This is a genomic window from Agrobacterium sp. DSM 25558, from assembly GCF_900100825.1.
GTDB lineage: Bacteria > Pseudomonadota > Alphaproteobacteria > Rhizobiales > Rhizobiaceae > Agrobacterium.
The window spans coordinates 394213-490359 of sequence record NZ_FMUD01000001.1; the positions used below are offsets into that span (position 1 = coordinate 394213).

97 protein-coding genes and 3 tRNA genes (1 of these 100 only partly in view) are annotated in these 96147 nt (G+C 56.8%); 44 read left to right on the top strand and 56 right to left on the bottom strand.

What is annotated here, in order from left to right; all coding sequences use genetic code 11:
- Window positions 1-236: the 3' portion of a mandelate racemase/muconate lactonizing enzyme family protein gene (locus DSM25558_RS02000; RefSeq protein ID WP_077101226.1), read on the top strand. 901 nt of this gene lie to the left of the window's left edge; the window shows 236 of its 1137 coding nt (coding positions 902-1137); the start codon falls outside the window, past its left edge; the stop codon is at window positions 234-236.
- 219 nt (window positions 237-455) lie between these two features.
- Here the strand turns inward: DSM25558_RS02000 and DSM25558_RS02005 are convergent, their stop codons facing one another.
- The 5 genes from DSM25558_RS02005 to clpP all read right to left on the bottom strand — a co-directional run bounded on the left by DSM25558_RS02005 (window position 456) and on the right by clpP (window position 8457).
- On the bottom strand, window positions 456-2654 hold the full coding sequence (locus tag DSM25558_RS02005) for an esterase-like activity of phytase family protein (protein ID WP_077101228.1): 2199 nt from the start codon (window positions 2652-2654) through the stop codon (window positions 456-458).
- Between the two features lie 222 nt (window positions 2655-2876).
- Window positions 2877-3152 carry a DNA-binding protein HupB gene (hupB, locus tag DSM25558_RS02010; RefSeq protein ID WP_067652735.1) on the bottom strand — a complete coding sequence of 92 codons (276 nt, stop codon included), beginning with the start codon at window positions 3150-3152 and terminating at the stop codon, window positions 2877-2879.
- Between the two features lie 201 nt (window positions 3153-3353).
- Complete coding sequence (gene lon, locus DSM25558_RS02015) at window positions 3354-5771, bottom strand: endopeptidase La (protein ID WP_077101230.1); 2418 nt, start codon at window positions 5769-5771, stop codon at window positions 3354-3356.
- A gap of 415 nt (window positions 5772-6186) precedes the next feature.
- A complete protein-coding gene (gene clpX, locus DSM25558_RS02020; RefSeq protein WP_077101232.1) occupies window positions 6187-7464 on the bottom strand; it encodes an ATP-dependent Clp protease ATP-binding subunit ClpX in 1278 nt (425 codons plus the stop codon).
- Window positions 7465-7824: 360 nt separating this feature from the next.
- Window positions 7825-8457, bottom strand: a complete 633-nt coding sequence (gene clpP / locus DSM25558_RS02025) for an ATP-dependent Clp endopeptidase proteolytic subunit ClpP (RefSeq protein WP_077101234.1) — start codon at window positions 8455-8457, stop codon at window positions 7825-7827.
- Window positions 8458-8906: 449 nt separating this feature from the next.
- Between clpP and DSM25558_RS02030 the strand changes: the two genes are divergently transcribed.
- From DSM25558_RS02030 to DSM25558_RS02050, 5 genes are all read left to right on the top strand, one after another.
- Window positions 8907-10154, top strand: coding sequence for a GGDEF domain-containing protein (locus DSM25558_RS02030; RefSeq protein WP_077101235.1), 1248 nt, complete (start codon window positions 8907-8909; stop codon window positions 10152-10154).
- Between the two features lie 68 nt (window positions 10155-10222).
- Entirely contained in the window at window positions 10223-11980 is a 1758-nt protein-coding gene (gene ggt, locus DSM25558_RS02035) for a gamma-glutamyltransferase (RefSeq protein WP_077101237.1), read from the top strand.
- A gap of 41 nt (window positions 11981-12021) precedes the next feature.
- Window positions 12022-13269, top strand: a complete 1248-nt coding sequence (locus DSM25558_RS02040) for a cytochrome P450 (protein WP_077101239.1) — start codon at window positions 12022-12024, stop codon at window positions 13267-13269.
- A 66-nt stretch (window positions 13270-13335) separates the two neighbouring features.
- Window positions 13336-13581 (top strand): hypothetical protein, encoded by a 246-nt coding sequence (locus DSM25558_RS02045; protein WP_143239981.1) that lies wholly within the window; start codon window positions 13336-13338, stop codon window positions 13579-13581.
- Between the two features lie 8 nt (window positions 13582-13589).
- A complete protein-coding gene (locus tag DSM25558_RS02050) occupies window positions 13590-13964 on the top strand; it encodes a type II toxin-antitoxin system VapC family toxin (RefSeq protein ID WP_244554086.1) in 375 nt (124 codons plus the stop codon).
- 4 nt (window positions 13965-13968) lie between these two features.
- Here DSM25558_RS02050 and DSM25558_RS02055 read toward each other — a convergent pair whose 3' ends face one another.
- Entirely contained in the window at window positions 13969-14325 is a 357-nt protein-coding gene (locus DSM25558_RS02055; protein WP_077101245.1) for a cupin domain-containing protein, read from the bottom strand.
- Between the two features lie 45 nt (window positions 14326-14370).
- On the bottom strand, window positions 14371-15630 hold the full coding sequence (locus DSM25558_RS02060; protein WP_077101247.1) for a glycerate kinase type-2 family protein: 1260 nt from the start codon (window positions 15628-15630) through the stop codon (window positions 14371-14373).
- A gap of 145 nt (window positions 15631-15775) precedes the next feature.
- On the opposite strand from DSM25558_RS02060, the gene DSM25558_RS02065 reads away from it, so the two are divergent.
- Window positions 15776-16009: a flagellar basal body-associated FliL family protein gene (locus DSM25558_RS02065; RefSeq protein ID WP_103584193.1), complete on the top strand. Its 234-nt coding sequence runs from the start codon at window positions 15776-15778 to the stop codon at window positions 16007-16009.
- 10 nt (window positions 16010-16019) lie between these two features.
- Here DSM25558_RS02065 and DSM25558_RS02070 read toward each other — a convergent pair whose 3' ends face one another.
- Entirely contained in the window at window positions 16020-17747 is a 1728-nt protein-coding gene (locus tag DSM25558_RS02070; RefSeq protein ID WP_077101494.1) for an ABC transporter ATP-binding protein, read from the bottom strand.
- Window positions 17748-17971: 224 nt separating this feature from the next.
- Between DSM25558_RS02070 and DSM25558_RS02075 the strand changes: the two genes are divergently transcribed.
- Window positions 17972-19165: an AI-2E family transporter gene (locus DSM25558_RS02075; RefSeq protein ID WP_077101496.1), complete on the top strand. Its 1194-nt coding sequence runs from the start codon at window positions 17972-17974 to the stop codon at window positions 19163-19165.
- Between the two features lie 6 nt (window positions 19166-19171).
- Here the strand turns inward: DSM25558_RS02075 and DSM25558_RS02080 are convergent, their stop codons facing one another.
- The gene (locus DSM25558_RS02080) at window positions 19172-19627 is read right to left on the bottom strand and encodes a GNAT family N-acetyltransferase (RefSeq protein ID WP_077101249.1); all 456 of its coding nucleotides are present in this window, start codon (window positions 19625-19627) and stop codon (window positions 19172-19174) included.
- 112 nt (window positions 19628-19739) lie between these two features.
- On the opposite strand from DSM25558_RS02080, the gene DSM25558_RS02085 reads away from it, so the two are divergent.
- A complete protein-coding gene (locus tag DSM25558_RS02085; protein WP_077101251.1) occupies window positions 19740-20150 on the top strand; it encodes a hypothetical protein in 411 nt (136 codons plus the stop codon).
- A gap of 2 nt (window positions 20151-20152) precedes the next feature.
- On the opposite strand, the gene DSM25558_RS02090 is transcribed toward DSM25558_RS02085, so the two are convergent.
- The 3 genes from DSM25558_RS02090 to DSM25558_RS02100 all read right to left on the bottom strand — a co-directional run bounded on the left by DSM25558_RS02090 (window position 20153) and on the right by DSM25558_RS02100 (window position 22624).
- Window positions 20153-21304 (bottom strand): DUF2336 domain-containing protein, encoded by a 1152-nt coding sequence (locus DSM25558_RS02090; RefSeq protein WP_077101253.1) that lies wholly within the window; start codon window positions 21302-21304, stop codon window positions 20153-20155.
- A 130-nt stretch (window positions 21305-21434) separates the two neighbouring features.
- Window positions 21435-22043 carry a flavin reductase family protein gene (locus DSM25558_RS02095; protein ID WP_077101255.1) on the bottom strand — a complete coding sequence of 203 codons (609 nt, stop codon included), beginning with the start codon at window positions 22041-22043 and terminating at the stop codon, window positions 21435-21437.
- Complete coding sequence (locus DSM25558_RS02100) at window positions 22043-22624, bottom strand: nitroreductase family protein (protein ID WP_077101257.1); 582 nt, start codon at window positions 22622-22624, stop codon at window positions 22043-22045. The genes DSM25558_RS02095 and DSM25558_RS02100 overlap by 1 nt, the downstream gene beginning before the upstream one ends.
- Before the next feature lie 109 nt (window positions 22625-22733).
- Here DSM25558_RS02100 and DSM25558_RS02105 point away from each other — a divergent pair, with 109 nt between their 5' ends.
- Window positions 22734-23714 (top strand): hypothetical protein, encoded by a 981-nt coding sequence (locus tag DSM25558_RS02105; RefSeq protein WP_077101498.1) that lies wholly within the window; start codon window positions 22734-22736, stop codon window positions 23712-23714.
- 144 nt (window positions 23715-23858) lie between these two features.
- Here the strand turns inward: DSM25558_RS02105 and DSM25558_RS27670 are convergent, their stop codons facing one another.
- From DSM25558_RS27670 to DSM25558_RS02130, 5 genes are all read right to left on the bottom strand, one after another.
- Complete coding sequence (locus DSM25558_RS27670; protein WP_083716269.1) at window positions 23859-24038, bottom strand: type II toxin-antitoxin system RelE/ParE family toxin; 180 nt, start codon at window positions 24036-24038, stop codon at window positions 23859-23861.
- Window positions 24038-24298, bottom strand: coding sequence for a CopG family ribbon-helix-helix protein (locus DSM25558_RS02115; RefSeq protein WP_077101259.1), 261 nt, complete (start codon window positions 24296-24298; stop codon window positions 24038-24040). Before DSM25558_RS02115 ends, DSM25558_RS27670 begins: the two co-directional genes overlap by 1 nt.
- A 127-nt stretch (window positions 24299-24425) precedes the next feature.
- Window positions 24426-26438, bottom strand: coding sequence for a threonine--tRNA ligase (gene thrS / locus DSM25558_RS02120; protein WP_077101261.1), 2013 nt, complete (start codon window positions 26436-26438; stop codon window positions 24426-24428).
- Between the two features lie 115 nt (window positions 26439-26553).
- The gene (gene yidD, locus DSM25558_RS02125) at window positions 26554-26913 is read right to left on the bottom strand and encodes a membrane protein insertion efficiency factor YidD (RefSeq protein ID WP_077101263.1); all 360 of its coding nucleotides are present in this window, start codon (window positions 26911-26913) and stop codon (window positions 26554-26556) included.
- A gap of 3 nt (window positions 26914-26916) precedes the next feature.
- Complete coding sequence (locus DSM25558_RS02130) at window positions 26917-27357, bottom strand: iron-sulfur cluster assembly scaffold protein (protein ID WP_077101500.1); 441 nt, start codon at window positions 27355-27357, stop codon at window positions 26917-26919.
- A gap of 261 nt (window positions 27358-27618) precedes the next feature.
- On the opposite strand from DSM25558_RS02130, the gene folE reads away from it, so the two are divergent.
- The 3 genes from folE (at window position 27619) to DSM25558_RS02145 (ending at window position 29886) form a co-directional block, all read left to right on the top strand.
- The gene (folE, locus tag DSM25558_RS02135) at window positions 27619-28245 is read left to right on the top strand and encodes a GTP cyclohydrolase I FolE (protein WP_077101265.1); all 627 of its coding nucleotides are present in this window, start codon (window positions 27619-27621) and stop codon (window positions 28243-28245) included.
- A 124-nt stretch (window positions 28246-28369) separates the two neighbouring features.
- Window positions 28370-28843 (top strand): phosphoribosyl-AMP cyclohydrolase, encoded by a 474-nt coding sequence (gene hisI, locus DSM25558_RS02140; protein WP_077101267.1) that lies wholly within the window; start codon window positions 28370-28372, stop codon window positions 28841-28843.
- Between the two features lie 89 nt (window positions 28844-28932).
- Entirely contained in the window at window positions 28933-29886 is a 954-nt protein-coding gene (locus DSM25558_RS02145; RefSeq protein WP_077101269.1) for a patatin-like phospholipase family protein, read from the top strand.
- Between the two features lie 12 nt (window positions 29887-29898).
- Here DSM25558_RS02145 and DSM25558_RS02150 read toward each other — a convergent pair whose 3' ends face one another.
- Both DSM25558_RS02150 and DSM25558_RS02155 read right to left on the bottom strand, forming a co-directional pair.
- Window positions 29899-30333, bottom strand: a complete 435-nt coding sequence (locus DSM25558_RS02150) for a CBS domain-containing protein (RefSeq protein WP_077101271.1) — start codon at window positions 30331-30333, stop codon at window positions 29899-29901.
- 157 nt (window positions 30334-30490) lie between these two features.
- Complete coding sequence (locus DSM25558_RS02155; protein WP_077101273.1) at window positions 30491-31240, bottom strand: rhomboid family intramembrane serine protease; 750 nt, start codon at window positions 31238-31240, stop codon at window positions 30491-30493.
- A 227-nt stretch (window positions 31241-31467) separates the two neighbouring features.
- On the opposite strand from DSM25558_RS02155, the gene DSM25558_RS02160 reads away from it, so the two are divergent.
- The 3 genes from DSM25558_RS02160 (at window position 31468) to DSM25558_RS02170 (ending at window position 33906) form a co-directional block, all read left to right on the top strand.
- A complete protein-coding gene (locus DSM25558_RS02160; RefSeq protein ID WP_077101275.1) occupies window positions 31468-32025 on the top strand; it encodes a PAS domain-containing protein in 558 nt (185 codons plus the stop codon).
- A 93-nt stretch (window positions 32026-32118) separates the two neighbouring features.
- On the top strand, window positions 32119-32730 hold the full coding sequence (locus DSM25558_RS02165; RefSeq protein WP_077101277.1) for a PilZ domain-containing protein: 612 nt from the start codon (window positions 32119-32121) through the stop codon (window positions 32728-32730).
- 564 nt (window positions 32731-33294) lie between these two features.
- Window positions 33295-33906, top strand: a complete 612-nt coding sequence (locus DSM25558_RS02170; protein WP_077101279.1) for a transglutaminase-like cysteine peptidase — start codon at window positions 33295-33297, stop codon at window positions 33904-33906.
- 115 nt (window positions 33907-34021) lie between these two features.
- Here the strand turns inward: DSM25558_RS02170 and DSM25558_RS02175 are convergent, their stop codons facing one another.
- Together DSM25558_RS02175 and DSM25558_RS02180 are read right to left on the bottom strand one after the other, a co-directional pair.
- Window positions 34022-34456 (bottom strand): DUF1489 family protein, encoded by a 435-nt coding sequence (locus DSM25558_RS02175; RefSeq protein ID WP_077101502.1) that lies wholly within the window; start codon window positions 34454-34456, stop codon window positions 34022-34024.
- A 55-nt stretch (window positions 34457-34511) separates the two neighbouring features.
- Entirely contained in the window at window positions 34512-35915 is a 1404-nt protein-coding gene (locus tag DSM25558_RS02180) for an L-serine ammonia-lyase (protein WP_077101281.1), read from the bottom strand.
- 666 nt (window positions 35916-36581) lie between these two features.
- Here DSM25558_RS02180 and DSM25558_RS02190 point away from each other — a divergent pair.
- Window positions 36582-36935, top strand: coding sequence for a hypothetical protein (locus DSM25558_RS02190; RefSeq protein ID WP_077101283.1), 354 nt, complete (start codon window positions 36582-36584; stop codon window positions 36933-36935).
- A 10-nt stretch (window positions 36936-36945) separates the two neighbouring features.
- Here the strand turns inward: DSM25558_RS02190 and DSM25558_RS02195 are convergent, their stop codons facing one another.
- The 3 genes from DSM25558_RS02195 to DSM25558_RS02205 all read right to left on the bottom strand — a co-directional run bounded on the left by DSM25558_RS02195 (window position 36946) and on the right by DSM25558_RS02205 (window position 39050).
- Complete coding sequence (locus tag DSM25558_RS02195) at window positions 36946-37698, bottom strand: phosphodiester glycosidase family protein (protein ID WP_077101285.1); 753 nt, start codon at window positions 37696-37698, stop codon at window positions 36946-36948.
- Window positions 37699-37877: 179 nt separating this feature from the next.
- Window positions 37878-38039, bottom strand: coding sequence for an entericidin domain-containing protein (locus tag DSM25558_RS02200; RefSeq protein ID WP_077101287.1), 162 nt, complete (start codon window positions 38037-38039; stop codon window positions 37878-37880).
- A gap of 114 nt (window positions 38040-38153) precedes the next feature.
- A complete protein-coding gene (locus tag DSM25558_RS02205; protein WP_077101289.1) occupies window positions 38154-39050 on the bottom strand; it encodes a LysR family transcriptional regulator in 897 nt (298 codons plus the stop codon).
- Between the two features lie 229 nt (window positions 39051-39279).
- Here DSM25558_RS02205 and DSM25558_RS28940 point away from each other — a divergent pair, with 229 nt between their 5' ends.
- A complete protein-coding gene (locus DSM25558_RS28940; RefSeq protein WP_077101291.1) occupies window positions 39280-39495 on the top strand; it encodes a DUF1127 domain-containing protein in 216 nt (71 codons plus the stop codon).
- A 125-nt stretch (window positions 39496-39620) separates the two neighbouring features.
- Complete coding sequence (gene glgX / locus DSM25558_RS02215; protein ID WP_077101293.1) at window positions 39621-41708, top strand: glycogen debranching protein GlgX; 2088 nt, start codon at window positions 39621-39623, stop codon at window positions 41706-41708.
- Window positions 41709-41764: 56 nt separating this feature from the next.
- On the opposite strand, the gene DSM25558_RS02220 is transcribed toward glgX, so the two are convergent.
- Entirely contained in the window at window positions 41765-42196 is a 432-nt protein-coding gene (locus DSM25558_RS02220) for a response regulator (protein WP_077101295.1), read from the bottom strand.
- Between the two features lie 332 nt (window positions 42197-42528).
- On the opposite strand from DSM25558_RS02220, the gene DSM25558_RS02225 reads away from it, so the two are divergent.
- Window positions 42529-43578: a GlxA family transcriptional regulator gene (locus tag DSM25558_RS02225; protein ID WP_153366756.1), complete on the top strand. Its 1050-nt coding sequence runs from the start codon at window positions 42529-42531 to the stop codon at window positions 43576-43578.
- Here the strand turns inward: DSM25558_RS02225 and DSM25558_RS02230 are convergent, their stop codons facing one another.
- Window positions 43579-45054, bottom strand: coding sequence for a bifunctional ADP-dependent NAD(P)H-hydrate dehydratase/NAD(P)H-hydrate epimerase (locus tag DSM25558_RS02230; protein WP_077101297.1), 1476 nt, complete (start codon window positions 45052-45054; stop codon window positions 43579-43581).
- A gap of 348 nt (window positions 45055-45402) precedes the next feature.
- On the opposite strand from DSM25558_RS02230, the gene DSM25558_RS02240 reads away from it, so the two are divergent.
- The 3 genes from DSM25558_RS02240 to hspQ all read left to right on the top strand — a co-directional run bounded on the left by DSM25558_RS02240 (window position 45403) and on the right by hspQ (window position 47694).
- Window positions 45403-45741 (top strand): P-II family nitrogen regulator, encoded by a 339-nt coding sequence (locus tag DSM25558_RS02240; protein ID WP_038542987.1) that lies wholly within the window; start codon window positions 45403-45405, stop codon window positions 45739-45741.
- Between the two features lie 66 nt (window positions 45742-45807).
- Entirely contained in the window at window positions 45808-47217 is a 1410-nt protein-coding gene (glnA, locus tag DSM25558_RS02245; protein WP_077101300.1) for a type I glutamate--ammonia ligase, read from the top strand.
- Between the two features lie 147 nt (window positions 47218-47364).
- Window positions 47365-47694: a heat shock protein HspQ gene (gene hspQ, locus DSM25558_RS02250; RefSeq protein ID WP_077101302.1), complete on the top strand. Its 330-nt coding sequence runs from the start codon at window positions 47365-47367 to the stop codon at window positions 47692-47694.
- Window positions 47695-47767: 73 nt separating this feature from the next.
- Here hspQ and DSM25558_RS02255 read toward each other — a convergent pair whose 3' ends face one another.
- Window positions 47768-48424, bottom strand: coding sequence for an invasion associated locus B family protein (locus tag DSM25558_RS02255; RefSeq protein ID WP_077101304.1), 657 nt, complete (start codon window positions 48422-48424; stop codon window positions 47768-47770).
- A gap of 320 nt (window positions 48425-48744) precedes the next feature.
- Here DSM25558_RS02255 and DSM25558_RS02260 point away from each other — a divergent pair, with 320 nt between their 5' ends.
- From DSM25558_RS02260 to DSM25558_RS02270, 3 genes are all read left to right on the top strand, one after another.
- Window positions 48745-50571 carry an extracellular solute-binding protein gene (locus tag DSM25558_RS02260; RefSeq protein ID WP_077101306.1) on the top strand — a complete coding sequence of 609 codons (1827 nt, stop codon included), beginning with the start codon at window positions 48745-48747 and terminating at the stop codon, window positions 50569-50571.
- An 84-nt stretch (window positions 50572-50655) separates the two neighbouring features.
- Window positions 50656-51327, top strand: coding sequence for a DsbA family oxidoreductase (locus DSM25558_RS02265; RefSeq protein ID WP_077101308.1), 672 nt, complete (start codon window positions 50656-50658; stop codon window positions 51325-51327).
- Between the two features lie 55 nt (window positions 51328-51382).
- Window positions 51383-52327, top strand: a complete 945-nt coding sequence (locus DSM25558_RS02270) for a DMT family transporter (RefSeq protein WP_077101309.1) — start codon at window positions 51383-51385, stop codon at window positions 52325-52327.
- A gap of 20 nt (window positions 52328-52347) precedes the next feature.
- Here DSM25558_RS02270 and DSM25558_RS02275 read toward each other — a convergent pair whose 3' ends face one another.
- From DSM25558_RS02275 to DSM25558_RS02290, 4 genes are all read right to left on the bottom strand, one after another.
- Window positions 52348-52674: a hypothetical protein gene (locus tag DSM25558_RS02275; RefSeq protein WP_077101311.1), complete on the bottom strand. Its 327-nt coding sequence runs from the start codon at window positions 52672-52674 to the stop codon at window positions 52348-52350.
- A gap of 185 nt (window positions 52675-52859) precedes the next feature.
- Entirely contained in the window at window positions 52860-53234 is a 375-nt protein-coding gene (locus DSM25558_RS02280) for a DUF6232 family protein (protein WP_077101313.1), read from the bottom strand.
- A gap of 72 nt (window positions 53235-53306) precedes the next feature.
- Window positions 53307-56801 (bottom strand): transcription-repair coupling factor, encoded by a 3495-nt coding sequence (gene mfd / locus DSM25558_RS02285; RefSeq protein ID WP_077101315.1) that lies wholly within the window; start codon window positions 56799-56801, stop codon window positions 53307-53309.
- Window positions 56798-57115, bottom strand: a complete 318-nt coding sequence (locus DSM25558_RS02290) for an FAD assembly factor SdhE (protein ID WP_077101317.1) — start codon at window positions 57113-57115, stop codon at window positions 56798-56800. Before DSM25558_RS02290 ends, mfd begins: the two co-directional genes overlap by 4 nt.
- Before the next feature lie 399 nt (window positions 57116-57514).
- On the opposite strand from DSM25558_RS02290, the gene recG reads away from it, so the two are divergent.
- From recG to DSM25558_RS02315, 4 genes are read left to right on the top strand one after another with little or no spacing between them, the layout of a single operon-like run.
- Window positions 57515-59620 carry an ATP-dependent DNA helicase RecG gene (gene recG, locus DSM25558_RS02300; RefSeq protein WP_077101321.1) on the top strand — a complete coding sequence of 702 codons (2106 nt, stop codon included), beginning with the start codon at window positions 57515-57517 and terminating at the stop codon, window positions 59618-59620.
- A 5-nt stretch (window positions 59621-59625) separates the two neighbouring features.
- Complete coding sequence (locus DSM25558_RS02305) at window positions 59626-59883, top strand: hypothetical protein (RefSeq protein ID WP_077101323.1); 258 nt, start codon at window positions 59626-59628, stop codon at window positions 59881-59883.
- Window positions 59884-59940: 57 nt separating this feature from the next.
- Window positions 59941-60198 (top strand): type II toxin-antitoxin system Phd/YefM family antitoxin, encoded by a 258-nt coding sequence (locus DSM25558_RS02310; protein WP_077101325.1) that lies wholly within the window; start codon window positions 59941-59943, stop codon window positions 60196-60198.
- On the top strand, window positions 60195-60578 hold the full coding sequence (locus DSM25558_RS02315) for a type II toxin-antitoxin system VapC family toxin (protein WP_077101327.1): 384 nt from the start codon (window positions 60195-60197) through the stop codon (window positions 60576-60578). The genes DSM25558_RS02310 and DSM25558_RS02315 overlap by 4 nt, the downstream gene beginning before the upstream one ends.
- A gap of 3 nt (window positions 60579-60581) precedes the next feature.
- Here DSM25558_RS02315 and DSM25558_RS02320 read toward each other — a convergent pair whose 3' ends face one another.
- From DSM25558_RS02320 to pcsA, 8 genes are all read right to left on the bottom strand, one after another.
- Window positions 60582-61250, bottom strand: coding sequence for a DUF502 domain-containing protein (locus DSM25558_RS02320; RefSeq protein ID WP_077101329.1), 669 nt, complete (start codon window positions 61248-61250; stop codon window positions 60582-60584).
- 185 nt (window positions 61251-61435) lie between these two features.
- Window positions 61436-63262 carry a glutamine--fructose-6-phosphate transaminase (isomerizing) gene (gene glmS, locus DSM25558_RS02325; RefSeq protein ID WP_077101331.1) on the bottom strand — a complete coding sequence of 609 codons (1827 nt, stop codon included), beginning with the start codon at window positions 63260-63262 and terminating at the stop codon, window positions 61436-61438.
- Window positions 63263-63353: 91 nt separating this feature from the next.
- Complete coding sequence (glmU, locus tag DSM25558_RS02330) at window positions 63354-64721, bottom strand: bifunctional UDP-N-acetylglucosamine diphosphorylase/glucosamine-1-phosphate N-acetyltransferase GlmU (RefSeq protein WP_077101333.1); 1368 nt, start codon at window positions 64719-64721, stop codon at window positions 63354-63356.
- 224 nt (window positions 64722-64945) lie between these two features.
- On the bottom strand, window positions 64946-66019 hold the full coding sequence (locus DSM25558_RS02335; RefSeq protein ID WP_077101335.1) for a BMP family ABC transporter substrate-binding protein: 1074 nt from the start codon (window positions 66017-66019) through the stop codon (window positions 64946-64948).
- A gap of 37 nt (window positions 66020-66056) precedes the next feature.
- Window positions 66057-66977, bottom strand: a complete 921-nt coding sequence (locus DSM25558_RS02340; RefSeq protein WP_077101336.1) for an ABC transporter permease — start codon at window positions 66975-66977, stop codon at window positions 66057-66059.
- A complete protein-coding gene (locus tag DSM25558_RS02345) occupies window positions 66977-68065 on the bottom strand; it encodes an ABC transporter permease (RefSeq protein WP_077101338.1) in 1089 nt (362 codons plus the stop codon). The genes DSM25558_RS02340 and DSM25558_RS02345 overlap by 1 nt, the downstream gene beginning before the upstream one ends.
- Window positions 68055-69614, bottom strand: a complete 1560-nt coding sequence (locus DSM25558_RS02350) for an ABC transporter ATP-binding protein (RefSeq protein WP_077101506.1) — start codon at window positions 69612-69614, stop codon at window positions 68055-68057. The genes DSM25558_RS02345 and DSM25558_RS02350 overlap by 11 nt, the downstream gene beginning before the upstream one ends.
- Window positions 69615-69798: 184 nt before the next feature.
- The gene (gene pcsA / locus DSM25558_RS02355; RefSeq protein ID WP_077101340.1) at window positions 69799-70530 is read right to left on the bottom strand and encodes a phosphatidylcholine synthase; all 732 of its coding nucleotides are present in this window, start codon (window positions 70528-70530) and stop codon (window positions 69799-69801) included.
- 223 nt (window positions 70531-70753) lie between these two features.
- On the opposite strand from pcsA, the gene DSM25558_RS02360 reads away from it, so the two are divergent.
- Entirely contained in the window at window positions 70754-71968 is a 1215-nt protein-coding gene (locus DSM25558_RS02360; protein ID WP_077101342.1) for a UbiH/UbiF family hydroxylase, read from the top strand.
- Here the strand turns inward: DSM25558_RS02360 and DSM25558_RS02365 are convergent.
- Window positions 71946-72890: an AEC family transporter gene (locus DSM25558_RS02365; RefSeq protein ID WP_077101344.1), complete on the bottom strand. Its 945-nt coding sequence runs from the start codon at window positions 72888-72890 to the stop codon at window positions 71946-71948. The two genes, DSM25558_RS02360 and DSM25558_RS02365, sit on opposite strands and share 23 nt — an antisense overlap.
- Window positions 72891-72925: 35 nt before the next feature.
- Window positions 72926-73672, bottom strand: a complete 747-nt coding sequence (locus DSM25558_RS02370; protein ID WP_077101346.1) for a cytochrome c biogenesis CcdA family protein — start codon at window positions 73670-73672, stop codon at window positions 72926-72928.
- 271 nt (window positions 73673-73943) lie between these two features.
- On the opposite strand from DSM25558_RS02370, the gene DSM25558_RS02375 reads away from it, so the two are divergent.
- A tRNA-Lys gene (locus DSM25558_RS02375) sits at window positions 73944-74019 on the top strand.
- Between the two features lie 212 nt (window positions 74020-74231).
- Complete coding sequence (locus DSM25558_RS02380) at window positions 74232-74462, top strand: hypothetical protein (RefSeq protein ID WP_083716270.1); 231 nt, start codon at window positions 74232-74234, stop codon at window positions 74460-74462.
- Window positions 74463-74560: 98 nt separating this feature from the next.
- Here the strand turns inward: DSM25558_RS02380 and DSM25558_RS02385 are convergent, their stop codons facing one another.
- Window positions 74561-75796: a YcbK family protein gene (locus DSM25558_RS02385; protein ID WP_077101349.1), complete on the bottom strand. Its 1236-nt coding sequence runs from the start codon at window positions 75794-75796 to the stop codon at window positions 74561-74563.
- A gap of 151 nt (window positions 75797-75947) precedes the next feature.
- Window positions 75948-76388, bottom strand: a complete 441-nt coding sequence (gloA, locus tag DSM25558_RS02390; RefSeq protein WP_077101351.1) for a lactoylglutathione lyase — start codon at window positions 76386-76388, stop codon at window positions 75948-75950.
- 187 nt (window positions 76389-76575) lie between these two features.
- Here gloA and DSM25558_RS02395 point away from each other — a divergent pair, with 187 nt between their 5' ends.
- Together DSM25558_RS02395 and DSM25558_RS02400 are read left to right on the top strand one after the other, a co-directional pair.
- Window positions 76576-77154 carry a cold-shock protein gene (locus DSM25558_RS02395; protein ID WP_077101353.1) on the top strand — a complete coding sequence of 193 codons (579 nt, stop codon included), beginning with the start codon at window positions 76576-76578 and terminating at the stop codon, window positions 77152-77154.
- Window positions 77154-77642 (top strand): DUF192 domain-containing protein, encoded by a 489-nt coding sequence (locus tag DSM25558_RS02400; RefSeq protein WP_077101355.1) that lies wholly within the window; start codon window positions 77154-77156, stop codon window positions 77640-77642. The genes DSM25558_RS02395 and DSM25558_RS02400 overlap by 1 nt, the downstream gene beginning before the upstream one ends.
- A 42-nt stretch (window positions 77643-77684) precedes the next feature.
- Here the strand turns inward: DSM25558_RS02400 and DSM25558_RS02405 are convergent, their stop codons facing one another.
- A complete protein-coding gene (locus DSM25558_RS02405) occupies window positions 77685-77933 on the bottom strand; it encodes a BON domain-containing protein (protein WP_077101357.1) in 249 nt (82 codons plus the stop codon).
- Between the two features lie 191 nt (window positions 77934-78124).
- Between DSM25558_RS02405 and DSM25558_RS02410 the strand changes: the two genes are divergently transcribed.
- Window positions 78125-78394: a DUF982 domain-containing protein gene (locus DSM25558_RS02410; RefSeq protein ID WP_077101359.1), complete on the top strand. Its 270-nt coding sequence runs from the start codon at window positions 78125-78127 to the stop codon at window positions 78392-78394.
- A gap of 76 nt (window positions 78395-78470) precedes the next feature.
- On the opposite strand, the gene DSM25558_RS02415 is transcribed toward DSM25558_RS02410, so the two are convergent.
- Together DSM25558_RS02415 and DSM25558_RS02420 are read right to left on the bottom strand one after the other, a co-directional pair.
- Window positions 78471-78547, bottom strand: a tRNA-Arg gene (locus DSM25558_RS02415).
- A gap of 14 nt (window positions 78548-78561) precedes the next feature.
- Complete coding sequence (locus DSM25558_RS02420) at window positions 78562-78867, bottom strand: ETC complex I subunit (protein ID WP_077101361.1); 306 nt, start codon at window positions 78865-78867, stop codon at window positions 78562-78564.
- Between the two features lie 242 nt (window positions 78868-79109).
- Here DSM25558_RS02420 and DSM25558_RS28945 point away from each other — a divergent pair, with 242 nt between their 5' ends.
- The gene (locus DSM25558_RS28945; RefSeq protein ID WP_200800710.1) at window positions 79110-79256 is read left to right on the top strand and encodes a hypothetical protein; all 147 of its coding nucleotides are present in this window, start codon (window positions 79110-79112) and stop codon (window positions 79254-79256) included.
- A gap of 103 nt (window positions 79257-79359) precedes the next feature.
- Here DSM25558_RS28945 and DSM25558_RS02425 read toward each other — a convergent pair.
- Window positions 79360-79436, bottom strand: a tRNA-Pro gene (locus tag DSM25558_RS02425).
- Window positions 79437-79707: 271 nt separating this feature from the next.
- Here DSM25558_RS02425 and DSM25558_RS02430 point away from each other — a divergent pair.
- The 5 genes from DSM25558_RS02430 (at window position 79708) to DSM25558_RS02450 (ending at window position 84480) form a co-directional block, all read left to right on the top strand.
- Window positions 79708-81003: an efflux RND transporter periplasmic adaptor subunit gene (locus tag DSM25558_RS02430; RefSeq protein WP_077101364.1), complete on the top strand. Its 1296-nt coding sequence runs from the start codon at window positions 79708-79710 to the stop codon at window positions 81001-81003.
- 13 nt (window positions 81004-81016) lie between these two features.
- Window positions 81017-81736 (top strand): ABC transporter ATP-binding protein, encoded by a 720-nt coding sequence (locus tag DSM25558_RS02435; protein WP_077101366.1) that lies wholly within the window; start codon window positions 81017-81019, stop codon window positions 81734-81736.
- A complete protein-coding gene (locus DSM25558_RS02440) occupies window positions 81726-82934 on the top strand; it encodes an ABC transporter permease (RefSeq protein ID WP_077101368.1) in 1209 nt (402 codons plus the stop codon). Before DSM25558_RS02435 ends, DSM25558_RS02440 begins: the two co-directional genes overlap by 11 nt.
- Before the next feature lie 65 nt (window positions 82935-82999).
- A complete protein-coding gene (gene greA / locus DSM25558_RS02445; protein WP_077101370.1) occupies window positions 83000-83482 on the top strand; it encodes a transcription elongation factor GreA in 483 nt (160 codons plus the stop codon).
- Between the two features lie 80 nt (window positions 83483-83562).
- Window positions 83563-84480 carry an MYG1 family protein gene (locus DSM25558_RS02450; protein ID WP_077101372.1) on the top strand — a complete coding sequence of 306 codons (918 nt, stop codon included), beginning with the start codon at window positions 83563-83565 and terminating at the stop codon, window positions 84478-84480.
- 163 nt (window positions 84481-84643) lie between these two features.
- Here DSM25558_RS02450 and sufA read toward each other — a convergent pair whose 3' ends face one another.
- The 8 genes from sufA to DSM25558_RS02490 form a co-directional block, all read right to left on the bottom strand.
- Window positions 84644-85033 carry a Fe-S cluster assembly scaffold SufA gene (sufA, locus tag DSM25558_RS02455; protein WP_077101374.1) on the bottom strand — a complete coding sequence of 130 codons (390 nt, stop codon included), beginning with the start codon at window positions 85031-85033 and terminating at the stop codon, window positions 84644-84646.
- A gap of 85 nt (window positions 85034-85118) precedes the next feature.
- Complete coding sequence (locus DSM25558_RS02460; protein WP_077101376.1) at window positions 85119-85502, bottom strand: SUF system Fe-S cluster assembly protein; 384 nt, start codon at window positions 85500-85502, stop codon at window positions 85119-85121.
- A gap of 12 nt (window positions 85503-85514) precedes the next feature.
- Window positions 85515-86765: a cysteine desulfurase gene (locus tag DSM25558_RS02465; protein ID WP_077101378.1), complete on the bottom strand. Its 1251-nt coding sequence runs from the start codon at window positions 86763-86765 to the stop codon at window positions 85515-85517.
- Entirely contained in the window at window positions 86758-88029 is a 1272-nt protein-coding gene (sufD, locus tag DSM25558_RS02470) for a Fe-S cluster assembly protein SufD (RefSeq protein ID WP_077101379.1), read from the bottom strand. The genes DSM25558_RS02465 and sufD overlap by 8 nt, the downstream gene beginning before the upstream one ends.
- Window positions 88030-88050: 21 nt before the next feature.
- On the bottom strand, window positions 88051-88806 hold the full coding sequence (gene sufC, locus DSM25558_RS02475; protein ID WP_062449420.1) for a Fe-S cluster assembly ATPase SufC: 756 nt from the start codon (window positions 88804-88806) through the stop codon (window positions 88051-88053).
- 114 nt (window positions 88807-88920) lie between these two features.
- Window positions 88921-89262 (bottom strand): GIY-YIG nuclease family protein, encoded by a 342-nt coding sequence (locus DSM25558_RS02480; protein ID WP_077101381.1) that lies wholly within the window; start codon window positions 89260-89262, stop codon window positions 88921-88923.
- A 56-nt stretch (window positions 89263-89318) separates the two neighbouring features.
- Window positions 89319-90788 (bottom strand): Fe-S cluster assembly protein SufB, encoded by a 1470-nt coding sequence (gene sufB, locus DSM25558_RS02485; protein ID WP_077101383.1) that lies wholly within the window; start codon window positions 90786-90788, stop codon window positions 89319-89321.
- Window positions 90789-90968: 180 nt separating this feature from the next.
- Complete coding sequence (locus DSM25558_RS02490; RefSeq protein WP_077101385.1) at window positions 90969-92138, bottom strand: cysteine desulfurase family protein; 1170 nt, start codon at window positions 92136-92138, stop codon at window positions 90969-90971.
- A gap of 213 nt (window positions 92139-92351) precedes the next feature.
- Between DSM25558_RS02490 and DSM25558_RS02495 the strand changes: the two genes are divergently transcribed.
- Complete coding sequence (locus DSM25558_RS02495; protein ID WP_067645511.1) at window positions 92352-93029, top strand: alpha/beta hydrolase; 678 nt, start codon at window positions 92352-92354, stop codon at window positions 93027-93029.
- Between the two features lie 291 nt (window positions 93030-93320).
- Here DSM25558_RS02495 and DSM25558_RS02500 read toward each other — a convergent pair whose 3' ends face one another.
- On the bottom strand, window positions 93321-94442 hold the full coding sequence (locus DSM25558_RS02500) for an anhydro-N-acetylmuramic acid kinase (RefSeq protein ID WP_077101387.1): 1122 nt from the start codon (window positions 94440-94442) through the stop codon (window positions 93321-93323).
- A gap of 148 nt (window positions 94443-94590) precedes the next feature.
- On the opposite strand from DSM25558_RS02500, the gene tyrS reads away from it, so the two are divergent.
- Window positions 94591-95844, top strand: a complete 1254-nt coding sequence (gene tyrS, locus DSM25558_RS02505) for a tyrosine--tRNA ligase (protein WP_077101389.1) — start codon at window positions 94591-94593, stop codon at window positions 95842-95844.
- Window positions 95845-96147 lie beyond the last annotated feature (303 nt).

The window sequence follows — 96147 nt, forward strand, 5'->3', positions numbered from 1 at the left end:
GCGTGGCCATTGCCGCCGCCCTGCAATTCATGGCCTACCTACCGCCAGACCCTGCCCGGCGCAATCCGCGCCCGCCGATTCTAGAGTTCGACCGCACGGAAAACCCCTACCGCCAGGCCGTGCTGACCAGCCCGCTGGATCATGTCGATGGCGTGGTTCAGATACCGGATGGTCCGGGGCTGGGCATCGAGATCAACCGCGATGCGTTGGAACAGTATGTTTTGAAAGACGCGTGATCTCTGGGTGAAGCGATCACGATAAAAAGCCGGGCGTCATCTCTGACGCCCGGCTTTTTGTTTGATGGATGCTTCCTACTCCGTCATCCCGGACTTGATCCGGGACCCAGCCTGCGCCGCGTCTGCGGTGCAAAGACTCCTTCTCGCCGCAGACGCGGCGAACTGGATTCCGGCTCAAGGCCGGAATGACGGAGAAATAAGCCTTGCAGCTTATTAAGCTTAGTTCGTACCCTTCAGATCGACCGGGAAGAACAGCGTCTCACCAGAGGAATCATCCACGCCATCATTATCGGTCACGGCAAATGCCTTGCCGGACTTGTCGAAGGCGAAACCTTCCAGCTTGTCTACGACGTAGCCGTTTGTCTGAGCCTTGAGGTCGGGGAGGAAGTCGTGGACTTCGGTCTTTTTGACCAACGGCAGCTCGCCGCCGATCTTGCCGGGCTTCAGGTCGGCAATCGCGACGCTGTACAGCTTCTTGATCTTTGCCTTGTCGCCGATCAGGTTGTCACGCTCCACGATGTAGACATTGTCGCCGTGGGCGGTGATTTCAGACAGGCCGACCCAACCATCCTTGGTCTTGTCCAGCGGATAGTGCACGGCACCCCACTCCTTGGACTTCAGATTGTAGGACACCAGCTTGACCATGCCCTTTTCGTTCTTACCCCATTCGCGCTGAACGGCCATCCACAGCGTGGCGTCATCGCCCTTGCCGATCAGGGTAATGCCTTCAAAGCCGAAACGGGTTTCGCCTTCCAGCAGGTCTTTAGGAAGAGCGATTTCGGTCTTGATCTCACCCTTGGCGGTGACGTTGTAAAGCGCATGTGGAACGAGCTTGTCGCTGTTGCCTTCGGACGCGACCCAGAAGCCGCCCTTGCCATCCAGCGTGATGCCTTCCATATCCAGCTTCTGCGCTGGCTGACCGTCACGCTTGACGCGCAGGACGCTGGTAATGACGGCAGGCTTCTTGGTTGCGTCGATCGTATAGATCGACGGCTGGTTACCGTAGACGGAGTCGGAGATGGCATAGAGAATGCCGTCCTTTTCCGCATCACCCACGAGGCCGGACAGAGCGCCCCAGCCAATGGGTGCACCATCGACTGTGACCGAGGTGAGTTGCGGGTAAGCCGCCTGCCCTTCCGAACGCTCATAGATCATGACATGCGAGCGTGCTGCACCGTCTTCCACCAGATCGGCTTCGTTGGCGGTGACCAGTAGGTTGCGCGATGGAATGGCGACGGCACCTTCAGGGGAAATGCCCGATGGAAGTATCTGTGTCAGCTGTGGCTCGCCGCCCGTGTCCTTGTAAACGCCGACGACAGATGCACGCTCGGCTAGAACGAAGAAATACTTATCGTTGCCGAATGTTGCTGCTTCCAAGCCTTCAGGCTCGATACCTTTCGCCTTTGAGCGCTTTTCCGGGTAATGGCCGATGGCCGCAACCGCATGCTCGAAGGAGGAGCCTGCTTCGTAAAGCAGCTTGCCGGTCTTGTCGAAAATGGTGAAGCCGCGCGAACCGCCCTGCCAGTCGCCCTCGTTGGCGATGACGATGCGGTTGTTGTCCAGCCACTTCACGGCGTCCGGCTCGCGCTTGCGCGCGTCCTGCTTGTCGGTGAACTTCAGCTGACCATCGGTCTTGGTATCGATGCCTGTCAGATCAACCGTACCGGCGGAAAAATGGCTCGTGACCTTGCCGCTTTTGCCGTCAACGATGACGATATGATTGTTTTCCTGAAGCGTCAGGGCAATCTCACCATTGGCGTTAATAGAGACGAATTCCGGCTCTGGATCCTCAGGAGAGATTTCGGCAAGACCGGTGACGTCGATCTTCTTCAGCGTCGAGCAATCCGGCGCGCCATCCTTCAGTCCGATGGTGACGAGGAAGCCTGCGGGCATCTGTGGAAGTGCGCCGTCATTGACCTCTTCATCGCGCTCGTTTTCGATGGCAATGGCAACGAAGCTCTTATCCGGAGAAACGGCAACGGAGTCCGGCTGACCCCCGAGTTCGCAGCTCGCCTCGATCTTCTTGGTCGCGATATCGACCGTGACCAGCTTACCCGACGGCTTCACGAAGCTCTCAGACGTGTTGACGCCCGCCAGAGCTTTTCCACCTGATACCGTAACCGAGGTCGGCTCGCCATCCATCATCAGCGCGCCAAGGGCCTTTGGAGCCTTTGCATCCTTGATGTCAACGAAACCGATGCCGCCAAGCGGGCTGTCGGAATAGATCAGCGTATTGCCATCTTCGCTGGCCGTGATGATTTCTGCAGACGTCGTCGTCTTCTCATCCTTATCGGCAGGAAGGTTCAACGCGACTGGAAACGACGAGACGCGGTTGAAGACCTGTTCGGCGGCGACGGGAAATGCGGCGGAAGCAAAAAGCGCTGCGGTCAACGCAGCACTCGAAAAACGAAATGTCATGGTGTCCCCTTCAGTGCACTGGAAAAATGCATGAGGGGGCTTTTGCGACATGGACGTGACAGGCCAATGACAATCAGAAGGTGATGATAAACAAAAAGCCCGGCTTGAAGCCGGGCTTTTCGCATTTCATCGGCGTTCTTTCGCAAAACTGCGCAAACAGCCGAATTTTCCTCGTAGACCTCGAAACCGTTCGCCCGCCGCGGGCAAACAGCCTCTTGAAACTTAGGAGTTTACAGCTTCCTTCAGGCCCTTGCCTGCGGAGAACTTTGGTACGTTGCGAGCCGGAATATCGACTTCTGCACCGGTGGATGGGTTACGACCCTTCGAAGCTTCGCGACGGCTGACAGTAAAGCTGCCGAAGCCAGCGAGACGAATATCGCCACCGCTCTTCAGTTCGTTCTGTACAGTTTCGAAAACTGCGTCGACCGCAGATGCGGCATCAGCCTTCGTAAGACCAGCCTTTTCGGCAACTGCAGAAACGAGCTCATTCTTGTTCATGTTTCCACCCCTTTCAATGGTTTGAAACGACTCAAATTGGATCGGCGCAGAATACTTATCTATTCGCGCACCGCCACCCAAAAGCGCCGGAATGGCCTGAAAAACAAGGGGTCCAGAGTTCTTTTCACAAAAAAGGCTGGCATTTCTGCCAGCCTTTCGACGATTTTGTGCTAATTTAGCATCATGATCTGCGGTCGCAACTCAATGCGCAATTGTCTGACCCGCATCATCGACGCCTTCAACAGTTGCAATTACAGGCGTCTCGATGCTGCCATCCCATTCGATCGGCTCTGGCATACGCACCAACGCATGACGCAGAACTTCACCCATGCGTGCGACCGGGATGATTTCCATCTCGTTCTTAACGTTGTCAGGAATCTCGGCCAAGTCCTTGGCATTCTCCTCAGGGATCAGCACCTTCTTGATGCCGCCACGAAGCGCTGCCAACAGCTTTTCCTTCAGACCGCCGATGGGCAGGATACGACCGCGAAGGGTGATTTCGCCCGTCATCGCAACGTTCTTGTCCACAGGAATACCGGTCATGATCGAAACGATGGCGGTTGCCATAGCAACACCTGCGGATGGACCATCCTTCGGTGTCGCACCTTCTGGAACGTGAACGTGGATGTCCGACTTGTCGAAACGAGGCGGCTCGATCCCGAAATCCACAGCGCGCGAGCGAACATAGGATGCCGCCGCCGAAATGGATTCCTTCATCACTTCCTTCAGGTTGCCGGTCACGGTCATGCGACCTTTGCCCGGCATCATGACGCCTTCGATCGTCAGCAATTCGCCGCCGACTTCCGTCCATGCCAGACCGGTAACGACACCAACCTGATCTTCGCCTTCTGCTTCACCGTGACGATATCTTGGAACACCAAGGTAATCGTTGATGTTCGCAGCCGTAACGGCAACAGACGTCGATTTACCCTTGATGATTTCGGTCACTGCCTTGCGGGCGAGTTTCATCAACTCACGCTCAAAGCTGCGAACACCGGCTTCGCGGGTATATTGCTGGCTAATGGCCATCAGGGCATCGTCGCTGACGGAAAACTCTTCCGGGCGCAACGCATGTTCCTTGATTGCCTTGGGCAGCAGGTGACGCTTGGCGATTTCGCGCTTTTCGTCTTCCGTGTAACCGGCAATGCGGATCACTTCCATACGGTCCATCAATGGGCCTGGAATGTTCAGCGTGTTGGCGGTGGTCACGAACATGACGTCCGACAGGTCGTATTCCACTTCGAGATAGTGGTCCATGAATGTGGAGTTCTGTTCCGGATCTAACACCTCCAGCAAAGCAGATGACGGATCGCCACGGAAGTCCTGGCCCATCTTGTCGATTTCATCGAGCAGGAAGAGCGGATTGGATTTCTTCGCCTTCTTCATCGACTGGACGATCTTGCCAGGCATGGAGCCGATATAGGTCCGACGATGGCCGCGGATTTCCGCTTCATCGCGAACGCCACCCAGGGCCATACGCACATATTCACGACCGGTTGCCTTGGCAATGGACTTCGCAAGCGAGGTCTTACCAACGCCTGGAGGACCAACGAGGCACAGGATCGGGCCGCGGATTTTCGAAGCACGGGCCTGCACGGCCAGATATTCGACAATGCGTTCCTTGACCTTGTCGAGGCCAAAATGATCCAGCTCAAGAACCGCTTCAGCCGCGTTCAGGTCCGTCTTGATCTTGGACTTCTTGCCCCATGGCAGACCAACCAACCAATCCAGATAGTTGCGCACGACGGTCGCTTCCGCAGACATCGGGCTCATCTGGCGCAGCTTCTTCATCTCCGCGTCGGCCTTTTCCCTGGCCTCCTTGGAGAGCTTGGTCTTGGCAATGCGCTCTTCCAGCTCGGCCATCTCGTCACGGCCATCTTCGCCGTCGCCGAGTTCCTTCTGGATCGCCTTCATCTGTTCGTTCAGGTAATACTCGCGCTGGGTCTTCTCCATCTGGCGCTTGACGCGCGAGCGGATACGCTTTTCGACCTGCAGAACGGAAATCTCACCTTCCATGAAGCCGAGTGCCTTTTCGAGGCGCTGCTTCACGCTCACCGTTTCCAGCATTTCCTGCTTTTCGGTGATCTTGATAGACAGATGCGAGGCAACCGTGTCAGCCAGCTTGGAGTAATCATCGATTTGTCCAGCAGCGCCAACGACTTCCGGTGAAATCTTCTTGTTGAGCTTCACATAGCTTTCGAACTCGGAAACCACCGAGCGAGACAGTGCCTCGTTCTCGACAGGATCTTCCTCCGGCTCGTCCAGCAAGACTGCTGTCGCTTCGTAGAAGTCTTCGCGGTCGGTGTATTCCTCGATCTTGGCGCGGCCTTTGCCTTCGACCAGAACCTTGACCGTGCCATCAGGCAGCTTCAGAAGCTGCAAAACGTTGGCAACGGTGCCGACCTTGTGAATGGCAGATGTATCAGGATCATCATCGCTGGCGTTGATCTGGGTGACCAGCATGATCTGCCTGTCCGAGCCCATGACTTCTTCCAGCGCACGAATAGACTTTTCCCGCCCGACGAAGAGCGGAACGATCATGTGCGGGAAAACGACAATGTCGCGCAGAGGGAGTACGGGATATGTACCGCCAGATGCAGCAGACGTAATGTTCGTCATATCATTTCCTTTCAATGGCCTCTCTTGGGAGAGACACTTGCCGGACTATCTTGTGGGAGTTTCCGGCATATTCTTTGTCGTGACTGAAAGTGGAGTTCGCCACCGTCATTTTCAAGTCACAACAGCAGATACCCTTCCGTCCTGGACGGGATAAAACTTCAAATACGCTACACGCAACAATACGCTTTATATTTTCCGTTTTCCGCCCGCCACGCCGAATCGGAAAAAGCAGCCGACATTCAAAAAAACGTCATATCGCGCTGCAAATCACTTCTAAAACTTTATCAGGAAAGCGCAATCCGCTCCAAACGCAAAATCGGATCACGACGCCATAATGCAACCTTTCCCGTGCATAAAACGCAAAAAAGGCCCACTTGCGGTGGGCCTTTCCATTTCAAAGACGTGCGTTTGAAGCCTATGCCGAAACGTTGGCTTTTTCGTCCTGACGATCCGCATAGATGTAAAGCGGACGTGCGGCACCACTGACAACTTCGTCAGAGATGACCACTTCCCGAACGCCATCCAGTGTCGGCAGCTCGAACATCGTATCGAGCAGGATTTTCTCCATGATCGAACGCAGTCCACGAGCACCGGTCTTGCGGGTAATCGCACGACGCGCGATTTCGCGAAGCGCATCGCCCTGGAATGTCAGCTCGACGTCTTCCATCTCGAACAGGCGCTGGTACTGCTTGATCAAAGCGTTCTTCGGCTCCGACAGAATCTGGATCAGCGCATCTTCATCCAGGTCTTCGAGCGTCGCCAGAACCGGCAGACGGCCGATGAACTCGGGGATGAGGCCGAACTTGACCAGATCTTCCGGCTCCAGCTCGCGCAGCACTTCGCCCACACGACGATCGTCTTCCGCCTTCACCGTTGCGCCAAAACCGATGGAGGTCTTTTCGCCACGGGCAGAAATGATCTTGTCGAGACCAGCAAACGCACCGCCGCAGATGAACAGGATGTTGGTCGTATCCACCTGCAGGAATTCCTGCTGCGGATGCTTGCGGCCACCCTGCGGAGGAACGGATGCAACCGTGCCTTCCATGATCTTCAGAAGCGCCTGCTGAACGCCCTCGCCCGACACGTCACGTGTGATGGACGGGTTGTCAGACTTGCGGGAAATCTTGTCCACTTCATCGATATAGACGATGCCGCGCTGAGCGCGTTCAACGTTGTAATCGGCAGACTGGAGCAGCTTGAGGATGATGTTTTCAACATCTTCACCCACGTAACCGGCTTCCGTCAGCGTCGTCGCGTCAGCCATGGTGAAGGGAACGTCGATGATGCGGGCCAAAGTCTGGGCAAGATAGGTCTTGCCGCAGCCGGTCGGTCCAACCAGCATGATGTTCGACTTCGCCAACTCTATGTCGCCGTTCTTGGAAGAGTTCGCAAGGCGCTTGTAATGGTTGTGAACAGCCACGGACAGGATTTTCTTCGCCTGCTTCTGGCCGATAACATATTCGTCGAGAATCTTGATGATGTCCTGCGGGGTGGGAACACCCTCGCGCGATTTCACCATCGAGGTCTTGTTCTCCTCGCGGATGATGTCCATGCACAATTCGACGCATTCATCGCAAATGAACACCGTCGGTCCGGCAATGAGTTTCCGGACTTCGTGCTGGCTCTTGCCGCAGAATGAACAATAGAGTGTATTCTTAGAGTCGCCGCCGTTGCTGCCGCTGACTTTGCTCATATCACTTTCCTTCCAGCACGCCGCTGGTCCGCCAGGCGGATCGCGGTCAACTTACCGTCTGCCAACACGCCCGCTTTTCACAAGCTTTCGTATCGGCTTCGTTCCCGGGGCACTAACCGCATCAGATTGTGAACCTGAAACGGCGGCAACGAATTCCCCTTCAGCCACCGAAGCGACTATCGCTCCGGTTTTATTCGTCATTCGCCCCGTCATCAACCCAAAACGGATTTTTCGAGGCGACTCAAAGCTACGTCATAAAAATTCAACACAGCCTTAATATCTACTATTAGCGCTTTATTTTGTGGTTTAAACCCCCGATTTTCACTTCGCGGGTTCAAACAACAGTCATAAACGAAAAGCTTAGCTGGCGATTGCGCCTTCCATCTCCTGACGCGAGGTCAGGATTTTGTCGATGACGCCCCAGTTCTTGGCCTCGTCCGCGTCCATAAAGTGGTCACGGTCCAGCGTGTTTTCAACTTCTTCAAGTGTACGACCCGTATGCTTCACGTAGACTTCATTGAGGCGACGCTTCATCTTGATGATATCGCGCGCATGGCGTTCGATATCGGAAGCCTGGCCCTGGAAGCCGCCCGACGGCTGGTGAACCATGATGCGGGCATTCGGCGTGCAGAAGCGCATGCCCTTTTCGCCGGCGGCGAGAAGCAGCGAGCCCATGGACGCAGCCTGACCAACGCACAGCGTGGAAACGGCCGGACGAATGAACTGCATCGTATCGTAAATCGCCATGCCAGCGGTTACGACGCCACCTGGCGAGTTGATGTAGAGCGCGATTTCCTTCTTCGGATTTTCCGATTCCAGAAACAGCAGCTGCGCGCAAACCAGCGACGCCATATGATCTTCCACCGGACCGGTCAGGAAGATGATACGTTCCTTGAGAAGGCGTGAGTAAATGTCATAGGACCGTTCGCCGCGATTGGTCTGCTCCACAACCATCGGCACCAGAGCCATGGCGGTATCAACTGGATTTGTCATGTCCGTCCTTTGTCAACTCTTACCCGGAGGCATCAGCACCCGGAATCAATTCAATTCGTCTACTCACTACATAGAGTGTGATGACACCGTTCTTCAAGGCTCGACGGCGTATATCCTTAATGACGTCCCGGCAAATTTCCTAGGCCGCCATACTAGGGCGCTCGAAATGACGCCACACGAATTGATACGGTCGCGTCCGTCATCAACGGTGAAACGGCATATTGGTCAACCAATTCTTAAATTCACTGTAAATATACACGCACAACCTCTCCTAACGTGAAGTAGAAACGACTTCTTAGGGATTAAACGTCGATACTGCCGCCCGACCGATTTGCATCACGATGATGCTTCAGGTTTTGCAGGACATTCATCTTCACGCGGAAGTCTGAGCGCCGAACGATGCGCGCATATGTTTCCGCATTTACGCCGAGACAGACAGGGATAGTGCAGTGCTAGACGCTAAAACAGGCATGCTTATCTGGTCCATGCAAACATTGACCATCGCCGCCGTTCTGGCGGTGCTGTGGCTGCACAATCCGTCGAAGAAATATCATCTATGCTTCGCATCCGGTTTCGCGCTTGTGGGCGTCGGAGCCATTCTCGTGTTGTTGCGCGGAGAAATACCCAACGTCCTGTCGATCCAGGTCGGCAATACCATAGCGCTGTCCGCATTCGGTTTCTGGCTTGCTGGTCTTTTGAAACTCGAAGACCGCAAGATCGACGGCTGGATCGCCATTCCGGCGCTCATATGGGTGGCTTTCATGTTCGTGCCGCCGGTTCGTGACAGCATGGAAGCCCGGATCATCCTCTATCACATCTGTGCCGCCGTCGGTTATTTCATGCTGGCCGGCGTTCTGGTGATGTCGAGCGAATACATATCGAAAACACGAAAGGTGCTGATTGGCGCACTGATCGTCCAGGCCTTCATGGGCGCGATAACCGCGTCGCTGGTAATCCCCTACAATCTGGCAACCGGACAGGTGGTGCCACTGACGGCACCTGTTGCGGTGGCAGGGTCCTTCGGCTTTATCGTGCTGCTGATGATCAGCATCAAAATGTTCATGGAAGATACCGAACGCCGTCTGCAACACCTCGCCATGACGGATCATCTGACCGGGACGTTGAACCGGCGTGGCATGACCGACGCCTTCGAGATGTTGAAGACGAAGGTCGGCACCAAATCCCGCCACATCGCTCTCATCCTGTTCGATATCGATCACTTCAAGAACATCAACGACAGGTATGGTCACCAGCGCGGCGACGAGGTGCTGGTTCGGTTCTGCGCAGAGGCAGGCGAGATCGTGCGTGGACAAGGCGTTTTGATCCGCATGGGCGGCGAGGAATTCGCCTGCCTGATCGAAACCGACGATCCATCGAAAGCTGCGATCCTGGCAGAAGCCATCCGTATTCGCTTCAGCCGTCTCGCGCTGCTTGCAGACAACGAACGCTTCTTCGCAACGGTCAGCGCCGGTGTTTTCTGCCAGAGAGCCTCGGATGCCGATCTCGATGCGATGCTGACCATGTCCGACCGCGCGCTGTATGGAGCCAAGAAGGAAGGCCGCAACCGTACTGTCGTGCGTGAAGGGTCTATCAACATCGTCATACCCGCAGACGACCGCGACGAAGACCCATGCGATAACAATGCCGACCGACAGGTGGCGGCCCTCACCCGCATTACCCATATCGCAAATCGATAAACCACGACTTGACCTCGACGCGCTTGCGATCCCATCATGGCATCTGCGCAAGTGTTGGAGGTTTCGTCATGCATGTCAGGTTTTTCACCAGTCTTCTGTTATCAGCGACAGTGGTTGCAGGGGCAGTTCAGGCCCAGCAGGCATCCGACACGATAGCCCCGGAAAAGGCGACAGGCACGACCACCGCTGCCCGAGTAGAGACGAAAAACTACATGGTCGCCGCAGCCAATCCGCTGGCCGCCGAGGCTGGCCGAAAGGTGATAGCCGATGGCGGCAATGCCATTGATGCCATGGTGGCCGTGCAGACGGTGCTGGGGCTGGTAGAGCCACAAAGCTCCGGCCTGGGTGGCGGCAGCTTCCTCGTTTATTACGATGCCACGGCAAACAAGATCACCACATTCGATGGGCGCGAAACCGCGCCGATGGAAGCGACGCCAAAGCTGTTCCTTGATGAAACCGGCCAGCCGCTGAAGTTTCTGGATGCGGTGATTGGCGGGCGCTCCGTCGGTACGCCTGGCACAGTGCGATTGCTTTCCGATGTGCACAAGAAATACGGCACGAAACCATGGGCCGGTCTTTTCAGCCCCGCTGAAAATCTTGCGAAAGACGGCTTCCAAGTCTCACCCCGCCTTGCATCCCTGATTGCATCGGACGGAGACAGGCTGAAGAAATATGAAGGAGCGCGTGGGTATTTCTACGATGCCGACGGCGCGCCGCTGAAGGCAGGTGCCGTGCTCAAAAACCCCGCCTATGCGCAAACGCTGAACACGATCGCGACCAAAGGGGCGGATGCCTTTTACAGCGGGCCGATTGCCGAGGCGATTGTCAAAACGGTTCGAGAAGCGAGCGGCAACCCCGGCGTTCTGTCTCTTGCCGATCTGGCGAACTATCGCACGAAAGAGCGCGAGCCGGTCTGCGCCAAGTATCGCGCGCTTGATATTTGCGGCATGGGACCGCCCTCCTCCGGTGCCGTCGCCGTGGGTCAGATATTGGGCGTTATCGAAAACTTCGACATCAAGGCGCTTGGCCCTGACAATGTCGAAAGCTGGCGTTTGATTGGCGATGCGCAGCGCCTGGCCTTTGCCGACCGCGAACGCTATCTGGCAGACCCGGATTTCATGCCGCTACCGATCAAGGGGTTGCTGACAAAGGATTATCTCGCCACCCGCGCCTCCCTGCTGGATGGAGACAAGGCACTTGCTCCCGATGCCGTCAAAGCGGGCGAGCCGACATGGGATCACGCGCTGCTGTTCGGTCGTGGCCCGGCGCTGGAAATGCCGTCCACCAGCCACTTTGTGATTGTTGACAAGCAGGGCAACGTTCTCTCCATGACGACGACCATCGAAGGCGGCTTCGGCTCACGCCTGATGACCAACGGCTTTTTGCTGAACAACGAACTGACGGATTTCTCCTTCAAGACCCATGATGGCAGCTTGCCGGTGGCCAACCGCGTGGAGCCCGGCAAACGTCCACGCTCCTCCATGGCACCGACAATCGTGATGAAGGATGGCAAGCCGCTGATGGCCATCGGCTCACCCGGCGGCAGCCAGATCATCGGCTATGTCGCGCAGGCGCTGATTGCCTATATCGACTGGGGCATGCCGGTGGAAAAAATCGTCGCACAACCGCATCTCATCAACCGCTTCGGCACCTATGACATCGAAGCCGGGACGGATGCGGAGAAATTCGCAGAGCCACTGAAAGCAATGGGTTACGAGGTAAAGCCGGGCGAGATGAACTCCGGTCTGCACGCTATAGAAATCACCGCCAACGGCCTCGTCGGCAGCGCCGATCCGCGCCGCGAAGGCGTGGCTGTGGGTGAATAGAATCGCTTCCGTGGAGGGTAGGTTTGCGCTAGAGATCTGGCATGAAAAACGTGCCTGATTTCCTCCGCATCGACACCAACACACGCTCGGTTTCGCTAGACGCCCGCAACCCCGCTTTCTACAGCGACCCCAACGCCGTCTACGCGGCGTTGCATGCGCACTGTCCCACATTTTACTGGGAGGAGCAGAAGCAATGGTTCTTCACCGGCTATGACCATGTGAACGCATTGCTGCGTGACCGCCGATTCGGTCGGCAAATCCTGCATGTCGCAACCCGTGAAGAACTGGGCCTGCCGCAGCCTCTCGAACACGTCCGTCATTTCGATGCCGCCGAACGCCATTCGCTGCTGGAGATAGAGCCGCCGGAACACACGCGGCTGCGAACGCTGGTAAACCGCGCCTTCGTCTCTCGCCATGTCGAGAAGATGAAGCCGGAAATCGAAGCGCTCGCCAACGGGCTAATCGATCGCTTCGAAAAAGACGGCAAGGCGGAGCTGTTGTCATCATTCGCCGATATCATTCCCGTGACAATGATTGCGCGGATGATCGGCATTCCGGAAGAAATGGGCCCACAACTACTGAAATGGTCGCATGCCTATGTCGGCATGTACATGTTCAAACGCACCCGCGACGATGAACTGGCCGCAGACATCGCCGCACAGGAATTTGCGGATTACGTGCGAAGTGTCATTGCAGAGCGGCGCGCGGAACCGAAAGACGACCTGCTCAGCCACATGATCCATACGGAGCATAAAGGCCAGTACCTCACCGACGACGAATTGATTTCGACCACTATCGTTCTGCTCAACGCCGGTCACGAGGCCACCGTCCACCAGATCGGCAATTCGGTTCGCGTCATCCTCGAAAGCGGGAGCGACCCTGCTCTCCTCTTTCACGACGAAAAATCGACCGAGAGAACAGTGGAAGAAACGTTGCGCATCGGTGCACCCGTTCACATCTTCCAACGCTGGGCGCTGGAAACGGTCGAGATCGATGGCATCACCTTCAAGCGCGGCGACAAAGTCAGCCTCATCTTAGCCGCCGCCAATCTCGACCCACAGAAATTTACCAACCCGCTCACCTTCAAACCGGACCGCGCAGAAGCTCCAAACCTCTCGTTCGGCGCGGGCATCCACTTCTGCATCGGCGCGCCGCTGGCAAGGCTGGAGCTCAACATCGTGCTCCCGTTGCTGTTCAAGCGCTTGCCGGGGCTACGAATTGCGGAGCGGCCGACGGTGAAGGACGTGTATCATTTCTACGGACTGGAGCAGCTTGATTTGGTGTGGTGATGCGGACTTTTTTCTTGTTGCCAATCCTGTATGATATTCATACAGGATACCGACGAGGCGAATTTCGTGGCGAGCAAATCCAAAAAGAACACAGACGCGGCGCGTCTTCAAACGTCTGACTCTCTTAAGGAAAAGCTTGAACGCTTAGCCAAAGAAATAGGCGCACTTACAGCGGCAGACACAAACTCTCCAACAACAAGTGCAGCTAAACCGAGACGCGTACCAGGTCGTTTTAAGGGAGCGCTCGTTGTCGGACCGCAGTTCTTCGAGCCCTTGACTGACGATGAACTCAAAGAATTCGCAGCTGAATGAAGTATCTGTTGGATACGCATACTTTGCTGTGGTGGCTCAGTGATGATGAGCAGCTTTCGGTGCAAGCGCGATCAATAGTCGCTGACGCAGAAAACGAAATATACGTCAGCGCCGCATCCGCTTGGGAAATCGCGACCAAATTCGCAAAAGGCCGGTTGCCAACCGCGTCGCTCATACTTCCAGACTTCGCAGGCGTTATCCAGCAGGAAGGCTTTATAGAGCTTCCGATCAACAGCGCTCACATGGTTCGAAGCGCCATGTTACCCGGTGAGCACCGTGACCCCTTTGATCGCATTCTCGCGGCTCAGGCAATTATCGAAAACATGGCGCTAATATCCATCGATGAGAAGATGCCGTCTCTTGGTGTACTGACGCGCTGGTAGGCCCTCACAACCTCACGACATAATCCTTGCGCGTCGTCTCCACCACTTCCCACGTTCCTTTGAAACCCGGGCGGATGATGTGGCGGTCTCCGGCTTTGAGGTGGATGGGTTGGCTGTCGTTTTCGGTCAGGATCGAGTGGCCTTCGAGGATATTGAAATATTCCCACTCGTCATATTCGACGCGCCATTTGCCGGGCGTGGATTGCCAGATTCCGGCGTAGATGCCGCCGGTGGCTTCCTCGATGTTCCATGTGGTGAACTTCGGGTTGCCTGAAATCAGCCGGTCGGGTGCTGGTGCACCGTCTTCTGGCTGGATCGCGGCGAGATCGCCATCTGGCTTGAAGTTGAGAATGTTCGTCATGAGCGGCTTTCCTGATTTGATATGGTCATCGGGAGGTCTGCCGGATTACTCCAGCAGAAACGCCCGGAAATCATTGACATTCGTTCCGGTTGGCCCTGGCACGAAGAGGTCGCCTGCGAGGTCGAAAGCGGACCATGCGTCGTGGCCGGCAAGAAGTGCGCGGGCATCGCCGCCTGCAGCGCGAATGCGGGTGATGCTATCGCCATCGCAGAACGCGCCTGCGTTGTTTTCCGAACCGTCGATACCGTCCGTATCTGCCGCAAGAGCGGTAAGGCCCGCTATCCCTTGGAGATCGAGCGCGGCAGAGAGCAGCAGTTCAGCGTTGCGTCCACCTTTGCCGTAGCGACCGCTGCCGATCGTCACCGTGGTTTCACCACCGGAAAGCAGCAGCAGCGGCTTGTCGAACGCGCCGTTTACGGAAAATTCCCGTGCGAGCGCCGCATGCATACGGCCTATGTCCTTCGCCTCACCTTCAATGGTGTCGGAGAGGATAAGAGGATGCACGCCCCGCTGCCGGGCGAGCTCTGCCACAGCGTTGAGAGAGACGCGTGACGAAGCGATGACGTGGACTTCGTTTACAGCAAAAATCGCATCCGTCGGTTTCGGCGCGGTCGCCTGACGGATGCTTTCGATCATCCGTTCTGGCAGGTCGATTCGGTAGGCTCGGATGGTGCGCAAAGCTTCGTCGGCATTGCTTTCATCGGGCACGGTCGGACCAGATGCCACGAATGCCGGGTTGTCGCCGGGGACATCTGACACAACCAGAGAAACGACGCGAGCGGGATAGACCAGCGCGGCAAGTCTGCCACCCTTGATGCGGGAGAAATGCTTACGCACCACATTCATCGCAGAAATAGGCGCGCCGGATGCCAGCAGCACTTCATTGAGGGCGATCTCATCCGCCAGTGTGAAACCCTCGGGCGGTGCGGGCAAAAGAGCCGAGCCCCCACCGGATATCAGCGCGATGACCAGATCATCCGCTGTCAGCCCTCGAACATGCGCCATCAGCGACTGCCCGGCATAAAGGCCGGCGTCGTCCGGGACGGGGTGTGCAGACTGGAGAACCTTGGTGCTGTGACATTCTGCGATCGGGCCGTGGCGCGCAACGACCAGCCCGTCGAACGGATGCGGCCATGCGCGCTCGAACGCCTGCGCCATCTGGCTTGCCGCCTTGCCTGCACCGATGACGATGGTGCGGCCTTTTGGACGCTCCGGCAGGTGACTTAAGATCGCCTCATAGGGGTCAGCCGCTTTGACCGCTGCGAAAAACAACTCCTCCAGCAAAGCGCGCGGATTGGAAATCAAATCGGTCCTCCATCAGGCATCTAACGTGGTGTTTCGCCGACACAATGACGGGCACCGTCCGGCAGGGCAAGGTCATCTCGTTGAACTTCGCACGGAGTTACGCGTTGGCCCTAACAGCAAAGACTTGCAAAACGAGGGGGATGGCATGTCCAACACCGAAAATCTGGGACCGGAATATCACGACGATAAAAACAAGGACCGCTTGCGCGGTCGCAAGATCATATGGTCGCGCCGCAAATCCAGCCCCTGGACGTTCACGATGCTGATCATCGTGGTGTTGATCGTGGCCGCGGGTGCAGTTGCGGTGACCTACCTCGTCAATTCGCATCCGGGAAAACCGGAGGCAAACCCGACGATAGATACTCCTGCAGCGCCGTAATCCGCCACACTCACACCAACAGTTGCGCGCCGAATTGCGCTTCATAGAGGCGGCTGTAAGGCCCCTTGGAAGCCAGAAGCGAGTGGTGATCGCCGGTTTCAACAATGCCGCTTTCATCCACGACCACGATGCGTGACGCGTCGCGGATCGTTGCCAGCCTGTGAGCGATAACCAGCGTCGTGCGGCCCTTGGCGAGCTCTGCGAGCGATTGCTGGATGGCTCTTTCCGTTTCCGTATCGAGAGCGGATGTTGCCTCGTCCAGAATGAGAATCGGCGGGTTTTTCAGGAACATGCGTGCAATCGCCATGCGCTGTTTCTGACCGCCGGAGAGTTTCACGCCCCGTTCACCGATAACAGTGTCCATGCCATCAGGCATATCCTGGATGACGCTGTCCAGTCTGGCTCTGCGCGCGGCCTCCCAGATATCCGTTTCATTTGCACCGAGACGCCCATATTCGATGTTTTCGCGGATCGTTCCGCCAAACAGAAACACGTCCTGCTGTACAATGCCGATCTGGCTGCGCAGCGACGCAAGCGTCATGTGCCTGATATCGATGCCATCGATGCTGATCGAGCCGCCCGTGACTTCATAAAAACGCGGTAGCAAGGAGCAGAGCGTGGTCTTTCCCGCGCCGGATGGACCAACGAAAGCAACCGTTTCGCCCGCCTTGATCGTCAAATCAATGTTGCTGAGAACCTGCTTTCCATCGCTATAGCCGAAGCTCACATCCTTGTATGTGATTTCGCCACGCAAGGCCGGTGCAACGATAGCGTCGGGTGCATCGGCAATATCCGGAGCGGTATCGATCAGTTCTGTAAACCGACGAAAACCGGCAATGCCCTTGGGATAGGTTTCGATGACGGAATTGATTTTTTCGACCGGGCGGAAGAACACATTGACCAGCAGCAGAAAGCCGATGAACCCGCCACTCGTCAGATCGCCAGTAAGGACGAACCATGCGCCGCAGATCATGATGATCATCTGCGTCAGACGCATGCTCATGTAACTCAGCGACGTACTGGCCGCCATGATCTTGTAGGCGTTGAGTTTGGTCTGACGGTAGTTCTGATTATCCTGCTCGAACAGCGCGCGCTCGTGATCTTCGTTCGCAAATGCCTGAACGACACGCATGCCACCGACATTTTCCTCAATGCGTGCATTGAACGCGCCGACACGGCCATAGAGCGCGCGGAAATTATTGGTCATGCGGGCACCGTAGCGGCTCGTCACCCATGCCGTGACAGGCACGATGGCGGCGGTGATCAGCGCCAGCGGTACATTGACCGACATCATCAGCAGGAAAGCGCCGAAAAAGGTCATGATGGCAATGAACAGGTCTTCGGGGCCGTGATGCGCCACCTCGCCTATTTCTTCGAGATCCTTGGTGAGTCGCCCCACCAGATGACCGGTTTTCTGATTGTCGAAGAACCGGAAGGACAGCTTCTGCAAATGATCGAACGCATGTCTGCGCATATCCGTTTCGATATTGATGCCCAGCATATGTCCCCAATAGGTGACAGTCGCCATCAGCCCTGTGTTCAGCACGTAGATCACCAGAAGACCGATGGATGCCATCATGATGAGCTGCCAGTCACCCGCTGGCATCAACACATCCACGAAGACCTTGACCGCCATGGGGAACCCGAGTTCCAAAAGGCCGGAAAGCACGGCGCAGGAGAAATCGAGAATGAACAGACCCCGGTAAGGGCGGTAGTAGGAGAAGAAGCGGCGAAGCATGTTTTTGTCCATAACGGCGCGAAGCCGCCGTAAAGTTGTAAAATCAGCCTTCAACTCTCATATTTGTTTCCAGAGGCCAAGGCGCGTTGCGTTATTTTTAAGAAAATGCCCCGATTAAATGAGCGAACACTATAAAAACGAAATGGTGATGTAATATGTTGTAAACTGTCCACTAAATGATGACAGAATACGATCCATTCGGGGAATGCGAAAGAGACGCCGTTTTGACGAAAATCGACAATCATAGAAAAGGCGGAGAGCCGCGTTGGCTAAGTCCGGCCACCCATGCTCGTACTGCGCTCGTACCGTCCATTTCGGCCGCCCGCTGGCTTCTGTTTCTGATTGTCGCTGCTGGCATCTATTTCTTCTATGGCTTTCTTGTGCCGGTCTTGGCCGCACTCGTCATCGGTTTTGCCAGCTGGCCTGTTTATCGTGAACTGCTTCGTCGCGTCGGCGGCAACACCACGGTGGGCGCGACAATCGCGCTGCTTCTCATCATCGCTTTCCTCATCGTTCCCATTTTCATTGCCGCCTCCTACACGGCCAGTGAAGTCCGCGAATGGTTCGGCTGGGCCGTCGAAGTCAACAAGACCGGCGCTCCCGTACCCGAATGGATTGCCGCCCTGCCCGGCCTTGGCGCATGGATGAGCGAGCAGTGGGTTCGCTACATCGGCACACCCGGTGCCATCGGCGAAGTCATCCAGCTCGTCAGCGGTGCCAATATCGGCAATATCTACCGCGCCATCGTGGCCGCTGGTAATGGTGCCTTCCACCTTATCCTGACACTGCTTTTCATGCTGATTGCACTGTTTTTTGTCTATCGCAACGGCGTGAGCTTCGCGAGGCAGATCGACCTGGTTGGAGAGCGCATCCTGCCGACTCGCTGGGAGCGCATTTCCCGCGTCGTTCCCGCCACCATCAGCTCCACGGTCACAGGCATGACGCTGATCGCCATCGGTGAAGGCATCATTTTGGGCATCGCCTACTGGATCGCGGGCGTTCCCTCGCCCGTCACGCTGGGTGTTTTGACCGGTGTCATGGCGCTCATTCCCGGTGGTGCACCGCTGTCCTTCACGCTGGTGTCCGTCTATCTCGTTGCCAGCGGTTCCGTCACCGCAGGTATCGCGCTATTCGCTTGGGGCTCTATCGAGCTTTTCATTGTCGACAAAACCATCCGCCCGCGCCTTGTCGGCGGCCCCATCAAGCTGCCGTTTCTGCCGACCTTCTTCGGTCTCGTCGGTGGTGTGAAGACAATGGGGTTCCTCGGCCTGTTTATCGGCCCGGTCCTTATGGCGTTGCTGGTTGCAGTGTGGCGTGAATGGGTGCGCGAAGTGGAAATTTCGGCAATCGAAGCCGAAATGACCGAGGCCACGGCGGAGATAAATGAACCTCCACCGCTACGAAAGACGGCGATCTAATCGGCTTTAGAGCTTCAATTCCATGAACATGCTCAGAGGGTCTGGCTTATAGGGCGGGAAGGGTTCGATTTCCACGAAGCCCGCCTTGCGGTAGAGGCCGATCGCTTCCGGCTGGCTGATTCCGGTTTCCAGACGAATGGCCGATAGTGCCAGCCCCTGCCCGCGCGCGATAACAGCCTGCATCATCAACTTACCGATGCTGAGACCACGCGCTTGCGGATCAACGAACATACGTTTGATTTCAGCCGTGCTATCCCCCGCTTCCACAAGTGCGCAGCAGCCGACGATCGTGCCATCATTTCGCGCCACGAAGAATGACGCATTCGGCTTCTCAAGCGCATCGAGATCCACCATGTGGTTGCTTTCCGCGGGATAAAGCGAAGCCATGTAGGTGTTCGACATCTCCATGAGGCTTTGGATTTCCGGTTGGCGCGGATGCTCGAGTTTGATTTCGACTAACATGGTAATTTCCGTTAATTTTTCTGAATGCCCAACTGTTCGTCGCAATAAGACTGCAATTGCGTTAGATCACTCCGGTTTGTAGGATTCTCCGGCCAGAGGCAACAGAGCGAAAATGCGAACAGCGCTTGTTTTAATGACCATTCTCGGCTGCGACGACAGCGCGACCGATTGCCAGCACATCGCCACGCTTCAACAACGTTGGACGAGCATAGAACTGTGCGATGCCGAATCGGAAAAGCAGCTCGGCAATTTCGCGAACGCGTCCTATCCGGTCATCGTCGCCGTGTGCCAGACACCCGAAACGCCAAAGAACGAAACGGCGAAAGCCGATGCACAGACGCCGGATGTATCGGGCGTCGCACCTGCTCTCGCACCGCAGGAAGAACAGACCCTGACACAACGCGCCATTGGCCGCGTGCGCAAGATTTTGCCCTCCACGGAAGGTGTCAAGGAAGTGCTTGGCAAGCCGGTGCGCATGGTGGAAGACAGCTATTCATGGATCGCCCGGCGCTTCACTAAATAAGTTTACGCTGCTTCCGCAACCAGATCGATTGCCAGAGAACGCGCACGCTGCCGTTCCTGAGTAATCTGCAATTTCTCGACCATATGCAGAAGCTCACGCATCGTGGCGTCACCATCCACATGCGCAAACTTGGCCAGCAGTCCCGACGACAGGTCTGCGACGGGATTGGCGTAAGGCGCATCGGATGCGTTGCGCCACAGCAGCGTCGCCTCCATGAAGATGTCGAGCACCGCGCCGAACAGACCGGTTGAGTGATAGAGAGCTTTCAGCGCGTGGTGCCGGCCTGTGGCGAGAATGGAGCGGACTTGTCGCTCCTCCAGTCCCGACAGGTTGGAGATGGCCTGCGCAAAGAAATCCAGCTTACCCGAGCAAAGCGTGTTCATCAGAAAAGCTGGCGTCAGCCCACCGCCGGCACGCAAATGTTCGACCAGCATGGGCGTGGCTTCGCCCGTCGCGTCCCCGGCAATCAGCACCGTTGCGGTTTCGGATGCGTCACGAATGACGCCAAGTGCACGGTGCGGAGTCATGGCGTAACAAACCAGATCGGACGCTGCCAAGGCCGCGCCGATATGCCCGACGAGTGCGTAGCGAACATCGGCTGGAAGGTCATCGCGCCGCAGCAGCAGGTCGCGAATCTCGGCTTCCTGTGCATGACGTTCGGCGATACGCCGCAACGTGAAAGGCGTTATGCAGGCGCTGCGGTTTTCCAGGAGAACGGAAAGTTCAAGAAGCTCGCCGATCTCGGAAAGGGCAGCGCAAGCGCCAGCTTCCAGATAGGGACGCGCAGCAATCATCGCCCGCGTGATGGGAGTGCCGTTGCCCACGAGGTCGACCAGATCCGTGTCCCGCAGTACCGGCGAATGGATGATGACGAGACAGGCGATTTCCGGCTGATCTTGAGCCAGAGAGAAAATGATGTGCCTTGGCGCTTCGTCTGAATAAGCAAGCGCTTCCGCCAGAGCGAGCCGCACCTTGGGTGAAGGATCATCCAGCAGATACGTCATCGCGTCATGCGCGCTGTCATATCGATCCAGAGGCAAAGAGGATTGCAGATAGGCTTTGGCAAGCGTGGTGGCTGCCTTCGACCTGTCGGTCGACCCAGCTTTTTCAGACCAACGAAAAAATGCTTTTACGATCACCCTGCGCCCCACCAACAGACAATGCCGACTGCTTCAGCAGGATAGATTCGAAACGAATCCATCCCTGCCATCCACAGCCGACACTAGGAGCAAAAGGTTTACGTTTGGTTCACCATATAAATTAACCGGTTGAAGATGGGCGTCGTCAGCGCGTGCCCGGCCGGGCAAGCTGGAAGACGTCCGCACCGCCGTCGCAATAGTCCCTGTAACCCATGCGGGCGACGGGCCGTGCGCGACTCATGTCGATGCGACCATTTTCGATCACCGACTCATTGATATGAATACCAACGACCTGCCCGAAAACCACCCAGGACTCGGACTCGGTACCGTTGACATCAATCGGTCGAATAATCTGTGTCACCCGGCATTCCAGAGCCGCGAAGGCTTCAGCGACATAGGGCGCATCCACAAGCTTGCCTTGCTTGGCCGTCAAGCCAGCAATCTCGAATTCATTCACGCCATACTCGACGGGAGCGGACGACGAGTTCATCTGCTCTACTAGGTTGCGGCTGACCAGATTTGCGGTGAAGACGCCGCTTTCCTCGACATTGCGCACACTGTGCTTATGGCCGCTGGACGAAAACATGATCAGTTTCGGCGTGTCTGAAACGGCGTTGAAGAACGAATAGGGCGCGAGATTGAGCGAGCCGTCACGGCCTTTCGACCCGATCCAGCCAATCGGCCGCGGTGAAACAATGGCCTTGAACGGGTCGTGAGACAGACGATGACGATTGGTGTCGGTGGTGTAAAACATCAAGCCTCACCGACCCACGTTACGACGTCTGCAAGTTCAGGTCGCGGCCGCTCTATCGGCGGGAAGGTCGTGGAACCAATGTGAATAAAGCCAGCGATTTTTTCGCCAGACTTCACACCCAGTTCCGGCCAGATGTCTTCATCAAAGGAAACCCACTCGGACAACCAGTTGGCGGCATATCCGTAGGCATTGGCAGCCATCAGCATGTTGAGGCAGACAGCGCCCGCCGACATGATCTGTTCCCACTCGGGAATTTTGGCGTGAGGTGCCGCTGTGCTGACGACGGCAACGACCACGGGTGCGCGGGTAAAGCGGGTGCGCTCGACCTCCTGCTGGTCTGCGCCAATATCCGGCGTCTTTTGGAGTGAGAGCTTCAACGCCGCCTCGCCCAACCGCTCGCGCTCCTCACCGCGATAAACGATGAAGCGCCACGGTGCGAGCTTTCCATGGTCGGGTACACGGACTGTGAGGCGCAGGATATCTTCTAGTTCGGCCCGGTCCGGCCCCGGTTCTGCCAGTTGCAACGCCGGGGTGGAACGGCGAACCTTCAGGTAGTCGAGGAGCGTAATATTATCTTTCATCTCAGAACCGATCCATTCTCGTACATATGAAATTATGGGCCTTGAAATCGCCACCGCGTTGGGCTTGAAGTGGTGCCAGAAAAACAAGAAGTCAATCCGGTTGAGTAAAATGACATCCATCAAAATTGCGGCAGGCCTTTCCATGGCGCTCGTTTCGGCCGTGCTTGCGCATGGTGTCGCGTTTTCGCAGGACGCGTTCAAGGATTTCAAACAACTGGGCGGTACGCCGAAGATGCCGAAGCTGAATGCGTTTACCGCACCTTCCGCACCTGATACCGAGAAAACCACGTCACGCGATATCGTGATGGAAGCAAAGTTGACCAATGACGGCCAGCCGATGATGGAGGGACTTGCCTGGCGCGTGTTCAGCCCGATGCCTGGCCCTGATGGAAAACTGCCGATGCTGGCAAGCTCCGATGGCGGCTCAGCCGAGTTCCACCTGTCTCCCGGCGACTATTTCGTCAATGTATCCTTCGGTCGCGCAGGCGTAACGAAAAAGCTCAACATTCCCACCAGCGGCAAGATCGAAAAGCAGGTCCTGATCCTCGACGCAGGCGGCTTCGTCTTGAATGCGGTGGCCGGGACCGACAAGCGGATTTCGCCCAACCAGCTCAAATTTTCGGTCTATTCTTCCGACACGCAGGAAGATGGTGAGCGCCGTCTGGTGATGTCGGACGTCAAGCCCAACACCGTCATCCGACTAAATGCCGGCACCTACCACGTCGTATCCGAATACGGCGGCATCAATGCCGTCGTGCGCGCTGATATTCAGGTGGAAGCGGGCAAACTGACGGAAGCGACGCTCCAGCACCACGCCGCACAGGTCACGCTGAAACTCGTATCCGAACACGGCGGCGAAGCCATTGCCGATACGGCTTGGTCGGTGCTGACCGGCTCCGGCGACATCGTCAACGAAAGCGTCAGCGCCTTCTCCACCATGGTCCTTGCCGACGGCGAATACACCGCCATCGCCCGCAACAAGGACAAGGTCTACCAGCGCACGTTCAAAGTGGCCGCCGGTAGCGACTCGGACGTGGAAGTGCTGATGAAGGACCAAGCCCCGGAAGAGACGACTGGCGATTTTGAGTGACGCTAGTCACATCTATTCGAAATCTTCGTCCGGCTCCTGTGTGGGAGTCAGAGGCCGCATCCTGCCGTGCTTTATTGCAACAATCTCAATGACATCGGCTTTTCGCGTATAGTCCATCAGGTAGTCACCGAACACCCACGTCTTTTATCCGGGAACGGGAAGCTCTTCGCTTTCCTTGCCCATGCCTGGAAAGGTTTCCAGATTGCTCCGCGCATCCATAAAGGCGTTCGTAAAACGCGTTGCAGCAGCGGGACTTCTGCTTTTTAGATACTGAACTTCGTTTCGCAGATATGTCGCTGCAGAACGCGAAATAATGACGCGCATCAGGCAGCCTTTTCGGACGAAACTCTTTTTAAATCAGCGATGACATCATCGACGTTCTCATGATTGCCATCATCGATTTCTTGCCGCCCCTGCCTGACAGCGAGAATGTCGGCACCTTCGTTCAGCAGATACGTTTTGAGCGCTCGCACGATGATCCAACTGCGAGACCGCTCGGTTGTTTCAGCTATGGCTTCAATTTCCGCCAAAACTTCCTGCGGAATGCGCAGGGTGATGGGATTGGAAAGAGCTTGCTTTGTCATTCAATCCTCCTGAAATCTGTATTTCATTGTAATACAAATCAATCTTATGGACCATAAAAAAATACCCCCGGAACTGGGTTCCGAGGGTGACTGATTAGCATACCGATTTCGAGACCTTAGGTAGACGTTACGCAGCTTTCGCCTTGGCAACCTTCGCCGCACGCTTGCGCTTCACGTCAGGTGGTGTTGCTTCATCCACCAAGTTCGCAATCGCTTCATCCAGCGCATATGATGTCTGAGCCTGCGAGCCCAAGCGGCGGATGTTGACGGTGCGTTCTTCGGCTTCCTTTTTACCGCAGACGATGATGACCGGGACCTTGGTGACCGAGTGTTCGCGGACCTTGTAGTTGATCTTCTCGTTGCGGAAATCGGTTTCGACCGATAGGCCCGCATCGCGCAGAGCTTCGGCGACTTCACGACCGTAATCGTCAGCATCAGAGGTAATCGTGGCGACGACGACCTGCTGAGGCGCGAACCAAAGCGGCATGTGACCGGCGAAGTTCTCGATGAGAATGCCGAGGAAGCGTTCCATCGAGCCGCAAATGGCGCGGTGGATCATGACTGGCTGGCGCTTTTCGGAGGCCTGATCGATATAGAAGGCACCGAAGCGTTCCGGCAGGTTGAAGTCGACCTGCGTGGTGCCGCACTGCCATTCGCGACCGATGGCGTCCTTTAGCGTGTATTCGAACTTCGGACCGTAGAACGCGCCCTCGCCCGGCAGAATGTCGGTCTTGATGCGGCCTTCGGACTTTTCTTCGATGGATTTCAGAACATCGGTCATGACGCTTTCAGCGCGATCCCAGACTTCGTCGGAGCCGACGCGCTTTTCAGGACGCGTGGAGAGCTTGACCACGATTTCCTCGAAGCCGAAGTCCTTGTACACCGACAGGATGAGATCGTTGATGCGCAGGCATTCCGCCGCCATCTGCTCTTCCGTGCAGAAGACGTGCGCGTCATCCTGCGTGAAGCCGCGAACGCGCATAAGGCCGTGCAAAGCGCCGGATGCCTCATAGCGATGGACGTTACCAAATTCCGCAAGTCGAACAGGCAGTTCTCGGTAAGACTTCAACCCATGTTTGAAGATTTGAACGTGGCCGGGGCAGTTCATCGGCTTCAGCGCGAAGACGCGGTTATCCGCTTCCTCATCCTTCGGATGGGTGAAGGCATAGGCCGATTTTACGGCGAACATGTTTTCCTGGTACCAGCCCCAGTGACCTGATGTTTCCCACAGCGAAGCGTCCAGCACCTGCGGCGCGTTGACTTCCTGATAGGTGCCTTCAAGGTTGCGGCGCATATAGGCCGTCAAAGTCTGGAACATGCGCCAGCCCTTGCCGTGCCAGAAAACCACGCCCGGACCTTCTTCCTGAAAATGGAACAGGTCCATTTCGCGGCCCAAACGACGGTGATCGCGCTTTTCGGCTTCGGCAAGAATGTGGAGATACTGATCCAGCTCTTCCTGTGTCGCCCATGCGGTGCCGTAGATGCGTGTCAGCATCGGGTTGTTGCTATCGCCGCGCCAATAGGCACCGGCAACCTTCATCAGCTTGAAGGCCGTGCCGATTTGTCCAGTGTTCGCCATATGCGGGCCACGGCAAAGGTCGAACCAGTCGCCCTGATAGTAGATCTTCAGGTCCTGCCCTTCGGGAATCGCATCGATCAGTTCGATCTTGTAGTTCTCGCCCTTGGCAGCAAAAACTTCCTTGGCCTTTTCACGCGACCAGATTTCGCGCGTAAACGGCTTGGACCGACCGATGATCTCCTTCATCTTCTTTTCGATCTTCGGCAGATCTTCCGGTGTGAAGGGCTCGTTCTTGGCGAAGTCGTAATAGAAGCCGTTTTCGATGACGGGGCCGATCGTCACCTGCGTGCCGGGCCACAGTTCCTGAACCGCTTCGGCCATCACGTGGGCTGCATCATGGCGGATCAGTTCAAGCGCACGCTTGTCATCGCGGGTGACGATTTCGATCTTGCCATCGATGATGGTGTCGGAAAGGTCGCGCACAGTGCCATCCAGCGCAATCGCGACGGCCTTCTTTGCAAGCGACTTGGAAATGGATTCGGCAACATCGCGCCCGGTCGTGCCGGGAGCATACTGGCGTACGGAGCCATCGGGAAATGTGAGGGAAACGGCGTCAGACATTATAATTCTCCTGTCCAGTCCCGCCAACGAATGCGGGTGGTTTTCATGTGCAGTGATAAGTAAATGCTTACTTATTCGACGCGGCTTTTTAACCGCGTTCTACCGATGGGTAAAGTCAGTTTGCTTCGCGCGACTTCGACGCGTGAAAATACCGCCACGGCGTGTACCACTTCTGCCGCGATGCCAACCTCTCCGCCACAGGATCAAGCCCGCTGGTACCACCCGGCCCGCAACGGGCGACGCGGAACAGGGTCAACCAGCCACCGGCCCAAAAGCCATGCCGGGCAAAGGCCTCATAGCCATATTCGGAACAAGTCGGGATATGACGGCAGGAATTGCCGACGAAACCGGAAAAGACGAGTTGGTAAAAGCGAATGAAGCCCATGCCCAGCAGACGACCCGGTGTCTTGCGAAACGGTCCTGACCAGTTGCGGGAACGTACTCTTGTGTGTTGGCAGTTCGGCTCGTTGCACACGGCTCAGGCCGGAACGCGCTGATCTGCCTCGATCTGGTCGAGACAGTCGCAGATCGCGTCGAAGGTCAGCATAGTGGAAGCGTGGCGAGCCTTATAGTCCTTGACGGGCTTAAGAACACGCATGTCTTCAAAGCGACCATTCGGACCATCGCCATCAGTCGTCAACATTGCCAGCATATCGGCCCGTGCCTTGCGCACTTCATTGCTGGTCGCGCCGACGACGTGATGGGCCATGATGGATGAGGAGGCTTGGCCCAAAGCGCAGGCGCGTACCTCATGCGAAAAATCCGTTACCACTCCGTCGCGCAGCTTGATGTAAACCTTTACCTTCGAGCCGCAGAGCTTCGAATGTTTCTGCGCGCTGGCATCCGCATCCGGCATATCTCCCGTCAGCGGAATGTTGCCTGCGAACTCCAGAATGCGGTTGTTGTAAATGTCATCCATGTGATCGTCCATTTGCGCAGGATTGATTTTTCAAACACTGCGTCTTCAGTGGTAAGGCTTTTCTGCGTGCCGTCATCATTATATGTTATGAGACACCAGCGTCATCAAGGTGCAGCGATTTTAATCGTCGCACATCGAAAAAGCGATGACAGACTTGCCAAATTGCCTGAAAACAACCAGATAGCAGGCGCGGCATCTTTACAAGTCATGCCGTAACCAAGTTCAGGTGCGGCGTTTCAACCGCATCGGGAGACCCAAGAGATGGATGCAATCGTGAAGAATTTCCCCGGTGCAGGCACACCCAACGGTGCAGCAGACCTGCGCCCTACGCAGGCGGAAGCCGAAGATGCCGTGCGCGTTTTGCTACGCTGGGCGGGAGATGATCCCAACCGCGAAGGGCTGCTCGACACGCCAAAGCGCGTGGCGAAATCATACCGTGAACTGTTCAGCGGTTATGATCTCGACGCAAGTGACGTGCTGGGAACGACATTCGAAGAAGTCGGCGGTTACGACGACATCATTCTGGTACGCGACATCCCGTTCCATTCGCATTGCGAACACCACATGGTTCCGATTGTCGGCAAGGCGCATGTCGCCTATCTGCCGGCGGGCCGCGTGTTGGGACTTTCCAAGATCGCCCGCGTCGTTGAAATCTACGGTCGTCGCTTGCAGACGCAGGAAACAATGACGGCGCAGATTGCGAACGCGATCGAAACCACGCTGAAGCCACGCGGCGTGGCCGTGCTGATCGACGCCGAACATATGTGCATGTCCATGCGCGGCGTGCGCAAGCAGGGCTCGACAACGCTGACGACCAGCTTCACCGGTACATTCAAAGCCGAAGCCGCACAGCAGGCCCGGTTCATGACCATGGTCTACAGCCGCTGATCCCAGCACCAACCTTATAAAGCGACGGCGGAAAACCGCCTCGCTTCCAGTGCTCCAAGTTTACTCATGCGTCTGAATGTCCGAAGCTATTCGAACTTTCGGACATTGCTGCAATGGAGGTTCCATGTCGTCAACATTTCCCCCCGCCCCTGCGGATAAGGAAACACTCGAATCGGCGGGTTCGTTCTCGCCCAAGTTCGATGCACATGGCCTCGTCGCCGCCGTTGTCACGGATGTAAAGGGCGGTGAATTGCTGATGGTGGCGCATATGAATGCGCAAGCGCTGTCCTTGACGCTCGAAACCGGCATCGCACATTACTACAGCCGCTCTCGCAATAAGATTTGGAAGAAGGGCGAAACGTCCGGCAATCTCCAGACAGTGCAGGAAATCCGCACGGACTGCGACCAGGACGCCGTTTGGCTGAAAGTCTCCGTGGCTGGCCACGATGCGACCTGCCACACGGGCCGACGCTCGTGCTTTTATCGCACGGTCACGCTGGAAAACGGCAAGGCCGTAACCACGATTACGGATGATGTCAGGCATTTCGACCCAGCAAAAACCTATGGTTCGCCCGAAAATCTCCTCACAAAAGACTGATCTTTTTTGTCCTGTCTCGTTTCGCTACGAAATCATAGGATTTGCGCGGTATACTGGCACCTCGTGCATCTGCTTGGGAGTGGGAATAGATGTTGGGTTGGGGACTAAATCGCGAAAATTCGGCGGCAACGGCGAGTTTGGAAAAGATCGAGCAGCAAACTCCTGCCCAGACACCTCGAATTCCTGCAAACCGCATTGCGCTGGCACTCGGTGGCGGCGCGGCACGCGGATGGGCGCATATTGGAGTTCTGCGGGCGCTGGATGAGGCTGGCGTCAAAATCGGCATGATCGCGGGCACATCCATCGGTGCGCTGGTGGGTGGCTGTTATCTCGCAGGCAAGCTGGACGAACTCGAGGAATTCGCGCGTTCTCTGACGATGCGCCGCATCGCGGGTCTACTGGACCTCACGATTGGCGGCGGCGGATTGTTTGGTGGGATGCGGTTGACCAAGCGCATGCAGGAACACCTCGTGGGCCTCAATATCGAAGACCTCGAACATCCCTTCATCGCAGTCGCGACAGAGCTTAAAACCGGTCATGAGGTGTGGGTGCATCAGGGCGATCTGATCACGGCCCTTCGCGCGTCCTACGCACTGCCCGGCATTTTCGAGCCGGTGCGCTGCAATGGTCGGACGTTGATCGACGGTGCGCTGGTCAACCCTGTTCCGGTTTCCGTCTGCCGTGCCTACGAGCAGGCGCTGGTGGTGGCGGTGAACCTCAACTACGATATTTTCGGTCGCTCCGCCGTCGTCAAACACAGCGCTGGTGCGTGCAGCCAGGAAACCACCGTGAAGACGCCAGCCGAGCCATCATCGCGCATCGGCTTGCCGGGCGTTATGGTGCAGGCTTTCAATATTATTCAAGACAGAATTTCACGCGCCAAGCTGGCGGGCGACCCGCCGGATCTGACGTTGCATCCGCGCATCAACCACATTGGTCTTTCAGAGTTTCACCGAGCTGCCGAATCGATAGAGCGCGGATACGAAGAAACGCGCTCCCGAATACCGGAGCTGCAACGTATGCAGCAGGTGTTTCAAACCTGATAGCCTAGAACCCTATCCAGCGATATAAGCCTTGATGTGTTCGGCTTCCGCCTCGACTTCGCTGATGCGCGCCTTAACGACGTCACCGATGGAGATAATGCCAACCAGACGACCGTCTGCCTCTACCGGCAGATGTCGGAAACGACCTCCTGTCATCAGTTCCATCAGGTCATCGGTGCTTGATCCCTCATGACAGCGCGTGACGTTCTTCGTCATGGCGTCGGAAACCTTGGTCTGCAGAGCAGCCGAGGCATTGGCTGCGATGGCCTTGACCATGTCACGTTCTGTGAAGATGCCGAGAATGGCACCGGCGTCATCGGTAACGACGACAGCACCGATGCGGTGTTCATGCAGGGTAATCGCGGCGTCGCCCAACGACAAATCCGGCCTGACCGTAACGACATCACGGCCTTTGAGGTCGAGAAGTTCTTTCACAAATATCGCCATGTTTCCTCCTGTCCGGCTGATCTTTGAACCACGCGCAATGTCTCCTCCACGGCGCAGGCGGTTCACTTACATGCCGATGGTGCGCCACGAGCCTATGGAAAGCAATAAATTTCCGTGGGCTAAAAAGCTTCAATCGATTGAGAACAGCCGCAAATGCTTAGGCACGCGGGATGATCTTGCGATCAAACAGGCCGAAGAAGAGGAAACCGAGCAAGAACCCGAAAATATGGGCGTCCCAGGCAACCTCGCCGCCGACATCCCCCATAAGCGGAATGCCGAAAGCAATGAGCAGATTGCCGAACAGCCACATCAGAGTGAAGATGAGGACCGTGCGATTGGAGAGCGATTGAAGAATGCCTTGCCTCGGCAACAGGTGCCCGATGGACGGGTGGTACCCGCCACCATGCGCGGGAAACACGAAGCGGCACGCCGCGCCCATCAGCGCCGACACCACACCGGATGCGCCGATCAGCACCGTGGCGTCCCCCCAGTGGAGGAATGTATGTCCGAAGGCGGCAACAGCGGCAGAGACACACCAGAGCAAAGTGAAACGCAATGTGCCTATTCGGCGCAGAACCGGAGCGCCAAACGCCATCAGCCACAGCCCGTTGAAAAGGATGTGCTCTATGCCACCGTGTAAAAACGAATATGTGATCGGGGTCCAGAGCCACTCCATTCCCTGTTGCGACAAGGGCGTGGCGTAGCGCAGAGGAATAAAGCCGAAGGTAAAGATGAACCAGCCATAACCATCGTCGGACAACACATAAGTTGAAACGACATGTACCGCGATCAATAGGCCGATGACGGCCACGAGAGCGCCAGGCAGATTGAAAACCGGTGTTTTCTGACGGACCTCCGGCGGCGCTGCATCATTCGCCTGTGGTGTCTCACCCTCGTTGTCCGTCATTGGCAGATCTTCCTTCCCGTCGCGTCCGTATGTTCTCGAGCAATATAGTAACGCTGCGGGAAAAAGAAGCGCCGACGATACGTCACGGCTGCAACCAATAAAGGCTGCGAGGGATTGTGATGACCGAGCGCGTGGCATGAAAATCGCAAGGACATCTTCAGCACCGCAAATGAACGCGGCATCTGTTTCGAATTGGAACAGGTGCCCTGCGGGACGGAGACTATGTCATGAAGACGAATGAAAGCCTGGAGATTTACTCCTATTGGAACGAAATTCGGGGCAATCGCCCTGCACCGCTGCGTGGCGAGATCGATCCCTCGCAAATTCGCCATGTGCTGCCCGACCTGTTCGTTCTGACCGACCTGGGTGATGACGCTCCCGTGTTTCGTTTAACGGGCACGCGCCTCTATAATCTCTTCTGTCGTGAATTGCGCGACACGCCGTTTTCCATGATGTGGCAGCCGGAGGCCGCTTATGAAGCATGCCGCATCGCCAATGGCGTGTTTCAACATGAGAGGCCGGTTATTTTCGATCTTTGGGCCGAAAGCGCCAGCGGCCATACCGCCCAGGAATTCGAAATGCTGCTTCTGCCGCTGGAGGCCGAAGCGCACTTCCCGTCGCGTTTGCTAGGCGCTCTTGTCTCCGACCCACCACTGGCAGATTTCGGCCAGCCGTTCAAACCTCTGGAGCTGACACGAAGTCGACTGCTGGAGGCACCAGCCTCCTATACATTCGTTGAACCTGCGGCATTTGATAGCGCTATCAACAGATCCGTCTTTTTATGAGAATGCATGCGAATATTCGCAGGTTATTGCGGAACGGTCTGTTAACTCGACACATATAAAGGAGAGTGATCATCCCTCTTCATTGTGCCGCTCATGTTCTCATCTCGATCAACCACTGTCGCCTTTACCGCACGCACTGCGGAACCGAACCCTGTCGAGGTTGTGTCGGTTGGTTTGTCAGGTCGGTTGATGGTTCCTTCGCAGGAAGAGTATGATTGCACCGCCAATGAGATGACGGCTGAGACCGCGCGCATCACATGCTTCGTTCGCCCCAGAAACGGCGATCGCATCATTGCCTATCTTCAGCACATTGGTCGCATCGAGGGCATCGTCAAAGCACTGACGGCGGATGGCTTCACCATTGCCATCATGGCGACCGAACGCAAGCGCGAAAAACTAGCGGCGCAACTGGCATGGGTCGCCAAGCGTCAGGCTCTTGGTCTGCCGGAAGACCGCCGTCATGACCGCCTGACACCGCGCAACCCAATTGCCGATCTTCTGCTCAGCGATGGCAATATCGCCCAATGCCGCATCATCGACCTTTCGCTATCAGGCGCAGCTGTCGAGATCGATGTTCGTCCGGCGCTTGGCACAAATGTGCGGCTTGGCAACATGGCTGGCCGCATCGTTCGCCATTTCATGGAAGGCGTGGCGATCGAATTCGATTCCGTGCAGTCACGCGATGCGCTGATCGAGTTTCTCTGACACTCCAAAATTTTTGCTCGACATAACCGGCAGCGCCTAGCGTGAGCCGGTTTTTTTGTGCCTTTAACTGGCCTCAGACCGAGGTTCACGCACAGTCCCTTCCTGAGACAGCACGCGAAACCGCGCAAACAAGCTGCGCCATTGTGGGAAAATGAAAATATTTTCGAGAAAAAGCAGAAAAACAGCCTCGAAATGACACAAATAAGACAATCAGAGGTAGAAATATACACCCAATGATTGATTTCGACGCATGGGAATCACATATGCGGTCGCTGAAGTATAGTCAAAGAATAGTTTAAACGTGCCACCACCCCTTAAATTAGCACAGCGCCATTAACCAGAGCGCTCCATAAATTACAGTTTTACAATGACTTAATAGGAATTTTTCACTGAAATTTCTAATCGAAACGATAAAATTCTAATCAAATTTTCTTCAAATACAGATCAAAACTAATTCAAATAAAACGCTGTTTTTCCTAAATTTAACATCGAATTTGAGCGCCGTTATTTGCGGGCGGTCAAAATATCGCTGGCATTCTTCTCCTTACAACGGGGAGACAAGAAATGAAAAAAATTAGCCGTTTCGGATTTTTGATCGCAACATTGATCGCAGGTGCATTTGCGGGACAAGCAGAAGCATCGCCAGCCGCAGCAATGCGCATCATGGGCAAGGCCAACCCGCCGATTGGTCATTATGAATTCTGCCAGACATATCAGAGCGAGTGCCAGCCGACATCTGCCGACAGAGGCCCGCTGAGACTGACGGAAGAAAACTGGAAGATGATCCTGGACGTGAATTACACGGTCAACACCACGATCACGCCAATGACAGATATGGAAATTTACGGCGTTGAAGAACGCTGGGCTTACCCGACGACGGTAGGCGATTGCGAAGATTACGTTCTGCTGAAGCGCAAGATGCTGATGAACAAGGGCATCTCCCCGTCTGACCTGCTGATCACGGTCGTTCTTCAGCCAAATGGCTCCGGCCACGCAGTTCTGACAGTTCGCACCGACCGCGGCGACTTTATTCTCGACAACCTGCGCAACAAGGTCATGGACTGGTCCGAGACGGAATACACCTACCTCAAGCGCCAGGACAGCACCAACCCCGGCCGCTGGGTCAAAATTCAGGATGGCCGCGCTGTGAACGCTGTCGCCGGCATCAAGGGATAAGTGAGGCTGGGCGGTTAGCCCACGCTCGACGCATGCTTATGGCCGGTCCAGTCACCCCGTTGGACCAGACCGTGCCAGAGCCGGTTCCGTTGCCCCGGACCGGCTCTTTTTTTGTCTATAACAGGCCGAGTTCAGCCAGTTCGCGCCGCAGATCGGACGGCAGATCGTCGGACATGCCTGCCCCGCCCAAATCACGCGGGGCTTCCTCAGGCTTCAGGTAGCGCCAACCCTGAAACGGCCGCTTGGGTGCAGGCGAGGTCTCGATGACCTCCGGCCCAAGCACTAGGTCGCAGCGGCTAATACCGTCTTCCCCTTTGAACGAGCGGACATCCAGAAGTGTCTGGCGCGCCTGAACCTGGCCCTTGATGACCCAATAGAGCGAGCCGCCATCCAAGAGCTCTTCTGCGCGTTTGGGAAACATGCGTGTGGTGTGGACGCTGTGCGGTTCCAGCCCCGCTGAAATCGCCGTGAGGGCGCGTTGGGAAACCCACTCGCGCAAATCCTCGATGGAATCAGCGCCAACACAAAGCTTGATAAGATTTAGAGACATGCGGCCTATCAAGGCCGTTTCGGCTCGTGCGTCAAGCATTGATAAGTTGTGATGTTCAGCATTCCACCACATTAACGGCAAGGCCACCGGTGGAGGTTTCCTTGTATTTCTCGCTCATGTCATTCCCGGTCTGGCGCATGGTTTCGATGCAGGCATCCAGCGGCACGAAATGCTCGCCATCCCCCTTCAGCGCCAGCGATGCGGCTGTGACAGCCTTGACCGCGCCGAGAGCATTGCGCTCGATACAGGGAACCTGAACCAGCCCGGCGATAGGATCACAAGTCATGCCGAGATGGTGCTCTAGCGCGATTTCAGCCGCATTCTCGATCTGGGCAGGCGAGCCGCCCATGACCGCAGCAAGTCCAGCAGCCGCCATCGCCGCAGCAGACCCCACCTCGCCCTGACAGCCGACTTCTGCACCGGAGATCGAGGCATTGTGCTTGATGATTCCGCCGATGGCCGCCGCCGTCAGCAGAAAGTCCCTGATGTCATCCACCGTCGCATCATCATGAAAATGGCGGAAGTACCGAACAGTCGCAGGCACCACGCCTGCCGCGCCATTGGTTGGGGCTGTTACCACGCGACCACCGGAGGCATTCTCTTCATTCACCGCCATGGCGTAGACGCTCAGCCAGTCATTTGCCAGCAAAGGATTGAGCCGGTTGCTGCGCCATTCGGCATTGAGTTTGTCATGGATAGAGCGTGCACGGCGTTTGACCTTGAGACCACCGGGCATGATGCCCTCGCCTTTCAGACCGCGCTCGATGCAGCCATTCATTGCTTCCCAAATCTGGTCCAGCCGCTCGTCCAGTTCCTGACGAGTGATGACAGTCTCTTCATTGGCGCGCTTCATCTGCGCGATGGTGCGACCAGAACGCTCCGCCATCTCAAGCATCTGCTTGGCACTGGCAAAGGGATAGGGAACCTTGGGTCCATTATCGACGGTCTTGCCGCGCTGACGCATCGCTTCGAGCTCGGTATCCGTCACCACGAAACCACCACCGACAGAATAATAGATGCGTTTGAGCAGCATCCGGCCCTGTTTGTCGTAAGCGGAAAACGTCATGCCGTTGGCGTGGCCCGGCAGCGGGTTCTTCTTGTCGAAGATCAGATCTTCAGCGGGACGAAAAACATAGGAAGGATGACCCGCCGGCGAAACCAGGCCGGTTGTTTCAACATCGGCAACGATGCGGTCCATTGCATCCGGGTCAACCAGATCGGGACGCTCCCCGTTCAAACCCAGCACCACAGCACGTCCAGAGCCGTGACCGATGCCGGTAAAGGCAAGAGAGCCGTGCAGACTGACCTTGATGGAAGAGACGACAGCACCGGATGGCCGTGGCCAGTCGTCCGACAGGATGGTTTCGAGAAAGCGGTTCGCAGCCGACATCGGTCCCATCGTATGTGAACTGGAGGGTCCAATACCGATTTTGAACACATCGAAAACCGAAAGAAACATATCTGCCTGCCCTATGTATAGACGTATTGGGTCAGTCTATCTGAACCATCGTAACGTGTCATATCAAAATGGGCATGAAATGCACTGAGCGCGACATACGGGTGCCGCAAACGAAAACAGCACGGTTTCTGGGAGAAACCGTGCTGCGATATCTGAAAATTTAAGAGAGATTTTTACGGGCTACCAAAAACGTAGGTCAATGCGAGAAAAGCGGCAAAACCTGCAAGTGCGCGAAATGTTACGGCCCAGCAGGATTTCTGTGCGGTTTCGTCCATGATTACTCCAGCGTGTTACTCTCGGGCCGTTCATGCGTCGGCCAGTGGGTGAACCATTTATTAAAAACTTGTGACAAAGGCAAATGCAAAAAACGGCTAAAGCAAGGCGTATTTGCCAAGCTGCCATTCACTCACTGCATAGGTACAATAAAAAACAAGGGCTTAGATGTTCATTTCGAAACAGGGCGCGCTCCGTACCCGTCTCAATTTGGACCAAAGTGTAAACACAGTCTGAATTCGTTCATCATGAGGCGTCGAGATGTGTATAAATCCGCCCTTGAACGAGGTTTTGCACAGATTGCGCCCCGACCATATTGAACGCATTTTACATGTGGATTATCGGGCATCTTGCATATCGAGAGAACGTCAACTCCAGAAACGGTGACACATCATGCAGGCCACGGCTTCGACCTTTCCAGACCGCGACACCGTCGCATCGAAAATCACCACCATGACGGAGGATGATCAGGCCTGGTTGAGGTTGCTGTTGGAAAATGCGCTGCAGGACGCAAACCTTCTGGAAGGCCTGCATCTGTTTCTGGATCAGCAATCGCAGGCGCGGTTTCTGAACGCGTTGAAGCTTGAAAAATGTGGCGAGTGGTTCGGCAACAATGCCCCTGCCCGCATACAGATACGTCTTCATGAGGTTTCGAAAAGCAGCCAGCATGCTGCCTTTGCCGCGTTTCGCACCGGATTGACGAAGTCAGGCGGACTGGAAAAAGCCTATCCCAAATCACCGCTATAGGGGTTCGGCCCTAATCCGGCACCCTATCGACCACAGCGATGATCGGCCCCATGGGGTGCCACCAGTCACGTCGCTTGGCCGCTGGTATGTCCACACTGGAAATGCTGCCGTCGAGATAAAGCGCGTTCGGCGTGTGCAGCCGGTCACGAAACAGCGTTGCGAAATCGTAGAAGCGGACGGCGTTTTCCGAGATCGCAAAGTGGACCTTACCGTCATCTGAGACGCCAACGCCGTTGCGAGTGTTCAAACTATCGCTCTGCGGCAAAAATCTCGGATGGAGTTCGCCGTTGATGACCAGCATAGGCCCGGACTGCGTGGCAAAATCCGGCTTGATATTGGTGTTGAGATAAGCACTCGTTTCCAGCACACCGGCTTTCTGGCCATCCATAAAGAACACGCCGTTGGGCTGCATATGGAAATTGCCCCAACCTCCACCGGTGCTGATGGCGTTGGTTTCGACACCGTTTTCGATATGCAGACCAACAGGTGACAAATCCCGGTGATACATGCCGCCATTCATGGCGAAGGTGACGAAACTATGCTGTCTCCACAGCGCAGAGGACAGCGCCTCGAACGAGCCGTAAGGTTTTCCAGCAACATGATCCCACTGGTACAGCCGAATATTGCTCTTCGCCGGATCGAAACTGCAAACCGTATAGCGACCACCCATATGATCGAGAGCCTGACAGAAATCTAGCAGATCGGCTGCACCCGCGCTCGTCGAGAATAAAAACGGCAGCAGGTATCGTATCAGCTTACGCATTGTTCCCCATGTCTCATCGATCTGTTCTTGGGAAAGTGTAAAGCGCTGGAGGGCGACGAGAATAAGGCCTCTAAAGGCCGAAGAATTCTTTTCAGGAAAACACATCTAAAAACATCGTGACCATAAAAAAGCCGGCGAAAATATCGCCGGCTTTTTCTTTTAAATTTCGGTGGAAGCTTTTAGCGGCGCGCGGCGCGATCTACGCTTCGTCCAGCAGCCTGTGTGCCGTCCACAGTGCCAGCAACATCCTTGCCGACGCCGCGGATGGTGTTGCCGCAAGAGCTCAAGGAAACGAGGGCGATGAGAACAGCGGCAGTGGTTGCGAAGAAACGTGTGAACATATTGAAACTCCCCTTATGTCTGCGCGCGCAGCGCAAACGATGATCGAATTAGCGCGCAGAAAACGCAGCACATGCAAACCGGTTCCGCGCTACGGTAAAAAATAATTCAGCGGACTACAGAACTTGCGCAACATCCCGGAAAGCATTGCGAATGCTGTCGGCAACCGCCTGAACCGGGCGTGTCGGCTTATCCGCAAGAATGAGGCGGATATCGAAGCAGCCAAGCTCTGGCAAACCGTCCTTCTCACTCAGGATGACCATGTCATTCTGCACATAGGAGCGCGGCAGCGGGGCAATGGCAAGATCGGCCTCGATCGCGGCCTTCTGAGCCATCGTATGGCCGCTGAGATAAGCCACGCGGAAACGTCGGTTTTGTTTTTCCAGCGAATTGATGGCTTCGGAGCGCCAGATGCAGCCATCCTCCCAGATGGAGATCGGCAAAGGATCGCGCATATGCGCGGTGCCGCATTTCGCACCCGCCCAGACCAGCCTTTCGCGCATCAGGACCTCGCCCGTGTCACGCAGGGGCAGAGACGCACAGTTGACGAGTGCCAGATCAAGCCGCCCCTCATCCATGCGTTTGTATAGCTGCGAACTGTTATCGATGGTCACATCAACCATGATGGCTGGGAAAACCTCTGCAAAACGCTTGAGGATACCGGGCAGCAAACCCCGCTCGCCAATATCTTCCGGTGCACCAAGCCGCACGACGCCAGAGAGTTCCGGCATGACGAACCGCGCGACAGCCTCATTGGACAACGCAATCATACGCCGCGCATAGGTCAGCAGCGTCTCGCCATGCGCCGTCAGCGTCACAGAGCGCGCATCACGCAGGAACAGCGTGGTCTTCAACTGCTCCTCCAGCTTTTTGATCTGCATCGAAACGGCCGACGGTGTTCGGAACACCACTTCGGCAGCGGTCGAAAAATTACCCGTCTCGGCAATCGCGACGAAGGTTCTGAGGATGTCGTTGTCCAACAGAGGCAGTGGCTGGCGGAAAGAAACTGTCATGAGACATGCTTTCAATTTTTCTGATCAATAGATCGATATCATTTCGTTTGATTGATTGTCAACGATCTCGCATTGTTTCCTGACAGACAAAGAATGGTGTCTCGAAACCACGCTTTAAAACATCACCAATTGTGATGAGAGATATAAAATTCATTCGTTTGATTGATGCGCCGCAAGCGCGCATATCAATTTCGTCTGACACTGAACGTGGAGCATAAGGAGTTTCAAAATGACCACGATAACCCAGCAGAGCCGGAGCCCGTCATGGCTTAGGCTTCATTCCCGGCATTGGCTTTCCCTCGCTGTCGAACTTGGCGGTGATGCGCTCGCATCATGGCGTCGCAGACAATCGCTGCGCGCATTGGAAGCGCTACCGGCAGATACATTGAAGGATATTGGATGGCCATCGAGCGACAGCAAACGCATGCGTATTGCCGCCAAGTAAAAGCGGCGCAAACGACGAAATAGATGGCTCGCAAGATTGAATCTTGGCGAGCCATTTTTTTGCACTGCGGAACAAATACCCGGCCACCACATTTCCCCCTGCCCCAATCAAGCACGAGGATATCTATGGCCCAGTTCGGTTCCAGCATTTTGCCCGGCGACTTCACCCGTCTCGGCGCGAATTTCGACGGTGATGGTGTCAATTTCGCAATTTTCAGCGCGCACGCGGAACGGATCGAACTGTGCCTGTTCGATGAAGACGGCAAAACCGAAATCGAACGGATTACCCTTCCGGAATTCACCAATGAAATCTGGCACGGATACATTCCCGGACTGAAACCCGGCGCGCTCTATGGTTATCGCGTGCACGGCCCATACGACCCGGAAAAGGGTCATCGCTTCAATCCCAACAAGCTGCTGGTCGACCCCTATGCGCGCGAGCTGGTTGGCGATATCCAATGGGGTACGGAGCAGTTCGGCTACAAGTTGGAGGCGGAAGACAAGGACCTCTCCTTCGATGAGAGCGACAGCGCCGCGAAGATGCCGAAGTGCCGGGTGATCGATCCCAATGATTACGACTGGGGCAACGACAAAAAGCCTGATGTTTCCTGGTCCAAGACGATTTTCTACGAAACCCACGTCAAAGGCTTCACGAAGCTGCACCCCGGCGTACCAGAAAATTTGCGTGGCACCTATGAGGGCTTGGGTGACAAGCAGATCGTCGATTATATCAAAAGCCTCGGCGTCACCTCCGTCGAGCTTCTGCCGATCCATTCTTTCCCTGATGATTCACATCTGCTGGAAAAGGGCCTGAAAAACTTTTGGGGTTACAACTCGCTCGGCTTCTTCTCACCGGCGTCACGTTATTACGGCCCCAAGGGCATGGCAGGCTTCCGCGATATGGTGCGGGCGTTCCACGATGGCGGTATCGAGGTCATCCTCGACGTGGTCTATAACCACACCGCAGAAGGCAACGAGCTGGGACCGACCCTTTCCTTCAAGGGTATCGACAATTTCTCCTACTACCGCACCATGCCCGACAAGCCGCGTTATTACATCAACGATACCGGCACGGGAAACACGGTCAACACGTCGCATCCGCGCGTGCTGCAAATGGTGACGGACTCGCTGCGTTACTGGGCAGAAGACATGCACATCGACGGCTTCCGCTTCGATCTCGGCACCATTCTTGGCCGCGAACCGGAGGGCTTCGATCAACGCAGCGGTTTCTTCGATGCCGTGGGCCAGGACCCCGTTCTTTCCAAACTGAAACTCGTCGGCGAGCCCTGGGACATTGGCCCCGGTGGTTATCAGGTCGGCGGTTTCCCTCCCGGTTGGGCGGAATGGAACGACAAGTACCGTGATACGGTGCGCGAATATTGGAAGGACGAGGACGGCACCGCTGGCGACTTCGCAGCCCGCGTTCTCGGTTCCGCCGATGTCTATGACCTGCGAGGCCGCAGGCCTTGGTCCAGCGTGAACTTCATCACCGCACATGATGGCTTTACCCTGAACGATCTCGTGTCCTACAACGAGAAGCACAATGACGCGAATGGCGAGGACAACAAGGACGGCCACGGCGATAACCGCAGCTTCAACTATGGCGTAGAGGGCCCGACCGATGATGAGAACATCACCGCCGTGCGTGATCGCCAGCGCCGGAACTTCCTGTCCACCCTGTTGCTATCACATGGTACTCCCATGTTGCTGGCTGGCGATGAATTCGGCCGCAGCCAGATGGGCAACAATAACGGTTATTGCCAGGACAGCGAGCTGAGCTGGGTTCATTGGGAAAATCTGCCGGAAAGTGCCGAAACGCTTCGCGCCTTTACCTCGAAGCTGATCGATTTGCGCCAGTCCCACTCCTTGCTGAGACGCGACAGCTGGCGTGACGGCACCCATGCGACGTGGCTGAACCCCGGTGGCGGAGAGCAGACGCAGGAACAATGGGAGGATGCGGGCAGCACATCACTTGGCCTGCGCCTCACACAAGACCCGCAAGGCAAACTGCCCGCAGAAGCGGATGAATGGCAAGACGTGCTGATCCTGTTCAATCCGCATGATGGCGCTGTCGAGTTCAAGTTGCCGGACGCGGATCATGGCTGGATGACGGAGCTGACGACAGCCGACCCAGCTGCACCGAGCAACACTATTGCCAATGGCGAAATCTACACCGTCGAAGGCCGCAGCCTGGTGCTTCTGCGCGCTGCATAACGCGCCTTCGTAAGACATAATAAAAAACGCCGGCAGAGATGCCGGCGTTTTGGTTTTTACGGATGGCCGAGTTGCCAACCGCCTGCTCTGGACAGGCGCTTTCTTGAAGCACTCTTCGCTTTGGCAGCGATACCGGCGCGCAGAGCAAAGAAGATGTCATCGAAATGATAGGGCTTGCTGAAGAACCGCGCATCTGCCGGTAGGTGCAGCGTATCCGGCGCATGTCCCCCGGAGGTGACAATCACCGAAATATGCTGCTGACATGTGTCCAGCATGTGGACCAGATCGATACCGGAGAGGCCACCGGGCATATCGATGTCGGTCACGACGGCGGAAATGGTGTGCACCTTGCCGATGATGGCCACCGCCTCCAGCACGTTCGATGCTTCCAGAACGGTATAGCCCGCCTCTTCCAGAACATCCGTCAGGGTGAATCTAATGATCGGTTCGTCTTCGACGACCAGCACGGTCAGGCCAGCTTCATGCATACGCAATACTCCGCTTAAAGGCACCGGACAAGAAACGCTCAGCCCTTCTCGAAGAGCGCCGTTCCATCACGTCAACAGAACGCGCAATTCGGCAATATCGATCAAAGGCTGCGCCTAAAAATTGAAAACAATATTAATAAAATGCGAAATATCAGTTTTATCTCATGGATGGCTCTGCCTCCGACTCGGCATGTTTGAGGAATGTTAAACCGGCGACTTCGATCATTTTTTTGACACCGCATCAGCGCCGTCGTATCTTGTGCCGAAAGCGTCGCAAATGAGATATACAGCGGACCATTTCCAAGCAAGGAATTGTGTTTCCGCAATGGAGCATGGTCGTCGTGAGCAAAACTCCTCCCAAAAAACGCACCGTCGTCTTTTTCATGGTCCCTCAATTCACAATGCTGCCGTTCACGGCTGCGGTGGAAACGCTCCGCATCGCCAACCGCATGCTGGGTTATGCGGCTTACGAGTGGCGCTTGGCATCTGCGGATGGCCAGAAGGTCGCCTCCTCCAGCGGCATAGCACTGGAAGCCAACACCTCATTGGCGGACGAACGCAAATCGGTGAGCGGTGAAAATCGCCCCAGCATGGTGCTGATCTGTTCCGGCATCGACATCGAGCAATACAGCAACAAATCCGTCAATGCGTGGCTGCGTGAGGCAAACAATCGCGGCATCGCCGTCGGCAGCCTCTGTACGGGCGCACATGTGCTGGCTCAGGCCGGCCTGTTGAACGGCAAACGCTGTGCGATCCACTGGGAAAATCTGCCCGGCTTTTCCGAAGCCTTTCCTCAGGTCGAGGTCTATGCCGATCTCTACGAGGTAGATGGCAACATCTATACCTGTGCAGGCGGCACCGCCTCTCTGGATATGATGCTGAACCTCATCGGCCAGGATTTTGGCGAAAACCTCGTCAACCGTGTCTGCGAACAGCAGCTGACGGACCGGGTGCGCAATCCGCATGACCGTCAGCGTCTACCGCTACGCGCGCGCCTTGGCGTGCAGAACGACAAGGTTCTTTCGATCATCGAATTGATGGAAAGCAATCTTTCGGAACCGCTATCCCTGCTGGATATTGCAGACGATGCAGACCTGTCGCGCCGTCAGGTGGAGCGGTTGTTCCGGCAGGAGATGGGCCGGTCCCCTGCCCGCTACTATCTGGAAATCCGGCTGGATCGCGCACGTCACCTGCTGGTGCAATCCGCCATGCCAGTGGTGGAAGTGGCCGTTGCCTGCGGTTTCGTCTCCGCATCGCATTTCTCAAAGTGTTATCGCGAAATCTACAATCGTACACCGCAGCAGGAGCGTGCGGAGCGCAAGCTGGTGATGAGCGCATCCCGCATGGCGGCTGTCGCCAGCCAAGGCAAGCCCGTCCATTAGCTAGGCCTGAAAAGGACGGACCGCTGCGGCCAGATCTTCGGCCGTCAGACCGGCACCCAGCCTCTGGGCAGTGTCACCATGAAGCCAGACGGCAGCAGCGGCGGCCTCGAAAGCCGGAACCTGCTGTGCCAGAAAACCGCCCGCTATTCCCGCCAGCACATCGCCAGAACCGGCAGTGGCGAGATAGGACGGCGCATTGGTGTTGACTGCCGCACGACCGTCCGGTGCCGCAATGACGGTATCTGCACCCTTGTAAACGATGACGGCATTGCTGAGCGCCGCTGCCGCCTGCGCTTTCTCGATCTTGCTGAGATTGTCATCTGCGGCGATAGCGGGAAACAGCCGACCGAACTCGCCTTCATGTGGCGTCAGAATGCGAGGCGCGTCATTGGCGAAAAGATCGAACAGCTGCCGCGGCTCCTGCCTGAACGCCGTGATGCCATCCGCATCCAGCACCAGCGCCTTGTCTTTCACCAGTGAGACGAAGCGACGCGCTTTCTCCATGTCGCCAAAGCCGGGGCCCAGAACATAGGTCGCATGCCGCTTGTCATCGCGCCAAGCCTCAAGCTGCTCGTCGGATTCGATTGCCGAGACCATGACTGCCGTCAGCGTAACGGAAAGGACACCCAGAGCCTCGTGCGGAGCCGCGATCGTGACGATGCCGGCACCGGCGCGAAAACCCGCCATCGCCGTCATACGGGCCGCGCCCGTGGCATGGGAGGGGCCGGAGAATACCGTCAGATGTCCCCGCTTGAACTTGTGTGTGTCCTCGTGCGGCCTGGGGAAAGCATCTACCCAGAGGCCCGGATGATTCTCAACGATAGAGCCACAACGCTCTTTTAGAATGCGCTGGGGTATACCGATATCGAAAACATCGACTGGGCCACACAGAGTGCGCCCCGGCATCAGGACATGGCCGGGCTTGCGCGCCACAAAAGTCACAGTTCGCTCCGCCCGAAAGGCACGTCCAAGCGCAATACCGCGCCGCCCGCAGAGACCGGACGGCAAATCGATGGCGATAACGGGAATGGACGCAGGCTCTACCTTACCAATAATGGCATCCACATCATCCGGAACATCCCGAGAAAGCCCCGCGCCGAAAATCGCATCGATGACGACGTCACCGAACCGTGGCTCGTAGCGATCAAGTGCTTCGAATGGCGAATCCCAGGCATCGAACGCCTGCCGGGCAGCGCCCTTAAGCTTCGCCGCATCCCCAAACATATAAATGGCGACATCGGCCCCACTTTGCCTCAAAGCACGCGCGGTCACGAACCCGTCGCCGCCATTGTTGCCGGTGCCGCACAGCACGGCATAACGAATGCCTTGTGGATAGTGCTTGAGCGCAGAGGCGGCGACCGCCTGCCCCGCACGCTCCATCAATGAGGCGATGGAAATGCCGCTCGCTTCTGCGCCGGCATCGATGCGCGCCATGGCGGAGGGATCTATCAAAACGTGTCTGGTGGAGAACATCATGGTGGCATATTCAGCGCAAAATTTCGCAAAATGCAATCGACGCAAAATTAGGCAAAATCAAATGCACAAAATAAAATCAAATGGCTAAAAAATAATCTTAACCGCATTCGAGCTTGCGCTTTTTGAGCGTAATGGAAAATCCGCAAATTCATCAAAAAATCGCCATATCGCTGTTCCTGAACGGTATTTTCGTCCACGAAAACAGCGAAGGCGAACCAAATTTAGCTTCATATCTCCATTTTTCGAAGTTTTTTTATTCAAAGCGGCTTCCGATCTGGCACGATACGTGCATTCTTGTGGCAGAGCGGAAAGACCGCTTTAACGGAAGAAGCGGAGAGATATTTTCTCATGAAAAAGATCGAAGCGATCATTAAGCCTTTTAAGCTCGACGAAGTGAAGGAAGCCCTTCAGGAAGTCGGACTTCAGGGAATAACGGTTACGGAAGCTAAGGGCTTTGGTCGTCAAAAAGGCCATACGGAACTCTATCGCGGCGCAGAGTATGTCGTAGACTTTTTACCGAAGGTAAAAGTCGAAGTCGTGCTTGCGGATGAAAATGCGGATGCCGTCATCGAGGCCATTCGCAACGCAGCGCAGACAGGCCGCATTGGCGACGGAAAGATTTTCGTCTCCAATATCGAAGAGGTCATTCGTATCCGCACGGGTGAGACAGGCGTAGACGCCATATAAAAAGACTGCACCCAGCACGAAAGCTGGGGCTTCACCTTGTTACCAAAACACTCAAGGAAAAGTTTTATGACGACCGCAAACGATATTCTCAAGCAGATCAAGGACAACGACGTTAAGTTCGTGGACCTGCGCTTTACCGACCCAAAGGGCAAGCTGCAGCACGTGACGATGGACATTGCCTGCGTGGACGAAGACATGTTCGCCGATGGCGTCATGTTTGACGGCTCCTCGATTGGCGGCTGGAAGGCCATCAACGAGTCCGACATGGTGCTGATGCCGGATACGGCAACGGTTCACATGGACCCGTTCTTCGCCCAGTCCACCATGGTCATTCTATGTGACATTCTCGACCCGGTCTCCGGCGAAGCCTACAACCGCGACCCACGCGGCACGGCGAAAAAGGCCGAAGCCTATCTCAAGGCCTCCGGTATCGGCGATACGATTTTCGTTGGTCCTGAGCCTGAATTCTTCGTCTTCGACGACGTGAAATACAAGGCCGACCCTTACAACACAGGCTTCAAGCTGGATTCGTCTGAGCTGCCGTCCAACGACGACACCGACTATGAAACCGGCAACCTCGGCCACCGTCCACGCGTCAAGGGCGGCTATTTCCCTGTTCCTCCAGTCGACAGCCTTCAGGACATGCGTTCCGAAATGCTGACCGTTCTCGGCGAAATGGGCGTTGTCGTTGAAAAGCACCACCACGAAGTCGCAGCCGCCCAGCACGAACTGGGTGTGAAGTTCGACACGCTGGTGCGCAACGCAGACAAGATGCAGATCTACAAATATGTCGTGCATCAGGTCGCAAATGCTTACGGCAAGACGGCGACGTTTATGCCGAAGCCGATCTTTGGCGACAATGGTTCGGGCATGCACGTTCACCAGTCCATCTGGAAGGGTGGCAAGCCGACCTTCGCTGGTGACGAATATGCAGGCCTGTCCGAGAGCTGCCTCTACTACATCGGCGGCATCATCAAGCATGCCAAGGCCATCAACGCCTTCACCAACCCGACGACCAACTCCTACAAGCGCCTGGTACCAGGTTACGAAGCACCGGTTCTGCTAGCCTACTCGGCCCGCAACCGTTCCGCCTCGTGCCGCATTCCTTTCGGCTCCAACCCGAAGGCAAAGCGCGTCGAAGTCCGCTTCCCTGATCCGGCCCAGAACCCGTATCTCGGCTTTGCAGCGATGCTGATGGCTGGTCTCGATGGCATCAAGAACAAGATCCATCCCGGCAAGCCAATGGACAAGGATCTCTACGATCTGCCACCGAAGGAACTGAAGAAGATTCCAACGGTCTGCGGTAGCTTGCGTGAAGCGCTCGACAGCCTGGACAAGGATCGCAAGTTCCTGACGGCTGGCGGCGTGTTCGATGACGACCAGATCGATGCCTTCATCGAGCTGAAGATGCAGGAAGTCATGCGTTTCGAAATGACCCCGCACCCAGTCGAATTCGACATGTACTACTCGGCTTGATCAAGAACTAAAAAAGGCGGCTTTTGGGCCGCCTTTTCTTTTGGGTATGAATCGACAAGGTCATTCAAGAAAATGTGGTCCAGACACCAAATATCTTGATATTTTTCATTCAGACCCCAAATTGTGTGGGGAAAGGATGTGCATGCCATGAAACAAAGAGACGCAAAATTTACGATTGGCGAGGTTGTTCGTCACAGGGTGTTTCCGTTCCGCGGTGTGGTATTCGACGTAGACCCGGAATATGCCAACACCGAAGAATGGTGGAACGCTATCCCTGCGGAAATTCGTCCGGATCGCGACCAGCCGTTTTATCATCTGCTGGCAGAAAACGACGACACCGAATATGTCGCATATGTTTCGGAGCAGAACCTTGTCCACGACGAGAGCGATCAGCCGCTTCGCAACCCGAATATTTCCCGCATCTTCGACACCACTCCCAATGGTGAATTGCGGGCGAAGTCAGCAATGACGCACTGATCTTCCGAACTGACATCTGAACAATAAAAAACCGGCCTGAAATCTCAGACCGGTTTTTTTATTGTCGAATTGATTAGTTTGCAGGCTTGGACTTTGCGGCGTCCTGAGCGGCTTCGAGCTTCTTACGAGCCTCTTCAGCCTTCTTCTGCATGCCTTCCTGCAACGAACGCTGGCTTTCGGCAAGCTGCGACTGCGTGATTGGCTGGCCATCATAAGCGCCGGTGAAGCCGGACAGTGCAATCTTGATCGGGTTTGGAGCGCGGCGGAAGTTGATGGAGGTGAACACGATCTCTGTGCCCTTCTTCATGCTGGCAATCATCGCATCCGTCAAAGGAACTTCAGCCGTGCACTTATCGGGCAGGCAAACTGCGTAGTCGAGCTTCTGGCCCTTGCCACCATCGATCTGCATCATCACGCCAGGAGGCAGAAGACGCGCCGTTGGTACGGAAACCTGAAGCAGCTTGCGATTGACCTTGCCTTCGACGCTGATGAGGCCAACAGCCGTGATCATCTGGCCATTCTGGGCGAGAACGACGTTCTGCACGACGCAAACATCATTGTCTTCCTGCTTGCTGCATGTCTTGAACCAGCCGAGTGGTGGTGCGCCAGCACCTCCGGCAGCCGGAGCAGCCTGCTGGGCCTGCGACACGGCAGGTGCAGACACGGCACCCAGAGAAACGACAACAGCAGCCAGGGCTGCACGGGTGATTGTGTTTGCGGTTTGCATCATAACAGTTCCGTCTCCTAAATTTTTATGTGAAGCAGAACGGCACGAACTGCTTAACATCACCGGTATCCGTCTGCCCGTTCCACTGTCGTTTAAATGAGGCAAATGCGTGACCCGACTGTTTCGGCAACTCTGTTACATCCCGCTGAGTGCGATATCCAGCACTTCTTTAACTTTTTCTTGAAGGCCGACAAGTTTTCCGCCGTCCGATGCCTGCCATAGTCGTGTGTGATACATTCGCGCGGGAATCAATACAAGGCGAGCGGTCTCGCGTCAAAGCGACATACGTGACAAGACAGCCAGAATGCGACAGGACAATTAACATGCGAAGCCTTTTGGCGTTCATCCCTGCTCTCCTCTTTTCAGGTCTGGCGCTGGCGGAACCTCTTCACGGGATTTCGATGCATGGGACACCTGCCCTGCCCGCAGATTACAAGAGTTTCCCCTATGTGAACCCGGACGTAAAAAAAGGCGGGCGTGTTTCCTACGGCGTCGTCGGCACCTTCGATAGCCTCAATCCCTTCGTCTTGAAGGGCATGCGCACCACGGCGCGCGGCGTCTGGGACCCCGAATTCGGCAACCTCATGTATGAGCCGCTGATGCAGCGCTCCGGCGACGAGCCATTCTCGCTGTATGGTCTGCTGGCTGAAACCGCCGAGTGGGACGACGACCGCACCTTCATCCAGTTCAACCTCAACCCCAAGGCTAAATGGCAGGATGGCCAGCCGGTCACGCCCGAAGATGTGATGTTCACCTTCAATCTTCTGAAGGACAAGGGCCGCCCGCCCTTCAACAGCCGCCTGAACGGCGTGGCGAAGATGGAGAAGATCGGCGAACATAGCGTCCGCTTCACCTTCAACGAAAATGCCAACCGCGAAACGCCTCTGATTCTCGCCTCTTCGACGCCCATCCTGCCGAAACACGCCATCGACCCTGACACCTTCGAACAAAGCGGCCTTGGCAAGGTGGTGGGCTCCGGCCCCTACCGAATCAAATCTCTGCGTCCGGGAGAACGGGTCATCTGGGAGCGGAACCCGGATTATTGGGGGAAGGATGTGCCGTCTAAGGTCGGATTCGATAATTACGACGAGATCAGCGTTCTCTATTTCCTTCAAGTGACGACCATGTTCGAGGCCTTCAAGAAGGGCGATATCGACATTTACCCTGAAGGCGATGCCATTAACGGATCAGCCGACACGTCCCATTGGGGACAGGCCTATAATTTCCCGGCTGTGCATCGCGGCGACATTGCCCGCGATATTTTCGAACCACGCCAGCCATCCGGCATGTTCGGCCTCGTGTTCAACACCCGCAAAGCCATCTTCGCGAATGAAAAGGTGCGCGAAGGCCTGTCTTATGCGCTCGATTTCGAATGGATGAACCGCAACATCATGGGCGGTTCGTTCAAACGCACACAGAGCTACTACCAGAACTCGCCGCTAGGTGCCTTCGGCAATGCCGCCGACGCGCGTGAACTGGCCCTGCTTGGCGATGCGGCCAAAAAGCTGCCGCCGGAGCTGTTGGCTGGCACCTACGCCATGCCCGTTACCGATGGTTCCGGTGCTGACCGCACGGTCCTGAAGCTGGCTGTCGATACACTCAAGCAAGGTGGCTATGCGATCAAGAACGGCAAGATGTCTGACTCCAAGGGTCGCCAGCTTGCTTTTGAAATCATGACCCAGAACCCGGCGCAGGAGCGCATCGCGCTTGCCTATCAACGCTCGCTGCGGCTGATCGGAGTCGATATGGCCATTCGCTCGGTGGATGACGGGCAATATCAGGCGCGCTCGAACAGCTTTGAATACGACATGATCATCCGCTCGCTGCCGTCATCGCTCTCGCCGGGTGCCGAACAGCTGAACCGCTGGGGCTCTGCTTCGCGTGATGCCAATGGCAGCTTCAACTATGCAGGCGTCGCCGACCCTGATGTGGACCGCATGCTGGACGCCCTTTTGCAGGCGCGCTCTACGGAGGATTTTCAAGCCGCGGTGCGAGGTTATGACCGTCTGCTGACGGCAGGCCACTATATTATTCCGCTGTATCACATCGGTGCGCAGTGGGTGGCGCGCTGGAAATATATCGCAAGACCGGAGATGACACCGATGGTCGGAAACCAGAAACAGACATGGTGGGATGCCCGCGCTCAGTAAGCTGGTTCTCTTTTGGTAACGCCTTGCGCATGGCCGACAACGCCCCTAGATGGGGCAGATATTCAAATTCTGAAAGGAAGCACCATGCAGCGCATTGTTATCGACGTCGTCTCGGACATGGTTTGCCCTTGGTGCTATCTTGGCAAGGCGCGGCTCGATCTGGCTTTGGCTGAAATTCTCGATGAGGTCAGCGTCGACGTCAATTGGCGTCCTTACCGCCTGAACCCGGACTATCCGCCTGAGGGCGTGGACCAGAAAGCCGAGCTTGAAAAGAAGCTGGGCGGTAAGGAAAAGGTCGAGCAGGCCCACGAGATGCTGACGCAGCTTGGAAAGGAAGTCGGCATAAACTTCGATTTCGACGCCATCAAGATCGGCCCCAATACGCTGGATGCGCACCGCCTGTCGCTCTGGGCACATGCTGAAGGACGCGAGTTTCAGGACAAGGTAACGACGGCGCTTTTCAAGGCGAATTTCGAAGAGGGTCGTAACATTGGTGACCACGAGGTTCTGGCTGACATTGCAGAACAGGCCGGTATGAACCGAGAGGTCGTAACCAGGCTGCTAGCCTCCGACGCCGACAAGGACACGATCGTGGCGGAAATCGACGCCGCACAGCAGATGGGCGTTGCAGGCGTTCCCTTCTTTATCCTCGACCAGAAATATGCCGTCAGCGGCGCGCAAAGCAAGGAAGTGCTTATTAATGCACTGCGGGATATTGCCAGATTGAAGCTGGAAGAGCATAGGGCAATGAACTGATCGTCAGCGCCTCCCCGCTGTCGATTTCCGGCCCCTAATATTTTCAGGTGTTTCCGTGTCCGATAGCACGTTGAAGGGCATTCTGCTCGCATTCGCAGCCTTTGCGGCTTACGCTTGGAGCGATGCGAGCGTGAAGCTCATCGAAGGGCAATTGTCGCCCATCCAGTCCGCCTTTTTCGGTGCCCTCTTTGGGCTCTGCGCCCTGCCCTTCATTCGCAAGCGCAATGACGATTGGCGAGATATTGTCCGTACCACCAACCGCCCACTCTGGCTGCTGCGGTTCGCGACCTCAGGTCTCGGTGCCATCACCTCGGTCACGGCCTTCACCCATCTGTCGATGGCAGAAGCCTTCGCGCTCATCTTCCTGCTGCCCGCCTTCGTCACCATCATGTCGGTGCTCTTCCTCAAGGAACAGGTCGGCATCAAGCGCTGGTCTGCCGTCATCATCGGCTTTGCGGGCGTGCTTGTAATCTTGAGACCCGGTTTCCGCGAACTTTCGACCGGACATTTCGCAGCCATCGTAGCGGGTCTCTGCGGCGCGATTTCCATCGTCATTTTCCGCGCCATGGGGCCATCGGAAAAGAACATATCGCTCTATGGCGCGGGTTTGCTGGGAACGCTGGTGATTTGCGGCGTGGCGATGACATCGTCATTCACTCCGCCCAATGCCGAGCAGTGGATGTTCCTGGCAGGCTACGGCCTTCTCGGCGCTCTCGCCAACGTTCTCGTCATGTACGCGGCGAAATATGCACCAGCCGCAGTTATCGGGCCGACGCAATATAGCCAGATGCTGTGGGCCATACTGTTCGGCTATCTGATTTTCGGAGATGCTATTGATGGCTGGATGCTGGTAGGCATAGCCCTTATCATCGGCTCAGGCCTCATCACACTCATTCGCGAACGCCAGAGACATGTCGCTCTTCCAACGTCGATTGCGGCGGCAGACCAGAATGTTGCCGTCGCGATGACACCGGAGAGTGATGGGGAAAAGACGGACTGACTAGCCCGTCCTCGGCACCATCAATTGCAGACCCGCACACGATACATGTCGCCGTAGCCATCCTGACGCCATGCCAGATGGCAGCGGGGATAGGAGGGCTCATAGACGACAGGTGGACCGTAGACGGGCCGGCTGTAAACGGGCGTATAGCTATAGGCTGGCGGGCCGTAATAGTTGCGCGCGCCTGCAATCAACGCGCCGCCGACAACGGCTCCAGCGATACCCGCGCCCAATCCGCGTCCGAAATTGTTACGTGCTTCTGCCTGGCTGGTGGTGGCAATTGTGGTGCCCGCAATTGTCAAAGCAACCAGACCAGCGGTGACAAACCTCTTCATGGTGGTCAACATAGTCCTGCTCCTTCGTTAACGGCATCAGGCGAAACATTGCCGCGCCGATAAAGCCAAGACTATGCCTCCCAATCCTACAGCCAGATGTCCGTTTGATTAAATCGCCGTAAGGAACGGCGATGTAAGCGAGATCAGGATTGCCCCAGTTAAACTCGCACCGTTTATTTTCAATGTAGCGCGCTCAGCTAGGGGCGGACAAAAGCCGATTCTATAGCAGATTTAACGCCCTCTATAAGATTCACGTCGGTCGTTTTCAGCGCAGTAACGTCCCCACTCGACGTCTTGAATGTAAGTGTTTTTTCAACGGGCGCTCTCCCCAACACAATAAGCAACCCGATAAATACAGTGATCCCAACGACGATGCCAACTCCAGCGCCCCCAAAAAAACCGCAGACTATTCCAGCGATAGCAGCAACTAACGCTGCTCCGCCTCCATGGTTTTTCGGCTCTACACCAACTTTAATGCTACCAATATTGGCTATTGGATAAGTATCACTTCCGAATTTAGCCAGTGTTGATGTGATGGTGATAGTTCCAGACTGAAAAATTACCTCTGACAAATTCACCCCCTGCGCTTACCCTTTACGCAGGATGTCGCAACCTGAGCGAGATATCAAGGGATATACCCATGCTTATTTGGCCAGTTCCGCCAACTGCGTCATCACCATCGCCGCACCCGCAAGCCGCTTCTCAGGCGTTGGCAGATCACGGGTCAGGAACACGCTGTGATCTGGCCTGATCTTGGCCATGGAGCCCTGCTTGCCGATGTAGCCAACGAGAGCTGCCGGGTTCGGGAATTCCTTGTTGCGGAACTGCACGACGACGCCCTTCGGACCCGCATCCAGCTTCTCGACATTGGCCGTTCGGCACAGCGACTTGACGTAGACGATCTTGAGCAGGTGCTGCACTTCCTTCGGCAACGGGCCGAAGCGGTCTATCATCTCAGCGCCGAAGCCATCGATTTCGTTGAGATCGGTCAACTCGCCCAGACGGCGGTAAAGACCCATGCGCAGGTGCAAATCTGGAACATAATTTTCCGGGATCATGACCGATGTACCGACGGAAATCTGCGGCGACCAACCGGTGTCGATGACATCGTCCTCGCCCTTCACTTCGGCCACGGCCTCTTCCAGCATCTGCTGGTAAAGCTCGAAGCCGACTTCCTTGATATGACCGGATTGCTCTTCGCCCAGAAGATTGCCCGCGCCGCGAATATCCAGATCATGGCTGGCAAGCTGGAAACCTGCGCCGAGTGTGTCGAGCGATTGCAGAACCTTCAGCCGGCGCTCCGCCATGGTCGTCAGCACCTTGTTGACCGGCAGCGTGAACAGCGCAAAGGCACGAACCTTGGAGCGTCCGACGCGACCGCGCAGCTGGTAGAGCTGCGCCAGGCCGAACATATCGGCACGGTGGACGATCAGCGTATTGGCCGTGGGCACATCGAGGCCGGATTCGACGATGGTGGTCGACAGAAGAACATCGTATTTGCCATCATAGAAGGCATTCATGATGTCTTCCAGCTCCCCCGCCGCCATCTGGCCGTGGGCAACCGCCACCTTCAGTTCCGGTACGTCGGATTGCAGGAAGGCATGGATATCAGCGAGGTCAGCCAAACGCGGGCAGACATAGAAGCTCTGGCCGCCACGATAATGCTCACGCATCAGCGTTTCGCGGATGACCAGCGCATCGAACGGCGAAATGAAGGTGCGCACCGCCATGCGGTCCACCGGCGCGGTGGTGATCAGCGACAGCTCGCGCACGCCCGTCATGGCAAGCTGCAAGGTGCGCGGAATGGGCGTGGCTGAGAGCGTCAGCACATGCACATCGCTCTTCAACTCTTTCAGACGCTCTTTATGCTTCACGCCAAAATGCTGCTCCTCATCAATGATGAGAAGACCGAGATTAGCGAAATTGATACCAGCGCCCAGCAGCGCATGTGTGCCAACGACGATATCCGTCTTGCCTTCTGCGACTTCTTTCTTCGTCAGCGCCAATTCCTTCGCACCCACCAGACGCGACGCCTGCTGCACCCGGATGGGCAAGCCACGGAAGCGTTCGGAAAAAGTGCGGAAATGCTGGCGCGCCAACAGCGTTGTCGGCACGACGACGGCCACCTGCACACCGTTCATGGCGGCCAGGAACGCAGCGCGAAGCGCGACTTCCGTCTTGCCGAAACCGACGTCACCGCAGATCAATCGATCCATGGGGCGACCGGCACCCAGATCATCCCGAACGGAATCGATGGCATTCTGTTGGTCTTCCGTTTCATCATAGGGGAAACGGGCCGCGAACTCATCATAGAGACCATCAGGCGCAATCAGCGTCGGCGCATGACGCACCATACGCGCAGCGGCGATGCGGATGAGATCGCCCGCCATATCCAGCAGGCGTTTCTTGAGCTTGGCCTTGCGCATCTGCCATGCGCCGCCACCCAGCTTGTCGAGATTGGCTTCCGCCGCATCCGAGCCGTAACGTGACAGAAGATCGATGTTTTCGACCGGCAGGAACAGCTTGGCCTCATCGGCATAATGCAGCTCAAGGCAATCACGCGGCGCACCCGCCGCCTCGATGGTGCGAAGACCGACAAAGCGGCCGATACCATGTTCGGCGTGAACGACGAGCGAACCCTCATCCAGACCGGCGACTTCCGAGATGAAGTCCGCCCCGCGTTTGCGACGCTTGGAACGGCGCACCATGCGGTCACCGAGAATATCCTGCTCACCGATGACGGCGAGATTGCCGGTTTCGAAACCCGCTTCAAGGCTCAGGACAGCCGCGGCAGCCTCACCCTTGCCAAGCTTCTCAATCTCTTTGAACGACTGGATGGTCTTGATGTTCTCAAGCCCATGCTCGTTCAGCACCTGCAACATGCGGTCGAGCGAGCCCTCGGACCAACCGGTGATCAGAACCTTCCAACCCTTGGAGCGACGCTCGGCAATGTGCTTGACGGCAAGCGTGAAGACATTGATGCGCTCTTCGCTCTCGTTTTCCGTCTGCGACTTCGCCCAGCGCGGACCGACATGCGCATTCAGCGTCGCGACGGGCTTGTCCTTGGAATCCTGCTCATTGAAGGGTGTCAGGCGCACCGCGTTGACCGCATTCAGCGCCTCATCAAAGCTCTTGCCGCCGAGATAAATCTGGCTAGGCGGCACAGGCTTGTAAGGCGCACCCTGCGTTGCGCCCTTCATCTGGCCGGATGTTTGGCGCGCGTCGAAATAATCATGCACCAGCTTGGAGCGCTCCACGGCAGCCTCCCGCGCCGTGTGGTCGGTAACGATACGGAAACCCTTGAGATAATCGAAGGCCGTTTCCAGATGCTCGTAAAACAGCGGCAGCCAATGTTCCATGCCGGCATAACGGCGGCCTTCGGATACTGCCTGATACAACGCGTCGTCTCGCGTGGCAGCCCCGAACATCGACAGATAGTTCTTACGGAAGCGACTGATCGTATCCGGCGTCAGCGTCACCTCGCTCATGGGGCTGAGGTCGAGCGACCGGGCCTGGCCGATGGTACGCTGGCTGGCCGGATCGAAGGTGCGGATGCTCTCCAGTGTATCGCCGAAGAAATCCAATCGCACCGGCTCTTCCGTGCCGGGAACAAACACATCGAGAATGCCGCCGCGCAGGGCAAATTCACCCACTTCGCGCACCGTCGCCACGCGGTCAAAGCCGTTGCGCTCTAGCCGGGCAGCAATGTCTTCCATGCGGATCTGGTTGCCGGGCTTGGCCGAAAAAGCAAGGCTTTCGATGACGTCGCGCGGGGCCATCTTCTGCAACATGGCATTGACGGTGACGAGCACGATGGCCGGATGCGGTTTTTTCTGGTGGTGGATGAGGCCGGACAGGGTGGCAAGGCGGCGAGCTGACACATGCGCGCTGGGCGACACGCGGTCATAGGGCAGGCAGTCCCATGCGGGTAGGCTCAAAACCGGAATGTCAGGCGCAACGAAGCTGAGCATTTGCTCCAGATCGGCCACGCGCTGGCCATCGGACAGCACATAGGCAACAGGCGTGCCCTGTCGCGCCAAATCAGCCAGAAGAAACGCTTCCGTGCCGGTCGGCACATTTCCAATGGTCAACGGCGTATCGGCCGATGCCACCAGCCTGACATCGAATCCGGCTATCATTTTGGGGTCTGTCCGTTCTGCGCAGTGACCAGATCGAAATCCGGACGGTAGGAGATGATTGTTCTAAACAACGGCGTCTGGAATTTTTCAGGAATGGCCTGCGCGCCCGTTACCATCTGCACGAGGTCCTGATCTTCCTCGTCCATGATGATTTCAAGCTCGTCCAGCTGCTCATCGGATAGGTCAGCGATGTTCTCTTCCGCAAACTGGCCGAGAACGAGGTCCATTTCCCGGATGCCGCGATGCCAGCACCGATAAAGAATCCGCCTGCGCCTCGGATCGAGGTCAGCGCTTGTGCGCACCAGTCCTGTCATCGCATTTTCCTTCCCTGTGGGACGACTTACGCTTCGGCAGCCCACCTGCCGGTCCCTGCACCACCACCCTCATTCCTGTGCTCGTCACAGGAATCCAGCGACCTGACGTCTGTCAGGTCAACACGTCTTTTCAGCCCAAAGACTTGGGCTGACTGGATCCCTGTGACAAGCACAGGGATGAGGGAGAGGAAAGGATGGCCGAAAACAGCGGGCCTCGTAATCGCGGAGCGTCCTCCAATCAAATTCATCTGTTGCCTTTCCTATAGAACAGGACAGGAACGGTTGGGAACCGATTTTTACGCAAATATCATCACAGACCGGAAAATCTGCCGGTGATAAACCGAGTTTCTCATCTCACCGCTCTTGCATTGCGCACGACCTTCCACGATTTTGCTCACCATGCGCCCCGCCCTCCTCGATCCGCTGTTTGCTACCGTCGCCACGCTGACCGGCGTAGGGCCGAAGCTTGCCGATTTGCTGGCAAAGCTTTTGGGCCGGGAAAGCGTCGCGGAAAGCCGCGTCGTCGACCTTCTGTTTCACGCGCCCTACAACATCATCGACCGTCGCAACCGCCCCGGCATAGCGCATGCACCACAGGGTGCCATTGTCACCATTCAGGGACGTGTGGACCGCCATCAGCCCGCACCGCCGGGAAATCGCTCAGCGCCCTACCGCGTCTTTCTGCATGACGAGACCGGCGAACTGGCACTGACCTTCTTCCGCGCCAAAGGCGATTGGCTGTCCAAGGTCCTGCCGGTGGACGAAGAGGTGATGGTCAGCGGCAAGATCGACTGGTTCAACGGTCGCGCCTCCATGGTGCACCCGGACTTCATGGTGAAGGTCTCGGAAGCCGAAAACCTGCCACTGGTCGAGCCGGTCTACCCCCTAACGGCGGGGCTCTCACCTAAGGTCCTGAGACGTGCGATCGACGGCGCACTGACCAAGATGCCGGTCTTTCCTGAGTGGATCGATGACGCGCTCGCAACGCGTGAGAGCTTTCCGCATGTGGCCGATGCATTCCGCGAGCTTCACGACCCGAGTGACGAAACCGATATCGATCCGCAGGCCCCTGCCCGCCGCCGCCTCGCCTATGACGAATTCCTGGCCGGACAGCTTTCGCTGGCGCTCGTCCGCCAGAGACTGCGCAAGGTTACGGGCCAACCCATCCGCGCCAACGGCGATTTTGCCGCCAGAATTCTGGCAAACCTGCCGTTTTCGATGACGGCCAGCCAAAGTGCCGCAGTCAAAGACATCCTGACGGACATGGCCGGTGAAGACCGCATGCTGCGCCTGTTGCAGGGCGATGTCGGCGCGGGCAAGACACTGGTGTCACTGATGGCCATGGCCACCGCCGTCGAGGCTGGCGGTCAGGCCGTGCTAATGGCACCCACCGAAATTCTCGCTCGCCAGCATTTCGCGACGATCTCGAAATTCGCCGCTACCGCCGGCATTTCCTGCGAGGTTCTGACTGGCCGCACCAAGGGCAAAGAACGTCGCGAAATCGAGGAGCGGATCGCCTCCGGTGAGGCGCAGATCATCATCGGCACCCACGCCCTGTTTCAGGATAGCGTGACCTACAAGAACCTCGTGCTGGCTGTCGTGGATGAGCAGCACCGCTTTGGCGTGCACCAACGCCTGCGGCTGACCGCCAAGGGCATCTCGCCGCACATGCTTGTCATGACGGCAACGCCCATTCCCCGCACGCTGGTTCTGGCCGCCTTCGGCGATATGGATGTTTCCAAGCTAACCGAAAAACCAGCGGGCCGCAAACCGATCACGACCGTGACAATTCCAACCGAGCGCATCGGCGATATCGTTGCACGGCTAAAAAGCGCGCTGTCCGAAGGCAAGAAAGCCTACTGGATTTGTCCGCTGGTGGAGGAATCAGAAGAATCCGATCTCATGTCTGCCGAAGAGCGCCATGCCGTTCTATCCAAGTCACTGGGCGCAGACATCGGCCTTATCCATGGCCGCATGAGCGGGCCGGAGAAGGACGCGGCGATGCTGGCCTTCAAGACCGGCGAAACCCGCCTGCTGGTGGCAACCACTGTGGTCGAAGTCGGTGTGGACGTACCGGATGCGACGATCATGGTCATCGAGCACGCCGAAAATTTCGGCCTTGCCCAACTGCACCAATTGCGCGGGCGCGTCGGGCGTGGCGATGAGGCCTCCACCTGCATTCTCCTCTATAAGGGTCCACTCAGCGAAAACGGCAAGGCACGCCTTTCCATTCTGCGCGATAGCGAAGATGGCTTCCTGATTGCCGAAGAGGATTTGAAGCTGCGCGGCGAAGGAGAACTTCTCGGCACCCGCCAATCCGGCACGCCGGGTTTCCGCATCGCCAGCCTCGAAGCCCACGCCGACCTTCTGGAAATCGCCCGCAAGGACTCCGCCTATATGATCGAGCGTGACCCGGAACTTTCAAGCGAGCGAGGCCGCAATCTGCGCACCCTGCTCTATCTCCATCGCCGTGACGAAGCGATCCGTTTCCTCCATGCAGGCTAACGAACATGAATGACATGCCCCTACCGCCCGCAGCCTTCTGCAAGGGCTACGCCCTTTGCTCGCCGGACAACCTGCTGCTGCCGGAAACCTTTGCCAAAAGCGAAAAGAAAGCCATCGGCAAGACTTTCAAGAAACCGGGGCGCAAGAAGGCATGGGCAGAAGCACAGGAAAAGGGCTGGAGCGTGCGCTTCGTCTATATGCGCGTCTTCGTGCCAGTGTTTCATTCGACCTCGACGTCTGACGAGGTGTTTGACGATGATTGAAATGGACCATTAAACGGTCTATCCTGAAGCAAGGATTTCCTTCATTCGAGAAATGACATGCAGATATCTGTAACCGATGCGAAAGGGCAGCTCACCGACCTTGTTCGCCGTGCCGAAGCTGGCGATGAGATTGTCTTGACGCGTCATGGTCACCCTGCCGTGCGTCTTGTACCCGTTAATGCAGTCGTAGAGGCTTCAGCTCGCAGGCGTATAATTGAGGAAGTCCGTGCGTCTGCGGCACAAAAACGGACCGCTGGCCCCAGTGCTGCGCGCAGCCAGGATTTTCTCTATGGCAACGATGGCCTTCCTGAATGATCGCTATAGACACGTCTGCGTTGATGGCGGTGCTACTTGACGAGCCAGAAGCAGATGCTTGTGCCGAAGCGCTGGAAAATGCGAGTAGGCTGATCATTTCCGCTGGAACTCTTGCAGAAGCATCTATCGTTGCGTCTCGGCGAAACATCGCGGACGAGCTTGATGCACTCATCAAGCGGCTCGGCGTTGAAATCATTCACGTAACACCGCGATATGCACGACTCATGGCGCAAGCCTATGATAGCTGGGGAAAAGGTGTTCATCCGGCAAGCTTGAATTTCGGTGATTGCTTCGCCTATGCACTAGCCAAATCGGAAAACTGCCCGTTACTCTATGTCGGCAACGATTTTTCACGCACCGATATTAGGGGCGCGCTTTAACGATCAAACCGGCGATATTGCCTTTGGCAACTCGAAATCCGGAGCAACAAGGCCACCGGATATCAGAAGTTTGGCACCGTCTTCCGGCGACATTTCGAGCATGATGATCTTGTCTTTCGGCACGAAAAGCAGAAAGCCTGCTGTCGGCACCGGCGTCGGCGGCAGAAACACCGCGACCATTTCCTGGCCCATTTCATTGAAGCGATAGGCCACTTCACCCTTGGCGTCTGAGGAAACGAAAACCATCGCCCATGTGCCGGGTGATGGAAACTCGATCAGTCCGACTTTTTTGAACGAGCTGGAATGCTCTTTCAGAACCGATTCAAAAAGCTGCTTTATGCTTTTGTAGATGGGCCGGACAAACGGCATGTGGTTGAGAATGGACTCACCAAAACCGACGATCCATTTGCCGATGAGATTGTTGCCCAGAAACCCGATCAGCGTGATGCCGATGACTGCCACCAGAAGGCCGAAACCGGGAATCGCGACATCGAAATATTGCTCTGGATCGTAACGCGCCGGAATATATGGCTTAACCCAGCTATCCACCCACTGTAGAAATGTCCAGACCACCCACATGGTGATGGTAACAGGCGCAAGGATGAGCACACCGGTCAGGAAGCTGTTGCGCAAGCGCGTTGCGAAAGAAATTTTGACGGGAATTTCGGTCATGAATCCGCATAAATTCGAGAAACTTCAAAAGATGAAGACTTTCTTGAAACGGACAGTGGCGAAACGCGTTCCGCCTTTCAAGTGAATAATCGACGCGGTGTGCACTGCGATAGATAATCCTGTTCGCAAGTGCGTTATCGCCACGTGTTATCAATGGGTATCTGGCGCGGTCGTGACCGTGGAATTTACTCCACAGTAACCGATTTCGCCAGATTGCGCGGCTGGTCCACATCCGTCCCCATAAAGACAGCTGTGTAATAGGCCAGAAGCTGGATCGGCAGCGAGAAGACCATTGGCGCGATGATTTCATCTACGTTGGGCAGAACGATAGTTGCCATGGTTTCCAGCTTGGAAGCCGCCGCGCCCTTCTCGTCGGTGATGAAGATGATCTTGCCGCCGCGGGCTGCGACTTCCTGCATGTTGGACACGGTCTTTTCGAAGAATCGGTCATGCGGAGCTATGACGATGACGGGCATGTTCTCGTCAATCAGTGCAATCGGCCCGTGCTTCAACTCGCCAGCAGCATAACCTTCGGCGTGGATGTATGAGATTTCCTTGAGCTTGAGCGCGCCTTCAAGCGCCAGCGGATAGCTGGTGCCGCGGCCGAGATAGAGCACGTCCTTGAAGCGGGAAAGATCGCGCGACAGGGTTTCGATCTGCGGCTGGATGGCGTTCAGGACTTCGCTCATCACGCGCGGCATTTCGATCAGGTGACGGACGAGTTCCGTTTCTTGCTCAACCGTCAACGTGCCACGTGCCTTGCCTGCAGCAATGGCAAGTGAGGCAAGAACGGCCAACTGGCAGGTGAAAGCCTTGGTAGAGGCAACGCCGATTTCTGGGCCAGCGAGAATGGGGAACACGGCATCCGATTCGCGCGCCATGGTCGATTCGCGGACGTTGACAACCGTGCCGATCTTGAGGCCGTTCTCCTGGCAATAACGCAGCGATGCCAGCGTATCTGCCGTCTCGCCGGATTGCGAAATGAACAGCGCGGCCTGGGTGGGCAGAAGTGGCATTTCGCGGTAGCGGAATTCGGAGGCCACATCGATCTCGACCGGCAAACGCGCATAACGTTCGAACCAGTATTTGCCGATGAGGCCTGACAGATAGGCCGTGCCGCAAGCGGAAATGGCAAGGCCGGTCAGCTTGGAGAAATCAATGGCAGGATCGGCATCCTTCACACGCTTTTCGGCGAAATCCACATAGTGGCTGAGTGCATGGGAAATGACTTCCGGCTGCTCGTAGATTTCCTTTTCCATGAAGTGGCGGTGGTTGCCCTTGTCCACCACATAGGCCGTCGCCTGCGAAATCTGGCGCTGACGCTGGACGGGATTGCCGGAGAAATCGATGATCTCAGCACCCTTGGCAGTGAGGATGGCGCAATCACCATCTACGAGATAGGTGATTTCATTGGTGAAGGGTGACAGCGCGATGGCGTCCGAACCCAGGAACATTTCGCCACGTCCGTAACCGATGGCAAGCGGAGGGCCGGATCGGGCGGAGAGAATCGTGGTCGGATCATCCTGGAACATGACGCCCAGCGCAAAAGCACCTGTAACACGGCTCAGCATGGCCAACATGGCCGCACGGTGGTCCAAGCCATCACGGGTGAACTTGGCCAGAAGCTGCGCGACGACTTCCGTATCCGTCTGTGTTGTGAAGACGGCACCGTCTGCCGCCAACTCGTCGCGCAATTCGGAGAAGTTCTCGATGATGCCGTTGTGAACGACGGCGACGCCATCGACAAAATGAGGATGCGCGTTGGTTTCGTTCGGTACGCCATGGGTCGCCCAGCGGGTGTGAGCAATGCCGGTCAGGCCGGGAAGCGGCTCTTCGGACAGCTTCTTTTCCAGATTGAAAAGCTTGCCTTCCGCACGGCGGCGAGCAAGCGCGCCATCATGAATTGTCGCAACGCCAGCGGAGTCGTACCCCCGATATTCCAGACGCTTCAGCGCTTCAACAAGGCGCTCTGCAACCGGCTGCGTTCCAACAATGCCAACAATGCCGCACATACACTTCTCCAAACCATTTTAACTAGCGGAAGTCCTAGCGATTTCCGCGAAATCTGCAATTGCGGTTGCAGTCACTTTCAGTGTCTATCCGTTACGATATCGAGGACTTTTTCTTGGCGTCCTTGATGGCCTGCGCGCGGGCGCGCAAAGCATTGGCGCGACCTTCCTTTATCTCTTGGCGTGCACGACCAAAGGCCAGCGCATCCGCAGGCACATCTTCTGTAATCACACTGCCGGAAGCGACATAGGCGTCGTCACCGATATTGACTGGCGCGACCAGCGAGGAGTTGGAGCCGATGAAAGCGTTCTTGCCGATACGGGTTTCGTGTTTGTTGATGCCGTCATAATTGCAGGTAATCGTCCCTGCGCCGATGTTGCTGCCAGCGCCGACGAAGGCATCGCCGATATAGGTCAGGTGGTTGACCTTGGCACCCTCACCGATCTCGGCCTTCTTGACCTCGCAGAAATTGCCGACCTTGGAATTTGCGGCCAGATTGGCACCGGGGCGCAGCCGGGCATAGGGACCAACCGTTGCACCACCGCTGACATGTGCGCCTTCCAGATGCGAGAAGGCGTGAATGACGGCACCCGATTCGATGGTGACGCCGGGCCCGATCACCACATTGGGTTCGATCAGCGCATCCTGCCCGATCTTGGTGTCCCAGGACAGAAAAACCGTTTCCGGCGCGATCATGGAGACACCATCGATCATGAACTGATGGCGCGCCCGTTCCTGCCAGAGCTTTTCGATGGTGGCCAGTTCGGCGCGGTTGTTGCAGCCGATCAGTTCTGTCTCAGGCGCATTGATGGCGACGGACTTGCCGCCTAGCGAACGAGCGATTTCAACGATATCCGTCAGGTAATACTCGCCCTTGGCATTGTTGTTGCCGATGCGGGTGAGAAGATCGAGTGCGCGGCGACCATTGATCGCCATCAGGCCGCTGTTGCACCAAGTGACTTTACGCTCCTCGTCCGTTGCATCCTTTTCTTCTCTGATAGCAACGAGTTCGCCGTTTTCCACCAGCAGGCGACCATAGCCGGTCGGCTTATCGGTGTGGAAACCGATGACCACGACGTCGACATTCTCGCTCAGCGACTGACGCGCCTTGTTCAGCGTTTCGGATGTCAGCAGCGGCACGTCGCCGTAAGCGATGAGAACATCGTCGTAGCCGCTTTCGATGGCGGCGCGCGCCGCCAGAACCGCGTTGCCAGTACCCAGACGTTCCTTCTGAAGATAGGGCTCGACGCTGACGCCAGCACCGCGTGCCGCATCCGCCACCTTGTCCGCATCACGCCCGACGACGAGGGCAGCAGAGCTGACGCCAGCGCCTGCGACAGCCTGCATCACATGCGCAATCATCGCCCGCCCAGCGACCGGGTGCAGCACCTTCGACATGGACGACTTCATGCGTGTGCTTTCACCAGCGGCGAGAATGACGGCAAGGCAACTGCGTTCCATTGGTATCTCCGACTTGATCTTTCATTTGCCCGCCAATTGATGGGCGGGCTCATTTTCCCGCTATAACCGCTCAAGAATAAAGAAACCATGGAAATTGCGTGAACGTTGGAAACCTGCCGTGAGCAGAGCAAGGAAAAGCCGCGCCTGTTTCCGGGCGCGGCTTGGTAATGCTCACCAACTCCGTCACCCCGGCCTTGAGCCGGGGTGACGGAGGTAAAACCAAGTTACTGCGGCAGCTTGTCGTCTACACCCGCGACGTAGAAGTTCAGGCCGAGAAGAACCTTGTCTTCAGCCTTTTCGCCAGCCTTCAGCCACTCGGAACCGTCCTGCTTCTTGATCGGGCCGGTGAAGGGGTGCAGTTCGCCGGACTTGATCTTGGCTTCGGTTTCTTCAGCCATTTTCTTCACGTCATCTGGCATGTTTGTGTAGGGAGCCATGGTCAGAATGCCGTCTTTCAGGCCGTCCCAGATGGATTCGGACTTCCAAGTGCCATCCAGAAGCGCCTGTGTGCGCTTGATGTAATACGCACCCCAGGTATCGACAATCGCCGTCATCTGCGTGGTTGGGCCAGCCTTGATCATGTCGGAAGCCTGACCGAAGGCCTTGATGCCACGCTCGGCAGCAACCTGCATAGGGGCTGTGGTGTCGGTGTGCTGGGTCAGAATATCGACGCCCTGGTCGATCAGCGCCTTGGCGGCGTCGGCTTCCTTGCCGGGGTCGAACCATGTGTTGGCCCAGACGACCTTGACCTTGAATTCAGGGTTCACGGACTGTGCACCCAGAACGAAGGCGTCGATACCCATCACGACTTCAGGGATCGGGAAGGATGCGATGTAACCGGCAACGCCCTTCTTCGACATCTTGGCTGCGATCTGGCCCTGAATGTAACGGCCTTCATAGAAGCGCGAATTGTAGGTTGCGAGGTTTTCTGCGTTCTTGAAGCCGGTCGCGTGTTCGAACTTCACCTTCGGGAACTTCTGGGCAACCTTGACGGTCGCGTCCATGAAGCCGAACGACGTCGTGTAGATCAGCTCGCAGCCGGAGCGGGCCATACGCTCGATGGCGCGCTCGGCATCCGGGCCCTCGGGAACGCTTTCAAGGAACGGCGTTTCGATCTTGTCGCCGAAATGCTTCTGCAATTCCTGACGGCCGATATCGTGCGCCTGCGTCCAGCCGCCATCCGTCTTGGTGCCGACATAGACGAAGCAGACCTTCTTGGCGTCTGCGGCCTGCGCGGCGGGAACGACGCCTACGATTGCGGCGGCCGAGGCGGCCAGTGCGATGATGAGTTTCTTCATTTTTACCCCTGCTTGGTTAGGCGTGAACCTGGTTTTTTTAACGGTCCGGCACGAACGGTTTGCCGAGCGATGCCGGTGTATTGATCAGCGTTGTGCGACGATTATGGGAGATGATGATGAGGACCACAATAGTCGCTATGTACGGCATTGCTGAAAGAAGTTGGGACGGCACACCGATGCCGAGAGCCTGCGCGTGCAACTGGCCGATGGTGACGGCCCCGAAGAGATATCCACCCGCCAGAACCCGCCATGGCCGCCAGGAGGCAAACACCACCAGCGCCAGCGCAATCCAGCCGCGCCCGGCAGACATGTTTTCCACCCATTGCGGCGTATAGACCAGCGAAAGCTGCGCGCCCGCCAGACCTGCACAGGCACCGCCGAACATGACGGCGAGATAGCGCGTGCGGATAACATTGATGCCGAGAGCGTGGGCAGAACCGTGATTATCGCCAATGGCGCGGATTTTCAGCCCGGTGCGGCTTTTGAACAGAAACCAGCCAATGCCGATGACGAGCGCGATGGACATGTAGAATATCAGATCCTGCCGGAACAGCGCTGGTCCGATCACGGGGATTTCGGAAAGGACCGGAAAGACGATGGGCGGCAGCTTGACGCCGGGCAGACCGACGAAGCTCTCGCCCAGCATGCCGGAGACGCCGAGGCCAAGAATGGTCAAGGCAAGCCCCGTCGCTACCTGGTTCGTTACCAGCGTCAGCGTCAAAAAACCGAAGAGCAGCGAGAAGACGGCACCCGACGCGATACCTGCGACAATACCGATATAGGGCGAACCGGTGATATGGGCGGCAGCAAAGGCGCAGACCGCCCCCATGATCATCATGCCCTCGACACCGAGGTTCAGCACGCCTGCCCGTTCCGTAACCAGCTCGCCCAGAGCGGCGATAACCAGCGGCGTCGCAGCGGTGATGACGGTTAGAAGGATCGCCTGAAACATATCCATCATGCGGCTCCTTCGGTGTTGCTGCCGCGACCGAAACGGATGCGGATTTTGTAGATGATCAGCGTATCGCAGGAGAGCACGAAGAATAGCATCAGCCCCTGGAACACGCGCGTAACCTTATCGGACACGCCAATGGAAAGCTGCGCTGCCTCGCCGCCCAAATAGGTCAGCGCAAGCACGAAGCCGGAGGCGATGATGCCGAGCGGGTTCAAGCGCCCCAGAAACGCAACGATGATGGCGGTGAAACCGTAGCCGGGCGAGATGGACGGCTGCAAATGGCCGATGGAGCCGGAAACTTCCGAAATGCCGGCAAGACCGGCCAGCGCGCCAGACAGAACCAGCGAAAACCACACCATGCCGCGTGAGGAGAAACCGGCAAACCGCCCTGCCCGTGGCGACTGTCCCAGCACGGTCACCTCAAACCCCTTGAGCATGAAGCGCATCATGAACCACAGCACAATGGCGGCGATGATGGCGAAGACGATGCCCCAATGGGCGCGACCGGATTCAAGAATTTCCGGCAGCACGGCGCTTTCATTGAAGGCTGTTGTCTGAGGGAAATTATAGCCCGCCGGATCACGCCAGATGCCCCGCGTCAGCCAATCGAGAAACAACTGCGCGACATAGACCAGCATCAGGCTGGTCAGAATTTCATTGGTGTTGAAACGCGTTTTCAGCAGTGCCGGAATGCCCGCATACAGCGCGCCACCCGCAGCACCCATGAGGAGCATCAGCGGCAGGATCATTGGAGATTGCCATTGCGGATAGAGAACCGGCAGGATGGAGCCGGTGATCGCGCCGATGGTGAACTGCCCTTCGGCACCGATATTCCAGTTGTTGGAGCGGTAGCAGACCGACAGGCCAACCGCGATGAGGATCAACGGTGCAGCCTTGATCGCCAGTTCATGCAGCGACCAGACTTCCAGCAGCGGATCGATGAAGAAGCTGTAGAGCGCGCTGAACGGGTTTTTGCCCAAAAGCGCAAACATGATGGCGCCGAAGACCAGCGTCAGGGCCAGCGCCAGCAAAGGTGAAAGAATGGCGAAGAGGTTGGAAACGCCGGTGCGTTTTTCGAGCTCAATGCGCATGTGCGGCAGCCTCCGCATGTCCCGCGTGAACACCGCCCATCAAAAGTCCGATCTTTTCTCGGTTCATCTCGCCCGCCGGGTAGGATTGCGACAGACGCCCATCGGAAATGACAGCAATGCTGGAGGCCACTTCAAAGATTTCATCCAGATCCTGGCTGATGACGATAACCGCAGAGCCGGCCTTGGCGAGATCGACAAGCGCCTGACGAATACGGCTCGCGGCACCGGCATCCACGCCCCATGTAGGCTGGTTGACGACGAGCACGGAGGGCTGGCGGTCCAGCTCGCGCCCGACGATGAATTTTTGCAGGTTTCCGCCGGAAAGCGATCCCGCCAGCGGATCATCCCCGCTCTTGCGCACGTCCATTGAGGTGGAGATGCGCTTGGCGGCATTTTTGATGGTGGAGCTGCGGATGACCTTCAGAAAACCGCCGATCAGAAAGGCTTTTCTGTCGGAGCGGCAGCGGGCGAGAAGCAGATTGTCGGATAGCGTCATGGTCGGCACCGCGGCGTGGCCGTGGCGTTCTTCCGGCACAAAACCGGCACCCAGCAGGCGGCGGCCATTGATGCCCATGCGCCCCACCGGCTTGCCACGCAGAAATATCGAGTCATCCTTCGCGACAGGATATTCACCGGAAAGCGCATCGAACAATTCCCCCTGCCCGTTTCCGGCAACACCGGCAATGGCCAGAACCTCACCGGAGCGGACGGTCATGGAGATATCTTTGAGCGAAACGGCGAACGGCGTGCGGGCCGCGACCGAAAGGCCGATCATCTCCACACTCACGTCACCAATGGTGCAAGTGTCATCGCGCTGAATGCCCGCGACATCCGAACCCACCATCATGCGTGCCAACGAGGACGGCGTTTCCTTGCGCGGATCGCAGGCGCCGGTCACCTGGCCATGACGCAGAACGGTCGCGCGGTCGCAGATGCGCTGCACCTCTTCCAGCCGGTGGCTAATATAGAGAACCGAACGCCCTTCGGCCTTGAGCTTCGCCAGTGTTTCGAACAGCCGATCCGCTTCCTGCGGCGTAAGCACGGAGGTCGGTTCGTCCAGAATGATGAGTTGGGGGTTTTGCAAAAGCGCACGCACGATTTCGATGCGCTGGCGTTCGCCCACCGAAAGGTCGGCCACATGGGCGTAAGGGTCGAGCGGCAGGCCATAAGCCTTCGACAGAGCTTCGGCCTCGCGGGCGATTTCTTTCAGCGAAATTTTCGGGTCCAGTGATAGCGCGATGTTTTCGGCAACCGTCAGCGCTTCGAACAGCGAGAAATGCTGGAAGACCATACCAATGCCGAGCTTTCGCGCCTCGCCCGGCGAACCGATGCGAACGGGCTCGCCCTTCCAGAGAATCTCTCCAGCCGATGGTGCCAGCACCCCGAACAGCATCTTGACCAGCGTGGATTTTCCCGCGCCGTTCTCACCCAGCAGCGCATGAATTTCACCGGGCGCAATATCGAGATCGATCGCATTGCACGCGCCGAATGCTCCAAACAGCTTGGTCAGCTGGCGAACGGACAATAGAGGCAAGGCCTCAGACGTCACCAATCCCGTCACCTGTTCCCCTTTTCCAACCCGGAGCCGCACTTTCTACGAAGTGTTGAGCCGACGGACCGATAACCATGCACTAAAATTGGGCAGTGCCCGTAATTGATACTAGATACCCGTTTTATTGCTGCGCACAACTGTAAAACAGACGCGGCATGCAAGTTTTGAACGACTGTTTTTGCTATTCCGTGCGCGTACCGAGTTTCGGCAGCAATTGCATCAGCCCGCCGACGCAATAGAGATAGAGACCGGTGATCGCGACACCCATTGCCACCCATGTCGGCGTGTCGAAATGCAGCAGCAGCGAATAGCCGCCCAGCACACACCATACGAGGAATATTGTCATGTTGAGCGGGCGCAGGCGTTTGACGCGCACCGGATGCAGAAAATTGATATTCAGGAAGGTGAGGATGACCGAAATCGTCACAACCGTCATGGCTGTCGTCGCGCTGGCATCAATGACGAAGAGCGTGAAGACCACCATGTTCCAGACCACGGGAAAGCCCGAGAAGAAGTATTCATCGGTCTTCATGCCCATATCGGCGTAATAAATGGCGCTGGACACGACGATCATGCCTGCGGCCACGAACGACCATGGCTCACCGATCATGCCGCTTTGATAGAGCGCGAAGGCGGGCAGCAGGACATAGGTCACGTAATCGATGATGTTATCGAGCGTATCGCCGGACCAGTTGGGCAAAACCTCTTTCACCCGCACCTTGCGGGCAATGGGTCCATCGATACCATCGACAGCGAGAGCCAGACCCAGCCACCAGAACATGTCGACAAAACGATGCTCCGCCGCGGCCACGACGCCTAGAAACGCGAGGAAGGAACCGGATGCGGTGAGAATGTGGACCGAAAAGGCCCGCATCTCTGCATAGGGCACGCGCTTGTATTTGAATATCTTCATAGTCAGCGCAGGCGCCTCGTTTTTTATCCGCTACGTCCAGTCCGGTATGCGGCCATTTATCGCTGTTTGCAACCATGCGCGAAAGCTTATCCTAATGCTAATATGGATTTTACTGCGTCCCCATGACGATTGCGACACAGATGGGTTCTGGATTCGGCGCGTCGGAACTTCTATGTTGGAACGCGTATAGGCGTTTAAGGTAAAAGCTGGATTGGACAGGACGATGAGAAACTTTGAGATTGCCATCGTGGGTGCAGGACTTGCCGGCCAGATTGCGGCCATCGCTCTTGCCCGCTCCGGCCGCAACGTTGCGCTGATTGCACCCAGATCCAACAGGCTGGATCACCGCACCACCGCCTTGATGGACCAGTCCATCCGTTTTCTGGATCGCCTCGGCCTCTGGTCGCAAATCGAACCATCTGCGGCCAAGCTGTCCACCATGCAGATCATCGATGGTACGGATCGGTTGCTGCGTGCGCCAACTGTCGCCTTCCGGTCATCGGAAATCGGCCTCCCTGCCTTTGGGTGGAACATGGCCAATGACACGCTGCTGACCGTATTGGGCGAGGCCGTCGCACAGGAAAACAACATCACTCTTATCGACGGCGTCGCTGGCGCAATCGACATCACAGAGCGCGAGGCGACCGTCACCCTTGAAGATGGCGAGCAGATTTCCGCAAGTTTCCTGGTCGGTGCAGATGGCAAAAAGTCCAAGGTGCGCGAAGCTGCGAACATCGGCGTGCGCTCGTGGTCCTATCCGCAGACCGCCGTGGTGCTGAACTTCGAGCACAGCCGCCCGCATGGCAATGTTTCCACGGAATTTCACACGTCGACCGGCCCGTTTACGCAAGTGCCTTTGCCCGGCAACCGTTCCAGTCTGGTCTGGGTGGTAACACCGCAGCAGGCGGCTGAACTCACCACCCTCCCGCTGGAAGACCTCAGCCGCCGCGTAGAAGACCGCATGCAATCCATGCTCGGCACCGTCACCGTATCCGACGACGTGCAGACATGGCCGCTTTCCAGCATGACCGCGCATCGTTACGGCAAGGGCCGCGTGGCGCTGGTGGGTGAATCCGGCCACGGCTTTCCGCCGATTGGCGCACAGGGCCTGAACCTCAGCCTACGGGATATCATCGTGCTGACCGAACTTCTCGGTACGCTGACGGGCAAGACCATTCCCGGTGATGCAGGCTCGACGTTCGACCACCGTCGTCGCGCCGATGTCGTCAGCCGGACGCTCAGCGTCGATCTTTTGAACCGCTCGCTGCTATCAAGCCTCCTGCCCGTGCAGATAGCGCGTGCGGCAGGCCTGCATGTTCTCTCCAGCGTCGGGCCTTTGCGGGGTCTGGTCATGCGGGAAGGCATCGAGCCCGGTCGTGGCATCAAAGCCCTGCCCTCGATGATTTTCGGCAGCCTCAGACGCTCATGGAACGGATGAGATAAAGCACTAGGGAAACGGTGAAAACAGAGAGGCCTGTGGTTACAAGGATGGTTGCCGACGCCCGTTCCTGCCAAACCCCATATTGTTGGCCGATGACGAAGACATTCGTGGCGGTCGGCAGCGCGGCCAGCAGAACTGCCGTCGAAACCCATATCGGATCGAAAGAGCCGAAGGACGACAGGATGAAATAGGCCAACATCGGGTGCAGGATCAGCTTGGCAGGAACGATATAGCTGATTTCGACCGGCACTCTTTTCAACGGCCGCAAAGCCAGCGTCACCCCCATGGCAAACAGCGCACAGGGTGCTGCCGATTGCGCCAGATAATCCACAAGTTGCTGCACCGGTTGCGGCGGTTGCCAGCCGATGATGGCGGCGAGAAAACCCGCAATGACAGATAAGATGAACGGATGGGTCAGGACCTTCCGCGCCACATCTTCGGCGAGCTTCAGAGGCGGACGCTTGTCTCCACCGGCAAGCGCCATCAACGCCGGGGCTGTGACGAAATGCATGGCGTTCTCAAGACAAACGATCAGCGCCACCGGCACCGCGGCGCGCTCTCCGAAAGCCAGCAGCGCAAGGCCCGGCCCCATATAGCCGATATTGCCATAACTCCCGGCAAAGCTCTGGATCGTGGTGTCTGCCAGACTGTTGCGGCGAACGACATAACCGATCACGAAGAGCAGCGCGAAAATGGAGTATGTCGCAAGAAGACTGAGGCCAACGAAATCCATGCGCGCCAGTTGATCGACAGGCGTCTTGGCCACCAGCTTGAAAAACAGCGCAGGCAGGGCTGCATAAATGATGAAGGTGTTCAGCCAGCCAAGCGCTTCGGCGGGCTGCTTGGTAACGCGCCCGGCGAGATAGCCGATCAAGATCAATCCGAAAAACGGAAACAGCAATCCGGCGATCTCAGCCATGGCTCCCCCTCGCCCAATATGATGCCGTCAGTACTTTAACCGATCTGCATAAGTATTGGAAAGCTTTCCTGAAACCAGATTGCGACATTGGTGATGAAGCCGGACATGAAAGCAACACCCGTCAGAATGAGAAGCACACCCATCGCCTTTTCCACCATGCCGAGATGGCGGCGAAAACGGACGAGAAACCGCATGAAACTTCCCGAAAAAGCCGCCGCAATCCAGAATGGAATGGCAAGCCCGGCAGAATAAACGGCAAGCAACATCGCCCCGTCCCCCACCGTATCTCTCGACGCCGCCACCCCCAGAATGGCACCTAGGACAGGCCCGATGCACGGCGTCCATCCGAAGGCGAAGGCAAGCCCCATGATGTAGGCCCCTGACAGCGTGGCCGGTTTGCCGCCACTCTGAAACCGCGCCTCGCGTGAAAATATTCCGATGCGGAAGACACCGAGGAAATTAAGGCCCATCAGAATAATGATGAAGCCGCCGATCTTGGCGAGAATATCGAGATTTTGGCGCAGCACCATGCCGATGCTGGACGCGCCTGCCCCCAGCGCCACGAAAACGGTTGCGAATCCCAGCGTGAAAAACAGCGCCGCAAACATAACCGCCCGCCGAACCTGGGGCTTCGCCTCATAGCGCTCGTCCCGGAACTGCTCCACGGAAATACCTGCCATATAGCAGAGATAAGGCGGCACCAATGGCAGCACGCAGGGCGACAGAAACGAGAGCGCACCAGCCAGAAGCGCTGTAAAAAGGGATATATCTGCGATGGACAAGGGCGGACTCCGCTACATTTCAAAACGCATTTAACGCGGCCAACCCCTTACGACCAATCACCTTTTTGCGCTCACGATAAAAAAACGCGGGAACGGGAAATATTCGCGTTTTTATGGGTTGACCGCAGACGTGCCTCTACCTATGTTCCGCGCACTTCCGAAGGGCGCTTCGCCGCCAACGAGGAACACGCAGCCCGGCTTTTAAAGCAACTGAACTTTAACGCAGCTTTTGTGTTTATGTGTCAGAGGGATACGCGGAACGATATGGTGAGAGAGGCTAGCTCAGCTGGTAGAGCAGCGCACTTTTAATGCGCGGGTCGTGGGTTCGAGTCCCACGCCTCTCACCACTTCCACCTTCCTGCATTTCCAAACAAAACTGATGATGAAGACAGAGATGCCACCTCTCTATTGCGGCGATTCGCCTGCCTTAAGTTGAGTGTACGGCCTATTCTCCCAGCAAATAACGCCTCCAGTTGAAACCAAACATGCTGATACCACATTGTTATGTGGTGATGAGCTCAGCCGATTAACGGCATTGGGCAATTTGGAGGAGGCACTTATGAACAACCGTACGATTACTATCGTGATTGCGGCCATCGTCGTGGTTATGGCGATTGCCTACTTTATGACGGGCACCCGCACCACGAGCACGCCCGCGAGCCCGCCGCCAGCAACGACGACGCAGCCTGCTGCGCCAGCACCAGCCACACCGGCTCCGTCCACCCCCGCACCGGCCACGCCTGCGCCAGCTACCCCGGCACCAGCTACTCCGGCTCCGGCAACGCCATAAGCGAAAGCCGCTGTCCAAAGTCGACTATGGCTTAGGTACAAAACATCAACGCCCCACCATACCGATGGCGGGGCGTTGAGCGTTTCAAGACATAAATTTCAGAGGCTTTTAGACGTTCTGCGGCAGCGCCAGTTCCAGTCGCGCGGCTCGCCCAGATCCATATGAACCGATTCGGTATGGCAGTAGGTCCCAACGCCACCACGATCTGGAATGGAGCGCAGGTAATTGGCGAGCTCCCACTTGGAAACGCCGGTCACCTGAATGTCGGCCGCATCGCAGGTATAATGCTTGGAGCCTTGCGTCGTCGCCTTGGGCGGGCGGTATCCGGATGTCACGGTTGCGGGCCGCCCATAATGCGTTTCCACTTCCTTGATCCGCTTGATCAGTTCCGGCTTGAAGCAGCCGACATTGACCTGTTCCGTCTGCAGCAGCAACCCGTTGGGAGCAATGCGGCTCAGGCCGGAAAGCGAAGCGAGTTTCATCAGCCCCGCCGGTTTGTCGTCCTCATCGACATGGGTGTCATCGAATTCATCCGTCATCGATTGTCGACCGTTAAGGGCGATCCCCGCCGCCTGTTGTGCGGAGGCCGAAACGGGCAAGGCTACCATCTGGGTTAACCCCGACGCACTGCCAGAGCTCCGCTTCTTCGCGGCACTGGCAAAAAATGCGGCGATTGGAACGCCAGTCGGGTCAGCCGGGATGGTACTCTTCGTGGGGAGAGCCTGCGTCGCCATCGCCTGCCTCGGCTCCGCTACCGCCGGAGAAACGCCTTTTGCGGAGTGCTGCTCATTGGCCTGAGCGGAAACGGGATTGGCCGCTGGTTGTGGCGCGGTGGCGGGTGCCGAATAAACGCTGTTCAGCGCCGGAACGATTTTCTGCGTTGGTGCGTAGGCGGGTATGCTACCTGTCGAAGCACTGTCCGCAGGTGCCACGCCAACCGGTGCAGCAACAGAGGCGGAATTTGCATATATGCTCAAGGAGCTGGCGGAAATACCGGTCGGCTGGGTGGACAGACCGGAAATCTGTGGAGCCTGACCGTAAACCTGCTGCGTTCCCTGCGCTTGCGCTGCCGTGGCCGTGTGTTGAGATGCGGCATTGGGCGTTCCGGAGACCATTGCGGGGTCAACGTAACCGCCGCGTGGCGTCTGGGCAAGGCCAGCTTGTGCCGTCGCAACAGCAGCTGTGGCCGGCGTGGCAGTTGCCCCCGGCGCAAGCGTCGCTTTAGCATTCTTGTCTTCCGAAACCGCAGAAACGCAGCCGGAGAGAGTCAGAAGAAAGACGGCAACCAGACAGCCTTTGGTCGGATATGCCGAATTGCCGTTGACGATTTTCAAGGCAAAGCCTCCGCAAATACGTTGCAACTTCACCAACCCTCTAGCACAGCACTGCCGAAACTGAACAGGCATTTTGTCCACCGACGAAACATGCCCGACCAGAAACGCCAGCGCTGCGACGTCTGATGAGCCCTAAAATAAGGGAATCAACTTACCAGGAGCCGGTATTCTCCATGGATATCCACGGCTCGGCTGGTGCAAGGCTTGCGCCTTTCTGCAATATCTCGATGGAGATACCGTCCGGCGAACGCACGAATGCCATATGACCATCGCGCGGCGGGCGATTGATGGTCACACCGCTCGCCTGAAGTTTGGTGCAGGTCTCGTAGATATCGTCCACCTCATAGGCCAGATGTCCGAAGTTGCGACCACCTGCGTAATCTTCAGAATCCCAATTATAGGTAAGCTCGAGGCATGGAGCCTTGTTTTCACGCGCTGCAGTCACATCGTCAGGCGCGGCCAGAAAAACGAGCGTAAAACGCCCCTTGTCGTTCTCAATACGACGGACTTCCTCCAGACCAAATACTGTCCCATAAAAATTCAGGGATTTTTCGAGGTCTTTTACTCGAACCATCGTGTGAAGATATCGCATCTACTTCTCCTTAACGTTTTAAACTTGCCGTTACGGCAGGTAAGTCAGCCTTGAGCAAGCCCAGAGACATAAAAGCAGGTGGATAAATCGAAAACTAGGGCTTGCGCGAAACGGTTACCAAGATGTTAATCTATCTCTAGGGAATCAGTTGACCGTAGTGGTGCGTGCGTAGAGGGGCTGGGCGGAAATGACGGACAGAATGTCGTCGAAAAATGTGGCCGATTTCGAAGACCTTTCGGGCGATGCGGTCGACCTGATCGAGATCACCGGGGTTGTGAAGTGGTTCGACGTTGCCAAGGGCTTCGGCTTCATCGTGCCTGACAACGGCATGCAGGATGTCCTTCTACATGTTTCCTGCCTGCGACGCGACGGATATCAGACAATTCTCGAAGGCACGCGCATCGTTGCGCTGATCCAGCGTAGAGATCGCGGCTACCAGACGTTCCGCGTGCTCTCCATGGACCAATCGACGGCAATCCACCCATCGCAGCTGCCGCCCATACGAACCCATGTTCAGGTCACGCCGTCCAGCGGACTGGAACGTGCCATCGTGAAGTGGTTCAACCGTACCAAAGGCTTCGGCTTTTTGACACGCGGGGAAGGCACGGAGGACATTTTCGTTCACATGGAGACGTTGCGCCGCTTCGGTCTTGCCGAGTTGCGTCCAGGCCAAGTCGTACTCGTGCGCTTTGGTGATGGTGACAAGGGTCTGATGGCCGCGGAAATCCACCCCGACAACCCCGCCCCGATCGGAATGGCCCACTGATGTTCGAAAATCTCCTATCGACCTGCAAAGTGAGCGCAATAGCTGCGCTCGCTTTTTTCGTTGCGTCCGTTGCGCCGCTGTCTGCCGAGGAAACATTTTCGTCAGAGCCGCTGACGATCCACACCTCGGACGGCAGAACACATGAATTCTCCGTCGAGTTGGCAACAACGGACGCGCAACGTCAACAGGGTTTGATGTATCGCAAGTCGATGGGTGCGAACAACGGCATGCTGTTCGATTTCAAGACAGACCGCGAAGTGACGATGTGGATGAGAAATACGCTCATTCCGCTCGACATGCTGTTCATTTCCAAGGCTGGAAAGATCGAACATATCCACGCTGGTGCAGTTCCCCACTCCGAATCAATCATCAGTTCGCGTGGAGCGGTGCGTTACGTTCTTGAGCTGAACGGCGGAGCAGTGAAAAATTTTGGAATAAAAACCGGTGATACGGTAAAAAGCGCTCAGCTTGAAAAAACCAGCCAGTAGCGCTGCTGAGCCGGGCGTTGACCGCCCGGCAATGAGGTCACGTCAGTAGCAAGGCTCAACGTGGCTCAGAATACGGCAATTTGAAATCGACGAAGCAAGATTGATAGCAATATCAATGGCTTCCACCGAGTCAGCCGTACCTTCCAGGTAGATAACGTCGTTTTCTACAGAGGCCGAGATGCTCGACTTTTCAAGGCCCGACTCGAATGCCAGAGCTGACGTGATCGCCTGGCATACACCGGCCATACGATCGCCAAAAAAGCTTTCTTGAATTCCAGACAGATTGAACATTTTCGCATCTCCTCGGTTGTTAGTGATACAACGCCTAAGTCGTATTTTCGTTCATCTCCGGTTCATTTATTTGTTCATCTTCCATTCATATTGAAAAAAGGGAACCCCTAAGCCGTTCACTTTTTTCGTGAACGGGAACTAATATGTGAATTTCGGGTTCGTGGAGTGGACTATGGGAAGGAGGAACCCCCATGCTAATTCACAGAACTGAACCTTGCCACCACGCTGAATGGATCAAGCCAGTCGCTATCCATCTGCCACTTTGTGCGGCACTGGAAATCTATAGCCCGCTGATAGCTCTCGACCTGCTGATGTACCGCTGGCCGAACGATCACGGTCAGGAATACGAAGAAGCGCGGCGAAACTGCCTGAATGCACTCTTGGGCAAATGTGACCTGGAAACCGCTCGCGAATCATTCATGACAGCCAGCAATCACGCCCATGTGCTGAACGTGCACTAAGGCTCAAAATATAACCCGGCCGTATCAAAAATAAAAAACGCCCCCGAAACATCTTTCGAGGGCGTTTTCGTATGGGTGGCGACCCCTGTTGGACTCGAACCAACGACAACCTGCTTAGAAGGCAGGTGCTCTATCCAGCTGAGCTAAGGGGCCATTGTCTGGATAAATCAGTGTGTCCAGGGCTGGGTGCGGCTGAACTTGAAATTGTCGGTGTAGGAAACGACCTTGCGCGTGGCCTCCTGTGGCTGGATCACGCGGTAGTCGATGCCCTTGCGCGTCGCATAGGCCTCAGCCTGCTCCTGCGTTTCGAACAACAGCTTGACCTGCTGCTTCATATCGGACGACGACGTGTAGCCCATGATCGGGTCGATCTTGCGGGGGATTTCCGCGTCGAACTCCAGCACCCATTGGTTGGTCTTGGCCTTGCCGGACTGCATGGCCGTTTTTGCTGGGCGATAAATTTTTGCAGACATCTCAAACTGCTCCGGTCTTGCGATCAAGCGGCCTTCCGCTTTTTCTAGCCATCACACATCATAGATTTATAACAACGCGATAGCAAAACTCAATTGGACCGAACGCCTTGTGAAGTCAAGCCGGTCAGGCCTTGCATATTACGGAAACCATAAAAGCCTTAGGTACCAAAAAGCTTGAGCGCTGACTTGCGTGCAGCCCGCGAAGCATATTTTATCGTCTCGCAATTCAAAGGACGCCAGACATGAACGAAAACGTCATCAAATTTCGCAAGCCAGAGCCACCAAAGCAACCGCGCAAACCAAACCCGCAACTGCGCAAACTCGCAATCGTCGTCGGCATCATCGCGTTCTTCATCGCCGCTTGGGCCTATTTTCAATATCTGGCGTGACGCCAGACTGAAAAAGGCAAAAGCCGGTAAGACCGGTTCAGACGTATCAGATTTTACTTTAGGGAAATTGTGGAAATCACTGTAAACACAGGACTTCCGAAAGTGGTCGGAGTGGAGAGATTCGAACTCCCGACCCTCTGGTCCCAAACCAGATGCGCTACCAGACTGCGCTACACTCCGTCTTTCGATGGTGGGGAGATACACGGTTCACCCACGGCCTGCAACAGGTAAAATCATCTTTCTTTTGTTTTTTTTGCGATGCGCCCAGTTGGGGGCCAAACCGCTCAAAACATTGCCTCAAGACAAGATTACGAAGTTTTCACTTCACCCCGCGCCAAAGCTATGCGAAGCCGGACGGGACAGACGGACACAATGCCGAAAACCTTAATGGCTTGCAAAAATTATGTTTTTGCCAAACTCCGCCACGGCATTGTCTTGATAGGTAAAGAGAATGAACTCCGCCGACGACAGCAACACGACATCCAAACCAGCAGACAAGCCGGATCTGCGCGATATTCTGGTTTCCGCCAAAACCGGCAAAAAGAAATCGCGCCGTTTTCTTTATACGTCGGTGGTGGTGTTGGCGCTGGCTGGCGCGGGTGCCTATTATTATATCGCTGGCGGCTCGCATGTTGCCTATACCTATACGACGCAGGACGCCAAAAAGGGCGACCTCTCCGTCATCGTTACGTCGACGGGCTCCGTTCAACCGACGGATCAGGTGGATATATCGAGCGAGCTTTCCGGCACCGTCCGCAAGGTCAATGTGACCTATAACAGCCCGGTCAAGTCGGGGGATATTCTGGCGGAACTGGATACCAACAAGCTGGAAGCCGACGTGCAGAGCGCACGCGCCAAACTCGCCTCTGCCAAAGCCAGCGTCCTGAAGGCGCAAGCCGACCTAGGGTCTGCCAAGTCGTCGCTCGACCGGCTGAAATCCCTCGTTCAAAGCCGCGTCTCAAGCCAGCAGGACCTTGAAGTGGCGCAGTTCACCTATGATGCCTCAGCCGCTACGCTCGAGGTCAATGGCGCGTCGGTTCTGTCTGCCGAAGCCGATCTTCGATTGGCGGAACTGAACCTGGGTAAGGCCAGGATCATATCGCCCATCGACGGCGTGGTTCTGACCCGTGATGTGGACCCGGGTGCGACAGTCGCGTCTTCGCTGAATGCACCCGTCTTGTTCACCATTGCCGGTGACCTGCGCCACATGGAGCTACAGGTGGCCATTGATGAGGCCGATGTCGGTAAAGTCGAAACAGGGCAGACGGCAACCTTCAACGTGGATGCCTACCCCGAGCGCAGCTTTCCAGCCGCAATAGAAACGGTGCGCTTCGCCTCTGAAACCGTTTCCAACGTCGTCACCTATAAGGGCATATTAACGGTGGATAATGCCGAGCTGCTGCTGCGCCCCGGTATGACGGCGACGGCAAACATCGTCGTGCAGCAGGTGAAAGACGCAATCCTCGTTCCCAATGCCGCCCTTCGCTACACACCACCGCGCGAATCAGCGTCGCGTGGTGGCGGCTTGATGGGATTGTTCCGTCCTCCCCGCATGGGCCGCCAGCGTGGCGGCGGCGGTGCTGGCGAGGACAACACGAAGCGAAGCGTCTGGGTGTTGAGAAACAACCAGCCTGTTTCCGTGCAGGTCGAAACAGGTGCGACGGATGGTCAGTTCACGGCCATCAAATCGGGAGATATTTCGCCCAACGATCAAATCATCACCGACGCCACCCAACGCAGCAGTTGAGGCGGAAAAGCACATGACAGGTCAACCACTCATCGAATTTCGAAACGTCGTCAAACAATATGGCGTCGGCGAAGCGACGATCCGGGCGCTGGATGGCGTCAGCCTGTCGATTCAAGAACGCGAATTCGTTGCGATCATGGGGCCATCCGGCTCCGGCAAATCGACGTCGATGAACATCATCGGCTGCCTGGATACGCCGACATCAGGTGAGTATCTGTTTCAGGGCGTGCCGACGAGCGGCTTCGAGAGCGAGCAACTGACGCTTCTGCGTCGGCACATGTTGGGCTTCGTGTTTCAGGGCTTCAACCTTTTGCCGCGCACATCGGCCGTCGAAAATGTGGAATTGCCCTTGATCTATCGTGGCATGAAGGCAGCAGAGCGTCGTCCCCGCGCCATGGAGGCGCTGGCACAGGTCGGGCTGATGGGCCGCGAACATCACACCACACAGGAACTTTCCGGCGGCCAGCAGCAGCGTGTGGCCATTGCGCGGGCCATTGTAACGCGCCCTGCCCTGCTTCTGGCAGATGAGCCGACCGGCAATCTCGACACGAAGACCAGCACCGAAATCATGGACCTCATCACCTCACTCAATCGCGACAAGGGCATTACCGTCGTCATGGTCACCCATGAAGAAGATATCGCAGCCCATGCCAACCGGTTGCTGCGGTTCGTGGATGGCCATCTCGCATCCGATAGTGCTACGGAACGGCAGGAGGCGGTAGATGTTTCTTGAAACCGCGCGGCTGGCGCTACGCGCCATCAGCCGCAACCTGTTGCGTTCATTTCTCACCGTGCTCGGCGTCGTCATCGGTGTTGCGGCCGTCATCGCCATGGTCACGATCGGCAACGGTACGACGGCGCAGGTGAAATCGGAACTCTCACGCCTTGGCACCAACATGCTGTTCGTGCGCCCCGGCCAGTTCGGCCCAGGCCGCGCCAGCACCGAAGCCAAACGCTTCAACGACCATGATATACAGGCCATGCGCGACCAGCTTGGCGGCATCCGCGCCGTTGCCCCCGTCAACAGAAGCTCGGCAGCGACTGTCATCTATGGCGGCAAGAACCATTCTACCAGCGTCGTGGGCACGACCAACGACTACCTCGTCACGCAGGATTGGACGCTGTCACAGGGCCGCACATTTCTGCCAGCGGAAGATCGCGGCGGCCAGATCGGCTGCATCATCGGCGAAACCGTGCGTCAGGAGCTGTTCGGCGCGGCAAATCCCGTCGGCCAGACGATCCGCGTCAGCAATATCTCCTGCCCTGTCATCGCGGTTCTCGCCCGCAAGGGTCAGTCCGGTTTGGGCGACGATCAGGACGACACCATCATCATGCCGCTGAAAATCCACCAGCGGCGCATCGGCGGCACCACCACCATTTCCAGCATCATGGTGTCGGCACAAGACGGTGTTTCGACGGCCAAGGTGCAGTCGGATATCGAAAACCTGCTGCGCGAACGTCGTCGCATAGCGCTCGGTCGCGATGATGATTTCACCGTCAACGATATGGCGCAGATCGCGTCTGCCATGACCGGCACGACAACCTTGCTGACCGGTCTGTTGGGTGCGGTGGCCGCCGTCAGCCTTCTCGTCGGCGGTATCGGCATCATGAACATCATGCTAGTCTCGGTCACGGAGCGCACGCGCGAAATCGGCATCCGCCTTGCCATCGGCGCGCTGGAAAAGCAGGTGCTCACGCAGTTTCTGGTAGAGGCCGTGATGCTGTCGGCCTTTGGCGGCGTAGCCGGTATTCTGACCGGGCTTGGTCTCGCCTACAGCGTCGTCACGTTCCTCGGCGTTCCCTTCGTCACCAGCCCTGCGATTATCGCGCTCGCCTTCGCGTTTTCAGCGGCCATCGGCGTCATCTTCGGATACTTCCCGGCACGAAGAGCTGCGAGCCTCAGCCCTATCGAGGCGTTGAGGCACGAATGATGCTGCCCGTTGTCATTGCTCCATCCCCTCTCCATATAAGAAAGGTATGAAAGAGGAGTTTTGAAGTGAGCGTCGCGTTTGTCAAAGAAGAGAGTGCCGAAACCGCAGCCGAAACACAGCTGCCGGATCGCCCCGTCTCGCAACATCCCAACCTCGTCACCGAAACCGGGCTGAAGGCGCTGGCGGCGCAGGTGGACGGGGCCCGCAAGGCCTTCGATGAGGCAAATGCCATCGAAGACATCAACGAGCGCAGACGACTTGCTGCACCGCACATGCGCGACCTCCGCTATTTCTCCGAACGCCTGCATACGGCCCAGCCAATGCCCGCACCTGAAAGCAATGATGTCGTCGCCTTTGGCAGCACAGTTACGTTCGACAGGGATGACGGGCGCGTGCAAACATTTCGCATCGTCGGAGAAGACGAGGCGGACCCGAAGGCTGGCTCGATGTCGCATGTATCCCCCGTCGCCCGCGCCCTTTTGGGCAAGGCCGTTGGAGACCTCGTGCAAGTTGGCGATCAGGAACTGGAAATCACCGCAATCGCCTGATTGCCGGGTTGCGGGGCTGGTCGACACGCTATATCTGATCGGTCATCACGCTCTGTCCGAACAATAAGGCCGGTCCTCCCATGTCAGTGGATTTTCTCGTCACCCATTCCGGTGGCTTCCATGCCGATGAACTGCTGTCCAGCGTCATCCTCACCCGGCTTTTCCCGCAGGCGAAGATCGTCCGCAGCCGCGCCCTGGACTGGATCACGCCTAGCACCGATCGCATCATTTACGATGTCGGCGGTGCCTACGACGCCGAGACGCACATTTTCGACCATCACCAGCGCGGCGCACCGCTTCGCGAAGACGGCCAGCCTTACAGCTCGTTCGGTTTGATCTGGAAACATTACGGCCATCAGTACCTCGCGGCCTCCGGTGTGCCGGAAGCGCATATCGAAGCCATCCATACCTCGTTCGACACCGGCTTCGTGCTGCCCATCGACCTCATGGACAATGGCGCACTCAGCCCGGCGACGGCAGGTTTGCTTGCAGGGCTGACATTGCCCGCGCTTCTCGAAACATTGAAGCCCGTCTTCGACAATAACGATCCAGAGGCGGATGATCTGGCGTTTCATGCTGCTCTTGCCATCGCTCGCAGCTTCGTGGAAGCCAGCATCGGTAAGAAGGCCGCAAAATTGCGAGCCGAATCACTGGTACTGGACGCCATCGAAAAAACCGGCGAAGGCCGCGTTCTGGAATTGCCGCTCGGCATGCCCTTCCGCCCGGCGGTGGTCAAAGCAGGAGCGGACCACCTGCTCTTCGTCGTCCATCCGCGTGACAAGGACTGGTGCCTAACCGGCATCCGCCGCGCCGATGATGGCTTCGAACTGCGCGCAGACCTGCCTGCCGCGTGGGCGGGATTGACCAATGGTGATTTGGAGACGGCATCAGGTGTAGAAGGCGCAACCTTCTGTCATAACGGGCGATTTATTGCTGCGGCAAAGACGCGGGAAGCGGCGTTGGCCATGGCGGAGATTGCTGTGCGGGAAGCGGTTTGATCCGTAGGACTACTACCTCAGACGTCATCCTCGGGCTTGTCCCGAGGATCTAACCACGCTTCTGCGCACTCTCCCCGTCGAGTGCGCAGGAACGGTAGCGGATACTCGGGACAAGCCCGAGCATGACGAAGGGAAAGGTGGGGGCCTACTCAACGCTGCGTCCTTAAACGCCAACCGCCTCCTGGCGCTGTTTCGCAAGCACCGCCAAATCCGCAGGCTTCAACTCGACAGACTCACCACAGCCACAAGCAGACGTCTGGTTCGGGTTGGTAAACGTAAATCCGGATCGCATTTTCGTGATTTCAAAATCCATCTGGGTGCCGAGCAGATACAGCACGGCCGATGGTTCGATCCAGACTTTGGCGTCCTGAAATTCGATGAGATCATCCTTGGCAGATGGCTCAGTCACCATGTCGATGGTGTACTCCATACCCGCGCAGCCACCTTTTTTGATGCCCACGCGAAGGCCCTTGGCGTCTGGCCCGGAATTCTCGACGATTGCTTTGACTCGGGAGGCGGCAGCCTCGGTCATCGTCATTACTGCAAAGCCCATGGGCCCATTCTCCTTCAACAAACGGGTTCAAGGCCCGATGCTTTCATGGATTGAATCTAGTCTGATCAGTCGCCGGTATCAAGGCTCAATACCAGCCGACAGCAACCTGCGCTTCTTCCGACATGCGATCCGGCGTCCATGGTGGATCGAACGTCATTTCGACGGTGACGCCCGACACGCCTTCAACGGCACCCACGGCATTTTCCACCCAGCCCGGCATTTCCCCGGCAACGGGGCAACCAGGGGCTGTCAGGGTCATCATGATCTTGACCATGCGGTCGTCCTCGACATCGATCTTGTAGATCAAACCGAGCTCGAAAATATCCGCCGGAATTTCCGGGTCGTAGACGGTCTTCAACGCCGCGATCACGTCATCGCTGATGCGCGCCAGCTCGTCCGGCGCGATGGTCGAAGATGTCGCCACGAGGGCGCTCACTTCGTTATTCGGTTCAGTTGTTTCAACAGTCATGGTCCTGATCCTTCAGGCGAAAAACTTGCGGGCATAATCCAGCGCTTCGGCCAGAGCGTCCACTTCCGCGCGCGTACTATAGAGGCCGAACGATGCACGGCATGTGGAGGTGACGCCGAAGCGTTTCAAGAGCGGCATGGCGCAATGGGTGCCGGCACGCACGGCCACGCCGCGCCTGTCTATCACCATCGACACGTCATGGGCGTGAATACCTTCCAGCTCAAACGAGAAGATACCGCCCTTGCCCGGCGCATTGCCGATGATGCGCAGCGAATTGATCTCGCGAAGACGTTCTGCCGCATAGGCCGCCAGATCCGCCTCATGCGCCGCAATCGCTGCACGGCCGATGCCGTCCATGTAATCAAGCGCATAACCGAGACCGATGGCCTGCACGATGGGGGGTGTACCCGCTTCAAAACGGTGCGGCGGCTCATTATAGGTGATTTCGTCCTCGGACACGTCGAGAATCATCTCGCCGCCGCCCTGGAACGGGCGCATCTCTTTCAGGCGGTCGGCCTTGCCATAGAGCACGCCGATGCCGGAGGGGCCGTAAAGCTTGTGGCCGGTCATCACATACCAGTCGCAATCGATATCGCGCACATCCACAGGCATATGAACTGCGGCCTGGCTGCCATCCACCAACACCGGAATTCCACGCTCATGCGCAATGCGGCAGATTTCCTTGACCGGAACGACGGTTCCCAGCGCATTCGACATATGCGTGATGGCGACCAGCTTGGTCTTTTCGGTCAGGCTCTTTTCGAAATCCTCGATGTGGAACGCGCCATCATCATCCACCGGCACCCAGACGAGTTTTGCGCCCTGCCGTTCGCGAATGAAATGCCATGGCACGATATTGGAATGATGCTCCATGATCGAGATGACGATCTCATCGCCCTGGCCGATCTTGGGCATGCCATAGCCGTAAGCGACAGTATTAATGGCCTCGGTGGAGGATTTGGTGAAGACGATTTCGTCCACCGAACCGGCATTTAAAAAGCGGCGCACCTTTTCGCGCGACGCCTCATAGGCATCGGTTGCGGCATTGGAGAGAAAATGCAGGCCGCGATGCACATTTGCATATTCATTCGAATAGGCATTCGAGATGGCATCGATGACGACCTGCGGCTTTTGCGCGGACGCGCCGTTGTCCAGATAGACCAGCGGTTTGCCATAGACCTCGCGCGAAAGGATCGGAAAATCCTTCCGCACGGCTTCGACGTCATAAGGGGCGGCCACTGCGGCGCGTTCGCTATCAGGCATGATGTTCCAGCCAGCTGGCGATGATATCTTCAAGCGCTTCTACCAGTTGTTCATCTTCCAGCTCTTCGATGATTTCATCGACAAAAGCGTTGACCAGCATGGCCCGCGCCTTCGCCCGTGGCACGCCACGCGCCATGAGGTAATAGAGATGGTTGTCGCTGATATCGGCAACGGTCGCACCGTGGCCGCACTGCACATCGTCCGCGAAGATTTCGAGTTCAGGCTTCGCCGAAAACTCGCCATCGTCAGACATCAGCAACGTGTTACAGGCCATCTTGGCATCGGTCTTCTGTGCATCCGGCGCAACCCGGATCATGCCCTGGAAGATGCCCTTGGCACGGTCGAACACCACGTTGCGGAACACTTCCGTCGAGGTCGTGTTCGGCACGTTGTGGCCGAGAACCATGGTTACGTCGGTATGCGTTTCGCCACCCAGCAAGTTGACGCCGCGAATGGAAAGGTCGGAACCCTCGCCGTTCACATCGACGCGCAGTTCCTGACGCACCAGCTTGCCACCGGCATTGATGACGAACAGACGCAGCTTGGCATCCGCACCCATGACGATGCGCAGCTGACCGAGATGCGTATCGGCTGCACCCTGCTGCTGGAGAATGACATATGTCGCTTCCGCACCGTCCTGAACCTCGATCTCGCTGACCGAAGATACGAAGGCTGCCTCATCGGTCACCGACAGGTGACGTTCGATGATCGTTGCCTTGGAGCCCTTGCCGAAGGTGACAGGGAAGCGGCTGTGAACCTGCCCTGCCCCATGGATGGCCTGAAGCTCGAGCGGATTGACGAAGACGGAATCATCGGGAACAACGACGGACAGACCATCACGCACGAAGCTGCCATTGATCCGCCCAATCGCGTCATCCTTGCTGGCAGCAACGAGAGCTGCCGCAGCGGTGCCGTCGGTGAGGCTCTCCGCATAGCTTTCGATCTTAAAGCCTTGGACCTCTGAATCGGTTGCCTTGCCGTGCATCACATAAGCAATCGGCGCACCGGAAACGAGTGCCGCACGCTTCTCGATGACAGGTGCTGGCGCATCTTCGGGCAAGCCGCGCAAAAGCGTCTTCAGATCGGTATAGTGCCAAGCCTCGACGCGACGCGTCGGCAGTCCACCGGTCTTCAGATCATCGAACAGCACATCGCGTGCAGCAACGACGTTACCATCGCCTGGCAGTGCACTGAACTTCGCGGTGAAAGCTTCAGCCAGCGCTAGTTCCGCTGGCGTTTGCTGGTTGGTTGTTTGCATGTTCATAACATCACCTTTCCCAGCCAATCAGGCTGCTTCACCGATGATGTCGGCGTAACCATTGGATTCCAGATCGAGCGCCAAGCTCTTGTCGCCGGAACGAATGATCTTGCCCTTGTAGAGAACGTGAACACTGTCAGGCACGATGTAATCCAGCAGGCGCTGATAGTGGGTGATGACGATGGTGGCGCGGTCCGGCGACTTCAGCGCGTTGACGCCATCGGCTACGATCTTCAGCGCATCGATGTCGAGACCAGAGTCGGTCTCATCAAGCACGCAAAGCTTCGGCTCCAGCAGCGCCATTTGCAGAATCTCAGCGCGCTTTTTTTCGCCACCGGAGAAGCCGACATTGAGCGGACGCTTGAGCATGTCCATGTCGATCTTCAGATCGCCAGCGGCTTCCTTCACCTTTTTGATAAAGTCAGGCGTGGTCAGCTCAGCCTCGCCGCGTGCCTTGCGCTGCTCGTTCATGGCAACCTTCAGGAACTGCATGGTGGCAACGCCCGGAATTTCGACAGGGTACTGGAAAGCCAGGAAAATGCCCTTTGCCGCACGCTCGGCAGCGTCCAGTTCCAGAATGCTTTCGCCGTTATAGAGAATGTCACCGGAGGTAACTTCGTAATCTTCACGGCCCGACAGAATGTAGGACAGCGTGGACTTGCCAGAGCCATTCGGCCCCATGATAGCCGCCACTTCACCAGCTGCAACCTTCAGGTTCAGGCCCTTGATGATCTCAGTTTCGGTATCGGCGATCTTTGCGTGCAGGTCGATGATTTCAAGCATGTTTGTTTCCTATCCGTACAGCGGTTTCAAGGGCCGCCTGTTTGGCCATGTTGCAGGCCCGCTCTCAACTGTTTAGTCCGTCATCCTCGGGCTTGTCCCGAGGATCTAATCACGTCAATTGTAGTCACCCGATGCCAGCGTATTTTCATGCGGCTTATAGGCATTTTCCATCTCGTCAATGCGCTCGAAAAGGTCGAGCCAAGTTGGATTTAATTCTTCCACCAGTCTGATTTTCCATTCACGCAGATAGCGCTTCAACGATTTCTCTCGCTGGATCGCCAGCACGATATTCGGATGGGTCTCGAACCAGACCAGGCTCTTTGCCCTGTATTTCTCGGTGTAACCTTTTCGTACTGCGTTGCGATGTTCCCAAACCCGTGCTTGCAAATCGCTTGTGACACCGGTGTAGATTACACCCCGTGGTTTATCGGACATCATGTAGACGAAACCGCTCATCCAACATCCCACGGCAGCAGATCCTCGGGACAAGCCCGAGGATGACGAAAGGACCGTTAACCCACACTACCTTCCAGCGAAATCCCGATCAGCTTCTGCGCCTCAACCGCAAATTCCATCGGCAACTGCTGAATAACGTCCTTTACGAAGCCGTTGACGATCAGCGCGATGGCTGACTCCTCGGGGATGCCGCGTTGCAGGCAGTAGAACAGCTGGTCCTCGGAAATCTTTGATGTCGTGGCTTCATGCTCGAACTGGCAGGACGAGTTTTTCGCTTCGATGTAAGGCACGGTATGCGCGCCGCACTTGTCGCCGATCAGAAGGCTGTCGCACTGCGTGAAGTTGCGCGTGTTCGTCGCCTTGCGGTGGGCGGAAACCTGGCCGCGATAGACGTTTTCTGAGAAACCGGCAGCGATGCCCTTGGCGATGATGCGGCTCGAGGTGTTCTTGCCGAGGTGGATCATCTTCGTGCCAGAATCGATCTGCTGATGGCCGTTGGACACGGCAATCGAGTAAAACTCACCACGGCTGTCATCACCGCGCAGAATGCAGGACGGGTATTTCCAGGTGATGGCAGAGCCGGTTTCGACCTGCGTCCACGAAATCTTCGAACGGTGGCCACGGCAATCGCCGCGCTTGGTCACGAAGTTGTAGATGCCGCCCTTGCCGTCCTTATCGCCCGGATACCAGTTCTGGACGGTGGAATATTTGATTTCGGCATCATCCAAAGCCACAAGCTCGACCACGGCAGCATGCAGCTGGTTTTCGTCGCGCTGCGGCGCCGTGCAGCCTTCGAGGTAGGACACATAAGCGCCCTCTTCCGCGATGATCAGCGTGCGCTCGAACTGGCCGGTGTTCTTCTCGTTGATACGGAAATAGGTGGACAATTCCATAGGGCAACGAACGCCCTTCGGCACGAACACGAAGGAACCATCGGTAAAGACAGCCGAGTTCAGCGTCGCATAATAATTGTCCGTCGTCGGAACGACCGAGCCGATATATTTCTTGATCAGATCGGGATATTCGCGAATGGCTTCTGAAATCGACATGAAAATCACGCCAGCCTTCATCAGCTCTTTCTTGAAGGTCGTGACGACAGATACGCTGTCGAACACGGCATCCACGGCCACGCGGCGGTTTTCGACGCCAGCCAGAATTTCCTGCTCCATTAGTGGAATGCCAAGCTTCGCGTAAACCTTCAACAGCTCAGGATCGACATCCTCGAGCGATTTCGGGCCGGGCGTGCTCTTCGGCGCGGCGTAATAATAGAGATCGTTGAAATCGATCTTCGGGTAATTGACGCGGGCCCAGGTGGGCTCTTCCATCGTCAGCCAGCGCTGGTAAGCCTCAAGACGCCATGCAAGCATCCATTCCGGCTCTTCTTTCTTGGCGGAAATGAAACGGATGACATCTTCGGACAGGCCTTTCGGTGCCTTGTCCACTTCGATCTCGGTTTCAAAACCGTATTTGTACTGGTCCACATCGATCTGGCGGACCTGATCGATCGTTTCCTGAACCGCTGCCATAGTCGTTCTCCAATCTCGCCGGATCCAAGGTCCGGTGGCTTGTCAACGTATCAAGACGGAAGACCCGCCTTCATTCGTGTCGAGCATAACTTTTATCGTTATGCCTTATTTAGGGACCGGATGGCGCTTTTCACACTCTCCGGCAAGCGGAAATTTGACTTTCCGCAATTGTTTTTGGCCTCACGCCGCCTGCACCGCCAGCTTTCGCCGCCCGGCAATTTTAGCAAAAGCGCCAATCGCTTTGTCAATATCGGCCTCGGTCGTCGCCGCGCCCAGCGAAATGCGCAGCGCACCCAGCTTGGGGTCATGCCCCATGGCCGTCAGCACGTGGCTCTCGCCCACCTTGCCGGAAGAGCAGGCAGCACCCGCCGAAAGCGCGATGCCCTCGATATCGAATGCGATCTGCCCGGTTTCAGATTTCAGGCCCGGCAGAGTGAAGAATGTGGTGTTGCAAACACGCGCCGCATCGGCACCGTGAATAATAACATCAGGCGCTGCGACGCGCATCGCGTTTTCGAGCGTTGCGCGTAGGTCGCTCAAACGCTGCGCTTCTGCATCGCGGTTTTTCAAAGCCTCGACGGCAGCCGTTCCAAACCCAATGATAGCGGAGGTGTTTTCCGTACCGGACCGATGACCTTTTTCCTGGCCACCGCCATGGATCAAAGGCTTCGGCATCATCACCTCACCACGGGAAATCAATGCACCCATACCTTTCGGGCCACCGATCTTGTGAGAAGACACGATCAGGAAATCCGCGCCGAGCGCTTCGATATCAACTGCAACACGGCCAACCGCCTGAACGGCATCGACAACCAGCAAACCGCCCGCGGCATGCACGAGACGCGCCGCTTCGGCCACGGGCTGAACAATACCGGTCTCATTATTGACCAGCATCAACGCGACCATCGGCAAACCTTTGGCGGCATCATGCGATGCCAGAGCAGCCTCAAGAGCCGCCAGGTCAAGCACGCCATCAGCCGTCACCGAGCTTTCGCTGACATCGGCCTCGTCGAACCGACCGCCTTCGCGAATGGCGGGATGCTCGATGGCCGAAACGTAGAGATGACTGACAGAAAGTGCTGAACGACCCATCTTGAACGACGGCGACAGAACCAGATTGGCCGCTTCTGTCGCACCGCTGGTAAAGACAACATGCGACGCCTGAGCGCCCACCAGAGCGGCCACATCACGACGCGCCGCTTCCACAGCAGCACGAATGGCGCGACCTTCCTTGTGGACGGAAGACGGGTTGCCGGACAAATCCAGAGCCGAGACAAACGCATCCCGGACGGCGGGCAGCAAGGGTGCCGTCGCGTTCCAGTCCAGATATGTGCGCGTTGTCGTGCTCATGGGGAAACTGTCTGTCTAACCTTAGATTGATGCGCCAAAGCGCATTTTCCTTGAAATTTCCGTCGTGCTTGCCTTATGACACGTCCAACAGTGCAGACAGCACACGAAGTTTCGAATAATTCTAAACTGGGTTTTAGAAAAGCTGACCATCCGCGTCAAGTCTTCTTGCGCATGGAAAAGGTTTAGAAACACAAAAACACGACCGGAGTACATATGCCCGAAGTCATTTTCAACGGCCCTGCGGGTCGCCTCGAAGGCCGCTACCAGCCATCCAAGGAAAAAAGCGCCCCGATCGCCATCATCCTGCACCCGCACCCGCAGTTCGGCGGCACGATGAACAACCAGATCGTCTACCAGCTGTTCTATCTCTTCCAGAAACGCGGCTTCACCACATTGCGCTTCAACTTCCGCTCCATTGGCCGCAGTCAAGGGGAGTTCGATCACGGCGCAGGCGAGTTGTCGGATGCCGCATCGGCGCTCGACTGGGTCCAGAGCCTGCACCCGGATTCGAAGAGCTGTTGGGTCGCCGGTTACTCCTTCGGTTCGTGGATCGGCATGCAGCTACTGATGCGCCGCCCGGAAATCGAAGGCTTCATGTCGATTGCGCCACAGCCCAACACCTACGACTTCTCGTTCCTGGCACCATGTCCGTCGTCTGGTCTCATCATCAATGGCGATGCGGATAAGGTTGCGCCTGAGAAGGACGTGAATGTTCTGGTCGAAAAGCTGAAGACGCAAAAGGGTATTTTGATCACCCACCGCACCCTGCCGGGCGCGAACCACTTCTTCAGTGGCCAAGTGGATACGCTGATGAGCGAATGCGAGGATTATCTGGATCGCCGTTTGAACGGCGAGTTGGTGCCTGAGCCTGCGGCGAAGCGGATTCGGTGATCTGATGCCGCCACCCCGCACTTTATGCGGGGCCTAGTGCGATCAAGTTCTTGATCGTGGAAGAGTCTTCTTCTGGCATCCCATGCACAATTGACCGGCGGTGCGTGGGGCTCACCCCCCTCTGCCCTGCCGGGCATCTCCCCCACAGGTGGGGAGATCGACTCGTTGAGACCTACCGGTCATCTCATAGGTTGAGGTTGGAACAATATCGGCGTGCCCAGCCAATCTCCCTCCTTGTGGGGGAGATGCCCGGCAGGGCAGAGGGGGGTGAGCCACACCCGCTGTCATATATTACACCCTCGCCAAAACCCCACCCGTCACCGGCTCCGTCACTCCCGTTGTCCCAGGATAGGTCAGCGGCAACCCCCTCAGCGACCGCACGGCTAAATAAGCCCAAGCCTCCGCCTCCATCGCACCGCCGTCAAACCCCGCATCCTCTGCCGCGATAACCGCTGCACCCAGCTTCGCCGCCTGCTCAGAAAACTCGCCCATAATCACCGGGTTCAACCGTCCCCCCCCACAAACAACATAAGTCTTCACCCCCTCCGGCAAATAGCTCGCAGACTTGAGGATCGCTGCACCCGTCAAATGCGCCAGCGTCCGCGCACCATCCTCCAGCGAAACCTCCCCCTTTGCAGGCGGCATAAAATCCGAGCGGTCCAGCGAGCGGCGGATGTTGGCGGAAAAGAACGGGCTTTCCATATAGCGTGACACCAGTGACGGAACGACGGAACCTCTTGCCGCCGTCGCACCGCCCTTATCGTAAGCCTTGCCCGTGTGCGCCTCGATCCATTGGTCGATGAGCATGTTGCCGGGGCCGCTGTCGAAGGCTGCAAGTGTGCCGCTTTCACCGATATAGGTGAGGTTGGAAATACCGCCGATATTGACGAAAACTGCAGGCGTTTCGAACTGAGGTGGCAAATTGGCGGCGAGCGCTGCGTGATAGACAGGTATCAACGGTGCGCCCTGCCCGCCATGCACCATGTCATTGGCGCGCATGTCATAGACCACATCGATGCCGGTCTCCTCCGCAAGTAGAGGCCCGTCGCCGATCTGCACCGTCAAAGCGTCATCCGGGCGGTGCAGCACCGTTTGGCCGTGAAAGCCGATGACGTCAATGTTCTGCGCACTCAAACCGTGACGGTAGAGAAAGGATTTTACCGACGCTGCATGCGCCAGCGTCAACTTACGCTCGGCCTCACCCAGATCGTCGGGGCGTTCGTCGCGTCGGCGGATGGACTTGGCCGTGACCAGCGCCTTTTGCCATGTCGCGCGCAGCTGCCGATCATAGGGAAAATAGCCACTCGGGCCATGCCTCACGATGCTTTCGCCATCCGTGCGCAGAAGCGCGATGTCGATGCCATCCATGGACGTTCCGCTCATCAGCCCTATCGCCGTTCTGACCTCGCCCATATCATTCTCCTGCCCGATGGAATCATCTCGTTACCGATTGCGGATATTCATGGCGCAAACGGGTGCATTTATCAAAAAACAATGCTAATGGCGCGGCATTCACTGGCATTTAAGTGATGCAGAAGACCCAACCAGAAAGAAAAAGGTTATGTCCAGGTTCAAGTCCGATTTCCTCCGCACGCTCGATGAGCGCGGCTTCATTCACCAGATCTCCGATGAGGCAGGTCTCGATGAACTCTTCGCCAAGGAAACCGTGACTGCCTATATCGGCTTCGATCCGACTGCGCCCAGCCTTCACGCTGGCGGTCTGATCCAGATCATGATGTTGCACTGGATGCAAAAGACCGGCCACCAGCCTATCTCCCTGATGGGGGGCGGCACCGGCATGGTCGGTGATCCATCGTTCAAGGACGACGCACGTCAGCTGATGACGATCGATACGATCGAAAGCAACATCGCCTCCATCAAGCGCGTCTTCGCCAATTACCTCAACTACGACGCCGCAACCGCACCTGCCCTGATGATCAACAATGGCGACTGGCTGCGCGATATCAACTACCTCGAATTCCTGCGCGATGTCGGCCGTCACTTCTCGGTCAACCGCATGCTGTCGTTTGAAAGCGTGAAGACGCGGCTGGATCGCGAGCAGTCGCTGTCGTTCCTCGAATTCAACTACATGATCCTTCAGGCCTACGATTTTGTTGAACTGAACAAGCGTACCGGCTGCCGTCTGCAAATGGGCGGCTCCGACCAGTGGGGCAACATTATCAACGGCATCGACCTCGGCCACCGCATGGGCACGCCACAGCTTTACGCGCTGACCTCGCCGCTTCTGACCACATCTTCGGGTGCTAAGATGGGCAAGTCGATGAACGGTGCCGTGTGGCTGAACCCGGATATGCTGTCGGCTTACGATTTCTGGCAATACTGGCGCAACACCGAGGATGCTGACGTTTCCCGCTTCCTGAAGCTCTACACGACGCTGCCGATGGACGAGATCGCGCGTCTCTCGGCGCTGGGTGGTTCGGAGATCAACGAGGTCAAGAAAATCCTCGCGACCGAAATCACCGCCATGCTGCATGGTCGCGACAATGCCGAGCAGGCAGCCGACACGGCGCGCAAGACCTTCGAAGAAGGTGCATTGGCAGACAACCTGCCGTCCATCGATGTGCCGAAAGCTGAACTTGAGGCAGGCGTCGGCCTGCTGTCGCTGATCGTCCGCGCCGGTCTTGCAGCCTCCAACGGCGAAGCGCGTCGTCACGTTCAGGGCGGTGCGGTGAAGATCAACGACCAGAGCATGTCGGACGAGCGTCAGGTTATCGGCGCTGGTGAAGTCACCGCAGATGGCGTCATCAAGCTATCGCTGGGCAAGAAGAAGCACATTCTCGTGCGGCCTGTTTAACCACCCTCCTCCGTCACCCCGCACTTGTGTGGACGAAATGTGGTTTACTTGTTGCATTGACCGGGATGCGCATCCCGGTCAATGCAGGCAGGAGGCCGTATTTCCGCACCGGTTTGAAAGAGCCGACATCAAGCAAGGCCCTGCCTGCTCCCTTTAACCCCGAACGGTTGATCGGGCTTTCGCCCGCACCACAAGACTGGGAGCAAGGCCATGATACAGGAACTTACCGTTGTTGGTATCGACATTTCCAAAGCCCGCTTCGATGTCTGCGCGTATCCTGCGGGAAAGCACTGGAGTACAAGC

What these genes read in the sequence shown, in the direction of transcription:
- DSM25558_RS02005 (WP_077101228.1), bottom strand. Translation starts at nt 2,654, where the DNA reads ATGACATTTCGTTTTTCGAGTGCTGCGTTGACCGCAGCGCTTTTTGCT.
- hupB (WP_067652735.1), bottom strand. Translation starts at nt 3,152, where the DNA reads ATGAACAAGAATGAGCTCGTTTCTGCAGTTGCCGAAAAGGCTGGTCTT.
- lon (WP_077101230.1), bottom strand. Translation starts at nt 5,771, where the DNA reads ATGACGAACATTACGTCTGCTGCATCTGGCGGTACATATCCCGTACTC.
- clpX (WP_077101232.1), bottom strand. Translation starts at nt 7,464, where the DNA reads ATGAGCAAAGTCAGCGGCAGCAACGGCGGCGACTCTAAGAATACACTC.
- clpP (WP_077101234.1), bottom strand. Translation starts at nt 8,457, where the DNA reads ATGACAAATCCAGTTGATACCGCCATGGCTCTGGTGCCGATGGTTGTG.
- ggt (WP_077101237.1), top strand. Translation starts at nt 10,223, where the DNA reads ATGCATGTCAGGTTTTTCACCAGTCTTCTGTTATCAGCGACAGTGGTT.
- DSM25558_RS02040 (WP_077101239.1), top strand. Translation starts at nt 12,022, where the DNA reads ATGAAAAACGTGCCTGATTTCCTCCGCATCGACACCAACACACGCTCG.
- DSM25558_RS02055 (WP_077101245.1), bottom strand. Translation starts at nt 14,325, where the DNA reads ATGACGAACATTCTCAACTTCAAGCCAGATGGCGATCTCGCCGCGATC.
- DSM25558_RS02065 (WP_103584193.1), top strand. Translation starts at nt 15,776, where the DNA reads ATGTCCAACACCGAAAATCTGGGACCGGAATATCACGACGATAAAAAC.
- DSM25558_RS02070 (WP_077101494.1), bottom strand. Translation starts at nt 17,747, where the DNA reads ATGCTTCGCCGCTTCTTCTCCTACTACCGCCCTTACCGGGGTCTGTTC.
- DSM25558_RS02080 (WP_077101249.1), bottom strand. Translation starts at nt 19,627, where the DNA reads ATGTTAGTCGAAATCAAACTCGAGCATCCGCGCCAACCGGAAATCCAA.
- DSM25558_RS02085 (WP_077101251.1), top strand. Translation starts at nt 19,740, where the DNA reads ATGCGAACAGCGCTTGTTTTAATGACCATTCTCGGCTGCGACGACAGC.
- DSM25558_RS02095 (WP_077101255.1), bottom strand. Translation starts at nt 22,043, where the DNA reads ATGTTTTACACCACCGACACCAATCGTCATCGTCTGTCTCACGACCCG.
- DSM25558_RS02100 (WP_077101257.1), bottom strand. Translation starts at nt 22,624, where the DNA reads ATGAAAGATAATATTACGCTCCTCGACTACCTGAAGGTTCGCCGTTCC.
- DSM25558_RS02105 (WP_077101498.1), top strand. Translation starts at nt 22,734, where the DNA reads ATGACATCCATCAAAATTGCGGCAGGCCTTTCCATGGCGCTCGTTTCG.
- DSM25558_RS27670 (WP_083716269.1), bottom strand. Translation starts at nt 24,038, where the DNA reads ATGCGCGTCATTATTTCGCGTTCTGCAGCGACATATCTGCGAAACGAA.
- DSM25558_RS02115 (WP_077101259.1), bottom strand. Translation starts at nt 24,298, where the DNA reads ATGACAAAGCAAGCTCTTTCCAATCCCATCACCCTGCGCATTCCGCAG.
- thrS (WP_077101261.1), bottom strand. Translation starts at nt 26,438, where the DNA reads ATGTCTGACGCCGTTTCCCTCACATTTCCCGATGGCTCCGTACGCCAG.
- DSM25558_RS02130 (WP_077101500.1), bottom strand. Translation starts at nt 27,357, where the DNA reads ATGGATGACATTTACAACAACCGCATTCTGGAGTTCGCAGGCAACATT.
- folE (WP_077101265.1), top strand. Translation starts at nt 27,619, where the DNA reads ATGGATGCAATCGTGAAGAATTTCCCCGGTGCAGGCACACCCAACGGT.
- hisI (WP_077101267.1), top strand. Translation starts at nt 28,370, where the DNA reads ATGTCGTCAACATTTCCCCCCGCCCCTGCGGATAAGGAAACACTCGAA.
- DSM25558_RS02145 (WP_077101269.1), top strand. Translation starts at nt 28,933, where the DNA reads ATGTTGGGTTGGGGACTAAATCGCGAAAATTCGGCGGCAACGGCGAGT.
- DSM25558_RS02150 (WP_077101271.1), bottom strand. Translation starts at nt 30,333, where the DNA reads ATGGCGATATTTGTGAAAGAACTTCTCGACCTCAAAGGCCGTGATGTC.
- DSM25558_RS02155 (WP_077101273.1), bottom strand. Translation starts at nt 31,240, where the DNA reads ATGACGGACAACGAGGGTGAGACACCACAGGCGAATGATGCAGCGCCG.
- DSM25558_RS02160 (WP_077101275.1), top strand. Translation starts at nt 31,468, where the DNA reads ATGAAGACGAATGAAAGCCTGGAGATTTACTCCTATTGGAACGAAATT.
- DSM25558_RS02165 (WP_077101277.1), top strand. Translation starts at nt 32,119, where the DNA reads ATGTTCTCATCTCGATCAACCACTGTCGCCTTTACCGCACGCACTGCG.
- DSM25558_RS02170 (WP_077101279.1), top strand. Translation starts at nt 33,295, where the DNA reads ATGAAAAAAATTAGCCGTTTCGGATTTTTGATCGCAACATTGATCGCA.
- DSM25558_RS02175 (WP_077101502.1), bottom strand. Translation starts at nt 34,456, where the DNA reads ATGTCTCTAAATCTTATCAAGCTTTGTGTTGGCGCTGATTCCATCGAG.
- DSM25558_RS02180 (WP_077101281.1), bottom strand. Translation starts at nt 35,915, where the DNA reads ATGTTTCTTTCGGTTTTCGATGTGTTCAAAATCGGTATTGGACCCTCC.
- DSM25558_RS02190 (WP_077101283.1), top strand. Translation starts at nt 36,582, where the DNA reads ATGCAGGCCACGGCTTCGACCTTTCCAGACCGCGACACCGTCGCATCG.
- DSM25558_RS02195 (WP_077101285.1), bottom strand. Translation starts at nt 37,698, where the DNA reads ATGCGTAAGCTGATACGATACCTGCTGCCGTTTTTATTCTCGACGAGC.
- DSM25558_RS02200 (WP_077101287.1), bottom strand. Translation starts at nt 38,039, where the DNA reads ATGTTCACACGTTTCTTCGCAACCACTGCCGCTGTTCTCATCGCCCTC.
- DSM25558_RS02205 (WP_077101289.1), bottom strand. Translation starts at nt 39,050, where the DNA reads ATGACAGTTTCTTTCCGCCAGCCACTGCCTCTGTTGGACAACGACATC.
- DSM25558_RS28940 (WP_077101291.1), top strand. Translation starts at nt 39,280, where the DNA reads ATGACCACGATAACCCAGCAGAGCCGGAGCCCGTCATGGCTTAGGCTT.
- glgX (WP_077101293.1), top strand. Translation starts at nt 39,621, where the DNA reads ATGGCCCAGTTCGGTTCCAGCATTTTGCCCGGCGACTTCACCCGTCTC.
- DSM25558_RS02220 (WP_077101295.1), bottom strand. Translation starts at nt 42,196, where the DNA reads ATGCATGAAGCTGGCCTGACCGTGCTGGTCGTCGAAGACGAACCGATC.
- DSM25558_RS02225 (WP_153366756.1), top strand. Translation starts at nt 42,529, where the DNA reads ATGGTCGTCGTGAGCAAAACTCCTCCCAAAAAACGCACCGTCGTCTTT.
- DSM25558_RS02230 (WP_077101297.1), bottom strand. Translation starts at nt 45,054, where the DNA reads ATGATGTTCTCCACCAGACACGTTTTGATAGATCCCTCCGCCATGGCG.
- DSM25558_RS02240 (WP_038542987.1), top strand. Translation starts at nt 45,403, where the DNA reads ATGAAAAAGATCGAAGCGATCATTAAGCCTTTTAAGCTCGACGAAGTG.
- glnA (WP_077101300.1), top strand. Translation starts at nt 45,808, where the DNA reads ATGACGACCGCAAACGATATTCTCAAGCAGATCAAGGACAACGACGTT.
- hspQ (WP_077101302.1), top strand. Translation starts at nt 47,365, where the DNA reads ATGAAACAAAGAGACGCAAAATTTACGATTGGCGAGGTTGTTCGTCAC.
- DSM25558_RS02255 (WP_077101304.1), bottom strand. Translation starts at nt 48,424, where the DNA reads ATGATGCAAACCGCAAACACAATCACCCGTGCAGCCCTGGCTGCTGTT.
- DSM25558_RS02260 (WP_077101306.1), top strand. Translation starts at nt 48,745, where the DNA reads ATGCGAAGCCTTTTGGCGTTCATCCCTGCTCTCCTCTTTTCAGGTCTG.
- DSM25558_RS02265 (WP_077101308.1), top strand. Translation starts at nt 50,656, where the DNA reads ATGCAGCGCATTGTTATCGACGTCGTCTCGGACATGGTTTGCCCTTGG.
- DSM25558_RS02275 (WP_077101311.1), bottom strand. Translation starts at nt 52,674, where the DNA reads ATGTTGACCACCATGAAGAGGTTTGTCACCGCTGGTCTGGTTGCTTTG.
- mfd (WP_077101315.1), bottom strand. Translation starts at nt 56,801, where the DNA reads ATGATAGCCGGATTCGATGTCAGGCTGGTGGCATCGGCCGATACGCCG.
- DSM25558_RS02290 (WP_077101317.1), bottom strand. Translation starts at nt 57,115, where the DNA reads ATGACAGGACTGGTGCGCACAAGCGCTGACCTCGATCCGAGGCGCAGG.
- recG (WP_077101321.1), top strand. Translation starts at nt 57,515, where the DNA reads ATGCGCCCCGCCCTCCTCGATCCGCTGTTTGCTACCGTCGCCACGCTG.
- DSM25558_RS02305 (WP_077101323.1), top strand. Translation starts at nt 59,626, where the DNA reads ATGAATGACATGCCCCTACCGCCCGCAGCCTTCTGCAAGGGCTACGCC.
- DSM25558_RS02310 (WP_077101325.1), top strand. Translation starts at nt 59,941, where the DNA reads ATGCAGATATCTGTAACCGATGCGAAAGGGCAGCTCACCGACCTTGTT.
- DSM25558_RS02315 (WP_077101327.1), top strand. Translation starts at nt 60,195, where the DNA reads ATGATCGCTATAGACACGTCTGCGTTGATGGCGGTGCTACTTGACGAG.
- DSM25558_RS02320 (WP_077101329.1), bottom strand. Translation starts at nt 61,250, where the DNA reads ATGACCGAAATTCCCGTCAAAATTTCTTTCGCAACGCGCTTGCGCAAC.
- glmS (WP_077101331.1), bottom strand. Translation starts at nt 63,262, where the DNA reads ATGTGCGGCATTGTTGGCATTGTTGGAACGCAGCCGGTTGCAGAGCGC.
- glmU (WP_077101333.1), bottom strand. Translation starts at nt 64,721, where the DNA reads ATGGAACGCAGTTGCCTTGCCGTCATTCTCGCCGCTGGTGAAAGCACA.
- DSM25558_RS02335 (WP_077101335.1), bottom strand. Translation starts at nt 66,019, where the DNA reads ATGAAGAAACTCATCATCGCACTGGCCGCCTCGGCCGCCGCAATCGTA.
- DSM25558_RS02340 (WP_077101336.1), bottom strand. Translation starts at nt 66,977, where the DNA reads ATGGATATGTTTCAGGCGATCCTTCTAACCGTCATCACCGCTGCGACG.
- DSM25558_RS02345 (WP_077101338.1), bottom strand. Translation starts at nt 68,065, where the DNA reads ATGCGCATTGAGCTCGAAAAACGCACCGGCGTTTCCAACCTCTTCGCC.
- pcsA (WP_077101340.1), bottom strand. Translation starts at nt 70,530, where the DNA reads ATGAAGATATTCAAATACAAGCGCGTGCCCTATGCAGAGATGCGGGCC.
- DSM25558_RS02360 (WP_077101342.1), top strand. Translation starts at nt 70,754, where the DNA reads ATGAGAAACTTTGAGATTGCCATCGTGGGTGCAGGACTTGCCGGCCAG.
- DSM25558_RS02365 (WP_077101344.1), bottom strand. Translation starts at nt 72,890, where the DNA reads ATGGCTGAGATCGCCGGATTGCTGTTTCCGTTTTTCGGATTGATCTTG.
- DSM25558_RS02380 (WP_083716270.1), top strand. Translation starts at nt 74,232, where the DNA reads ATGAACAACCGTACGATTACTATCGTGATTGCGGCCATCGTCGTGGTT.
- gloA (WP_077101351.1), bottom strand. Translation starts at nt 76,388, where the DNA reads ATGCGATATCTTCACACGATGGTTCGAGTAAAAGACCTCGAAAAATCC.
- DSM25558_RS02395 (WP_077101353.1), top strand. Translation starts at nt 76,576, where the DNA reads ATGACGGACAGAATGTCGTCGAAAAATGTGGCCGATTTCGAAGACCTT.
- DSM25558_RS02400 (WP_077101355.1), top strand. Translation starts at nt 77,154, where the DNA reads ATGTTCGAAAATCTCCTATCGACCTGCAAAGTGAGCGCAATAGCTGCG.
- DSM25558_RS02405 (WP_077101357.1), bottom strand. Translation starts at nt 77,933, where the DNA reads ATGTTCAATCTGTCTGGAATTCAAGAAAGCTTTTTTGGCGATCGTATG.
- DSM25558_RS02410 (WP_077101359.1), top strand. Translation starts at nt 78,125, where the DNA reads ATGCTAATTCACAGAACTGAACCTTGCCACCACGCTGAATGGATCAAG.
- DSM25558_RS02420 (WP_077101361.1), bottom strand. Translation starts at nt 78,867, where the DNA reads ATGTCTGCAAAAATTTATCGCCCAGCAAAAACGGCCATGCAGTCCGGC.
- DSM25558_RS28945 (WP_200800710.1), top strand. Translation starts at nt 79,110, where the DNA reads ATGAACGAAAACGTCATCAAATTTCGCAAGCCAGAGCCACCAAAGCAA.
- DSM25558_RS02430 (WP_077101364.1), top strand. Translation starts at nt 79,708, where the DNA reads ATGAACTCCGCCGACGACAGCAACACGACATCCAAACCAGCAGACAAG.
- DSM25558_RS02435 (WP_077101366.1), top strand. Translation starts at nt 81,017, where the DNA reads ATGACAGGTCAACCACTCATCGAATTTCGAAACGTCGTCAAACAATAT.
- DSM25558_RS02440 (WP_077101368.1), top strand. Translation starts at nt 81,726, where the DNA reads ATGTTTCTTGAAACCGCGCGGCTGGCGCTACGCGCCATCAGCCGCAAC.
- DSM25558_RS02450 (WP_077101372.1), top strand. Translation starts at nt 83,563, where the DNA reads ATGTCAGTGGATTTTCTCGTCACCCATTCCGGTGGCTTCCATGCCGAT.
- sufA (WP_077101374.1), bottom strand. Translation starts at nt 85,033, where the DNA reads ATGGGCTTTGCAGTAATGACGATGACCGAGGCTGCCGCCTCCCGAGTC.
- DSM25558_RS02460 (WP_077101376.1), bottom strand. Translation starts at nt 85,502, where the DNA reads ATGACTGTTGAAACAACTGAACCGAATAACGAAGTGAGCGCCCTCGTG.
- DSM25558_RS02465 (WP_077101378.1), bottom strand. Translation starts at nt 86,765, where the DNA reads ATGCCTGATAGCGAACGCGCCGCAGTGGCCGCCCCTTATGACGTCGAA.
- sufD (WP_077101379.1), bottom strand. Translation starts at nt 88,029, where the DNA reads ATGAACATGCAAACAACCAACCAGCAAACGCCAGCGGAACTAGCGCTG.
- sufC (WP_062449420.1), bottom strand. Translation starts at nt 88,806, where the DNA reads ATGCTTGAAATCATCGACCTGCACGCAAAGATCGCCGATACCGAAACT.
- DSM25558_RS02480 (WP_077101381.1), bottom strand. Translation starts at nt 89,262, where the DNA reads ATGAGCGGTTTCGTCTACATGATGTCCGATAAACCACGGGGTGTAATC.
- sufB (WP_077101383.1), bottom strand. Translation starts at nt 90,788, where the DNA reads ATGGCAGCGGTTCAGGAAACGATCGATCAGGTCCGCCAGATCGATGTG.
- DSM25558_RS02490 (WP_077101385.1), bottom strand. Translation starts at nt 92,138, where the DNA reads ATGAGCACGACAACGCGCACATATCTGGACTGGAACGCGACGGCACCC.
- DSM25558_RS02495 (WP_067645511.1), top strand. Translation starts at nt 92,352, where the DNA reads ATGCCCGAAGTCATTTTCAACGGCCCTGCGGGTCGCCTCGAAGGCCGC.
- DSM25558_RS02500 (WP_077101387.1), bottom strand. Translation starts at nt 94,442, where the DNA reads ATGGGCGAGGTCAGAACGGCGATAGGGCTGATGAGCGGAACGTCCATG.
- tyrS (WP_077101389.1), top strand. Translation starts at nt 94,591, where the DNA reads ATGTCCAGGTTCAAGTCCGATTTCCTCCGCACGCTCGATGAGCGCGGC.